Genomic DNA, 115,343 nt, shown 5'->3' with positions numbered 1-115,343 from the left:
CGGTGATTTTGGCTTGCGTTGCCACAGTATTCAGGTTTCCCGATTCATTAATGGTGTGATCTCCACCACCACCTGTGAGTCCTAAACCGTCTATCGCCATTTCCACATATTCTGAAGTAAATGAAATATCCGCAGCGCCAGCATTTCTAGGGTTTACAGCAGTTACCGCACCAAAACCTAAATCTTCGCTTACCGTATTGTAATAACCTAATAATTTTGTATTGCCTTCTGATAATGATAAAGGTGGATAACCGCCTGATGAAAACGTAAGTTCTGCTTTTGTTTTTGGGTAATTTTCTGAAACAATCTTTTTCATTATCTCCTTTGCCTTAGTCAACTGATTTAATGACACCGCTCTTAAATCACCACGAACAATGGTCTCTTGTGATACGACGTTAGTTTTTCCAATAGCGTGTCCACCAGTTCCATCTTCGTCTGGTTTTAAAGTTGTGCCTCCAATAATAAATCCAGGATTAAAAGTTAAATCATTTTCTTTCGCCAGTTGTAAGTAGAATTCGTTTAATATTCTCGAGGTTTCATAAATGGCGCCTACGCCAATATCTTCAGTAAATATTTGAGAGGAATGTGCAGGATTTCCTGTCACTTTCAATACCCAATCTGTTGAACCTCGTCGAGAAACCACAATCGTTTTTGGATTGTTATCACCATTTTCAAAACCTAAAGCAATATCTGAACGTTTTGCCGCATCAATTAAATCTTTTTTTGATAACTCTAACGGTCTGCCACTTTTTTCTTCATCACCAGTCATTACGATTTCAATGGACATCTCATCTAAAAGTCCTGCGTCGTTTAACGCTTGCATCGCTAAAATAATGATGACATCACCACCTTTCATATCAGCAACGCCAGGCCCTTTCATAATGGAATCATTCTGCATGGTGTATTCCTGTAATGGGCTTCCGAGCTCAAAAACCGTATCCAAATGACCTATCAATAAAAATTTTGGACCTTTTCTTCCCTTTCTTTTGGCAATTAAATGGCCTGCCCTGCCATAAGCTTCACCATTTGTCAATTTGGTTTCAAAACCCAATTTATCGAGCTCTTTTTTAAACAAGCCTCCAACTTCCTGAACACCCTCAAAATTCATGGTACCACTATTGATGTTAACTGATTTTTTGATCAGTTCAATGGCGCTTTCAGAATACTTATCTACGGCTTTTAAAATCTTTCGTTCTGCTTTATCGTTTTGGGAAAAACTCCAACTCGAAAAGCTTACCATCAATACTAGGAATAGATTTTTATACTTGGGTTTAAGGAATATCATTTAATTTAATTTAAAGTTAATCTTGGTAAAGATAATTTCAATATAACAATTAAAAAATGAAATAAATGTATATACATATAGTCCAAACCGCTCTATAAAAACGTATATAGCAGAGATGTGCGACGAATAAATGCATAAATTATGTTAAAATTTCATTGAAATTACTATTTTCGTGCATTAACAAAAATTAACACTAAAACTATTAAAATGAAAAGAGTTGTATTAAGTTTAGCACTTGTTGCTGTAATGGGATTATCATTTACATCCTGTAGAGAGACCGCAGACAAGACAGAAGATGCTATGGAAAATGCTGCTGACGCTTCTGAAGATGCTTTGGAAGAAGCCGGTGATGCAGTTGAAGATGCTGCAGAAAATTTAGAAAATGCAGTTGATGATGCTATGGAAGCATCAGAAGATGCTGTTGAGGATGCAAAGAATGCCACAGGTGATGCTGTTGATAATGCTGTAGATGGCGTTGAAAACGCTGCCAACGATGTGAAAGATGCCGCAAATAATGCTGTTGAGAAAGCGAAAGACGTTGGAAATAACGCTAAGGATGCTGCTGACAAAGCTGTTGACGATGTTAAGAAAGCAGGAAATGATGCAGCTAACAAAGTTAAAGGTTTGTAATAACTAAGATTATAAAATGTAGAAAAAGTCTGATGAAAATCAGGCTTTTTTTTATGCTTAATTTTGAGATTTACTTGACAGACTCACTCAATTTTAGCTCACTAGGCACAACAATCGTCTGCAACTCTAGATCTTCATCCATAATATTATCAATCAATAATTTGGTGGACATTTCACCTATTTTATGTGCTTTTTGGTGAATAATTGAGATTTTAGGACTCGATAATAGTTGTGTATGTTCATAGCCAAAGCCAACTACTGATAAATCTTTAGGAATGTTTTTACCTAATTTTTTCGCCATGTTTATCGCTACAATTCCCGTAAGGTGATCTATGGACAAAATGGCATCTATGGATTTATTTTCCCTTAAATAATTGTATATTTTACTTTCAACTTCGACATCAATTGCATTATCCAATTTTAGAATTTTAGGTTTTAATTTATGATTCTTCAACGCTTTGGAATACCCTTCAATTCTTAGTTTGCCAACGCTCAATTCTTCAATATTACTGACTAATAAAATATTCTTTCTTTTTTCATTTACTATGAGATGCTCTGTAGCTTCATAAACGGACTGAAAATCATCTACAATCACTTTATTACATTCAATATCATTGACTACGCGATCGAACATTAAAACGGGTAGTTTGCTTTTTATGGCAAACTTTATATGGTCGGTTTCTTTTTTTACTTGACTTTCCCTTGCTACTGCCATTATGAAACCGTCAACACTTCCATTAGATAATAACTCTAGGCTTCGTTTTTCTTTATGCAAGGTTTCATTTGAAAGGCAAACAATAATGTCGTAATCACTGTTTGTTGCCGCCATTTCAATTCCATGTAGTACCTCAGCAAAGAATGGATTGGTAACCGTTGGGAGAATAACACCAATCGTTTTAGATTTATTGGTTTTAAGCTGTTGTGCTATTCTATTGGGTTTATAGTTGAGCTTTTCTGCCAACTCATTCACACGTTTTTTAGTATTGTCACTAATCTCATGACTATCGTTTAATGCTTTTGACACTGTCGAAATAGAGAGGTTTAATAGCTTTGATAATTCTTTTAGTGTTGTCATAGTCGTTCTATTTTAAATTCTGAGCTCGTTTAAACTTTTTCAATTCGCAAAAAATTTATACGGAATCAGAATAAAAGGTAGTTTCAAATATACTCTTTTTGAAAATACGTTATTAATTAATTGAATTACTTCAAGATTTATTCTAAAGCGTTTTTTTTTATCTGTAAGTTGCATTTTACAGGTTCCCTTTACGCAAACATATACAAAAAGTTCACCTTTAATATATAAAATTAGGCATCGCTTTAGTTGATGTTCTATTTCATAAAGAAACAACTTGGGTAAGGAAACGGATTTAATCGTTTATTTTAATGTTTATTTCTAATTCAACCACCAATTTACAACATCCTATATTCATTAATAAAAAAAGCGTGTTTAAATATTATAAACACGCTTTTTCATAAAGATTGACTCTTGCTATTAAATTTTATTCTTTAATAAGCTTAACAGTTTTAGAACCATTAGCACCTTCTATTCTTGCGAAATAGATACCAGATTGCATATTTTCAGTGCTAATCTCTATATCATTAGTATTCGGAGTTAAGGTTGAAACACGTTTACCTAAAATATCATAAACTGAAATTGAAGTTATTGTTGTATTACTTTCAATATTCCAATTAGTTTGAGTTGGGTTTGGATATACTTTAAAATTCGTCGAAGCAAATTCTTCTGTGCTTAAGTTGTTATTATGTAAATAAAGATTATCATAATAAACGGTCCCTAAATCTGATGTGATTACAAATTGCACTAAATCACTTCCATCTACACCATTAATTACGTTAAAAGCCGACAATGGTAATTCTATAGAAATCCATGTACCTGGGTTAGTTGCCGGTAGTATATTTGCATTTGTTGCAGAATATTCTAACGCACCAACCTCTCCAGTCCCACCTTGCCAGTCAGAAAATTTAATGTTGAAACTTTTGTCCATAGTATCTGATTCTGTAAAGATATCCATGTGGAAGAAGTCAAAACCACTAGCATCAAATCTTCCAGTCACGAATTCGATGCCTTCACAACCAAGTCCAGAAATTTGCTTTATTGCATCACCTGCAATCATGATCTCAGAAGTCGTTCCTGGACACCATGGTGTATCGTATGTATCAACAGCAATATCAGTATAGGCATCACTAAAAATAGATATTACATTTTGTGGTGTTCTATTAGGTGGAGTTGGTGCAGCAGTAGAAGGTCCTGTAGCAACTATTGATACCGTGTAGGTTTCAGTTGTAGTTCCATCTTCCGCAGTAACAACAACCGTTGCCGTACCTGGAATACCCGTAGCTTGGGTAATAACAGCGGAAGCATTACTATTAGATGTTGTTGCCGTGGTTATTTCTGGCACCACAGTTGTTCCTGAAGCTACTTCATAAGTATAATTAGTGGTAGACGCCCCGAAACCCATTATTGTAGTTCCGTCAATCTGCAAGTCACTTAAAGTAGCATCTGTCAGCGGATCGACTGGGCTTTTCCAGAAGTATAAATTATCAACATAAATACCATCTGTAGTTCCATTACCATTATCAAATTTGAATTGAATAGCTGAATTAGTATCACCTGTAATTCCTGAAACAGGAATATCAACACTTATCCAACTTTCAGCTCCAGTATTGGTAATTGGGTGTGCAATCTCTGCTCCTGAACTTATCACATAAACATTCGGGTTGAATGTTCCATTTACCCAAATGTCGACATGCAAGAATTCCATACCTGAAATATTTTGAGCAGATCCAAATTGCACCCCTTGATAGTTAAAGTTTGGGTATGCCAAAACTAGGTTACCTGTGCCTGGATCGAAACTTGGATTAGCCACTCCAAAGCCAGATTGTCCCCAATTTGGATTGAAATCTGAACCAGCAATATTAGTGTATTCACCACTGAATATAGAAATGACATCACCGGCATTTCTCGCAGGTGGATCAGTTGCGTTATCCGTTGGTGATTGCGAGTAACCCAATGTTATCGCTAAAAGCATAAAAAGAAAAGTAAATTTTTTCATAGTGTTTGTTTTTATATAGTTTATATTAATTTATAGTTTTAAAATCCTAATTAATTAATCACAAAATTGCGTATTTGATAAAATTACACCACTCCTATTAGATATTCAACAAATTTAGCACAACAAAAAACATACAACATGATTATTTTTAGCTGTATCATTATCTCAACTAATAAAACACCTAGAAAATATCTACTTTAAAATATTACATTTTTTTAAATGTATGGTTAATGTAGTGTTAATTTTGGCAATTGTCTAGTTGTTGTAGTAGGTATCAATACTTCAATTTCTCATTTTTATCCCAAAGTCCCCAATATGCTCCAACATCACCTTCATCACCTGTTTTCCAAGATTCATCAAATGATGAGAAATAAAATATTGGAATCTCGTTTTCTTTCGTCCAATTTATAGTGTCTATAAAGTATTTCATTGCAGCTTTATCAGTAGCAATGGCACCTCTAAAACTTCCACCTTCACTAGGCCAGCCTGTTTCGGTAATAATAATTGGTTTACCTTGAGCCGCATCTACAACTTGCCCGTACATGGCCTGCATGTGACCTAAAGCATACTCAATAGGACAACCTTCCCAAAATGGATACAAATTAGCCAATACAACATCGGTATTTTCAACTAACTCAGGGTGACGGGAAAACTCGTAATAGGCATCTACATAACCTATAGGTATGTCTAACCCTTGCAAGGCATCTTTTACGCGTTTTATATAACCCAACAACTCTTCAAGTGTTAAATCATTGCGGTATAAGACTTCATTGCCTACTGCAGCGACATCAACATTCCCAGCCTTAGCGAGGGTTATCAATCCTTCAATTTCTCTTTCATTATCTTCTTTATCATCACTTAGCCAAGCGCCTACTAGAGTTTTTAATCCATGCCTTTTTGCTACAATTGGTACATGCTCGTTACCTTCAATACAAGAAAATGAACGTATAGCTTCAACATGTGGTCTTAATATTTTTACACGACGCTCAACTTGTTCAACACTAATGTCATCACCTGGGTTTTGACCATCTTCATACATACTGAAACATATACCATGAAAACCATCTTCCATCGTTTTATGCCATAGGTTTTTTAACTCTTCTAATCTGAGTTTTGATACATCGATACCTTGTGTCGTAATTTGGCTATAACTTTTATAGTTGTAATAGGATTCTTCTCTGTATGACATTTATGTTATAATTTTATCTAGTTATAGTTCCCCTCTTCTTTCGACGAGGACTTCTTTAATTTCTTTAGCTCTTTTCTCATTTAAGCTGTATTTCCACATTACCAACATGGCCATACCTGCGGTAAACGCTGGCACTGCTATATCAGCCATTCTAAGAGATGTCATAGTTTCAGTGGTTTGTAAAGCTATATTTTGATCGAATCCAACAACTTTTAATATCACACCACTTAAAATGATCGCAATAGCTTGACCAAGTTTAACCATCCACCAATAAATAGCACCGAAGGTTCCTTCTTTTCTTGGCATTCCGTTCTCTAATTCATCTAAATCACATACATCAGCAGTCATACTCATCATTAAGGTAAATAATCCACCCATACCAAATGCAAAAAAGGGAATTGGCAAAAATATAAGCCAAGGAATTCCATTGCTTGCATCAATACTAAACCATGACATACCTGCACTCTCTAAAAATGGATTTAAAAATTCAAATAAGGAAGCTACACCATTAGTCATTGATTGCCCTATAGACGTCTGGTTAAATCTTTCATTTAATTGAATATCGAAACCCCACCATTTTAATATATAACCAAAAATTGACAGTGCTGTGGAAATTAAAAATGCATTTCTTTTACCCCATTTAGTTGCCATTTTAGAAATTATTGGTATTACAATAAATGCCGTAATTATAGCATTTAGGGTATTAAACCATGCTGGCCAAGTACCTGCTTGCTCCCAGCTACCACTATTCATATAAAACACTATTATGAATACAGAAAATGCCGCTACAAGTTGAAAGCCATTAAATACTAAAAAAGTAGCACCGCAAAGCTTCATGAAAGGCTTGTTTTTAGAAACTTGTTTAATCCCTTTAAATAATTCTTGCATGTTAGAAGCAAGCGTTTTAAAATTTATTACTTGTCTATTATCCATGTTTGCCGAGTCAATACCTCTACAAAAAAAAGCAGGCAAAATCCCAAACAAAATGCAAACCCCACCAACAATAACAGCCATAGTTCTTACACCTTGAGCTGGATTATCGAAAGTATTTACATCTGGTATAATAACGTATAACCAAGGTACAATCATCCATGCTATTTGACCCATTGAATTTGCCAAACTCATAAGTCTAGTTCTTTCATTATAGTCTGATGTCATTTCATAGCCTAGTCCTACAAGTGGTGTGGCAAACATAGTATTACCAACAAGGAAAAGTATTTGTAAAATCATTACATACCAAAAATTGTATGTTTGCGATGCATTCTCATCTAGCTGCCACATTAGAATAAAAAGGATACCACTAATAATTGCCCCAGCAAATATATATGGTCTTCTACGTCCGTAACGAGATTTAGTGTTGTCAGATATAAATCCCATTATAGGATCTGTCAATGCATCAAATATTCTAGGTAAACCACCTAAAAGACCAGCCCAAACAGGGTCCATACCAAATGCAGTTAAAATAAACACTTGCAAATAAACACCTAATACTCCAGGCAATAGATTTAGAACAAAATGACCAGCACCAAAAGCAGCTTTTTGTCTATAAGGGACTCTTACTCTTTTTGACGTTTTTACATTTGACATAATTATTTAGTTTTAGTTGGTATCATAATAGTTTGTATGGCTTGTGCGTTTATTTTGACGGTTATAGTTTCATCGTTAAGATTCAAATTGAAATTTTTTGCAACTTTCTCTTCATTGAATAGAACCACAGCTATTGATCCATCAGGATTTTCTGCTGCTGTGACCTGTAATTCGGTATCAGGATTTTCGACTCCTATCACCTCAGCTCCTGGCCGTATATATTTGCTAAAATGTGCCATGGTATAGTACAATGGCGTAAAGTAAACCTCATCATTTTCTGGATCTACAATTACTGGAGCCACGCACCAATTTTCAAACCAATTCGGGCCACCTTGTCTATCGAGTACCATATTCCAATCTACCCAACCGTCTACCCAATTGTTTAGACAGCCAATTATATCTCTTGCATATCTATTTACTGGAGCATATTTAGGATGTAAATGCTTATCCTCCGCTGAGGCCCAATCCCAGCCCCAATCAGTAGCTTCCTTTTTCCAATACCAAGAATCATCTTGCCATTTTGGAATTTCAGAATCTACGCAACCTTCCGTTTCTATTAAGTATTTGTTTGGTGCTTTATTATGCCCGTATTGTAATTCTTCAGGAAAATAGTCGTATGTACTCTCATACCAATGTATGGCTAAACCATCAAAATATTTTGAAGACGCTTCGTCTTTATACATTTCATCCACCCATTCTTGTATGCCTTTTCTATTCTGGTCGTAGCCCAGAATATTCACTTTTCCGTAGCCATCTGCTTCTAATTTTGGCCCTAAATGATTTTGAACAAAATCCGTTTCCTCTTCTGGAGTAAAATGCATGCTTTCCCAGTTATTGCCATTTCCATGTGGCTCGTTAACCGGCGTTAAACCCCATATATCAATACCTTCGGCTTTATAGGCATCGAGATATTTAGAAAAGTAAAGGGCGAACACATCGTAATATTTCGGTAATAATTTTCCACCGACATATGCATTATTGTCCTTCATCCATGGTGGCGCTGTCCATGGCGATGCTATGATTTTAAAACCATCTTCTGAAATTGCATGGGCTTCCAAAATCATTGGAATTAAATCATCACGATCTTCTTCAATTGTGAAGTTTTTTAATTCCATATCACCTGAAACTGGCGCATACGTATAATTGTTTAATGAAAAATCACAAGAAGCAATATGAGTTCTTGTAAGTGAATAACGCGCTCCATCTTTAGCAAAATAAGCTTGAAGAATCGTATCGCGATTTTTTTTACTCAATTTATTAAGCAAATAAGCCGAAGACTCTGTAAAGGAACCACCAAAACCTGTTATGGTTTGAAATTTCTGTTCTGGCAATATTTTGATGACTGCCGAAGAATCTACCTGTGAAAATTCTGTGATTCTTGTCAGTTTATTACCGCTTTGTGAAGTTTCATAAATTTCAACTTCCAATCTTTTACTTTCTTTCTTTTCTGAACTACAACTCATTACTGTTAAAATTAAGAGTGGTAATATGCTATATCTTGACGCTTTCATATCTTAATTTTGCTAATCTTTAGGATAATTAGTGTTTGGTACTAAAACATCTTTCATTAATGCTTCCAAATTACCATTGTACGTTTTAGTAATCGGTTTTCCATCCCTGTTCAATCCATCAAAAACACCCTCGTCTACTAAATTCCAAATTGGATATTTAGCTTCACTTTTCAGATTAATTAACCCAAAATGATTCTCAGAGCCTAAAGGATTCTGTGCATCTTTCCATTGTTCATCAAAAGCTTCAAAATAGAAACATGAAATATTAGCTTTGTTGGTCCACTCACGCATGTGTTTGTGATATAGCCCTTGCTTATATTCGTCTGTGGCTCTAGAACCATTTTTGCCATAATGACCATTGGATATTGAAGCCCAACCGGTTTCACCAATATGAATTGGTTTATTGACACCGATACTTTTCATATAGTTGGAAACACTATCGTATTGCCTTTGGGCAAAATCTAAAGCTCGTAACATGGCTGCATCGACCTTTTCTTTTTTGGATAAATTCTCTTCGTTTTCTGGTACCTTCCAAAAATCTGAATTGTAATGCGATTGATGATAGGGATAGGTATGCATCGAAATATAATCAACAGCTTTAGCTATTTTTTCTAAATCTTCGGTGTGATATATTGGATCTCCTCCTCCCCAAGAAGAAAAATCGTCTGAGCTTGTGATCCATAAATCTTTAGATAATTCGCCAGATGTCTTCAAATCTTGAAGATGGTTCACCCATTTCAAAATAATCCATGGTTCTACATAATAACTGGTTGCCCATTTGACCATAGCTTCATTTCCGACGGCAAGTATTTTTACAATATCAGGAAATCGTTTTGTTAAGTCAACTGCAGTGTTTACCTCAACGGCATTTCTTTCACTTTCAGCATTATGATTTGGTTCACCATTGGAAAAATTGAAGGCGTTTTCACAATCTATCCAAATGCCTAACATCACATACATTTCGAAATCGGCATCTTCACTTTTTAATTCTGTTATGGCTTTCAGCAAATTTTCGGCCTGCGCAAAGTGGACATTATAAGTTCTCAAAACCTTTATCCCCATAGCATTAAGGATTTTCATATCCGCTTTTAACTCTTGAATTGTAGGTTGAACTTCCCTTTGTTTTTCTCGATAACCTCCGTAAGAAATTGCTAAATACTCTGGATTCCCTAATACGTCTTTAGCTGTCACTTCTTTTGTTGTTTGATTTGCAGACATTTTGTTTTTTTTGTTTTCCTTGCACGACATTATCAACATAGAAAACAAAACAACTATAATAATTGATTTTTTACGCATCGTCTTAGGGTTTATTTTAAATACGATTCTTTTATATGTACTCTGATTTCTGATACTCTGCCTGAGCGCTCAAATACCAAATTACTTGTAACTACATCTAAACTTAAGCCATCAAAACGTTTAGACTTGTCATTTTCTAATGTCACTTCAATACCATTTCTTTCCGAAATTTTATATATAATTGGAACTTGGCAATACGTGAAAGCTAATTCGCCTTTAGACAATTCAATATGTTCTATTTTGTCATCAACTGTTATGTACTCGAAGGTTTTGTCCTCTTTTAAAAATTCATTCTTACGCAACATACAGGGATCAAAATAAAGCTTACCATTTTTTACAAAGACACCAAGCTCTCCGAAACGGCTTAAAATATCTTCTTTCACCTGACCTGTCATTCCTGGCTGTTGCGCTCCTTTTCCTCCTGGTGTATGCGAATACGGATCTGTTGGAAAGGCACCATACAATTCTGGCGATTTATGAACTCCTATTCCTTCATTAATTTCGTAATAATGCTCTAACAATCTTCCAACAATCTTATCATCTGCTTGATCATGAATGGCTTTTATACAGCATTCAAAAACTGCAAGTTGCAATTTAGACACCATATGCCAATAAATAGACCCTAAACCTTCATAGCCGTAGAATGTTCCTGATCGCCCTGTAAATGCTTTATGATTAAAAACAGCTTCAAAAGCCTGTAAAACTTTTGATGAATCGGATTCTACGAGCGACTGATATTTCGATTCAGAAAGATTTTTTAAAGCTGCAGAGACATCACTTGCATTTTTAAAATTTCCATTAAAATGGTAGTCTCCATTAACATCCTTTTCAAGGATTTGAGTATTACCGTCTTTTACTAATTCTTGCATTAATTTCGATGAATCTACTGCCTCTTTAGGAATGGTATTTCTATCTAAAAAGCCTTTCAGTTCTTTATTAGGATAAAGTATATAGCTATACTGATCCTCTCTAAATAGTTTACTTTGCTTTAATGCGTCTAATACTTCTAGCGTTTCTTTAGCATTCAAAAATCCCGAACTTAAAACAGCAACTTGGCCTTCTAGCATTTCACTTAAATATGAAATTGAAACTGAATTCTCATTTACCGTTACTAAATTATATGCATGGTATAAATTATCTGAGCGTTTGTTTGCTCTAATAGAATGTTCCAAGAAGGATTTGCTAATACTTACAAAATCTTTCAGCTTAGAAATGGAAAGACTTGATTTTCTTCCTGAAAAAGCATGGTCGTAAATATGAGTTCTATAAGCACTACCAGCTTTTCCTAAGCTATCCAATATTATTCTTTTATCAGTATCATTAATTGATGCTGACAATAAGTTTTTGTTAATTTCAAATGTTTCTAATATTCTATTAAAGAAGTCAAATATTTCATTTGAAATTTCTACCTCATTAATAGTGGTTGACGCTAGTAACTCTTCGAAGAAATCAAAAAATCGTCGCAAATAGTAAAGTGTTACCATTGACACGCCATTACCAACTAAAGCATTGTTTGCGTCATTCCACTCTGGGCGTTGCGTGTTCATCCAAATTCCGCCTTCAGGTATGAAGTTGGAAAGTTTTGCCATTGTCGTTACTAATATTTTTTCTACAAAATTTGCTTTAATAATGAATCTATTTTCATCCCTAAGTAATGCGCCATCTGCTCCTAATTGTTCACGCTCTTCATTAATTTTATGATCTAAAGCGTCATCAAAAACAATAGTGTCTTTAGGATTTTTAAGCAAATCTTGGTATGGCTTTATTTTGTATGGCACATTTGCATAAACAAATAAGTCTTTTTCAAAGAAACTTTCTAATTTACCTGGTTGATGATTTTGAATAAACTCTAAAAATTTTAGCAAATAAATTATTTGATGATCTCCCCAATATCCTATGTAAGACCATGGATCGTCTGGCTCAATAGTTTCCCAATCAAAACCATCTTTTGTTACTCTGTAAGGATTATAGCCATCAAAAGTTGTTGCGTTTAAGAACTTATGAATCATACTTTCTATAAACTCAGGATATGAATGCGCTAAAGCTTCCCAGTTTTGAAAGATATCTCTCCAATTGCCTTCATAGTCTAAAATTTTAGATCCATCTATTTCACTTCTGGTATTAATTGAGAATTTATTCCAAGGTCGACTTGGATCTCCATGACGACGACTAAATTTTAAAGGCATATATTCCAAGCAAAGACGTCTAAAGTTTTTGTCTTCACTGTTGTATGCTATTTTTTGTATGTCCGATAAAGAAAATACCTCTGGAAGTTTCGCTAAAACAGGTTCTGATGTTCTGGCTACTTTCTTATTTGCATTTTCGAGATAATTGCTAAAATCCCATTTTTCAATATTATAATTATCGTCAAAAATCCCACCGCGCATTATATTAAATAATGTATTAGCAAAATGACGTGTATCTCTTAAAGTATCTCCTGTAAGTTGAATTGCATCTGAGGCAGCATTTAATTCGATAAGGTTTACCGTTCCTTTATTTACATCTTCATTAACTTTTTTCGCTAAGGATTTATCTTCCCTTATTTGCTTTGATAATAAAGCGATATCAGAATGGTTTTGATTCACATTTGAAACAAGCATCCATTCCTTAGATGTATTTGAAGACAATTCTATTTCCGTTGAAATAAAATAAGCGCCTTTTTCTGCTTTTACATCTACTTCTTGACTAATACCTTCACCTGACCTAAAGTTATTTAATTGCAAAGAAGACACTAAATATTTGGGATGCTCTAAGCCTAAAGACCATACAACATTTGCTTTTAATGCTTCACTTGCTTCAGCTTTATCTACAAGCGTGGCGCTAAGCGCGTAGATTCCAATCCCAGAAGATTTCTCTAATTCATTACGCTTGTAGGCATCTACTAAATTACTCGATTGATTTTGAATATAGCTACCAATACCAGCAGGTACAATATTTTGAATACCATCTAAAAGTGTTATATAGACAGGCTCTTTTGAAGAATTAATTAACGTTGACGTCTTTACAAAACCATATGTATTACTAGAACTCCATTGATATCTAAATGTTAATTCTAAATCGTGATTGATCTCTTCGAATATAATCTTATTACCGAACCTATTTTTATACAGATTTTGAGTGATTTTAAAGCCTCCTAAAGGCCTAATAGACAATGGTTCCCAAATAATTTTTTGATTGTTTTTACGTACATGGAAAATTGATTTATTCCCAGTAATATCTGCAGACTCGGTAATTTTATCATCTGTATAGTAAGGAAATAAAGCAAATTCAGAATTTTTACGTCCTGCTGATAATCCACCATTACTGGAAATGAACATCCAATGGTTAGAATCACTTACGATACTCATAAAAAATGGACGCATTTTATCGCTATTTCTAATCTTGAAATATGTTTCGTTATCTATAGTTACCTGTTCTAATTTTATGACTCTATCTAATGTTGTATTTTTCAAAAGTATAAGCTTTGTTGATTTTGTGTAATCTGATTTAACAATTTAAAAGACCGAGATAAAACTCTCAGCCTTTTGATAAAATTTTCTAATTAATCCGCTGAATAAACTCTTACATAATCTACCAACATTTCTTGAGGGAACACTGTAGAGGAATTGGGTGATCCTACATAAGACCCTCCTACTGCAACATTCATAATGATATAAAAAGAATCATTAAAAACCCATTCGCCTGGTACATCGTCTGGCGTAATTTGATTATACAATACGTCATCAACATAATAGTTTATATAGTTCTCACCCCATTCTATACCAAAAATATGAAACCCAGTATCGAAACGATCATTCATTAATTCATATGGTTTTGCTATAGCTGTACCTCCAGAGTATCCAGGTCCATGCACCGCTCCACCAATGATAGTAGGTTCTTGACCACGATTTTCCATAATATCAATTTCACCAATTTGAGGCCAAACTTCGGTACCATTATTATCATCTCCTAACATCCAAAATGCTGGCCATAATCCTTGACCCCAAGGCAATTTAATTCTGGCCTCAAAACGCCCATATTGTTGTTCAAATTTACCTTTGGTAAGTAGTCTTGCGGAAGTATAATTAGAACCTTCATAAGATTCTTGACGTACTGTAAATTTAAGTAAACCGTCTTCTACTACAATATTCTCCGAACGATCTGTATAATATTGTAATTCATTATTTCCCCAACCGTTATTACCATTTCCTATATTGTAACCCCAAATTGTAGGATCTGGTGCACCAGGCGAATTAAATTCGTCTGCCATAGTTAAATTAGTAAAATTTGTTACCGTCTGTTTTTCATCTGTTGAGCAACCATACAGCACTAAAAGAGACATTGCTAAAAGGAAACATATTGATAATGATAATTTAGACTTCATTGATATAGATAAGTTCTCTTTTTTTGTTCTTGATTCCATTTTATTTTTATTTATCTGATTCATAGTATTTTCTATTCTTCTGATTAATGATTTAATTATAAAAGTATAGGTTATCTATAAACAGTGTTCCCGTAGGTGCATTAACGAAGATAATTTGTGCTAGATTTTGAGTACTGGCAAGTCCTATGAAATCAGATAATTCAATATCATAAGCAACCCATTGATTTGTTGCAGTAGCACCCAAATTAATTTCGTGTTCGGTATCATCACCTCCGCCAAAAGCACCATCCGCTCCAAAATCGACTAACTTAATTTTAAATTCATTTGCATCAGGAGACCATAGGTCTAGATGTAATGTTGTTGTGGCCGAGGCATCAATAATATTTGGCCCAAGAAATTCTAAGCCTGTAAAATTAAGATTGCTATATTTTAAAACATCGTTAGATGCTATGTTTTGTACAGCTAGGACAGAACCACTATCAAAATTATTAAGTCCATCGTTAGCCACATCAGTATAGGAGTCACTAAAAACTGAAATTACATTGTTGGCTACTTCATCTTCAGTTGGCGCTTCTGGAGCATCTGTAGGAGAAACAGGAATTCCGAAGAAATATATATTATCTAAGTAGAAATTACTCAATGACGAACCGTTAATGTTTTCATATATAATTAATCCGATGTTATCTCTATTAGCCAAGGTTAAAGGAAAATCAAATGACATCCATGTATTTGCTACAACTTGAGAGGAATTGACGAAAATTTGTTGTCTCGTATCATCGCCACCGCCATCAACTTGATCAGGACCAAAATTTACGACTGAAATTAAAAAGTCAAAATTTGCAGGTACACTACCTGGAATGTACATATCTATGTGTAGATTGTTTTTTTCTGTTGCATCGACCGTAGGATTAGCAAACTGATTTCCTACAAAATTAAAGTTTGTATAGTTTAAAATGTTATCTCCATTTACGTTAAAATCCGCCGATAATGTGGTTTGAAAAGGTTCCCAAAATCCATTGAAAAAATCAACAGGAACACTATCATAGTAGTCACTGTAAATTGAAGTTACATTACTCGGGTCTCTCGTAGGAGTTGGAGCCAAATCAAAATCACCCAACGAATTTATAGTCAAAGAGCCTTCTGCATCCATACCTCCTAAAGTAGCCGTGATAATTGATGTTCCAGCAGAATTGACAGTTACTACACCAGACTCATCAACTGACGCTACACTTGGATCAGAAGACGTAAAATCAAAATAGCTTGGCGCAGCTGCTACAGTGCGGTCTATGCCAGATGCTAAATTAAAGGTTTGAGTCAAACCTGTTAAAGGTATACTTACACTGGTGAAAGTATCCACCACCAAATCATTGCCATTTGAAATTGCAGGTCTTGGCTGTGCTACCGTACCTAACTTTTCGAATTTGATATCGTCAAACCATACGATATAGCCCAAACCATTAGTAGCTTGTGTACCAGTAGAATACCAAAAAACTCCGCGCTCCTCGTTTAGTTTAGAAGCATCTGGAATTGGAATTGTATATTTTGCCCAATTGGTTCCAATGCTAAAATTATTGGCAGTAACTAGATATTGATTATCTATAAAGTCTTGACCAAAACCAACCGCATCTAAACTAACGCCTTGAGATGCTTTAGCCCAAAAAGTAAGTGCATCAAAGCCAGATAAGTCTCTTCCTGCTCCATCTACCCTTAATATAGCACCAGCATAATTACCTGTGGGATCATTTGCATTTGGCACATCAATTCGATACGATGCTGAACTCTCATAGCCTTCATCATTGTCTACTGAGAACGCATCAAGTTTTGAACCTGCAAAAGGAAGGTAAAAATCGCTCCCCATACTTACGAAATTATCAGTAAATATTTCTCCTACCCTTGGAAATGTTGCTGGGACAGCATCATCTGTAAGGTCTCTTTCACATCCTAGCGTTAGGGTTAAAACCAACCCTAAAACTAAAGCTCTTCTAATTTTAATTAATCTTTTATTTTTCATTTTTATTTTTTTATTTTCCTATATTTATATGTATGTAGGTTCTAATCTCCCACTCAGAACCATCAGGAAATCCGACAGGACTTATAGGTGCTACTTCAAATTCTTCTGCTGCTAAAGGAGCATACCTTGGAGAATTAGCATCAAGGGAACGCCAAGTTCCTCTAATTCCAATTACTGTACTTGGTAAGATGAACCAATCTGGCTTTCCTAAAGATGTAGAAACATCCAACATTAACTGTACTGGAAACGTTAAGTTAAAATCTCTATGATAATCAAAAGGTCCCCAATCATTGATTTTCTGTGTGTATTGAAATTTCCATTTATTATAAATCATTCTAATATCACCACCAAAGCGTTTTATTAGTCTTGGTGAATCACCATTGGCTTGTCCATTTCCGTAATAGAAATTTCCGATGATGCCTAAATCTGGAGTTAACTTAGAAACCATTCTTGTATGCACCTCCCATAAGTCTTCAGCTGGTACTGAATTAGGAAATGCAAAAAATTGACGATTTGCTAAGAAACCAATATGTGCATCTTGTGTTGTTGGAAGATGACGGTAAACAAAACCTAGGTTCATTGCGAATTCAGCATCCTCAGCACGGTCGTTATCCCATTCGTACATCCAGGTCCCTGGTGTTGGATCAAAAGTAATAAGGATTTCACCGGCTGTTGTCTCTCTGTTACCTCTAACTGCAAATGGATCGTCAATAACATTTCTTAATCTTCCTGGAGCATCCACATCATTGGGCATGGCCTCTACCAATGGTTTTTGCCATAAAAAGTTGGGAGCGATTTGAAAATCTCCAACGGTATATGTTAATCCGGCAAGAACATTCGATTGGTTACCACTTCCGTTATCCTTTAATTTCCAACCAGTAAACGTTTGGGTCTGATCTGCGCCGGCATTAGCAACTAACCCCATAACAGCAGCTTGTGCATACGCGTTTATTTTTCCTCCTTGATAAGTAATTTTAGCCTTTCCACCCCAATTGTCTTCAGCTCTTACTTTGTCTACAAAAACACTGTAATTGCCTGGACCACCTGTAAAATCTTGAAATGAACTTCCGTTTAATGGGCTTCCTGCCCAAATTCCACCTACCGTTATTCCAAATTTACCAAAATCTCTTTCTACAGCAATTGTTGCTCTTTCCGTTGGAAAAGCAGGAATCACACCACTACGAACTTGGTTAATATCTAATATACGACGTCCGTTTTCATCAAATTGGATTTCTGTTTGAAGATCTCTATGATAAATACCAGTCACATCGAATTTTCCAAAAGTACGACTGTATTTTAATAGTGCTGTTGGGTTTGCTCCCCACCACAATTGAGGTCCGAACGCTGCTTTTAACCCTTCTAAATCCCCTTTAGCATCAACTTCAATACCTAAAATTTCACCACCATAGATATCTAAATTAGGCCCATAATTCGCTTCTGGATATAAACCAAAAAAGTCACCTTCATAACCCCAATGATAATGACCCGTACGATAGAAACCTCTTAAATCGAAATCTTTAGCGTTCCATTCAAATTCTGCATTGTATACATTAACGCGATTGATATCGCTAACCACAACTTGTTGGTTATTTCCATCAAGGGACGTGACAGGTCTTGCCCTGTTTTCGTAAAAAATTTCATCTATAGGATTTTCGGCTACTTTACCAATAACGTTAAAGTTTACATTAGCTCTCATATTTGAAGAAGGTTTACCTTCAATCCCCACGAAATAAGATTGCATGTGGTCAAAACCTAATTGATTTGGAAAAGTATCGCTATTCGCATCTGCATTATCTGGAGTAGTTATAAGGCTTCCACCAGTATTAAACGTTGTGAACTTCGCCGTTAACTGACTAATACGTATTTTCTCACTACCGCCTAATGCGGCTTTATCACCTCTTGCTCTTAGAACACCATCCATTAAATTAATATTGGAAAAATAATTGATAATAAAATCAGCAGTCACATCTTCATCATATGGGTTGAGTTGATGTGCTTCTTTTAGCGAATAGTACGCAGAACGTGGATATAAGGTATATAATCCTCTCTCATTAGTTGGTCCTTTTGCACAGATCCCAAACCACTCTTCATTCATGTTATTACTTCCACCTTTTGTATCTAAGTAATACCCTCCATTAGCCCACGAAGCTCCAGTATCATGTATGTCTAAATTTTTTGTCTGACCTAATTTCCACCAGCCATCACTAAATTGAAATGTAAACCCACCTATAGAATTACCAGCCTTGCCTAATCCAGCAGCATTTTGGTAAATTTCTTTCCAATTTTCTACCATAAAGAAAGCTTGCATTTTTTGGTCCTCCTGATTTTCTAAAGCATTGAAGGCATCGGCCCCAAACTCTGTAAACAAAATTGGCATGTTCAATTCCTTTTTAACTCTTTCAAAAGCATCACCAAATGATTTCCCACGGTACATGTTTGTACCATAGATATCTACATCTTTACATTCTTCGGCTACAATCTCTGAGAATAATAAATCCCCATTACAGATTGCTATAGGATGGGACGGATCAATTGACTTCATTTTGATAGCCGCATCATTCATAAGTTTATACATTGGTCTTCCGCGCTTTTCTCCAACTTCCCTTTTCTGATCTTCTTCATCAGGAAAATCCTCTGTTTCAGCTCCTGCCCAAAATAAACCGTAGTTATTTTCATTTCCTAATAAAAATAATAGTAATCCAGGAGTATCCTTATAAGTTTCAGCTAACTCGGTAATCTCATCCATTAATAATTTTTGAGTGGCTTCGTCTCTATAATCTGTAACAGGAACCCAAGCACCATTGAGCGTTAAACCATAACGTCCAAACGAATGATTAAGCATCGTATAAATACCGTAGTTTTCATAAATATAAGTGATCCATTTAGGCTGAATACCTGTATACTGCCTAATTGCATTTACGCCCATGTTCTTTAACAACGACATTTCAGCATCTAGCGCAGCTTTGATAATATCATCTGATTGCTTCCATAGACTGTAATTGTAATTTGTACCTATTGGTACGTAGTCCCAATTCATACCATTAATCATAAAATCTTCGCCATTGACAACCAATTTCATTCCTTCATTATTATTTATTACTGACACCTTATCAGCTTGACAAAATGCGGGAATAACAACGAGCATGAATATTAGACTCAAAAAGTTATTTCTCATAATCTTAATTATTTTTAAAAGTTTAGCAGCTCCTAATAACGAAGCAATTTAGAATTCGATAAATTTAAAATTAAAAAATTAGGATATTCACAAAAACACCTATACAAAAGTTATACAATAGAACATTTTTATCTAAAAGAATAGATTAGCTTAAGACACTTACTCTACATTTAGAAAGCTATAAGACTACTATAAATTCTATAACTAAGTCCAAGATTTCTAATATTAACGCATCTTATTCAGCTATTAGAATAAATCCCCAATCAAATTCACCATTCCCATCTGTGGATCTTACAGTCATTTCGTTTGCAGAACGACTTTCTATAATGTAAGTATGATCACCACCAATATAGTATCCTAAAAACCCTATACCAGTAAGGTTTAAAGTTTCTACACCACCAGGTCCTGTAAGAAACCATTGTTCAGAATAATCGAAGTAAGGATAATTTTCAATATCTGCGCCATTTGCTGTAGCATCTTGAGGTGCCGGACCATTTAATTCATCTATTAAGTTCTCACGACCAAAAACGGTACCATCAGTATTCAAATCTGGATCATCATTTGTATTATCTGTGATATGTGTAAAGGTACCATCAATATTAAAGATATATCTATCGTCATACATTCCAACACCAGCTTTATCTTCAGGTGGAGCACTAAAAAAGCCATTTAGATCACCTCCAATGGCTCCTAAACCAAAGTGCCCAGGGGCCTCACTTTTAATTCGCCATGTTCTAGAACTATTTGCCGTCAACATTGTTATTAAATCAGCTGGCGGCTCATAAGTTGAAAGCACCTCTACTTCAATCGTTTTACTAGTTGAAGCACCACCTGTACCGAATGCAATTACAGTTACAGAATAGGTATTTAAGCCCAATATTGAAAAATTATAAGATTGAGCACCAGCAGGTGCTGAACTTACACTACCATTATAACTGTATTGAAATGAAATTACATTATCCGCAGTAGTAATAAAATTAACAATTCCACTACCATCGCCATTGGGATTATCTGCATCTGCACCTTGTATATCAACATCAATTTGAATATTTGTTGGTGCAGTAATGTCACCAAACTCAATATCATCATCTTGACATCCCGTAATTACTACCATTGAGAATAAACTCAATACTATATATTTTAAATTTTTCATGTTTAAATTTTCATTAATTTTTAACCAATTTATATTGCCAGAACACTCCTGAACCCGTACCTGACTCTATATATACATCCATTACCGTATTGTTTTCTGACAATGTTACATTATAAATTATCGATGAAGGAACAGCTACATTCGGAAGTTCTCCTTGATTATTTGCCTTTGGTATACCTATATAAGCACCAGTTCCATCTATCAATAAGGTTCCGGCTGTTTCATCATAAACATAAGAAGCTTGGGCAGTACCGTCATAAGGAGCTACTGGTGAACCACATGTATCTGTGCCACCTTGCCATCCTTCTATCCAAGTCTCAGCACCAAGCACATTTGTAAATGATCCATCTGCTCCAAAAACAAAAGTATCATCGAAATAACAGGCTCTTGCTGCGACACAAGCATCGTCACAACCAAACCACGTTACATCACCAACTGCAGGTCCAACGCCTAATGAGCCAGACTCTTGCGACATTGACCAAGATCCTTCTAAAGGAGAAACATCAGCTTCTTTGACTAATTTATATTGCCAGAAGACTCCGCTACCCGCTTCAATTGTAACGTTCATCACCGTATCGTCTTCAGAAAGTAAAATATCATATGTAATAGCGCTAGGAACAGCTACATTAGGCAACTCGCCTTGGTTATTGGCTTTTGGCAACCCTATATATGCGCCTTCCCCATTTAGTGTAAGTTGTCCAGAACTAACGTCATAGCTATAAGTTGCAATTGCCGATCCATCATACGGAGCAACTGGTGCGCCACATGAATCTGATCCGCCTTGCCATGGCTCAATCCAGCTTTCTGTACCCAAATTATTTATAAATGTTCCATCTACTCCAAACACATAAGTATCATCAAAATAGCATGCCCTTTGCGCAACACAAGCGTCATCGCAGGCAAACCACTGTGTATCGCCAGGCGTAGGTCCAACTCCCAACGAACCAGCTTCGGGTGCCATTTTCCAAGTCCCTACAAAAGGTGGTGGTCCTGTTGGTGTTTTCCAGAAATAAAGATTATCAATAAAAACAGTACCACTTCCTACAAATTTAAACTGTAATAAGTCATTTACTGGTAAGCCTTGATTTGTAAAATCCTCCATGGGAATATCAAAACTGTTCCATTCATTAGGCACTAAAGCTTTTGTAACAAACCTTTCATCTGCAGGTTGTACACCATTTGGTAATGGATAAATATCTATAGTAGTTGCGTCTGGTGTCCAAATATCTATATGAAGCATTTCCATACCAGATGCATCAACCGCTGCACCTATGTTAATACCTTGATAATTGAGATTGCTATACTGTATCATGGCATCACCATTTAAATCAAATGGTGTATATACAGTAGATTGCCCCCAATTAGGGAAGAAATCTGTATTCGGAATATCAGTGTAAGCATCACTAAAAATAGAGATAACATCCTCATCATTACGAGATGGTGGTGTACTTGCGGACACAATTGGCGCAAGAATTTCAGTCACTTCAAAATCCACCTCGGTATACGTTGTAGTTTCTATAGCTGAACCCATTGCTTCTACAGTAATTGTGTAGGTTCCGGCTTCCAGGTAATCGAATGAAACGGTATCTCCAATATTACCAACTATAGGCTCACTGCCTGATTCCCCAAAATCAACTTCAAAACTCATAGCGAATTCTGCGGTTGCCGTAACGTTTACACGTTTAGAGAAAGCAGGATCATTTTCTATAGTTACCATAAGATTTTGTGGCGCCTGAAAAGAAACTACAAGTTCTTGTTCTATTTGTGTTGTTTTACCATTAACAGCAGTAGCTAAAGCGACAACAGTGTAAGTTCCTTCTTCAAAAACATTATCCACACTTTCACCTGGCAACAATTCTACAGAGGTATTAGCTGCATCACCATAAGCGATGTCAAATTTGGTAGCGCCGACGGCCGTAGGTGTAATTGTAACAAGACCAGAATTGTCTTGGGTTGTTCTAAAATCTAATACAATGTCGCTTGGTGCATCCGCATTTTGCAAATATTGCGTGTCTCGTTCGTCAGACTCACAACCTATGAAGGCCACAAGAACAAGACTCACTAAAATTAATCTTATATTTTTCATTTTCTTTTTTTTTAATAATTTGGATTTTGTTCCCATTGATTTCCAGCTAATTGGATTTCAATTAAAGGTATTGGAAATACTTCATTCTTACCAGTTTGGAATCCGTCAATTTCTGAAGCAGCTCTACCTGTTCTTACTAAATCGAAGAAACGATGACCTTCACCTACTAACTCAACTCTACGCTCATGGTATATTGCTTCTGTTAATGCACTTCCTGTGGCTGAGACGTTATTATCAGCGTTTCCGAACGCACGCTCTCGTACACGGTTTAGGTACATTTGAGCCCTATCATCACTAATACCTCCTCTATTAAGCGCTTCCGCAGCCATTAATAGGACATCTGCAAATCTAATTGCTCGGTAATTATTAGGATTGGTTAAATTCGCATCTCCAATATTGGCGTCTCCTTGTCTTGAGATATACTTTCTATTATAATAACCTGTATGCTCATAACCAGTGCTATAAGTAGCACCAGTATCGGCAGCCCAAGCATCTATATCTAAAATAGCGGTTTCCAATCTCATATCACCTTCTTCAAACTCGTCTACAACTTCCTGTGTTGGAACATTGAAACTAAAGCCAGATTCAAACAATGGGCCATTATAGCCTCTAATACCATTAAACCCTACCGCAACATTTCCTTCACTACATTGCAGACAGCCAAAGCCTGCGCCCTCAAGATCTGTATATTGAACTTCGAAAACTGATTCTATATTATTCTCGTTATCGTTTTCAAACATGGTACTATAATCTGAGATTAGATCATAAGGTCCATTATCTATAACATCCTCTAAAACTGCCGCAGCTTCAGCAAATTTATCCTGGAAAAGATAGACTTTACCCAATAAAGCTTGCGCAGCCCCTTTGGTAATTCTACCTGCCTGAGATTGTACATATGGTAAATTGTCTGCCGCATAAATTAAGTCTAACTCTATTTGTGCATAGATCTCAGCCTTTGGTGTTCTAGGAATTGAAAATTGATCTCCAAATTGGATACGTGTATCCACAGCAAACGGGACATCACCAAACCATTTTACCAATTCAAAGTAATAATAGGCTCTTAAGAATCTGGTTTGCGCCAAAACTCCTGCTTTTCCTGGAAAGTCCGTTTTATCTTGAAATTCCATGATGTAATTAGCTCTATAAACACCTGCATACATCCATTGCCAAATAGACCTCAATTGAGCGTTAATAGGCGTATGGATCATATCATCGATTTGCTGAAACCCAGGCACATCATTCGCGTTTTCTCCACCAGCCAATGTATTATCTGATGCTATTTCACCAAGTAAAACGTTTAAGTAGGTTGCCTGCAATAAATCGTATGCTCCAATTAGGGCATCTTGGTAATCTTCTTCCGAATTGAAAAAATCTTCAGAATTTTCATTGTTTGAATCTATATCTACGAAGTCGTCACTGCATGAAGCCATGACAAACAATGCTATAAAAACGTATATTATTTTTAAATTTTTCATGGTTCTATTAAAATTTTAAGTTCATTCCTACTAAATATGTTCTTGGATTAGGGTAGAATCCATAATCGATTCCACTACCTATGGCATTACTGCTCCCTGTATCTGAGTTAAAACCAACAGAAGTGGTTGGGTCATAACCCGTATATTCCGTTAAGGTAAACAAGTTAGTTACCGAGACATAAAATCTTAACTTATTAAAACCCCATTTTTCAGATGCATCAGGCGACACTGAATAGCCCAATTGTACATTTTGTAATCTTAAATAAGAGCCGTCCTCTACATAAAAATCCGAAAACAAAGTGTTATTTGTTGCTCCTGTTGTGACTCTTGGAAACGTATTACTTGTTCCTTCACCCGTCCAACGGTTTAAATATTGAATGCTTCTATTTGTTAAAGGAAGGTTTCTTTCGTAATTCCTTACGATATCATTACCAATAGATGCAAAGGCATAAGCTCCGAAATCGAAATTATAAAAATCGAAAGACAGATTTAATCCCATTGTAATATCTGCTATTGGATCTCCGATATAGGTCTTATCCAAATCATCAATAACACCATCTTCATTAATATCTACAAAAATTAAATCACCTGGTTGTGTATTGTTGTTAAGTATTGGTGAATTATCTATTTGTGCTTGATTCTGAAAAATACCATTAGTTTTAAAACCTCTAAAATAACCAATAGGCTGACCGGCTTCCATACGAGATGGTGCTTCTTGACCAATACCAAATGCACCTCCTGGCACAAATCCGCCTTCTTGACTAACTGAAACAACATTGTTATCAAGAGCAGTCACATTATATTTTAAGTTGAATTTAAAATTATCGCTCAATTGCTCTGAATAGCCAAGGGAAAATTCGAATCCTTTATTATCAACAACACCTGCATTTATAATTGGTGGTGAAGAACTTGGTGCACCTACACCAATAAGACCTGAAGCGTCGGGTTGCACCAAAAGATCATTTGTGCGCTTATTAAAATAATCCATAGTCACATCCACCTTATTGTCCCAAAAACGCATGTCTAAACCAATATTAAAAGTTTCTTGTTGTTCCCATTGTATTTCTGGATTTGATATTCTTCCCGCAGCAGCACCAAAAACCAATGTATTATCAAATACATAAGTCGCTTCGCCGTCTAAAACCGAGACGTACCCAAAAGGACCAATTCTATCATTACCCAAAATACCATAGGAAACCCTAAGTTTTAAAAAGTCAAGAAACTTACTGTCTTCCAAAAAATCTTCGTCTGACGCTATCCACCCAATAGAACCAGATGGAAAGAAACCAAATTTATTATTAGGACCAAAATTTGTTGAGCCATCACGTCTTATTACTGCAGATAATAAGTACTTCCCTTTATAGTCGTATTGTACTCTTGCAAAATAGGATAGTAACCTTTGATCAAAACTAAGATCATTTCCATTAGGGTTATTATTCTGGAATCGTGTAGCATCTTCTAAGTTAGCGTTCCCAATATAATTATCCCTAATTCCAAAGCCCGTAAAACTTATGAAATCACCGCTCGTTTTAAATACAGAGGTCCCTAATAATACATTTAAGTTATGACGGTCGTTAAAACTATTCTCGTATTTAACAAACGCATCAAATGTATAGTCCCTAAAAAACGACCTACCTTCATAAACCGTATTATTATCTGAATCTTCGTTTCGTCTTAAATCAAATACTTTATCATTGGTCCCTATAATTCCGTAATCAACAAAAGGCGAGAACGAATTACTAGTTACTTTAGCATAATTGAATTGATAACTAGCCTGCGCCGTAAAATGCTCTAAAAATTTATAGGACAGGTTAATATTTCCATTTATTCTATCTACTAAACCAATGTTATAGGTATTTTCTATTTGCTTAACAGGATTTACGACCTCAAAACCAAGATTTTCAGCAGAACCGTTTGGCGCTATAGTCGGCGCCATATTAAGGGCATTAAATAATACCGAACCTATTCCTGTTTCAGGAAGGGTTCTTCTAACGGTATGTGTCCAAGTTAAACCAGCGCTTAACTTTAAATCTTTAATTAAATCCACGCTATAGCTGCCTCGTTGGGTCAATCTTGTAAATTTTGATTTATTACCACCTACAATACCATTTTGGCTTAAGAATGAATTACTTACAGCATAAGTAGACTTTTCTCCACCTCCTTTTAAGGTTATAGCATTACTGTAAATTGGCGCACGATTCTCAAAAACTTGATCTTGCCAATCTGTACCTTGGCCTAATCCAGATACATCTGGAAAATCCAATGGGTCACCATTGGCTGCAAATGACTCATTCAGTAATAGCCCATACTCAGTTGCATTTAACATCGGCAGCTTTCGTGTCGTTTCTTGAAAACCTCCATAACCATTATATTCAATAGTAAGAGGCATATTTTTTCTACCCGATTTTGTAGTAATAAGAATCACGCCATTTGCAGCTCTTACGCCATATATACCAGCAGTTGCATCTTTTAAGATATTTATGGTCTCAATATCATTTGGATTAATGACACTTAAATCTTCCACAACCGTTCCATCCACTAAAATTAAAGGTCTTGAATCTCCATTGGTTGAGACACCTCGAATACTAATTGTTGAAGCAGAACCTGGCGAACCTGAATTTGAAACAATATTTACACCAGCCACCTGGCCTTGCAACGCTTGCTCTATTCTTGTGGGTTTCAAAGTTTCAACGGTTTCACTAGAAACTACGGCTACAGCACCAGTAATTTCCTTTTTTGTCTGTGTTCCATATCCAATAACCACCACTTCTTTTAACGATTCCGAATCCTCCACTAAGGAAATAGACAACGGCTGGCTATCAACAATTTTAATTTCCTGGGTTACGAATCCCAAATAAGAAACAACCAGCACTGAATTAAGCGGTACATCATTTAAAGTGAAATTTCCATCAAAATCTGTTGATGCCCCTTTAGAAGTGTTTTTAAGAATTACATTTACACCAGGCAAAGGTTGTCCCGAAGATGCTTCTGTAACAGTACCAGAAACATTTAAATTTTGCGCATAAGCTGTAATTGAAAAAATAAATGCCGCGAGCGCTAAAAATTTTATTTTCATGTTCTTGTTTTTATTCTATTGTAAAGACGTATAATGATCGTTTTGCATAATCATTGTTGGAAATAAAACGTTTAACATACTAATCTTTACAATTAATTGATTAGATAATGCAACTTATAAAAAAGGGTTGAGGATTTAATAAATTAATACCATACAAAAAACATACAAAATAAAAATTAATCCTTTTTTTTGTCAATACAACAATTAAGTGCCTTTGATTTTGAGCAATTCTCTAATATCGAGGATAATTAACAGGATTTAACATTTCTAACTTAAAACTATTAAAAACTGCATTTGTATGGGTTTTGTATAGGTTTATAACGAAGTTGTATAGGTGCTATAACTCAATTATGTAATTAGACAAACTCTGCTCATGGTCTAATTCCATCTTTTTACGCAAACGATAGCGTTTAACCTCAACACTTTTATGAGAGATATTTAACAATGGGGCAATTTCCTTAGATGAAAGGTTTAATCTTAAGTACGCACATAATCTTAAGTCATTAGGCGTAATGGATGGGTGAAGTGTTTTTATTTTTTTCATGAAATCCTTATCGACATTATTGAAGGCTTCCTCAAACAATTCCCAATCATTGGTGTCGTTTATACTTGAATTAATAAGCTTAACTACTTTTCCAACTTCATTTAATGATTTGCTTTTAGAAAGTTCGCTCTTAATATTACCTAACAGTTCATTTCGCTTTACCAAGTTCATGGTGGCCATACCGAGCTCTCTGTTCTTGTTTTCAATATCTTGTTGTAAATTTTTATTTTTAAACTGTATTAACTGGCGTTGGTTTTCTAATTGCTCTAACTTTAATTGTCTTTCTTTCTTTTTAATGAGTTTCTGTTGCTCCTTTTTGTAATGCTTTCTGTTGAAATAATAGAGTATAAAGATAAACAGTAGGGCAGCAACAAAATATGAAATAATTGCCAATGGTTTAAGGAACCATGGCTTTTCTATGGTAAAATCATAGGACAATACATTGTTAGATAAAATGCCTCCAGTAATTGCTCTTGCCTGAAAAGTGTAATCGCCATGAGGTAAATTCTCAAATAAGATTTCACCATCGTTTGACCACTCGCTCCAATAATCATAAATTCCCAATAATCGATACTGATACTTTGACCTCGAAAGCTCGTCAAAACTAGGAGTACTATACCTAAACCGAATGATGTTATTTTTATTTTTTAATTCAATCGGCTGGCTAGTGTCAAAAGAAACAAACTCCTTTCGCAAAGAGGTGTATGAAGCACTATTTAAGTATAGTCTTTTGGCCTCTTTCTTTAACTTATTTATATGTATTACAAGATACCCTTCCGTATTCCCTACTAAATAAGTGTCTTTTTCTAAATGCAGTACATTTTCAAAATCTGATTTAGTTTTACGTATATTATGTGGGATTTCTATCACATTACCTTGCAAATCATTGGTCAGTTTACCTGGCTCTACATAAATGATTTCATTTTTTGTAAAACCCCAAAACTTATTCTGTACTTCATCATTTATTAACTTGCCAGATATATATTTTTCTTCACTAAATAAGGCACTTAAAACACTATCCTTTTTAAAAGATTCTGAGCTAGAATCGAAACGAAAAACACCATTTTTAAAGCTATAAAAAATAGTTCCATTGTATTTTACGATACTAGACTTTATGCCCTTTTCTATCTTGAGTTTTTCAACATTATTTACTTTATAAAATGTACTGTCTATATCTATTTTATAAACCCCCTTATGCTCATGACTAACCAGTATTTTATTCTGATCGAAGAATTCAAAGTATCTAGAAGAGATATCAAAACCTTCAACTTTATTTCTAAACCTCCATTGATTATTTTCCCTTTCCAAAATATTTAACCCTTTATAATTACCTTGCAGCAATAAGTTAGGGTTCCCTTTTATTTCTTTGATATTCCAAGTACCTAATTCTGTTGAAATTTGTTCAGCAATAGTATCATTTATTACAAACGTACCTTTATCATGACCACAAAAAAGACTTCCTTGAATATACTTTAAATTCCACACCTGTCCTTGAGTGTTTTCTATGAATCTATATTTCCCGTTAGAATCGATTGTTTTATAAAATAGACCATGGTTAGTTCCTAAGTACAAATTATCATCAACCTTGGCCGCACAATAGACCGTACCTAAAACACCTTGTTCATCATTGTAAACTTTGTATGGTGATGTTAAATTCATAACATTAATACCATTGTCTAAACCCAACCAAACATTACCATCATTGTCTTCTTTAATCGATAGAACAGTGTTATTACTAAGACCATTGGATTGGTCGATTTCCAATATTACTTTTCCCTTACTATCCAATTGAATAACGCCATTAGAAATAGTTCCTATTATAAAACTACCATCTTTTAATCTCGTACTACTATATACGCTCACACGGGATAACAATTCGTCGGCCTCAATATCCCATTTGGTCAAATTGTTATTTTCAAACTTATAAAACCCATTCTCTATAGTTTGAAGAAGCAGGCTTTTATCAAATTCATAAATATTAACTAGCTCAATGTCTTTAATAAGTTCAGATTGAATTATCAAGTGCCCACTTCCATTTATAATTTCCATAACTCCCTCTCCTAATTTCTGAAAATATATAGATTCATTGCGTTCATTTGCCTTATTGATTCCTAATTCAGAATCTATTATCTCAAACTTTTCATTGGCTATATTATAAATATAAATACGCTCTAAAGATTGAAATAAAACATAACCTTCGATTTCTGTGATATCCCAAAATTCCTCATCTTCTATAATTGAGAAATTCTGATTTTCAGTGAGCGACTTATAAATGAGTTCGTTATACTTGTTTTTTGTCCAATATCCAAAATCCATATATCCTCCAGTGTATACCCTATCTCCAACGATCTTAACTGACCTTAAGATGCTTTCGTTTGGCGAATGATATAATTCCCAAGACGCACCATTATATTGAAGCAATCCTTTATTGTTCGCTATATAAATGAAATTGTTATCGGCTTGAGTTATGGACCAGTTCTGATCTTCCGCACCATAATCTTGTGGTGTAAATATTCTAATTGGCGGATTCTCCTGTGCATTGAATTTTACACTAAAAAATAGTGCAATGATTAAAATACAAAAGCCGGTTTCACTTTTATAAAAAGTAGACATAAAAAAATATAATTGTTGTTGTAAGATGCTGTTAAGGTAGTAATTTTTTCAACAAACTGTATTTACTAGGTTAGAGATCAATATTGAAAGACGATGTATAGTTAAATTAAACCGATGAACAGGCCAGATAATCTTTTTAAAATGAGCTATAAGTAGCAGAAACCCAGTACTAAAATCCTCAATTTTAAAAAAAAGTCATTGCTTAATTATTTTTGATATATTTGACCAATCACTAATTCTAAATTTTATTATGAAAAACACATTATCACTAGCGTTCATCTTTTTGTTTTCTACAATAGTTTTCGCTCAAAAAATGAAAGTTGCTGAAGGCAATTTTGATTTCATTGAAAGTAACCAAGCCATTAATGTTGAGTTTGATTACAGCAACTTGAAAATCAATAAGGATAATCTCACTGAGGAAGAATATGTCGCAGAAAGAACTGCAGACCTAGAGGAAAAATCAAAAGGGAAAGGAAAAACATGGGCGAAAAAATGGGAAGCTAGTAGAGAATTAATCTATGCACCAAAATTTTTAGAGCTCATGAATAGAGATTTAGCTGAAGATAAAGGCATGTCTTTCGAAGAAGGCCTTACGGATGCTAAGTACACGCTTGTTGTAGAAGTTGTTTGGATATATCCAGGGTATAATGTTGCCGTAATGAGGCAACCTGCAAAATTAACTACGTTATTAAAGTTTGTTGAAACTGCAAATAGAGATAATGTTCTATTAGAAATCACTAGTAAGCACGCACCTGGCAATAGATATGGTGGCACTTTTAGTAACGAAGATCGTATTGGAGAAGGCTTTGCGAAAACAGGCAAGAGCTTATCTAAATTAATAATGAAAAAAGCATTCTAATCTTTAGATTAGAGGTTTTTCAAAAAAAGTGTGTAGTTTAGTTTTATAAATTACTCACTTTTTCGTTTTGTTCCATGTTGATGATATGGGCCAAAGTTTTAACAAGTCTATGATGGTTTTTCACAAAAGGATTAGTTTGATCCCACACATAGCCTGCTAATACCGCACAAATCTGCTTTTTTACTTCAGGGTTTTCTGGTCGGTGAAAAAACAAGGTTTGTAAATTCCCTGTATACCATTCTTTTACATAGGTAGAAAAAACGTTAACACCACTTTTTATGTAATCTGAATAGTCCACTTCCCAATCAACGGCTTCATTTTGTAAGGATTTGGTAATTAACTTTGCTGCCTTCAATGCTGATTCTGTTGCAAATGTAACACCAGAAGAAAATACGGGATCTAAAAACTCAGCGCTATTTCCTGTTAATACATACCCATTTCCGTATAGTTGTTTAACCGACTTGGAATAATTAGTAATTTCAACAGGACTAAATGAAAAGTCCACCTCCTCAAAACGTTCTCTGTAATAAGAGGATAATTTTAACATTTCCGTTAATTTTTCTGAAGACGTTCCTTCGAATGATTCTATAAATTCCGTCGGACCGACAAAACCTATACTTGTTATGCCGTTAGAAAACGGAATTACCCAAAACCACAATCTCGTATCGAGAACATCAAATGTAATCCTTGTACCTTCCCATCCCTCTGGACGCTTAACATCTTTTACATGTGTAAATATCGAAGATTGGTTAAGCAATTCGGAAGGTTTGTCCAAATCAAGAAGTCTTGGCAGAACTCTGCCATAACCACTAGAATCTATAATAAATTTTGCTCCAATTTTGTTGATCTCACCATCCTTGTTTTTAATGGTCGTTATTGAACTTCCATCAGCGTTAAAATCTACACCAACAACCTCTTCTTCAAACGCAATATCCACACCGCGTTTTAATAGTTCATCAGTAAGGGTTTTATCAAAATCGGCTCGTGGAACTTGCCAGGTCCAATCCCAACCGTCAGTGTGTTTTTTACTAAAGTCGAAATTACAAACAACATCGCCTCTTAAAAATCGAGCGCCCTCTTTGCGCTCAAACCCTTGGTCTTTTAAACATGTCAACAAACCCACTTCTTCAAAGTGATCCATGCAGCGTGGCAATAAGCTTTCGCCGATAACAAACCTTGGAAATTTATTTTTTTCAACGACTTTAACAACGATACCATTGTTATTTAAATAAGAAGCGGCAACACACCCTGAAGGTCCTGCACCAATAATTAAAACATCGACATTTGTATTACTCATAATCTTAATGGTATATGTCTATAAAATTAATGATTTTTAAATTAAAACCTTACATCACTTCCTCAAATCAATCACCATCATCGGTTTTCTACTCATTTTAGGAAATTGCAATCTTTGAATTTCCTTTTTAGCACAAAACTCTATTTTTGGCCGCACTCTTAACTTAGCCCTGAAATGGTCCTTAATATTTTGCAACAAGTCTTCCGTAGCTTCTAAGGTAGCGATTTTTATAAGGATTTCGTCTGTTCCAATGCTGTTATGCGACAGTTCTATAATATAGGTTTCAACCTCGGCGAAATCATTTAAAACATTGTGCATCGCAGGTGGATAAATGGTTGTGCCCTTATATTTTATCATTTGTTTCTTTCGGCCGATAACAGGTCCTAATCGATTGGTATTTCTGCCACAACTGCATTTCTGGCTATGGGATTTTACAATATCTCCAGTTTTAAATCTTAACAAAGGCATGCCTTCAACCCCTAAAGTGGTAATCGTCAATTCTCCAGCTTCGCCCTCAGCAACGGTTTGATTATTTGTATCTAAAATTTCGGTTATGATAAGTTCTGGATGCTGATGTCCGCCTCGATGTGCTTCACATTCGGTAAAAGCCGTATTCATTTCCGTAGAAGCATAGGTTGAAAACAATTCAATATTCCAGTTGTCCTTTATTTTTTTGGATAAAGTATTCAATGAAAAATCTTGTTCCCTAAGTGATTCTCCAATACAAATGGCACCTTTAATTCCTGAAGCATTAATATCTATTTCATGTTGTTGTGCATATTCAATAAGTTTCAACAAAAATGAAGGTACTGCAATAATATAGGTAGGTTTAAATTTTAAGATGGAATCCCATTGCAATTCCGGAATGCCGTTTCCAACACGAATAATTCCTGCGCCAAGTTTACGAGCGCCTAAAAAATAAGCGAGTCCTGCCATAAACCGCCTGTCAATGGTGGTCATAAGCTGAATTATATCATCTGAACCAACACCAGCACAAGCAAAAGAAATAGCTTCATTATAGGCCAATCGATCCAAATCCTTGTCCGAAAGTGCAAAAATAACAGGTTCGCCCAAAGTTCCGGAAGTGGTTACAAAATCTACAATTTTATTTTTAGGCACGCATATAAAGTCGTCATTATATTTTTGTAAATCGTCTTTTGACGTGGTAGGAATTCCAGCTAAATCTTCAAGTGAATTGACACTATTAATGTCGATGTGGTGTGTTTTAAACAACCGTTTATAAAAAGCAGAATTCGAGTTTAAATAAACCAGTAGTTCCCTCAATTTTTGAACTTGAAAGTCGTTTATTTCAGCTTTTGATGCATATTCTATCTCAGGAATCATAACTCTAACTTTCTTTTTATTTTTTTAATATAACCATCTACTCGTTCTTTGTCGGGAACTGTAGTGATTTCTTTGGTTTTTGCTTTTTCGAACGCATTTAGTGCTGCTGTAAAATACCCTTTTTCATAATAATACGTGCCCACAATAAAATATGCTTCCCAGTAGTTTGGGTTTAAAGTCTGTAACTCTGAAAGGGTTGACGGTTCTACGTGTTCTTCATCACCTATGGAAGAAAGCACATCTCTTTTCAGCCGTCTATAGGCTTCGTAATCACGATAGGCCTGCGTAAACTGAAAATCATCCTCTTCAATATTGAGTTGTGCATTCGACAATAATTTTTTTGACGGGTTATTGAATACATCATCCACATCATAAGCCACAAATTCCCCTAATTGATATGGACTGGACGATACCCAAACCAAACGTTGCTCTGGTTTAAAAACAATACCATGATGTGCTAATAACTGATTTAGTGCTTTTTCATTTCCATATCCAATGTCCTTATCGTTTAAACCCTCCTTATTTCTTAAAATATCTACCGCAATTTGTGGTGTTATCTTCTGGTTTTGGCTAAGCAACTCTTGCATACGTTCATATCTGTATTGGGAATGACTTTCCAAAATGTGTTTACTATTATTTTCATCGTCAGCATAAGCCTCGCTTTGAAAATGATTAGCGCAAATTAATTGATTGGAATTTGGCACTTCATAAACCCCAAAATTCTTTGGCGACACCTCAATGGTAATCGCTTTTTTATCCTTGGCACTACCAACAAATATGGATTCGGAAACAAAAACCTGTCGTTTCTTGGCAATTGCAATAGCTTCCTCTATCGTCGAAGCATATTGCAATATTTCACGGGTTAATATTGAAACAGGCGTTTTAGCCACAAGTGGAATCTTAGATTTTCCTGCATTGATGGTTACCGTTAAGCCATGTTCATTCATTCCCGAAACCACGCCTATCATGCCTGCCCAAGTTACCGACATAAATTTATGGCCTTCAGTAGGATTCACAAAAGCAATAATTTTGTCCTTGGCGAAATCATCGCCTGCAAAAAAGTCGAAATTTCGACCAATTATTAAACTGCCATCTTCAGATTTTTCTCCCCAAGCAGCGAAAGATGTGCAACCCACCAAAGCCAAATCCTGAAAGGCATGACCGATATCATGAGCGCCATGAAGGTATAATATCCTTAAATAATTACTGGCTACATGGTCATAATCGTCAGACGCATATCTTGAAAGTCCATAAATTTCGGCTTTATATTCTTCTGGAATATTCAAATACATTTTCCGGTTGTACCATGCTAAAAGTTTTCGTAGAAAGTATTTTCTGGTATTTGAAGGCACCAGTTCATCAACCTTTGATAAAAAGGCTGCTTCTTGTTTTTTGAATAATTCTTGTGTTAATCGACCTGTTTTCAAACCGATTTCCAAAGGATTGCCTGCCACATACAATTCCCATAAGCCTTGTTTGTTTTTATTGAGATGGCTATTTCCTAATGAGAAGGTAGTATCCGACATTTGTATGCGTTCAGGAATATCAGCGCTATAAGCACTTACATCTGGCACATCATGTAAAGATTTTGAAACACCACAGGAAGTGACTAAAAACAGGACTGACAATAAATAAAACCAACGTACCGTCTGTACTTTCTTTAGCAACATATTAGGCCTTATTTTCAGTAATTTCTGATTCCTTATTCGCTTCTACAACTTTATTTAGCAAGTAGTCCTTACCAAGAATCTCTCCACAGGTCATGATAGCGCTTATAGTCACGCCCAAAATACCATGCATGTTGAGACTTTGACCTGTAAACATCAAGTTTTTGACCTTTGTTTTTGGCGATATAAAAGATTCCATGGGTCTATTGACATCCTTAACATAACCATACATAGAGCCTCTATTACTTCCAATATAATCTCTATACGATAATGGTGTGGACGTGTAAACCTCTTGAATGCAATCTCTTAAATTCGGAAATTTCAGCTCCATTTCCTTGATGAGTTTCTCTGCTTTTTCAGCTTTAAATTCCTCATAGGTCTGACCTCTTTCGTTTTTATCGGCAACCGTATTGAAAGTATCCATCCAGGGTTTTACCTCATCGTAATGCATATACGTCATTACGGTAATATTGTCACCATAACCGTCTTCCATATTTTTCTTTATGGACATAGACATCATATAACCTTCTGGCCAACTTTCTTGTGTATATTTATGTACATCCCAAACCTTATCTGGGTCTTTAAAGTGGTAGAAATTTTTATTTTGGTATTTGAAGGAATTCGGTTTTAACACAATATATAAGCTGAATGCTGCAATAGTACTTTCAATTTTATCAACTCTATTGGTGTACGATTTCCTGAATTTATCCTTACCAACAAGGTCTAAGGTCAGTTTAGGTTCAATGTTGGAAATAAATAAATCGCCTTTTATTTCTTTTCCGTTGGAACAAATTGCGGATGTGATTTTACCATCTTCAAATCCAAATTCAATCACATTGTGATGTTTGTAGTTTTCCCCTCCGTTTTCTTTCAATCGTTTGATTAAAGCCTTGGTAATTTGGCTGCCGCCATTGATACATCGATATGAACTTTCTATATATGAATTGATAGTCAACGCATGCACATAAAACGGTGTGCGCTCGCCATCACCAGCATATAAAAAGTTGGTTCCGGCAAGTACAGCTTGTAACTTTTTATTGTCTGTAAGAGACGCAATAAATGCTTTTGCCTGAAGTTGAAAAATAGCCGTATCATCATAATAAGGCTTACCTTTCTTTAAGTTATAGAGCGGAAAACTTGCACAGGTTTCCCTTAATTTATCGCAATATGCTGTAATGGCTTCTTCCTCTTCAGGAAATTGTTCCGTTAAAACTTCAATAAATTTTTCGTAACCCTGAGCATGCTTATATTCTGCTGGGTCATCATCAAAAGTAACAATATCGAAACCTTCTATATCTAATTTTTTCAGGGAAATATCGTCTAAAATGTCAATATATTTAAAGTATTGATAGAGATTTTGCCCTTCATCAAGTCCACCAATGTAATGTACACCAGTATCAAAAATGGTTTTGTTCCTTACAAAGGTTTGCAAATTGCCACCATATTGGTTGTTTTTTTCAAGCACACAAACACTATAACCTTCTTTTGCCAAAATGATACCAGAAACCAAGCCTCCCAATCCGCTTCCAATTATTACAACGTCATAATGTGATTTCATGTGTTTTGTTTTATTATCTCTTTTCGTTTGCAAATAACAAGATTTTCATGCTCTTGAATAGACTCAAATCCTAATTTGGAAACTGTTTCAGCATACAAATTTCGACTTTCTTTTATCAAAATTACAAGATTAATGGTGTTATTCAAAACCGTTCTTATGTGCTCTTCAGATAATTGGTTTGTGTTTAGAATTAGAGTGTTTCCCTTGTGTTCTAATGTGGTCTCTAGTGTATTTTCAAAAATAAGGTTTTTGTGCTTATTTGTAATAAAACTATTTTGAAGCATTGGTCTGACAGAACCGTTTTCAATATAAGAAAATATTTTTCTATCCATAGAGTTTAAGGCCAAAAGAAAATCCAATTGCCCATAATCCTTCGATATATGAATGATTTCGGCCTTTGGGTCAATTGCCCATAAAATTTGGTTGTAAATCTCCTTATACGTGTTGAAGTCTTTCTGAACGGTTTGGAAAACATTGTCGCCTTTGTATCGATATTCGTCGAAAAGATTATCGCGAAAATAAATGTCAGATTCTACTGCTTCGCGAAACTTCATAAATTCGTGTTTAAAATGGGCACTTATATTTTTTGTGCGTTGTTTATAGGTGTCGCCATAACTCTTATTATCAATAGGAATTCTATCTAATATTTTTAAAGTCAGGTTTCCGTTTCTAATGAGCGCACTTCCTTTCGGGTTAATTTCCGAATTACCATGGATTAAGATGGGGATAATATCTAAATTTAATTGTTCGGCAACATAAAAAGCCCCTTTATGAAACCGTTTCATTTTGTTAGTTGTGGATCTTGTGCCTTCAGGAAAAACCATTAATGTATAACCTTGATTTATTTTTTCCTGCAAATGGGATACGCCGTTTTCAATACCACTCGAGACCGGATAAAAACCGGCTGCTTGCACTGCTTTGCCAAACACAGGCGAATTGTACACCCAATCGTTTACCAAGAATATAATTTTCGGATGAAGCATTCCAACAGCTAAAATGTCTAAAAACGAGGTGTGATTGGAAATTATTAAAGCTGGTTTTTCAAACGTTTCGTTGGTAGGATTTAGAACGGTCTTCTTTAGGAATGGATTCGTGTAAAGCACCGATTTCATGAATTTAGAAACAGCTTTATGAAACCATCTCATTTTTACCTTTTTGCTAACAGGAATTATTTTCAATAATGTGGCACTAATCAAGGAGATGAAAAGTCCTCCAGAACCAAAATAACCAAACGACAGAATAGAGTGTATCAATAATCGAAATGATATGGGCCGTTTAGTCCTACTACCAATAAACAATTTAAATAGCAAAGGCTGAATAGTAAATGCAATAAGAACGGCAGATAAAATACCGATTAAGCACACTATGGAAATGGAATATAAAGCTGGATGTTTTGCAAAAACCAATACGCCGACGCCTAAAATAGTTGTGATAACTGAAAGTAAAATAGAGGTTTTATGCGTAGCCAGTGATTCTTCGCCGGTTTTGTATTCATGAAGCAGTCCGTTAGTTACAAAAATGCTATAATCAATGCCCAAACCAAATATAAAGGTTGAGATGATAATATTGAAAATATTGAATTCCAAATGAAATAATCCCATGATACCAACGGTCAATAACCATGTCAAACATATTGGAATTCCCGTGACCAAGGTTAATGAAAAGCTTTTGTAAAACAGTATTAAAAGCACAATAACCACAACTAACGAATAGCCAATTAAGCTATTGAAATCGGTTTTTAGGTTGCCCAAAAATGTTTCGTTCATTTGTTTTCTGTCAATCACTAAAGTTTGAGCTGCATTTTTAAAAGCCGCCATTACAGCATCGCCATCTTCAACTTTTACTAAAGTGGTAATAGTGGTATAATTGTCTTTTGTGGCAATATAATCGTCAACAGAAAATGTGTGTATGGCTTTGTAGTCTTCAATTGCTATCGGTTCAAAATTCGTATGTAAAAGGGCGTAAAAGTTTTTGAAGGTTTCGGGTTTAAAACCTAAAGTTGTGCCACTTTCTATAAGGTTGTCTTTGGTATTTTGAATGGTTTTGGCATCCCAAAATGAATGCCATTTTTCAATCTGTTGGATTTGTTGTTTTTTGGAATGTACAAACGTCCCAATGGAACTGAAGTTGATAAGTTTATTTTCTGCTTTTAGGCTATCTAGCTTTTCCAAAATTTGGTCATTAACTTCTAAAGTACTTTCCTCAGAATTGCCATAAGCCGCAATATAAATGGATTTCGATGTGCTGTTAATCAAATTGTCCAAACGTAGTTCTGCTGTTCTTAAATCTTTAGGATAATAATTCAGTTGACTTAAATCCTTATTAAAAATAACTTTATTGTATGTGAATAAACTTCCAACGAAAAAAACCACAAGTACAATAACAACCCATTTATTTTGGTGAATATTATAAGCCGCAATTTTATCGAAAACCGTCGTTTTACTAACTTTTTGGGATTGGTCTTTATAAACCTGCGGAATAAAAAACAAGGCAAAAAACGAAGCTCCCATAACACTAATGGCAGCAAAAATGCCCAAGTCCTGCAAAGATTGTGAATTAATAAATAACAAGCACAAAAACGCCAAAGCTGTTGTTGTGCTACTCATTAGAATGGGCTTTGCAATTTCTTTATACAAATTCTTAACATTATTGTTGCTTCTAATGTGTGTTAGAATGTGCAAGGAATAATCGAGTGTGACGCCCAATAAAATTGAACCAATACCTAACGAAATGGCTGATATTTTTTCCCGAATTAAAAAAAGAATGACGATGGCCAAAAGGCCACCAAAAATAGTGGGTACAAACAATATGATGGGAACCGTTAGTTTTCTATAGAAGAAAATAAATATGAGTAATAGTATGGACAAAGCAATACTAATGGTCACCTGAATATCACTTTTTATTTGATTGGCATTGGCAACTGCAATTAAAGTCCCACCAAAATATTCGCTGCTCACTTTACCCTTGAAGCTTTCGTTAAGTTTAGCATTTGTGGCATAAAGCTCTTCAACAAAAAGGCTGTTTTCCGCAGTTTCATTGGTCTCTAAAGCAGGCGTGATAAATAATAGGATATGTTGCTCGTCTTTACTGACCAAAAAGCCATTTTGTAATGTGAAACTGTCGCCAAAATTTAACTCTCGCAGTTTTTTTAAGGCAATAAATGATAATCCCAGTGGGTCTTTCAAAATAAAATCCTTGGCAATAAGACCAGAAGGCGATATCAAGGTTTTATAATTCTTTAAGGTCGTGGCTTCAATGCTGTCCTTTTCAATTTTATTGGCAATAGTTTCATAATCGCTTTCATCTAAAAATAATGGTAGATACTGATAAATGAAATTGGCAGTTCCTTGAATGTCATCCGAATTTACCCTGCCTTGAATCTTCTCTATATATTTGCTGGAGGATTGATTAATACTGTCAATAAATTGCGATGCATAGTTTGTTAAATCGTCAACTGAAGCATCATTTTCTTTCGTAATATTAACGATGATTTTATCCGTGAAATTGACGTTTTTAAGAACTTTTTGAAATTCTTCATTGTCCTTATTGGTTGGAATAAGTTTATTAATATCTTCTTCAAATTGAATCTTTGAAGCCACGAATATTAAGCTAGCAAACACTATTACTAAAATGCCAAGACCAAGCCATTTTCGGGATACAAAATATTGATATGTGTTGTAGAAAAAATTATGCATTGGTCACACGTACTTTTTTCTTCCGAAGGATTAAAAATATAATATAGCTCAATAGGCCTGCGATAACTGCCGAAACTGCCGCCAAGGCAAAACTTCCGACTATATAAGTCTTTAGGTGTTTTAATACTTCAAAATCGGTTGTGATAGTGGCGAAGCTATAGGTTTCATTTTGACCGAGGATTATGTTTCCCAAAATAAAACTTCCCAACACTATAAATGGAATAAAAGGCGGAAGACTGACATTGGAAAAGGCAAAGGCGATGGTTTTATTTAATTTCAGAAGTAAAGCCAAGGAAATGACGATAATGGTATGAAAACCCCAAAGTGGCGTAATTCCAACAAAAATACCTAAAGCGATGGATAGTGCTTTTTTTTGAGGTGAATCATTACTGCCAATAACATCTTCGAATAGAAATCGTTTTAATCCTTTTTTTTTTATTTTCCTGAAAAAGTTTCTTGGTTTGACATACAAAAATGTAAGAATAACCAACCATGTATTTAAAACGCTTATACGTGAAAAATCCTTAAACGGCCTAAAATGGGAAACACGTTCGGTTTCGTCATAGGAGATGTGGATAGGGATATTTTTGACTTGGGAACCATTCCAAGCAGCTTTGACAATGACTTCAATTTCAAATTCGAATTTATTGGTATAAAATTTTAGGTTTTTAAAATGATGAATCGGATACAATCGAAATCCAGATTGTGTGTCCTGTAATTTTATACCTGTTTCTACCCAATACCAAAAGTTAGAAAATTTATTACCAAAACTACTTTTCTTTGGGACGTCTTCCTGATTCATGTTCCGAGCTCCAATGAGCAGGATGTTTTTATCGTCAGAATTTTCCAATGCATTGATAAAAGTAGGAATATCCTTTGGAAAATGCTGACCATCTGAATCTATAGTTATCACGTAGTCATAATCTAAACTTTTAGCATGTTTAAATCCTGCACGCAACGCTTGCCCTTTACCTTTGTTTTGAGTAAATTGAATGTGTTCGAGATTGGGATAGTTTTCAAGAATTGTTGACGTGGAATCGGTAGAACCGTCATTAACCACAATAATGTTCTGTGTGTATTGTAAAACGCCATCAATAACGCGTTTTAAAGTCAACTCGTTATTGTATGTTGGGATTAACACACATACCTTTAAATCGGTAATTTTTTGTTGGACAAGTTGGTTATTCACGTCATTAAAACATTAAAGTCTTATTGACCCGAAAATACTGATTTTTCTTCATCACTAAAAGCTTTGGACTGTAAAATATAGTCTTTGATGTGATGTCGCAAATTAGAAGAATTTATATTTTTAAACTGTTTTAAGATAAACTGTTTATCTTCCTCGATATTCTCTTTATATTTTAAAATTTTAGGCGTGTTTTCTTGGATTCCCAACCTTATAAAACGAATTTCGATATTGTTTGGCGCTTTTTCAATAGCGTATTCCACATAAGAAACCCCTTCGACAACACGCGCTTTTTTTTCTTTAATTTTAGACTCGTTTTTAGCCAACATGGTAATTGCAGCACCTTTATAGGCGACTAAAGTCATATCATCATTTTTTGTGACGTCAGTAAGCAATTTGTTAAAAGCCTCTATTTTAGTATCATCTTGAGCAGCTTCTTTATAGGCTTTTCTAACGGTATTAATATCTGTTGAGAACAGCGTGGTACTTAGTGCTAATATGAGAACATTTAAAAACTTCATGTTTGATTATTTCGTTACGAAATTAGACGTGGATTTTAAAGCCACAGTCTCTTCAAATTTAGACGTGTTTCTAACTTTATAACCTTCGTCGGTTTCGGTAATTTCGAGTTGCAATTCTAATTTTGGTGTCTTAAACGGGTTGATTATAGCCATAAATTTAATATTACTGGCAGACTGCATAAACAAGGTTTTCTCGGTAATCTTCTCCGTAATTTCTTTAATAATTTGCATCATACAAACACCTGGCATTACTGGATTGTCTGGGAAATGTCCATCAAAAACGATATGGTCTTTGTTAATTGTGATTTTAGCTGTGGCAGACGTATCTACAACACGTAAATCGTCTAATTGATATAGGTTATCTAATTTGCTCATTTGAAATCGAATTTATAGGTTGCTCCAATTTGAAACACCTTGTTTAACACTAAATTATCAATATTAGTATCGTCGTAATCGTCGGTGTTAACGTTTCTACCAAAAACATCAACTATCCCGATATTATATCTTGCTTCAACTCCCAGCCCGAAAGGGAACTCATAACCTAAACCTCCAAAAAACAAAAAGTCAAAATCTTCTAAGTCATCATTAAAGCTATTCAAATTATCTCCCACTTTAATGTTTATTGCAGGTCCAATAATGAAATTTAGCCCCATGTCCTTAAAAGGCGCGAATTTGTTTGTTATAGCCATACCCACATATTGAATCTCGAGGTTTTCAAATCCCGAAAATTTTGCTTTACCACCTTGTCTTGAGTAGTTTATTTCTGGTTGAAGTGTGTAGAAATTGGCTAATTTAATAGCGGCAAATCCACCAATGTAAAAATCTACCTTATCATCAAAATTCGAATTGGTAAGATTGGCAAAATTAACTCCGCCTCTTACACCTGGTCTAATTTCGACTTGAGAAACTACGGTTGAACTAATGGTAATAAACGCTAATACTAGAAATAAGTTTTTCATTTCGTTAATTGATTTGAGACTGATGTAAAGAATTCATTTATACGATTTCAATTTGCTAAAAAACTACTCTTTTGCACCTTCTCCTTGCCATTTTTAATTTCCGTAGCGATGCTATGCAACTAAAAAATGACTTCTACTCGGCACAAAATCTTTAATTTTCGCTGAAATTCAAATAGTTCAAATGAATTCTAAGTTGAATATTTGAATGTTCAATTTTAATTTGGTTTGCAATAGTATCACTAATTTCTGAAAATAAAAAAGCAACTTTTTCTTTACCATTACCAACACGTACTATTTTGTTTAATTGCTGTGATTTAAAATAAAAAAAATTCTTGTTGTCCAGCTTTGTTTCATAAATCAAAGTGTCTTGTGATAAATAGGATTTTACAACTGGTAGTTCTTCTTTAATAAGTGCTTTAAAGTCCTTTTCTAAAACGTTTTTTAATAGCGCTTTATCCAAAGCGTCAAGAATAAAATTAACTTTAAACGTATCATTTACAATGGAAAAGTCGAAAATTTTATTTCCCATTTCCGTAGTGAATACAATGCGATGATTAGACTTTCCAATTTTCTTCACTATAAAAATACCGCTAAAATCATTTCCATAAACTGCAACATTTGCTTTATAGACATAATCTTTAGTTTCGCTCGAAAAATACGGATTTTGAACAAAACCATTCGATGCCTTCACTAATTGAAAATCCTGCTTTTTAGGATACGATCCACAGGCTATAAAAAACAAAACAAAACTATTCAGTAAATAGCGCATCAGATAACTTGGTGTTTATTTTTCTGTTGCTAAAAACAATTCTGGTGTAATCTTCAGAAGGTTCAATCATTTTTAATTCCATAACAGCGCCTTCGTCATTAAACAAAATATGAAATGACTTTATATATTTTGCAAATTCATTGTCTTTAGGGCTAAAATGCACTTCGCCGTTTTTATCTTTTTTAAAATAGGCAATCTCGAATTTATCATCATCAAACATATCTCCTTTTACACTATTTATGATGAGTATGTTGAGTTGTTTAAACATCTTATTAGAACTCAAATCAACGTCACTTTTGTTGCCTTCATCATTAATAAAGAGTTTATCGTTTTTGAACAAAACCGAATATTTAAAAGGATTCAAATACTCCCATTTTACCATATTAGGCGATTTATAGGCCAGTTTCCCTGAAGTCACAATATCGTTGGCTAAAAAATCTAGATGCTTATATTGCGTAAAGTCACTCGTTAAAGTGCTTATAGCAAAGGCTTGTGCTTTGACTTTGGCCTTTAAATCAGCCGATTCTGCATTACTCATTTTGGTCTGCGCATTTAACGCAGTAACCATAAAGCATAGGATATAAACAATATTACGCATAAGCTTTGATGTTGAATAAAGAATCCACAGTAACAGATTCGATATGTTGTTCTTGTAAAAATAGCAATAACCGTTCCAACACCACTATTGATTTTGAACTTGTATCATGAAGTAAAATCACATCGCCTTTAGAAAGATTTTTGGTTGTGCGTTTAAAAATGGCTTCAGCCGTTCTGGAAGTGGTATCCAATGAGCGAACACGCCAACCAATGGGTTGCAATTGAGTGGCTATAATTGCTTTTTTTATTCTTGGATTAGTGACAGCAAAAGCTGGTCGGTAAAGTTTCATGGTGAGACCTTTGCTATCTTTTACAATTTTATTTGTTTGTTGCAATTCTTTAATTACGTTTTCAGTTTTAAGAAAACCAAAATTATTTCCATGGGAATAGGTATGATTTCCAACAGTATGACCTTGCTCTAAGATGTCGTTGAACACTTCCGGATACGCTTCAATATATTTTCCGATACAGAAAAATGTAGCTTTGGCATTGTGTTTTTTTAAAAGCTCAAGTGCTTTAGGTGTGAATTCTGGATGTGGACCATCATCAAATGTTATGGCTACTTGGTTCTCCTTAATTGATTTATTGGAATGCAATGACTTGAAATGATAGTTCCATTGAATAAAAAACGAACCCGCAAGTGTCACTAGAAACCAAAAAATGGGGATAATTATTAAAAACCAAAACGTTAATCTATAAAAGTAGCTCGTTAGAAGAAAAACAAGCAAAAGGATAACTGTAATTATATTAACTGATTTATAATTTAGCATTTACGAAGTAAAGTAAAACTATGATTTTCTCCACGATACTGATTGTATAGTAAAATAGTTTTATAATTTGAAACTTGCAAATCGTTAAGTTTTACAACTTCAGGAAGCTTTTGGGTTTTTAGAATTTTTGATGCCAACCAAACGCCGAATGAGGATGCGGTCATAAATTCGCCGCACAAATGTTTATAATATACTTGTTGCGTATTCTTGAAAATCCCCGAACTTAATTCATTATAAAACCCATCATAAGTAACATCACCATTATTTCCTAAAACGACTAAATCAACAGCTGCAAGGTCCAAGTTATTTTCTTGTAAGAAGGTTTTGGCAAGCTCGGTTATTTTTGAATCTCCTAAGGTATTATAGGTATCTATAGCAACAATTTCAGCATAGCTAGACGTTTTCATTTCATTTGATAACACAAAGAAATTTCCACCTTCGCTAGATATAGTACCTGCTGTCTGCGATTGCAACAACTTTTTAGACCCTATTTTCTCTGCCTTTATATGATTGATAAGTTTATGTAACGTAGCTGTGTAATCTCCAATTTCATCAACACCGCCAACTAATATATGGTTGGCTTCATCGTTTTCCAACATCAATTTAGCATCCAAAACAGCCGACTCAAAAGAAATACTTGAATGCACATAGGTAAAGTTATACCCTTTACATTGCAGACTTAACGCTATTTGTCCTCCCACTGTGTTGTGTGTTGATTGAATAAATGACGTTGGTGTTAAAAATTGTTCATCATTATCAATGAGTGCACTCAAAAACTTTTCAGAATCTCTCTGGCAGCCCATTCCTGTTCCTGTGATTATGGCATCCACAGTTTCTAAATCCGCTTCTTTTAAAGCGATTTTTGAAGCCGCAACGCCCATTTTAACACCTCTTGCCATTCTACGGGATTCGGCTGGAGGAATAAAATCCCTATAGTTAGGATTCACGGCAGGAATTACATTATCCTCATGAAAAATGATATCATCTAAAAACACTGAATTATCAAAGGTTTTCTGTGATGAAATAGAGCAAACGCTATTTATATAAACCTTTTTCATTGTTTTTTTGAAAAAATTAGGGTTGAACAATTTCCACCAAAACCAAAAGAATTTGACATAATGGTTTGTAAGTCTTTTTCTTTAAGTTCTAATTGTGGCGTTATGCTAAATTCCTTCATTTGGGTTTTAAAATTCAAATTAGGATAAACCACATTATTTTGAAGTGCTAAAATTGAATATACAGCTTCAATAGCTCCAGCGGCCGCAAGCGTATGTCCAGTATAGGCTTTTGTTGAACTAAAATCGGGAACACTATTTTCAAAAACTCTTAGTATGGCTCTACCTTCAGATAAATCGTTATTTCCCGTTGCGGTTCCATGTGCATTGATATAACTAATATCATCTGAAGATAGATCGGCAACTTTTAATGCTTGTTGCATGGCTAAGGTTGCGCCTTCCCCATTGTCGGACGATGCCGTTTGATGATAAGCGTCATTGGCATTACCATAACCTTTCACATAGGCCAAAACAGGTTTATTTTCGGATTCTATAACCTTATCTGATTCCAATACTAGAAAAGCAGCCGCTTCTCCTAAATTTAGACCTTTTCGATTCTCATCGAATGGCGAATTATAAGTATCGGATAAAATCATCAACGATTTAAAACCGTTAATTGTAAATTTCGATAAGCAGTCTGCACCACCAACGATCACCCTGTCTAGTTTTCCAGATTTTATTAATCGTGCACCAAGCATTATAGCATTGGCCGCAGAAGAACATGCGGTACTTATGGTAGTCACTAAACTTTGCTCGATACCTAATTGCTCAGCGATTTTTTGGGTAGAATCGCCAGCGTGATGGCCTTCTATATACTTTTGAATGGATTTATCTTTAGGATAATCGTAATAGTAGGCTTCGGTCATGTCCATTCCACCAACACTAGTTGCTGAAATTAAGCCCGTTTTGTACTTGTTAATATCTGAAATTCCAGCATTATCGAGCGCTTCTTTAGCGGCAATAACACCTAGAAATGCCGTTCTGGAATAATTGTTGTTTGAGGAAAGACCGATTTGTTGTTCTAATTCTTGGTTGGTAAAAGCAATTTCGCCAACCATGATGTCATCCTTATGATTGGTTTGAATTTTGGAAATTCTTGAAATCCCAATTTTGCCTTCTATTAGCGATGAGTAATTTTCCTCTACATTGTTTCCAATTGCAGAAATAATTCCCATTCCAGTAATAGCGACACCTTTACTCATATTTTATAGTTCCTCTGAAGCTAGATGCTTTTTATTAGAGAACATTATTTTTTTTCAAACTTCAGTCTTAACAAGTTCTAAAAACCTCAATAGTTTTATCGTTGTTTTTGTATTTATGAGGATTAATAATCTTCCTACTTTCAGTATGGATCAACAACGAAAACCTCTATTTTTCTTACTTCGTTCTATGCTCAGAAATATACTTTGCCAAAACCTCAATGGATTCAAAAATAGCTCGACCTTCTTTTGGGTCAGATAATTTAATACCGTAGTTTTTATCTAGCATAACAATTAACTCTAAGGCATCGATAGAGTCTAAACCTAAACCACCTCCAAATAATATATCGTCATCATTAATATCCTCTACAGCAATATCTTCAAGATTCAATTGCTCTACAATGTTTTCCTTTAGCTCTTGTTTTAAAGTCTCCATATTATGTATTATAAAATTTTATTATATTCTCCTTAGTGTGTGTTATTGTCCCTTTTTTGGTTACCAGATACAAATAAGCATTATACTGGTTTCCATCTAATTCCACCCATCCACAAAGTACTTTTTCCGCTTTTTGTGTTGACAATAAACTATTGGAATAGTCCAATAAATGTTGCGGATTAAAGTTGTCAAATATAAAAAAACTATTTTCAGAAAACAGCTTGTATTTAATACTAATTTCTCCGATGCAAATATTTGGCAATGTATATACAAAAACCGCAGGACTGGGATAGTAGTTATTTTTATCTTCAATAGACTTCTGATGCTTTCTATCCGTATCTAAACTTGAGGCTTTATTTGACAATACTACGGCAATATCATTTTCTTCGTCTCCACTCAGGTTTTCGCTTTTCAACAACACATCAGCTGCTAAAAAGGCCAATTTGCTCAAATTATCCATCTTAAAAAATTTGGGATAGTTGGTTTCAAACGACTTGTAGGTTGCCTTTATAAATTCTGAAAATTCATTTTTGTCACCACTATAAATCTCAGACCCATTCAAGGAAATCGTATTGTTTTTAATATTACAAAAAGAGGAAATATAGTATTCAGAATTCATTAATAATTACTTTTTTTTGCACACTAATATCGTGTGGTATTCGCCAACTCCAATATCTTCTTTAAGCACGAGTCCTGCTTCATCAATTAATCTTAAAAGTACTTCCGCAGGATACATTTTACTATTTCCATTGGCCATTACCGTAAAATAAAGCGACGTTGCTTCAAGTATAAATTTAGCATTATCAAACCGTTGTCTATCCGTAAAGGTTTCCATGATTAACAATTCAGTCTCATCGGTCATAGATTTTACACAAGTTGTTAATATTTTTAAAATTTCATCTTCCGAAAAGCAATCTAAAAATTGACACATCCAAATCGTATCTGCACCAGTTGGAATCATAGGATCATCTTTTAACCAATCAATTTCATAACCAGAAACCCGGTTTTCAAAGCCTTCCTTTTTTGCATTGGCAAGTGCAACATTTAACTGTCCTGGTAAATCTATTATTTTAATGGACACGTCCTCATTATATTTACAAGAGCTTATAGCGAATTTACCTGTATTTCCGCCAATATCGAATATGGTTTTAGGGTGATTTCTGAACACAATTTGCTGTGCTTCATTAAACACGGCATCCGAATAATGATGGTCAAACTCAAACCAAGATTTTTTAATTTCAGGAGTGAGCTGAGATAGACCTTCATAAATCGTATTCCAACTACCAAGTTCTTTTAATCCTTCTGGTTTTCCTGTCTTTATAGCATCATTTAAGTGAAATAAACCTTTGTAACACACTTCATTTGTAAAGTTGATATTTACGTTTACCGTTTCGTTATAATTTAAAAAGTAACCCGTCGTTGTTAATTCAAAATTACCTAAATCGTTCTTATTCACAATGTCTGAACTTTCGGCAATTTCTAACAAAACACCAAGGCCATATGTACTTACTGATAGCTCTCTCGAAAGCTCTTCTAATGTAATTCCACCTTTTTTTCTTCTATCGAAAATGAGGCTAAAAACACCAAGTTTTCTCAATGAAACTGTGGCTTGAAATACAAAAGGAGCAAAAGCGATTTTTTGCGCTTCCTGAATTGCATCTATGGCTCTTAATGACGTGTTTTCCATAATTAGTATTTAAACATGTTTTACTTTTTTAAATATTACTGCCGTATTACAGCCTCCAAAACCAGAGGCGGTTTTAAGAAATATTTTCAATTTTTGTGTCTTGGTTCTTGTTATTATATTAATTGGTTCAGATACACCCAACGCTTCAAAACCCAAAGACGCATATAAAGTATTATTATACAGCGAATGCATTCCTACGATAGTTTCTAACAGACCTGAAGCTCCTAAGGTATGCCCAAAATAGCCTTTTAAACTATTCACAGGAACATTCTGTAAACCCGCTCTGTTAAATGCAATGGCCTCCATTTCGTCATTAAATGGTGTTGCTGTTCCGTGAGCCGAAAGATAATCAATGTTATCCTGTGAAATATCGGCTTCTTTCATTGCTGATTTTATACTTCTATATAAGCCTTCTCCAGTTCGGGATGGCCCAGAAATATGATTGGCATCATTGCAAGAGCTTTCTCCTAAAATAGTAACGGCGTCTTTAGCCAATTTAAATTTTGTATTAGTAACCAAAACACTTGCGGCAACTTCACCTATGTTAATACCAGTACGATTTTTACAATAAGGTTTACAAGGTGCGCTGCTTAATGCTTGAAAAGAATTGAAACCGGATAGAATAAATTCGGTTACCATATCGCCGCTTACAATAAAAACATCGTCATAAACCCCTTGATTAATGAAACGTTTGGCTACAGCAACAGCGAGAACGCCTGACACACAGGCATTGGACACTACTATGGCATCATTTTTAAATTTGAAAAAATCTTTTATTATTTGTCCCAAAACACTCAAATAGGCACGTTCTTTTGGAAATTTACTGTTTTTATCTAAGACGTCTATATTTCCTTTTGTGGTAGAAATAATCAGACCAACCTTTTTAGTTAAAGGAATTCCAGAAGCTTGAATAACATCATTTAAAGATGAAATCATCATCTTCTCCAAACGTGTAAAATGATCTTCTGCACCTATAGATGCAAATTTATGGTCTAATTTTTTTTGGTCAATAAGTGACGAACAAAAGGGTTGCGAGAATTTGGTCTTGTCGGTAATTAATTGTAATCCTGAAACTTCGTTATGAATATTACTCACAACCGTTTCGCTATCAAAGCCTAATGATGAAATGATGTTGTTATATGAAACATAAACCTCATTCATCTAAAAGTCCTACTTTTTGTTTCCATTCCTTGAAAAACTCTGGAATTGTTAATGCCAAATCGCCTTGCCCGATTTGATCTACAAAAACCTGAACGGTTTCACCAGTGCAAACCAATAGGTCATCTTGATTAAAAATCTCGTATCTAAAAATCATTTTTGCAGCACGACTATCAATGTAACTTGTTTTTATCGTGGCAACATCGCCATAACGCAATGGCAGTTTGTGTTCGCTAGTTGATTTTACGATAGGCGTAGCATAACCATAGTCTTTTTGATCCAAATAGGCAATACTATGATGTCTGCCAAAAGCCTCTCTTCCATCTTCGAAGTATTGGATATAATTACCATGCCACACAATGCCTAAAGGATCAGTTTCTACAAACCGAACCCTTATTTTACTTGTGAAACTTATTTCTTTTTGTGATTTAGACGGCATTTTTCTTTTCATTATAAACAATAGCGATTAAGGTTGTGACGATAAAAAACAAAAATAGCAATGTTATTTCTGGAACGATCTCCATTAGGCTTGAATTTCGTAAAAAAACATCATAAAAGGCGTTTAATCCCCAATTCATTGGCGAAATATTGGATAATGCTTGCATAAATTGCGGCATTACGAATACTGGTACCCAAACTCCTCCCAATGCTGCTAAAATAACAACAAAAGTTGCTCCAAATGGTGCAGATTGTTCCGGTGTTTTTGCTATAGTGCCAAGTAACAACCCTAAACCAATTGCCGCTAAACCAGCAAAAAATGCCACAACAAATAACAACGGTAATTTTCCTGAAACATCTAATGTAGGTAAACCTATTGCCGGGAACAAATACACACCGATAAGTAACATCAATACAAATTGAATTAAGCAAACGGCCAAATAAACTACCGTTTTACCACCAAGCACCGTAAAATAAGATACCGGATTTGTTCTCAACCGTACAAAAGTACCTTGACTTTTCTCTTTTACCATATTGATTGATAAAGGCACAATAATAAAAAATATAGCGAAAAGCGTCCAAGCCGGAACATTGTGCTGAACAGAATTTGGAACTATAACTTCATCATCATTTTTTGGTAAGATTTCTTTGAAACTAATAAAGTTTTCAGTTTCAAAAATAGATTCTGTCGGGTCATCAGTTATTTGCTCCTGAAATGCTTTATAGATGGATTGAGTTTCAATTTTTGAAATCATTTTATCGATCTCATTTTTTACAGAATTCTTAAAAGCAAATTGTGTTGCAGGATCAAAATACAGTTTGACTTCTTTTGCGATATAACTTTCTTCAGGTAGATTCTCTTCCTCTTCAAGGCCAAATTTGCTCAATATACCTTCCACATTCTGGTTAATTTTCTTTTCTAAATCTGATGATAAATCTTTGGGAATTACAATCGCTAATTGATTGGAGCCTTTGAAGACCAAGTTCTGGGCCTCATCTTCTTTTTCAAGTTTGATAACCTCAAAAATATTAGAATCGTTAAGTCCTTTTACGATAGTTTCAGAAACTGAACCTTTGTCATTATCGACTAATAGTATGGGGATTTTGCTTTCACTAATACTTTGAAAACTGCTATCTTGAATTAAAGTTATGGTTACAATTAACACTAAAGGCATAATAAATAATATGGAAATACCGCCTACATCTCTGGTAAGCAGCAAAAACTCTTTATATGCGGATGCTAGTAATTTATGCATGATCTCTTAGGGCAATTCCTGTTAGTGCTAAAAATACATCTTCGAGATTATTAGCATTTTCTTGGTTAGTGATTAAATCTTTTGGTGTGCCTTTGGTGATTACTTTTCCGTGATCTATTATCGCTACCCTTGTACAAAACGATTCGGCTTCATTCAAATGATGTGACGTATAGATTATGGTGGTTCCTTTTGCGTTCAAATCTTGCAAGTACTTGATGATTACATTTTTTGATTGTACATCGACGCCTACACTTGGTTCATCTAAAAATAAGACTTTTGGTTCATGAAGAATACTGGCAATTAAATTAATCCGACGTTTCATACCTCCAGAAAACGTTTCTATCTTTTTGTTTGAAAATTGTACTAAACCCAAATTTTCCAGTGATGAATTGATTTTCAACTTTAATTCTTTTCCCTTCAGGCCATACATACTTCCAAAATACATCAGGTTTTCGAAAGCCGTTAGCGTGGGATACAAAGCATATTCTTGAGGCACAATCCCGATAAGCTGTTTTAATTGCTTATTGTTTTTTTTATAGGTAAGACCGTCAATGGTAAATGAGCCAGAAGTGGGCTTAATCAAAGAACATAACAAGGAAATTATAGTGGTCTTTCCTGCTCCGTTTGGGCCTAACAAACCAAAAATTTCTTTTTTAGAAATTTTCAAATCTAAATCCGACACAGAAAAAAAATCTGCGCCTTTATATTTTTTAGATAATTGTTTGATTTCTATCATGTAAAATAATTATATCGCCTTTTTTAATTTTTTAAAGAATAGCTCCTCTTTATCCGCAATAATTTCTAATTGCGTCGCTACCTTATTATAGGCATCCGTTTTTGCGCTTCTGTTCTTATAAATTCGAGAGGCTTCTAAAGCAAAATCCCGCCACAGATCGCCAATTTCGGTCATTTCTTTAGACAATTCCTCTAATGCGCTGTTATCTAAAATTTTACTGGATTCCTGTAAAAAAGCTGCATAAATATATCTAAAACCACCTCCACCTGTTCCGATTTCCTCTTGCATTCTAACAATCTGCCCCAAATAGTGATTGGCGACTTTAACCCCTTTTTTCTTTGGCCATTTACGTATTAATTTAGCAATATGTCTAATCCCCTTAACACCAACAATAGGTACAGGCGCAAGCATATCTCTACACGTATTTTTTATACCTTTAATAATAGCAGATTCTATATCTAATTTTTTTGGAAAATCTATGGGATAATACATATGTCCCTTTGGAGCAAAAGCACCTTTGGCAAAACGAACTTTCTCTAATTCTTTGGTTGTTAAAGTAGTAACCGTTTCCATAACGGGATCACTAATTAAATAGTCATCATTTTGTTTCCCGTAAACGACTAAATTATGAGCATTAAAATGAAAACGATATTCATCTGGAAAGTATGTGAGATTATATACACCAACTTGAAGACCAACAGGATTGTCTTTTTCTAAGTTTTCATCCAATCTTGCCTTAGCATTCTGCGGATTTTTGAATTTTTCTTTTTTAATTTTTATACCGACACGTTTAGCAAAGCGTTTAAAAATTTGTCCTGGCATCACTCGGTAGGTTATGGCAGGCGCATGATTGACTTTTAAGAAAGGAATATAACAAAACAACAAGCCAGAGCCAATACCAAAAACCATAGGTTCACTCACGTCAAAGCCATTATGCTTCATTAAATTGGAAACCACACCATTTTCGCAATGCGCAGTTTGGTGGTGTGTAAAATTAATTTCCATTGTTTATATTCTTTAATTGCTCAACTGAAATATCGAAAACGTTGGCATATTTTTCCAACATTTTATGGGATAATTTATTGAATGTTTTTACCTTAAAATGCCGTTTCACCTGCCATTGAAACTTCCCTACATAACTCGCTAAAATACCAATATCCATTTTGTGACATTCCATATAATATTCAATAGGACTTGTTTCACCATTTAAAACCCGCGCTTTCGCATCGTTGATACGTTCATTGATTTCCTGAAGTGCATTATCCAGAGCAATGGTTTTAGGATCCCAACCTGTACTTTTGATGGTTGTATAGTCGCCTTTTTCGTCAACGGCGTAACAAATTTCCTTTATATTGTCTTTTTCTAAACCACTCTCATCCTGAGGAACATCCTTCTTTTTCATTTGTGTTGTTTTTAAGGCAATACTTCAACTTCACTAAGTTGATGCATTCAGTTTGATATGAAATACGTCATAGAGAAGCGCGATTTGTAATTCTATTTCAAATCCTTGATCATCAAATTTAGCTCACAAGATAGTAATAAGGTTGATGCTTCAAAAATATGACATTCTAAAGAACATACGCTATAACTCTCCGAATCGAATCTCGATGTTAATTTTGCATTAGATATAATAGTACTTCCAACTTTAGGACAAGAAAACGCAGTTACTTTTTTGATGGCACTAATAAAACCAATTAATTTGGCGCCTTCTCCATCTACATCATCATCATCAAAATAGCTTTTACCAACAATTGATGAACAGGTCTGTGCTGCATTTTCCACCAAGCCCATTTCATTAAAATGATTATTCTCAACAAAAAGATTATCATCCTTAATTAAAAATGATGCCGAAACTTCCTCATCAGTTAGAATTAGAATCTTGTCTAACATTAAAAATGGTGGACGATGCGGTAAAAAATTTGATATTTCAATTTTTTCAAGATCAATCATTAATTGGCGATAACAGTTTTCATTGTACTTGAGGCAATTTTTTCTTTTCTAGCATTGGTCACCGTAACCTCTACTAAAGTAACGCCCATAAATTCCTGTAAAATATGAGCCTCGGTTTGAATAGTTTCATCTAACTGCGGAAGTCTTGAAATTTGGACATCTTTAATAGAACCAATGTAACCTGTTGGAGCAGGTTGCCCTTTTAAAAAATAGTCATAGCCTGTATGAAGTGCCACGGTTTGCGCCATATTTTCAATTAATCCAGACTCTGATAAGGTTTCGTTCTTAAAAAAAATATTGCTTTCAGAAATTTTGAAGGATGATACCAATTGCGTGTCAGAGAAACTTAATAAGGTATCAACCATTACAAAAGGTGCTTTTTGCGGTATTAAATCTGTAATATCTGTGATTGGCTTTTCTAACATCATATTAGCAAACGGTTAAATGGGCATAAGCATAGGAGAATCGACCACTTTCTGGAACAGATAACATTATTTTATCCCCTTTTTTTAATCGTCCTGAACTCATTAATTCTTCAAGCATTAAATAAATGGATGCCGATCCTACATTTCCTACTTTACTCAAATTAGTAAACCAACTACTTTCAGGAATATTCAAGCCTTTTTCTTTAATCCTGTTTTTTAATTTATCTGCAAAATAGTGAGACGAAATATGAGGTAGAAAATAATCAATATCCGAAGGGTCTTTGGATTGTTTTTTAAAGACCATTTCCAGACTTTCAACACCTTTATTAATGACGTTTTTTTCTAGGAGCTTTACATCTTGCTTGATAGAAAATATAGATTCCTCCAACCATTGTTTAGAACTATATTCTGTCCAAGATTTAATGGAACCATCTTCAAGTTTTTCGCCACCAGAATACATACAGGTTTCTAATTCGTGTGCAAACGAATAGCTTTCTATCCAATCAATTTTTAAGGAGATACCATCGTCATTTTTTTTGTTTTGTAATAACATGGCTCCAGCACCATCTGATAGCATCCAACGTAAAAATTCCTTTTTAAAGGCTATGATAGGCAGTTGTTCTAAACTTGCCAATGAGTCCGCTTCCTCCTTAAACTTATTTGCTAAAATTTTAGTCGATGCTCTTTCTGAGCCTGTGCATACAGCGTTGTTAGAATTTCCTGCTTTTATAGATAGAAAACCAAATTTAAGCGAGCTCATACCTGCACAACAAATCCCTGAGGCGGAGTTTATCTCTAAATTTCTATTGGCTAACAAACCATGAACCATGGCTGCATGTGAAGGTAGTAACTGGTCTGGAGTTGATGTACCACAACACAACAACTCCATATCATTTTCTGTAAACGAATCGTCAAATAGGTTGGAAATCGCTTCTTGGGTTAATTTTGCATTAGAATGGGTAAATTCGCCGGCTTTGTTAATGGCATAGTAACGTCTTTCAATACCATTATTTCTTAATACAACACGTCTTGCTTTAGAAGGCTTTCCATTAATTTGACCCAAGACGCTTTCCATCTCGTCGTTACTAATGGGATCATTAGGTAAAAACTTTGATACTCTGTTTATGTAAACGTCATTCATTTTGACTCCTTCTAATTAATTTCTACAGATGAATAATATCTTTTATTCCTTTTTATCTTTCCGTACAAAGGAATATAAGTCAACAAAAATAGGATAAAAACCAAAGGTGCAATAATCCAAATAGCAAATAATAAGTAATAGTTGAACATTTTTTCCCAAAACAAGCGCTTTTCCTTACTTTCATTTCCTTTGGTATATATCAGTTTGGCCCATTTACCAAAGAGTATATTCGCACGCTTATCCGCTAAGACCAAAAAAGGTTTTACAACAACGGCTTTTTTAAGTAGTAGATCATCTTGAAGATTATCGAGATTATCACTATTGATATGCTCTAAAATGGTATTTCCAAACTTTGAAGATTCGTCAATATCCTTTTGAGAAACACCTGGTTTAGGAAAAACACCTAAATAGTTTTTCTTTTTACCCGTAAACATCCATTGCACTATAGTTATAACGCTAATATGATTGATATGTCTGTCAACCAATGCAATATTACCCACTAATTTAGAATTAGATTCTTTAAGTAAAGTCTTTACTTTTTCCTGAGCCATTATCCACATATTTCTTGCTCCAATTACGGTAATCACAGGCGTATCGGTAAGTAGTTTTTTAGCTTCAGGAGAGGATAAAAATGATGTTGCCGGAATAGATGGACTTAAATACCAAACTGAATATCCAAAAATGATTAAATCGAATTTCTGACTTAAGAAACTCTCAGGTATTGGTCTTATTTTTGATGGTATTTGAAGAAATGACTCGGAAAATACATTAAAAAACTCCTTTTTTTTCCATGGAAAAGGAAACGGTGTCTCCATTTCAATTTGATGATGAACAACATTGATGTCCTTGTTATTTCCAAGTGGCATGGCTATATTATTCACGATTTCCGTTAATTGCCCAGACTGCGAATAATGTATCACTAGAATGTTCTTCATCTTATTTTTTATTTACATTCCAAAAATCAAAATAATTAAACCATTGCAACGGATATTTTTTAAGCATCCATTCTAAACTTTTGGTATAATCTTTCAATAATGCTTGTGCATCTTTGTTCTCTACTGTGGACGTTCTGGCATAAAGATGATAATGTTTTCTGGATTCCTTAAGAACGTAAACAAATAATACTGGCACTCGCAATCGGGAGCCAATGAGAAATGGTCCAGCAGGAAACTTAGCTTCTTTACCCAATAATTCTTCTGTCAAATATTTTGAACCTTTAATATAGCGATCGCCAGTAATACAGACAATTTCGTTTCTTGTCAATGCTGCATTGATTTCAAAGATATGGGACAGATCTTCTTTGATAAGGATAATTTTTATATTCGATTTTTTTACGATTGTATCAAGATAGTTCTTTATAGCAGTATGTTCAACGTCGGTTGTTAGTAAATTTATAAAATCCCTATCTTCCAACTCTCCAAAAAAGTGTTCGGCAATTTCAAAATTGCCCAAATGCGCGCTAATGAGTATACCTCCTTTTTTTTGCTTTAGTACGTCTTTGATGTTATCAACACCATCATAATCATAGGTGAATTTAGATTTTAATCCCGACGAAATAGCGATTTTATCTATTATGGTTTGCCCAAAAACAAAATAACTTTTGTAAATACTGACCAAGCTTTTATACCTAGAATATTGGAGTCTTTTTCGGAAGTAATAATAGGAAGATTCGGTACTGTCTTTCGCAAAAAAACAGAAATAGAAAGCGACAAAATACAATACAAAATAGGCTGAAGGTAATCCTAGTTTTTTAATACAAAAAATAAATATTTTATATCCTAGAACTGTTCCCCTGGACTTTCCTTTCCATTCCGCAGCCATATATTTTTAAGTAAAATTATTTAAGCTTGTTTTCAATAAGATTATAAAAATCTTCGAGCACTACAACATTAACAAAATCCTCTCCTACTAATTTAACGCCAAAATTAGATTCAACAGAGACAACAAGATCAACAAAATCCAAACTATCAAGATCAAGAGTTTCTTTCAGGTTTGCTTCAGGAGAAATGTCTTCAGATTCAACTTCAAATTCATCTATAAGAAAGTTGTTTATTTTTTCAATAATAACTTCTTTATTCATCTTTATTCTTAATTTTTTTTATAATTAGCGCCGAATTTGTTCCACCAAATCCAAAAGAATTCGACAAAAATACATCAATTTTTTTATCCAGCGTTTTAGAGACTAAATTTAATTTAGCTGCATCTTCATCTGGCTCTTCCAAATTGATGTTTGGTGCAATAAAATCATTTTGCATCATAAGCATGGAATAAATGACTTCACTTGCTCCTGCCATCCAGCATTCGTGACCAGTCATTGATTTAGTAGAGCTTACATAAGGGCCGTTTTCACCAAACACTTTAAATATTGCTTTAGCTTCGTTAGCATCACCAACAGGTGTTGACGTGGCATGAGCGTTTACATAATCGATTGCGCTACTATCAATATTTGCCTGTTCAATAGCTTTGAACATTGCTCTTGACGGTCCATCAACATTTGGCGTCGATATATGATCTCCATTTGAAGAAAAGCCATAGCCAATTATTTCCGCTAAAATTGGCGCTCCTCTTTTTACGGCAGATTCATAACTTTCAACAACTAAAGTCGCTGCTCCTCCACTAGGCACTAAACCATCCCTGTTTTTATCAAATGGTCGTGATGCTTTTGATGGCTCTTCGAGGTTGATAGCAAATACACCTAAACCATCAAAACTGCCCATGGCAAACTTATTTATTTCTTGGGTTCCACCACAAATCACACAGTCTTGTAAACCACTTTTTATAAGTTGGTACGCCATACCAATAGCATGAGAACCACTAGCGCAGGCGGCACTTATTGTAAAATTAATGCCCTTAAGCTTAAATATGGTAGAAAGATTCATGGTTGCTGAAGAATTCATAGCTTGAAATATCGCACCCGAACCCACCAAAGCAGTATCTTTTTTTTCTCTAATGATATCCACTGAATTAATAACTGCCTTTGATGTACTATCATTCCCATAAAGAATCCCTACTTCATTTGCGTCAAGAAAATCTTGGGATATTTTCGCATTTTCTAAGGCCTCGATAGTCGCTACATAAGCATAAGCGCCTTCCTCTCCAAGACTTACACGCTGGCGTCTTGATAACTGTTTTTTCAAATCTGGTTCTTCAACCATACCTGTCAATGGGGAACGGTATCCGAAAGGAATTCTATCTTCATCAATTACAATTCCAGATCTACCATTATATAAAGACTCCTTAACTTCATCCAAATTTTTACCGATACACGAATATATTCCCATTCCGGTTATGACCACTCGTCCCATTCCAATCTGTATTTAAGAGTAAAGACCTCCATTAATATTTATAACTTCTCCTGTAATATAAGAGGCATTTTTAGAGGCTAGAAAAGACACTAAATGTGCCACTTCTTCTGGGTTACCAAAACGATTTGCTGGTACCATTTTTTTTAATTCCTTTTCATCTAAATCACCAGTCATGTCCGTTTTAATGAATCCTGGTGCCACAGCATTTACGGTAATATTACGTTTGGCAATTTCCTGGGCCAAAGCTTTGGTTGCTGCAATTACAGCGCCCTTTGCTGCAGAGTAGTTAGTTTGACCAGCTGTTCCTTTTAAGCCAGAAAGTGAAACCATATTAATAATACGCCCATACTTTTGAACCAATAATTTTTGAATCAAATGATTGGTAACATTAAAAAAACCGTTAAGACTGGTATTAATAACATTGTTCCAATCGTCTTGGGACATCCACATGAACAATCCATCTTTAGTGATGCCTGCATTGTTAACAATCACTTCGATAATGGAACTTTTATTGTTGTCTAGCCAATTATCCAATATAGATTTAACGGCTTGGTTATCCACAACATTAAATTGTAATAACTCACCAGTTCCGCCAGCTTTTTTTACGGCTTCCAAAGTATCTAAAGCAGCTTCTTTATTGTTTTGATAGTTAATTAATATATGATAATCGGAATCTTTTGCTAGTTGTATACATATTGATTTGCCAATACCTCTAGAGCCTCCTGTTATTAAAGCACACTTGGTTACCTGTTCTTTTTCGTTCATTTATAATATACTGATTATTTTGTTGTATCAACAAATAATTCAACATTTTGGTACCATTTTCCACCCAATGGTTTCCCGTCAGTATCTAAAAAGCCCCATTCTTTATCTTTCTTTACACGAGCTAACCCGTTGTGAAATCCTTTAATATTATTTTTACTAAAAATAGAAAAACCTCCTGCGGTTATATCGTATTCAGCGGCAATAATTGTTTTACCTGATTTATCTATAAAACCCCATAATTTTTTCTCTTTTACAGGCGCTAAGCCACTGGCTGAAAAAGTTTCAGCGTCTCTATATAAATAGTCGATTACTTTTTCTCCTTTCTCATTAATATAACCCCAAAGTTTTTCATTAAGCGCTGGAGCTAATCCGTTATTAAATGCTCTCACTTTTTTGAAAGTCGGCTTAATAACCCATTCGCCTTTATTATTGACAAATCCCATTTTTTTATCGCTCCGTGCATAGGTTAAGTCAGAATCATCCGTAAAGTCCCAAACTTTGTCAGCTCCACTAATGATATTGAGTTTCTTATCTACTACAATACCAAAAGATTCTCCTTTTCTAGCGCCGACACCTTGGCTATTATAATCGCCTAACTCATCGTATTCCAACGGAATAAATATGTTGCCTTTGTTATCTATCATTCCCCAATTATCATCATTCCGAACTCTTGCATAGCCATTGACAAATGGTTTGATAACATCGTAAGTAGGTTCTAGAAGGAGTTTGCCATCGGTACCTAAAAGCCCCAACTTTTTATTGTTTCTGTACAAAGCGACACCATCCTCGAAATCATAATATTTCTCTGTTACCGGAGTTTTTAATTTTTCTCCTGAAGGATTAACATAATTCCATTGGTCATCTTTAAGCACTAAAACATAACCAGAATTAAAATCTTTTACTTTATCGTATTCTGGTTGAAGCACCCAATTTCCCGAAGTGTCTATAAGTCCCCATTGATCGCCTTGAAATGCTGCTGCATACTTACCAGAAAAACTAGCTGCTTTTTGAAACTGAGGTTTAATGGCATACTCTCCTGACTTATTGATATAACCGAATAAATCATTTTCCCTAACCAATGCTAATTCTTGTGCATTAATTGAGAAAATACTTTGAAGAAGTATGACTAATAATAAGTGTTTAGTTTTCATGATTTATATTTTTTGTTTAATAATTCTCAACTTTAACACCCTTGTAAATCATCCTTAAGGAATCACCTTTTTTATCAAGACTGTTTTGTCACACAATGTTATTTTTGTGATCCATGATAAATGCTTTTACCTCATTTACATAAGGATACATAACAACGTCTTCCGTAAATATAGGAACTAATTTTCGGATTTCATCATACATTTTCTTCGTTTTTGAAGATACTTTGTCTTGTGCGTTTAAATACTCAATGGCTTGTATAATGGTGATCATTTCTATCGCGACAACTTCAAAAGCATTCTCAATAACTTTTTTTGTAATAAGAGCCGCATTAGTTCCCATACTCACAATATCTTGATTGTCATTGTTGTTCGGAATACTATGGACATACATCGGATTGGATAGCATTTGGTTTTCTGCCGTAGTAGAGGTTGCTGTAAATTGCACACCTTGCATCCCGAAATTTAACCCTAAAGTTCCAAGGTTGACAAAAGCAGGAAGTATTTTATTAAGACTAGGATTTAGTAAATAATTCAATTGGCGTTCTGCTAACATGCTCATTTTGGTAACGACCAATTTTAGTTTATCCATCTCTAAGGATACATAATCGCCGTGGAAATTCCCGCCATGATAAACATGTTGTTTTTCAACATCAATAATAGGATTATCGTTAGCAGAGTTTACTTCTTCTATTAAAATGCGCTCTATATTATTTAAAGTATCCAAAACTGGCCCTAATATTTGAGGCACACATCGCAAGGAATAATATTCTTGTACTTTTTCTTCAAATACAGTAACATCTGGGTTTTTATTGTATAAATATTCTTCACGTTTTCTAGTGAGTTTGCTATCACTTAAATGGGATCGCATTTGTTTCGCTATTTCACGCTGACCTTTATGCTGTTTTGCTTGGTTTAATTCAAAAGACAAATGATCATCATAGGCTTCTACAATTTCATTTATAGCAGATGAACATAGAATGGCCCAATTTAATAAACGTCTTGTATTAATAGTATTTACAATACCTACACCTGTCATAACAGACGTACCATTCATTAAGGCTAATCCCTCTCTTAAAACCACTTTAATCGGTTCAAGTTTTTCAATTTCAAAAACCTCCTTTGTAGGTCGCAGTTCATTTTTATAAAACACTTCACCTTCACCAATTAAAACTAAGGCTAAATGTGCTAATTGAACCAAATCTCCACTTGCACCAACACCACCATGCTCGTAAATTAAAGGCGTAATGTCCCGGTTTATTAATTCGGTCATGAGATCAATAACCGATTTATGAGCTCCAGATTTACCTAAGGATAAAGTGTTTAATCTTGCTAGCATTGCTGCTTTTACATACTGTGGTTGAATTGGATTACCCGTACCAGACGCATGACTTCTTATTAAATTGTATTGTAATTTTATACGATCTGAATCGGCAATTTTGTATTGAGCCATAGGTCCAAATCCTGTATTAACACCATAGATGGTTTTATTTTGAGAAAAATCTCTTAAAAACACAAAGCTCTTTTCAACTGTATCTAATACAGTATCATCCATTTGAATAGATTGGGATTCGAATATAATGTTGTAAAAATCCTCGATTCTTAATTCCCCTTTAAGTTTTACCATCTATATTTTTTCAATATGATTAATGATTTTAACAACTAAAGTATTGTCGTTATTTTCATGTGCAAATTTATAATAATAAATGAATCTAACCGATTAAAACAATCGAAAATCTTAATAATGAGCAGAGGTATTTAAAGAGATATTACCTATTTACAAAAGTGGATTACAGAAACTTAAAAAGTTTTATTAAAAGCATATTAATACAGATCTAGATCTTAATGTAATATAATTTTTGTTCATTTGATTTTATTTAATAACCACTTTTTGTGATTTTCGACTCATCTTGTTATGAAGATTTGCAATGTAAACTCCCTTGCTAAGTGAAGATAGATTTATGCGGTTTTCAACAATAGATAAATCAAGCTCTGTTGAAAGCACCTTTCTGCCCTGAACATCGTATAGAACTAATAGTGTGTTTTCTTGTAACTGGCCACCCACTATTAATTCATTAGAACTATTTGAAACGAAGACATTTAGAGCATCTAAATTTTTTTCAATAATTGATAACGCCTCTACAGATGTTCTTAAGAAAAAACGTCCAGTTCCAGACAATGTAGTTGTCGGTAACATCACATAATCAGAGTTGTTTAACAAGGTTGATGTATTAGCAACCATATCATCAATATATATATTAGCAGAAGCCGGTAAAGTCATATCAGCAATACTGAAAGTTAAATCCACGCCTTGATTTGCATTTACTCCTAATGGTATAATCACATCTGAAAGATTACTTGAATTAATAGTTTGTATTGCCATTGGAGCACCTTCATTGTCCTGCACCAAATGCGTATACAGCGCAAATTCAGGAGCGTTACCTCCAAAAATTGCCGCATCATAACCAATGTCTAAACCTGTACTTGCATTGTCATGAAAAAAAACTGACGTTAAACAACTATCTGAAACTGTATTCATCCTTATTTTGATAAAATCAGTGTTATTTGATGATCTACCAACAATAAAATCATCTGAATCTCCTATAACTTGCATATCTGGCGAAAACTCTAAATTTGCTGAGGATGTATTTGATGACACAAAAAAGCCTTGACCTGGAGCTATAAGATCTGGTCCATCAACCAAATTTGTGATCGTCCAATTACTTCCTGATTCATCTGTATTATTTGCATCATAACCATAAATAGCGGCAGTATTTTCACCTAGTAAACTAAGGTTTGATACTCCGGATTCAGTCCCTACATGATTCAAAAAGGTATCAACATCTATATAAGAAGCATAAGGATTACCTATAAGATTCCATTCTGGAAAAGTACCAGTAAAATCGTTTTCAATAGTTCTGTTAACAGAACCTGTTACAATTGACCCAGTGAAAATTAAGGCCTCACCGTTTCCGTCAACTAATGGCGTATTTGTTGCTACTCTATATCCTTGACCAGAATATAAAGTTTTTACAGCACTATAGGCATACATCAAATAGTCATCTGTACCGCCTTTTTCATATGGACCAAAGAGATAAGTTGTATTTGGTACAGCTACGTCATTACTGAACAAAACGTTTGCATTATAGTTGTTATCGGTTGTCAAAAAAGAGAACCAACTTTGTCCTGATAACGGAGGAGCTATTAAGTCATTATCATTTGATTGCGCATTTGTATATCTGTGATATTTGGATGTTCCTTCAATAGCTATTGTGCCTTTTACAATTAAACCAGAATACGTATCTGATTCAGAATACATATTTAAATCACCTCTTACATTAAGAGTTGCTCCCAAAGGTATAACGACATTTGACCCACTGTTAATGTTTAAAGCCGCAATCGTTTGAAAACCTGGAATTAGTGGTGGTGTTTCTGTTACGGGTACCGTTATTTCTGAACAAAAATCTGGCAATTCATTCGGTGTCCAGTTATTTGGATCGTTCCAGTTGTTAGATACAGAACCGTTCCAAGTAATCGGTAATGGATTAGCGGCAAAGACTAGCTTAAAACGATCATTTGCAATAGAAGCAGGTATATCAGAGACTACAGAATAGCTATAATTAACATCACCACTTTGTGGAATTTCGGTTGACACACCAGTATAGTTATCGTATAATAACGCCGTGGCGCATTGCATAGAGATACCTTGTGCCACAATTGTATAATTTGTATTTCTGTAAGTATTAATTTCTAATTGGATTTCTTCCTCATCTACTGGAGTCGCCCTACTTTCAATACTCAATAAAACCCCATTATTATTAGTTGCAAAATTTTCATCTAAGTTAGTAATATTAAGAGCATCATTAGCATCAACCGCATTGTTGCCCTCGGTGTCAAATAAAATCAATAAGCCGTCTGTTGCCGTTTCGTTGTTAGCTAAAGCACTACTCTCGTATAACGATAAACGCAATTGCCCTTGACTAATAAATTCACTCACTACTGATGTTTCTAATACAGATGTATTCTTATTTTCATTTATAAAGTTTATAGCTGATTCACCAACAACTGTTGTGTAAGCCCAATGTGCTCGTTTTGCCTGTAAATACTTATTGGCGTCAGAATCCTCTATTGAAGCGTTACCTTTTAGTGTAGCACCAAAGTCCTCGATATTACCAATTGAAAACATAAATAAAGTAAGAAAAAGTGAGTGGATTAAATTTAATTTCATGATACAGTATTGTTATGGTTGATTATAATAACCATAACATTTCCTATTAAATTCTGTAAAGAAAAGTAGTTGAGGGCGACAATTATAAATTCATTAATTGCGACAATCGATAAAAATCCAAATTAAAACATCTGCAGATAAACAATTCAAAGATGTGTTACCTGAAGATAAACCTAAAATCCTATGTGTAATTTGGTTAAAACAACAATGACAATCTAGCCGTAATAAAGATTACTTGATAATGAATTAATATCATGATTAAAGTAGTAAAAAAAAATTTAGTCAATTGAGTTATTATAAGATTATCGATTAAAAGTTAAAAATCTACCATAAAAAGTTAACCATCAATACTTAACCGAAAAACTTACATTAAAAACTTAACTGATGGATAAATGAGACCATTAAACCAAAAAGTTTTTAAATACTAAAAAAAGCTACTCAACTAACTACGCACAATACCTTGGGCAAATATCAGATTAACTTAATAAGGGTATTAAAATGTATAATAACAAAAAAGTCGAAATTTTCGTTTCGACTTTTCATCTGTACTGAAGACGAAAATTGACTTTGCCGAGTCCCAGTTTCAACATGTTGAGAAAAGCCAATCCAATAGCTTGGATATTTTTTTGTTTTAAAAAAATACTTGAAAGCTCACTTTCCGTATATTTTTATAACAAAAAAGCCGAAACTTTCGTTTCGGCTTTTCATCTGTACTGAAGACGGGACTTGAACCCGTACGTCCTAATGGACATTGGATTTTAAGTCCAACGTGTCTACCAATTCCACCACTTCAGCATTTTAGTTACTGACTGCAACTAAATATTGGTATGTGTTATTGAGCGAAAGATGGGATTTGAACCCACGACCTCCACCTTGGCAAGGTGATGCTCTACCCCTGAGCTACTTTCGCAATTTTTAATGAACTATTTCGCTTTTAAAGCGGATGCAAATTTAAAATTTTTATCATTAAAGCAAAGCCTTTTTTTAAAATAAATTAAAAAACTTTTAGGCTTGCTTTTTCTTTACCAACATTCGCTTAATTTCATTAAGTTTCATCAAAGCCTCGACTGGTGTTAAGGTATCAATATCCGTGTGAAGAATTTCGTCTTTTATTTCTATCAATAAAGGATCATCTAGATTAAAGAAGCTTAATTGTAAATCGTCTTTTAAGGTTTTTACCCTGTCCGTTAACTCTTCACTTGAATGTGATTTTTCTAATTTAGACAGAATTTTATTCGCTCGTCTTATTACTTGCTGTGGCATTCCTGCCATTTTTGCGACGTGAATTCCAAAACTGTGCTCACTTCCGCCTTCCACCAGTTTTCTAACAAAAAGCACGTTGTCTTTTAACTCCTTTACCGCGACATTGAAATTTTTAATGCGACTGAACGTCTCGGTCATTTCATTTAATTCGTGATAATGTGTTGCAAAAAGGGTTTTAGGTTTAGATGGATGCTCATGCAAATATTCACTGATGGCCCAAGCGATTGAAATACCATCATATGTACTCGTTCCTCTTCCTATTTCATCTAACAGCACTAAACTTCGGTCTGAAATATTATTAAGAATAGAAGCTGTTTCATTCATTTCGACCATAAAGGTGGATTCGCCCATCGAAATATTATCACTCGCTCCTACTCTAGTAAAAATCTTATCGACCAAACCTATTCTTGCCTCGCCAGCAGGCACAAAACTACCTATTTGGGCTAATAAAACTATCAATGCGGTTTGTCTTAGAATTGCCGATTTACCAGACATGTTTGGTCCAGTGATCATAATAATTTGTTGCGATGCTCTGTCCAAAAATAAATCGTTAGCAATATAAGGTTCGCCAATTGGCAATTGCTTTTCAATTACGGGATGTCGGCCATCTTTTATTTCCAAATCGAAACTATCATCAATTTGTGGATACACATAGTTGTTCGCTTTAGCCAAGCTTGCAAAACCACATAAACAATCCAATTGCCCAATCAAATGCGCGTTTTGCTGCACTGAAACTATAAACTGATGCATCCAAGTGACTAACTCAGCGAATAATTGTTGCTCAATCGCTAAAATACGCTCTTCGGCACCTAGTATTTTTGCTTCATATTCTTTGAGTTCTTCGGTAATGTAACGCTCCGCATTTACAAGTGTTTGTTTACGAATCCATTCTTCCGGAACTTTATCTTTATGTGAATTTCGGACTTCAATATAATACCCGAAAACGTTGTTTGAAGCAATCTTAAGCGATGTGATGCCTGTGCGTTCGCATTCACGTTTCAACATATTGTCTAAATACGTTTTCCCAGATTGCGACAAACCTCTCAATTCATCTAATTCTTGAGAAAAACCGCTAGCGATGGTATGACCTTTTAAAATATTTACAGGGGCATCTTCGGTTAATGTTTCCTTTATTTTGTCTCGCAATAAATCACAGCGATGTAAATTATCCCCTAATATTTTCAACGCTTCATTCTCACAAACTTCAGCTTCGGACTTAATGGGCACAATAGCGTCTAAAGAGTTTTTAAGTTGAATAACTTCACGTGGACTAACTTTAGTAGTTGCAATTTTTGAAATGAGCCGTTCAATATCTCCGATATGTTTTATCTGACTTTGAATCTTTTGAAGCAAGGGTTCATTTTCCAACAAATATTTAACAACTTCGTGACGCTGCTTTATTTTTTCAGCATGCTTTAAGGGTAACGCCAACCAACGTTTTAAAGTTCGTCCGCCCATGGCCGAAATCGTTTTGTCAATCACATTGATTAACGTTACGGCATTAGCATTGGTGGAATTGTACAACTCTAAATTCCGAATTGTAAATTTGTCCATCCACACATAATCGTCGGTGGCAATTCTCGAAATCGTTGCAATATGCTCCAACTTGTTATGGCGCGTTTCTCCTAAATAATGAAGCACCACGCCTGAAGCGATAATGCCCTCATATAAATCTTCAATTCCAAAACCTTTTAATGTCTTCGTGTTGAAATGTTTGATCAAAGTTTCATGGGCATAGTCGGCCTGAAATACCCAATCTTCCAAATAAAAGGTATGAAAATCAGTTCCAAAGGCTTCCGAAAATGCCTTTCGACTTTGTTTTGAAATTAAAACTTCACTTGGTTTAAAATTCTGAAGGAGCTTATCTATATATTCCGCATTGCCTTGAGAGGTTAAAAATTCGCCTGTAGAAATATCCAGAAAAGAAACTCCAATGCGTTGTTTTTCGAAATAAACTGCTGCTAAAAAGTTGTTGGATTTAGAATGTAAAATATCATCATTAAAAGCCACACCAGGCGTAACCAATTCCGTGACACCACGTTTTACGATAGTTTTGGTTTGTTTTGGGTCTTCCAACTGGTCGCAAATAGCAACACGCTCTCCAGCCCTTACCAATTTTGGCAAATACGTATTTAAGGAATGGTGCGGAAAACCAGCTAATTCTGTTTCACTTTCGCTACCAGCACCACGTTTGGTTAAAATGATATCGAGTATTTTTGATGCTTTTACGGCATCGCTTCCAAAGGTTTCATAAAAATCGCCCACGCGAAACAATAACAAGGCATCAGGATATTTTACCTTGATGGCATTATACTGTTTCATTAATGGTGTTACTTTTTTTGCCTTTTTAGCCAATGGTAATCTGGTTTTAAGTTATATTTTTGCTTAGACTATTTACAGAATTGCAAGTTTGCTAAATTACTTATATTTTGAGGTTTATTAAAACCGAAAGCCCATAAGTTATCTACAGTTGTTGATAAACCCGAGTGTAAGACCTGTCAGGTTTTTGAAACCTGACAGGTCTCCTAAACAGATTACCGCTTTTGCGGAAACTAAAGATGAGAAAACTAAAAAACGAAGAATTAGACCGATTAGAAGTTTCAGAATTTAAAACGGCTGAAAAATCGCCAATCTTAATTATTCTAGACAATATTAGAAGCTTAAATAACATTGGCTCTGTCTTTAGAACGAGTGATGCCTTTTTAATTGAAAAAATATATCTCTGTGGCATCACAGCCCAACCACCTCACAACGATATTAGAAAAACCGCTTTAGGAAGCACAGAAACGGTAGATTGGGAACATTTCGAAAACACAATAGCTATTGTCGAAAAATTAAAATCTGAAAACATAAAAATCTGTTCTATTGAACAAGCCGAAAACGCCACCATGCTCAACGATTTTGAACCTAAACCAAATGAAAAATATGCATTTGTTTTTGGAAATGAGGTTAAAGGTGTGGCTCAAAATGTAGTTGATGCTAGCGATGTTGTGATTGAAATTCCGCAATATGGTACTAAGCATTCTTTGAATATATCGGTTAGTTGTGGTGTGGTAGTTTGGGATGTGTTTAGTAAGATGAAGAAGCCCATCTAAATCTTCCCTAAGGGAAGACTTATATTGAAATCCTATGCCGACCGCTCTTTGTTGATATTTTATTAAAACTAAAAATGATTCCTATGTTATTACGAGCTTGCCGAGAAATCTCAAAAAAATGTCGAAAAAAATAATAAAACCTTGGCCAACAAAAGATGCCATGTCACAAATTTATGACCTGAATCTTTGGGGCGGAAAAGACTATGATTTTTATTCTGGTTCAGGTTCTCATGACTCAGAAATTATTGAACCTTATTTAGATAGTGTGATTGCTTTTTTGAAATCCCATAACAATTCGCTTACCGTTTGCGATTTGGGTTGTGGCGATTTTAATGTGGGCAAAGAGCTGGTTAAATACACCAAAAAATACATCGCCATTGATATTGTTGAAAATCTAATCGATAGAAATAAATCACTCTTTAAAGCAGATAATTTAGAGTTTCATTGTTTAGATATTGCAGAAGATAAACTTCCTGAAGCAGATTGTGTCATTTTGAGACAGGTCCTTCAACATTTGTCTAATGCTGAAATTGTACAAATTGTAAAAAAACTGTCTCATTATAAATATGTAATTCTAACGGAACACCTACCAGTTGGGAAATTCATTCCTAATAAAGCTATTATATCAGGACAAGGTATACGATTGAAACAAAATAGTGGTGTTGATGTGCTGAGCATGCCTTTTAATTTGGAAGTTAAAGACGAGAAAATCTTAAATGAGATTATTCCAGAGGATGAAAAAGGTATTATTGTTACTCGACTTTATGAGATTATTCCACAGAGCTACACGAAGTAGTCACAGAGATTCATAGTGATTCACATAGAAAATATCCCAAATTTTAAAATTTGATAACGACTGAACCCTTAGTTGCATGATGACTGAGACTGAGACTAAGACTGAGACTGAGACTGAGACTGAGACTGAGAACTAATTATTAATCTCGCCCAACAACCACAAATAATCCACACGACTCTTCACAAAATCCCTATCCGAAATATCTATAATCTTAACATTCATCTCTTGCTGACTCTTTAGAAATTCGAGATAACCAGCATTTATTTTTTCGAGATAATCGTCTTTAATGTCTTTTTCATAATTACGACCTCTTTTCTTAATATTAGCTTGCAAACGTTCCGTATTTTGATAGAGATACACGTATAAATCTGGTTTGGCGATATCCTTGTAAACTTGATAAAACAGTTTTCGGTACAACCTAAACTCATCTTCTGGCAAGGTTATTTTTGAAAAAATCAATGATTTATAAATATCGTAATCACTGACCATAAAATCCTTGAACAAATCGAGTTGCGATAGATCATCACTGATTTGCTGGTACCGATCTGCTAAAAACGACATTTCCAATGTAAAAGCGTAACGCTCTGGTTGCTTGTAAAATTTTGGCAAAAACGGATTATCCGCAAAACGCTCTAAAATTAACTTAGCGTTGAAATCGTTGGCAATTTTATTGGCTAAACTAGTCTTTCCTGCTCCAATATTCCCCTCAATAGCTATGTAATTATAATCGCTAAAGGAATAAGCTCTTTTAGGATTCTTCAACCAAATATTTACGGATTCTATTTCAGAATCATCCTTACATTCTGTAAATAACAATTCAATTGACTTTTTTAAAACTGGATGCTCAATGTGCTTGGCAATAGCAACCAAGGGTTTTAGTACAAACTTACGTTTATGGAGTTCTGGATGCGGAATGACCAAGGTTTTTTCTTCAAGAATTTCATCTTCAAAAAACAAAATATCTAAATCAATTTCACGGGATTCATAACCGTCGGTTGATTTTGGTTGACGTCCCAAATCCACTTCTATGGCCTGAAGTTCCTTTAATACTTTTTTAGGTTTCAATTCTGTTTCAACAGCGATACAAGCATTAAAAAAATCGTCACCTTCAAAACCAAAAGCTGGTGTTTTATATACTTTCGAAATCTTCTGAATAACACCAACACGCTTAAAAATAGCATCAACTGCAGATTGCAAATACTGCAACTTATTGCCTTTGTTACTACCTAATGCTATGTGAATGGTTTTGGATGGTTTCATAATTCGTTACCGTTTCGATGACGAACCGGAATGAACAAAATAACTAAAACAAAATTTATTATGCTAATGATATGTATGGTGTTTGTGAACAAAATATGATGTACCTCACGGCACATTTAAAAAATGGAATAAAATTTTTCTACCGATATGTTGTCCCTCTGGGACGTTCAATCTATATAAACAATTTTGAAAAAAATTCTTTCGATAAAACCATTCTCACAACTTAACGACAAACGACTTAACAACTAACAACTAAACAACTCACGCACTTCCCTCAAATTCTCTATATTTACAAAAACAATCTACCAACCACAAAACATGTCAATAAAAGACAAGCTTTTAGCACAACGCATTTACCTTATACTTGGTGGACTTTTTATCACATCGCTTGTCGTTTCAAATTTAATTTTTCAGAAATTCTTTTTTTGGCATCCTTTTGATGTTACTCTTTTTGGTTCAAAATTATTTGAAATTTCGGTTGGTATCTTACCTTATCCTATTACATTTCTAATCACGGATTTAATTAGTGAGATTTATGGTAAAAAACGTGCCAATGACATTGTCATCGTTGGGATTTTCGCTTCCCTATTTTCACTTTTAATTATTTATACGGCTTCAAATGTGCCTGCTACCAAATGGTCTTATGTAGATGATACCATGTTCAATAAGGTCTTTGGAAACACATCACTCGCGGTCTTTGCGAGTATGATTACTTACCTCTTTGCTCAATTTGTAGATATTCAAATTTATCATTTCTGGAAACGATTGACTAAAGGGAAACACTTATGGCTACGGAATAATTTTTCTACTTGGTTTTCTCAATTTGTAGATACGTTTACAATTGTATTTTTACTATGTGCCTTTGGAATTATAGATTGGTCCAATTTTGCAGGTTTGCTTATTAGCGGTTTTATTTTTAAGGTCTTGGTTGCTATGTTAGACACACCATTTTTATATCTCGGTGTTTATGTATTCCGAAAACGTTTCAAGCTAAAAGTAAATGAGGAAATAAATTTACTGCAACAACTAAGTGAAACACTAAAATCTTCTTAAACTTAACCATATTCGCAACTTTTATGCGGAATTTTGCGTATATATTATGTTGTTTTAAAACTACAAATAGACCTTATGAAGAAATTTTTGAAAATTATAGGCATCGTATTACTTCTATTCATTGCGATTCTAATTGCGATTCCTTTTGTTTTAGAATCTAAAATAGATACCATTGTCCAGAATTATGCGGACAACAATTTGGATGCCGATTTAACTTTTGACGATATCAGTCTCAGTCTTATCAGCAGTTTTCCTAAGGCTGAAGTAAGCGTCGAAAATCTAAAAATAATCAATCGTGCGCCTTTTGAAGGCGAAACCTTAGCAACCGCAAAGACATTATCGTTTGAATTGGGCGTAATGCAATTGCTTAAAGGCACGGAAGAACCTCTTGAGGTTAACGAAATTATTGCCAATGAACTGCTTTTGGTATTAAAAACCAACAAAACTGGCGCTGTTAATTATGATATCGTAAAGGAAAGCGCAACAGATACTGCAACGCAAAACACAACTAATTCAACGGGTTTTAGTTTCGATATTGAGAACTACGAAATCAATAATAGTGCGTTCACTTATATTGATGACACGTCGAACACCACGTTTTATTTGACCGAAATTAATCACAACGGCAAAGGCATTTTCTCTGGCGGAAAGTCTGAATTAGACACTAATACCGAAGCAAACATCACGTTTGCCATGGATAGCATTGAATATTTAAGCAACAACAGTCTTAAATTGGATGCACTTATCGATATGGATTTAGAGCAACAAAAATATACCTTCAAAGAAAACAAAGGGTACATCAATGCGTTGCCTATAGAATTTGAGGGCTTTGTACAAATAGTAGAAGCAGGACAGCAAATTGATATTAGTTTTAAGAATCCAGAAGCATCATTTAAGGATTTTTTAGCCGTAATTCCAAAAGCTTATGCCAAGAATATTGAGGATGTAAGCACCACAGGAAACTTTACCATTAACGGTATTATTAAAGGTTTAATTTCAGAGGAAACCATCCCGACTTTAGATATCAACATGAAGTCTGAAAATGCATCCTTCAAATTCCCTGACCTTTCTAAAAGTGTTCGGAATATCTCAATTGATGCTTCTGTGAAAAACACTACAGGTAACGTTGATGATACCTTTGTGGACATTGATAAACTCAACTTTCAGGTGGATGAAGACATTTTCAAATCTGAAGTCCATATTAAGAATCTTACTAAGAACATGCTCGTGGATGCTAAATTAGATGGTGTTCTAAATTTAGCTAATATCACAAAAGCCTATCCCATAGAACTGGAAAATGAACTGAGCGGTATTTTAAGAGGAAACGTAAACACGTCTTTTGACATGAATGCCATTGAAACCAATGCCTACCAACGTATTAAAAATGCAGGAAGTGTTTCTATTTCGGATTTTATATTTTCATCGGAAGACATTATTAATCCCATTCAAATCAATAAAGCCGATTTAACCTTTAAACCAGGAACGGTAAGCCTAAATAGTTTTGATGCCTTAACAGGAAAGAGTGATTTTTCGGCTACAGGAACCATTAATAATTTACTCGGGTTTTTGTTAAGTGATAAAAATCTTCAAGGTAATTTTAATGTGAATTCCAATACGTTTGCTCTTTCAGACTTTATGGTCGAAGATGAATCGGCAAATGAAACATCGAACAAAACAACATCTGATGCTGAATCGCTTAAGATTCCAGATTTTTTGGAATGTACCATTACTGCCAATGCCAAAACGGTTATTTATGACAACCTCAACTTAAAGAATGTAAAAGGTACACTTTATATTAAAGACCAAAATGCCATTCTTCAAAATATGACTACAGATATTTTTGATGGTCAATTAGGGATTTCAGGTAATGTTTCTACAAAAGCAACAAAACCAACTTTTGACATGAAATTGGGCATGCAAAATTTCGACATTTCGCAATCGTTTAAAGATTTGGAAATGCTAAAAGCTTTAGCGCCAATTGCAAAAGTTCTTCAAGGAAAATTGAATTCTACCATTGATATTAGTGGGTTTTTGGATTCAAGTTTTTCGCCAGATTTAAGTACAATTTCCGGAAATGCTATTGCTAGCATTCTTACCAATAAAATTAATACTGAAAATAGCCCACTCCTTTCTGGCTTGGATAGCAAATTAGATTTTATTGATTTAGATGAACTAGATTTAAAAGACCTTACAACAAATTTAAGTTTCGAAAACGGACAGGTTTCCGTAAAACCATTCACGCTTAAATACAAAGACATTCCTATTGAAGTTTCAGGTTCACACAGTTTTTCAAACACCATGAATTACAATGCTGTTTTACAAGTACCAGCAAAATATTTAGGTAGTGAAGTGAATCGTTTAATTGGAAAGATCAACGATAATGAAGTGAATAAAATTACTATTCCTGTTACGGCAAATATTGGTGGCACATTTACGAATCCTAATATAAAGACTGATTTAACGTCTGGAGTTTCAAACTTAACCAAACAATTGATAGAAATTGAAAAACAAAAATTAATTGGAAAAGGAAAAGATAAAGTCACAGACCTATTGGGCGGACTTTTGGGCGGAAATTCAAACGCGACTAAAACGGATTCTACAACAACAAAAGCAGATACCACAAAACAATCGACAGAAGACAAAGTTAAAGAAGGCGTCAGTGGTATTTTGGGTGGCCTTTTAGGCGGAAAGAAAAAATCTACAAATAAAAAAGCGACGGATTCCATCAAAAATTAACCGTTTAACGGTAAAAAAAGCATCTTTTCGTTAATAGATGTTAATAATAACCTAATTGTTTGGAATTCTTAATAATTAGGTTACATTGAAGGTTCACTAAATTTTAAAAAGGATATATGAGGCAGTTAAAAATCACCAAGCAGGTAACCAACAGAGAAGATAAATCGCTAGATAAATATCTACAAGATATAAGCAAGATTCCGTTGATTACTGCAGATGAAGAAGTAGAATTAGCGCAGCTAATAAGAAAAGGTGATCAGGCAGCATTAGATAAATTAACAACAGCCAACTTAAGGTTTGTTGTTTCGGTTGCAAAACAATATCAAAATCAAGGCTTAAAATTACCAGATTTAATTAATGAAGGTAATGCTGGTTTAGTAAAAGCAGCAAAACGTTTTGATGAAACCAGAGGTTTTAAGTTTATTTCTTATGCTGTATGGTGGATTAGACAAGCTATTTTACAAGCTTTGGCAGAGCAATCCCGTATTGTACGTTTGCCATTGAATAAGATTGGTACTATTAATAAGATTAATAAGGCTTTTTCGCATTTAGAGCAAATTAATCAAAGACCGCCAAATGCAGATGAAATTGCGCGCGAATTGGATATTAGTGTTCGTGAGGTAAAGCAATCGATGAAAAATTCTGGTCGTCATTTATCAATGGATGCACCATTAAAAGATGGAGAAACCTTTAGTTTATATGACGTTGTAAGTTCTGGCGAATCGCCAAGACCTGATAAGGCATTAATGAAAGAGTCTTTAAACACAGAAGTAGAACGTGCGCTAGAAACATTGACCCAAAAGGAAAGTGATGTAATTCGTTTGAATTTCGGAATTGGAGATCAACCTCCAATGACACTAGAAGAAATTGGAAGCATTTACGATTTAACTCGTGAGCGTGTGAGACAAATTAGAGAAAAAGGAATTAGAAGACTAAGACATGCTAGTAAGAGTAAGATTTTGAAGACTTATTTAGGGTAAAATAGAATCAAGACCGCTGCGCTTTTAGATGCTAGAATCAAGACTTCAATAGTTTAATATTTAGATTCATAGTTCGGATTTTAAAGTTGAAATTGTATCGAGATTCTTAAGCTAAAAAATAATTACTTAAAAAATTCATTTAATTTTTTATTTTCAAATAGTTAGCATATATTTGCCGACCATTTGCAAGAAATAGTTAACAAAAATATATCGATATAATGATTAAAATCGAAATCAAAGAAGGAGAAAACATAGAACGTGCACTTAAGCGTTACAAGCGTAAACACAGAAATGTGCAAATTATGCAGAACTTGAGAGAATCTCGTTATTTCACTAAGCCTTCTGTAAAAAGAAGAAGAGAAATTCAGAAAGCTGAATACATTCAAGGTTTAAGAGACGCTGAAAACGTATAGTTTTTCTCATTTATAAAATTAAGATTAAAGAGTAGCAGATATGCTGCTCTTTTTTTGTGCCGTTAATTTTAGATTATCGAAATTTTTCATTTTATATTTAATCCAACTTTCCAATTTTTCGGGTTGTAATAAATTGAAAGGTCATGGATCTATTTTAAGAGTTTACATAGATACAAATAAATTAAAAGGAATTATATATGCCAATTATAAAACCAGTAAAAGGAAAACACCCACAAATACCAGATGATTGTTATGTTGCCGAAAATGCAACCATAGTTGGGGAGGTTACTATAGGTAGCCAATGCAGTATTTGGTTTAATGCAGTAATTAGAGGCGATGTGCATTTTATTAAAATGGGTGATAAAGTCAATATTCAAGATGGCGCTGTAATCCACGCTACCTATCAAAAATCACCAACGACTATTGGAAATAACGTATCCATAGGCCATAATGCCATTGTACATGGCTGTACCATAAAAGATAATGTCCTTGTCGGTATGGGAAGTATTATTATGGACGATTGTGTTATAGAAAGTAATAGTATTATTGCCGCAGGTGCAGTAGTTACTAAAAATACGATTGTAGAATCGGGAAGTATTTACGCAGGTGTTCCTGCTAAAAAGGTTAAAGATATTAGCCAGGAATTAATTTCTGGGGAAATTGATCGGATTGCGAATAATTATGTGAAGTATTCGAGTTGGTTTAAGGAGTAAGTTTTAAATACTCAGATTCAATAGTTCAATTAGCGCTTCAACATCTGGAATTTTATTTATAACCTCAGGAGTTAAAACTGTGGTCAGCTGATGGTCTTCAAGTTTTAAAATCGTTGGCCATATGAGTTTTACACTCGGAAATAGAGCTTCAAATTCGTCCTTATGGTAAAATTCCATTTTCAAATGGCTATCAGCTCTAAACTTTTTCCAGACCTTATTTTCAGTAAATGTATCAAAAGTTAAAGCACATAAGCTACACTTATAGGTTGATGGACGTATGAGTTTGTGTCCTGCATCAAACAAGGTATTTAATTTTCCTGAATTGGCATTATATATGAAAAGTAATTTCATAGTGACTTTGTGTGAAGTTAAAATCAAAACTTACTAAAAATCCAAAAAAGATACATCAAATTTATGATCTAAAATGGCATCTAAGATAACAACGTCACCATTCGAAAATAGTTCTATAGTTGGAGTTGGCTTTAAAAGAGAATCGTTTAACAAATTATGAGTTGATAAAACCGATTTTGTTTGTCTTGCGACTGCCAGTCCAGAGTCGATAATCTTCACGTTGCCTGGAAGTATTTTAGTAAGCATAGGGATAAGATATGGGTAATGTGTGCAGCCTAGCACCAAATAATCAATGTTCTGCTCTAACATTGGTTTTAAATAGGTTTCCAACAACGCGTACATTTCATCAGAATCCAATTTTCCTGTTTCAATGAGTGGTACTATACCTTCACCAATTTGTTCAATCACTTTAATTCCACGAGCATATAAATCTGCTGTTTTATGAAACAGCTGACTACTTAAAGTTCCCTTGGTTGCCAATATACCTACAGCTTTTGTTTGTGTGCTTAAAGCCGCTGGTTTTATGGCTGGTTCGATACCAATGAAAGGCATGTTATAATTTTCCCTTAGATAATCAATAGCATTGGTCGTTGCCGTATTGCAAGCCACCACAATAACCTTACTCCCTTTGCCAATAAGGAACTCCGTATTCTTAATACTTAGTTGAAGTATCTCTTCCTTGGATTTATTACCGTAAGGCGCATTTTTACTATCTGCTAAATAGATGCAGTTTTCATTTGGCATCAAGGTATGGATTTCCTTAAAGATCGATGTACCACCAATTCCAGAATCGAATATGCCAATAGGATTATTACTCATAGTAACAAAAATAAAAAGTCGCTTAACAATAAGCGACTTTCTAAAAATTTATTTTTTTTAATTAGGATTACATCCCTAATTGTTTTTTAACATCTGCCATAAGATCCTTACCATCTGCTACAATAAGCATTGCAGAATCTACAACATACTGATAACCTTGCGCTGCTGCAACAGCTTTGATTGCATTATCCGCTTTTTCAACAATTGGCTTTAAAAGATTAAATTCTTTTTCTTGCAATTGTTTCTGAGCCTGTTGTTGGTACTCTCCTAAGCTTTGCTTAATACCTTCAACTTCTACCATACGCTTCTGATTTTCTTCGCTCGTTTGTGTTGGCTCTTCTGCAGTATATTGCTTTAATTTTTTATCCAACTCTTTAAGTGAATTTTGAATTTCAGCTTCATAAGTTTTACCCATCTTTTCAATCTCACCTTGTGCTTGCGTGTAAGCAGGCATAGCTTTAATCAATTCTTGTTTATTAATATGAGCAATTTTACTTTGAGCAGCTGAAAAGCTAGTTGCTCCTATAAAAAGTACTGCTGTAAATAATAAAGTTTTTAAATGTTTACTCATGTTCAGTCTATTTGTCTGTTTGAATTCGTGAATCTGTGATTTCATTTTTCTTAATTGTATTTGTGTGTTATAGTTATTAATTGTTGTTATCCTCGTTTTTCTTCGCCTTTGCTATAGAATCGTTCCTTTTTACCTGTCTTTCACGCTCTGCACGTGCTTCTTTACGTTGTTCTATAATTTTCTTTTTTCTATCTTCTAAAGCTTTCTGGCGAGCTTCTCTATCTCTTAATTTCTGAAGACGTTCTGCTTCAGCTATTTCCGTGGCCGTTTTAGGCTTATTTGAACTTATTGAATCCTTTTCAATGTCTGTTTTTGCTTTCGTACTATCCGCAGGTACGGTTGGTCTTGCCTCTGCATTGTTATCTTTCTCATTAGTAGTAGTTTCTTCAGCAGATTCAGATCTCTCATTTCTTGCATCAATGACACGTTGACGACGTTCCTCTGCTTCTTTCCTTTTCGCTTCTCTTAATTCTTCTTGTGCTTTTCTTCTATCTTCTGCTGCTTTTTCGCGCTCGGCACGCTTAGCTGCTAATTGTTCTTCACGTTTTGCTTTTCTGTCTTCCAGCGCTTGTTGGCGTGCATCTTTATCTGAACTTACTTCCGGAACTACTTCTTCCTCTTCAAGCTCTTTACGTTCTTTTCTGCTTTTTGCCTGTGATCGTTTAGAGGTTCTTGTAATTGTGTTTAAAACACGCTCACTTAAATCATAGCGCTCTGCTGAATATAGCATCACAACATCTGCAGATTTATCGAACACGAAATCATATTTTCCGGTTTCAGCAATATCTTGGACTGCGGCAAAAATCTGATCTTGTATAGGTTCAATCAATTGACGTTTCTGAATCATTAAATCGCCATCAGGTCCAAAACGTTTTTGTTGATAATCTAAAATTTCGGCCTCTTCAAAAGAAATATCTTCTAGTCGTTCATCATATAATTCCTTCGTTAAAAGAACACTTTCATTTTCGAGTTCTTTTTTCTTTAGATTAATGGCATTCAATTTGGTTTCAATTTCAGATTTCCAATCTTGAACTTTTTTGTCTAATTGAGAAGAAGCTTGTTGATATTCCGGTACATTTTGTAAAATGTACTCCGTATCAATATAACCTATTCTTACGCCACGTTGTGCGCTAGCACTAAAGCTCAATAGACCTATTATTACTATTAAAAAAAGAACTTTAAATTTCATCATTTCTGTATTTGTATTTTGAGATATTTACTCGTAAAACTAAATCTTAAATATTTTTAGTAATACTAATCTCCAAATTTAACGAAATATATTCTTAAAAATTTTAACACCATGATGAAATCTTATTTAGCTATTAGAAAATATCGTGCCAAACTTAAAATTGTTGTCCAATTATAAAGTGAGTTTCCCAATTTTTAACCGCTGCTCCATAAGGAGCTTCATCAAATGCGTGACCGAAGTCAATACCAAGCAGACCAAAGGCTGGCATAAAGATTCTCAATCCGAAACCAGCAGATCTTTGAAGTTTAAATGGATCGAAATCCCTAAAATTATTTACAGAACTACCTGCTTCTAAGAAGGATAATGCATAAATTTTAGCTTGTGCTCCTAAAGTAATAGGATAACGTAATTCTAAAGAAAATTTGTTATAAATAGAGCCTCCATCCTGTGATGACAATGATTGATTAGGATAACCACGTAATTGAACCACTTCTCTTCCATCTAACGAAAAATTCCCTAAACCATCACCACCAACAAAGAAACGTTCAAAAGGAATCACGCCACGAGCATTATTGTAAGCACCTAAGAATCCAAATTCTACACTTGGACGTAACACTAGTTTCTTGGTCAAAGCCTGATACCAATCTGCTTTGAATTTAATCTTATAAAATTCTAACCATTTAAAACGTTCTTGGTCAATTTCAGACCGTCTATCTAATGCGTCGTTATATGCAGAAATTGCTGCCGGATTTGAACTTTGGGTAGATTGATAATCATTAATGATCTCCGTTTGTTCAGCTCTATCTTCTTCCAAGGCTTCATAATCCACGCCATTCACTAATGAATAAGGGAATGAAAACTTTGCCGAAACTGAAAAATTAGAACCACCTGTAGGATAAATAGGGTCGGTATAAAGGTTATTTCTACTTAAACCAATGGTGTAAGATAAATTATTTGAAGTTCCATCACCAAACGTAAACAATCCTGTGTTATAATTTTGAAGGTCGTAGTGTTGGTAACTTATGGCCTGTGAAAGTAAAAAGTAATCATCTGGTTTAGATAATCTTGTAGACAATCCGAAAGTTAAACCTGTAATATTAAAACGTCTGCTTTTATCAGCACGCCCTGTTAAGTTATCATATAAAAACTGTCGTGAATGTGAAAGTGAGGTTGACATTTGAAATGGCTTTTTACCACCAAACCAAGGTTCGCTAAATGAAAAACTATAGGTTTGAAAAAATTGACTTGCTTGAAGTCTCAATGCTAAACTTTGACCATCACCTCTTGGCACAGGCTTATACGCATCTGCTTTAAAAATATCTTTTATTGCAAAATTATTAAATGACAAACCTAAGGTGCCAATGAAGCCACCTCCACCGTAACCACCTTGCAACTGTATTTGACTAGAACCTTGCTCTACTACAGAATACTCTACGTCTAAGGTGCCATCGACTGGGTTTGGATTTAAAATATTTGGCGCTATTTGCTGCGCATCAAAAAATCCTAACTGACCAAGTTCCCTGATGGTTCTAATAATATCTGCCTTTCTGTAAAGCATGCCTGGACGTGTTCTTATTTCCCTGTACACCACGTGATCGTTGGTAACATCATTACCAACTACAGTAACATTATTAAAATAGGCTGGTTTTCCTTCCGAGATACGGATTTCCATATCTATAACGTTTCCTTCTGCACTAACTTCAACAGGATTAATGGTAGAGAACATATATCCAAAGTTTTGGTAAGCATTGGTTATGTCATTGGCATCTGGATTAGACTCGTCAGCAATTCGTTCTCGTAACTCAACACCATTATAGGTATCACCTTCTTTTATGCCCAAAAGACTTGATAAATACTGATCGGAATAAACGGTATTACCCACAAAAGTTATTTTCCCGAACGTATACTTTTCGCCTTCTTCTACTTTAATATCAAGATTGATATTTTTCTTATCTAAATAGGTAATAGAGTCTGAGATTATTCTTGCATCCCTATATCCATTTTCTTTGTAGTAATCAACAACACTTACTAAATCTGTTCTAAAATCTTCTTCAATATATTTTGAACGCTTCAATATCCTCAATGGACTTAAGCTTTTTCTCTTCGTATTTTTCATAGCTTTACGAAGCTTTTTATCTGCTATCTTTTCATTACCTTCAAAGTTAATTTCTTTAATTTTAACTTTTTGGCCCTTATCTATCTCAATGCGCATGTTAACGCGCTCTTTCTCAATAGAATCAATAACTTGTGAGGTGCTAATATTTACTTTAGTGTTTAAAAACCCTTTCTTTTTATACTTATTGGTCAAGTAATTCTTGGTAGTTGCAATAAGGTTTTCTGTAACTTTCTGACCAGATTTTAGTTTGTTCTCATCTATAATCTCCTCTTTTTTACCTTTCCTTACACCTTCAATCGTAAGATCCTTAAGTTCTGGCAAATCACTAAGATTTATCTCTAAATTTGCGGTACTACCATCTATATCAGTAACATAGATATCTATACTGCTAAATAGATTGGACTTCCATAATGTTTTTACAGCATTAGCAATTTTTTCTCCGCCGACCTGAATCTCTTCGTCTTTTCTAAGTTTAGAATAAGCAATAATAGTTTGCTCACTAAAATTAGTATTTCCTGTAACTTTAATTTCCTTAATTAAATAAGTCTCTCCGCCTTCAACCTGTGCATTACTGGTAAATGAAATTGTAAATAGGAATACAACACAAATAAGTTTAATAAATGGTTTCAATATTGTGCTATTAGGTAAGTTGTTCGCTTGTTTTTCCAAATCTTCGTTCTCTGTTTTGATAATTTATGAGTGCCTCATATAGATTTTCCTTCTTAAAATCTGGCCATAAAATATCTGTAAAATATAATTCTGCATAGGCTATTTGCCATAGCAAAAAATTACTAATCCGTTGTTCTCCACTGGTGCGAATAAGCAGGTCAACGTCTGGTAAATTTTGCGTGTAAAGATGCTTATTTATAATTGATTCATCAATACTTTCAGCAGAAATTATATTATTTTTAACTTTAACCGATAATTCTTTAATAACATTAACAATTTCCTCGCGAGAACCATAGCTTAACGCTAAAGTTAATGTCATATGATTATTATCCTTCGTTTTATCTATAACATCCAAAAGTTCTTGGTGTGCCTTTTTGGGTAAATCATTTAAGCATCCTATAGCAGAGAGTTTTATGCCATTATCCTGAAGTGTTTTAATTTCCTTTTTTAAGGACTTCACCAGAAGTTTCATCAGTGTTTGTACTTCTAATTTTGGTCTGTTCCAGTTTTCCGTTGAAAACGCATAAAGTGTTAAATTCTTAATTCCTAATTCTGCGCTGGCTTCTACCGTTTGTCTAACTGATTTTGTTCCATTCTCATGACCTATAGCCCGAATCAATCCTTTTTGCTTTGCCCAACGACCATTGCCATCCATGATAATGGCGACATGGTTGGGAAGTTTCTGTTTGTTTATTTTTTCTTTTAAACTCATTTAAAAATTGCAATAACAAGGTCTTCTACCAAAGGTGTAAGTTAATGTAATTCCTGTAAACATATACCAATCTGTGTTATTAGTATTACCAAAACTCAATGATTCTCTTCCTTCATTATCTGGCACACTTCCATCCAACTCGTCAGAAAACGTATAGCGTGCACCAATTTCTGCTGCCAATACAAACTGATGGGCAATTTTTGCCTTATAGCCAATTGCCATAGGAATTCCCACAGCCCAACTATTTGTGTTTTCCGATGTGTACTCACCTGTAGGTGTAAAATAATAATTGTCATGGTTGGCAAGCGAAATACCTGAATATAAATATGGTGTTCCTTTTAAACCACTTGGATGTAAATCAAAATCCAAAAATGTGAATTCCATTCCTGCGGAAAACTCCAATATACTGGCATTAAATTGATAACCTCGTTCTTTTCTTCTTGGATCGTCTGATTTTTCGTCGACACCTTTTAAATCTGAAAAAATTAGAGACGCTCTGAAAGAATGCCTTGGACTTCTATTCCATTTTGCAATAGCACCAAACGCAGGTTGATTTGGCGATATATATTCAGTTGCACCAACATCGCCAATAAAATTACTTCCTCCAGCAAAAACACCTACCTCATAGATTTGAGCCTCAGCCATATTAATAATAAATGTGCTTAATAAAAGCAGAAAAAAATACCTCATAAATTTTTCAAAGTTTGCAAATATAACAATTAAGATTTGTGTGTAACAATTTGAAGTAAATTGTCTTAATCATAAACAGTTTAAAGAGGTATTTATTGTTTTAGTTACGTCGATCTTCACCCCAAAGTAACTTTTTTCGAAGTGTTGCCAAAAAGGTTTCATCTAATAATTCTACCATTTTGATAGCAAAATCGGCTTTTTTAACCGTTACAGTAGTAGTATTGGTTAAGGTTACAATCCTAGAATCTAGAGACATTAAAAATTGGTCTTCTCTACCAGCAACCTTTAATGTTACTGCTGTATTATCTGGAATTACCAATGGGCGAGCACTTAAATTATGAGGAGCAATTGGAGTCAAAACAAAATTATTGGCATCTGGCGCAATCACTGGTCCACCGCAACTTAAGGAATAGCCCGTAGAACCTGTTGGTGTAGATAAAATGAGTCCATCTGCCCAATATGAGGTTAAATATTCACCGTTGAGATGGGTTTCAACAGTAATCATGGATGTGGTATTCTTTCTGCTTAAGGCAATTTCGTTGAGTGCAAAATTGGTATTGACCACATCTTTATGCTCCGGATTGGTGGTGACACTGAGCAAGGAGCGTTCTGAAATTTTATAGTCTCCATTAAATATTTCAGACAACGCCGTTTGGATATCGTCAATTTGTATAGTGGCTAAAAAACCCAAGCGACCTGTATTAATTCCAACAATTGGAATACCTAATTCTCTCACGTAAGTTACAGCTCTTAAAATAGTACCATCACCTCCAACACTTATTAAGAGATCAAAACTATTATCCAATTTCTCGAAGGTTTGAATTGCTGAATTATCTTTTATCTCTATATTTTGAGTTTTTATAAATTCGCTTTCAAAAAAAACAGTGGCATTTTTTACTAGTAAAAAATCCAAAAGTTGGCCCACTGCCTTTTGAGTGGTTTCCTTAACGTAATTCTGACCGTATATGGCTACTTTCATGTGTTTTTATCTATAATTTTTCCATGGGCACATGCTGTTCGCTAATAATTATTCTTTAAGTTGACAAAATTTTGAACATGCTCGTTTCATCATTACATATTTAAGTATTTGTCAAGATATTGCGAACGTTCCTTTAGGCTTTCGATATAAGAGTCGTCTTCATGGCCAGAAACAATATTATAACTATATCGTCTAAAGGTTTGAATAATTTCATTCAGACTTCCATTACTGATCTTTAAGGTGATTTTTGCTAAATCTCCATCCATTTTAGAAATAAATGCACCTAATAATTTAGCATCATTAGATTCCACAATCTGGCTGATTTCACTAAACGAATAATCATTAAGACCTTTTTCAACAATTATAATACCTCCAGGCTCCGAAAAGAAAGGGGTTTCATTAAACAAATGAATTATATCATTGAGTTCATAATAGCCCAAATATTTATTGGTTTGACTCAAAATAGGCATAATATTAGAATCGTTTTGGGCAAATGCCTCAAGTACATCTAACCAAACAGTAGTAGGCCTTACAAAAAAGCCTTCTATAGCGTAGTTGCAATCATTTATAATATCTGCGCTTTCAAAACAATGAGCATCCGTTTCCGAAATACATCCCATATAAATAACATCTTTCATAATAGGAATATGCGAATAGGTCAATTGATTAAACAGCATTTGCAAATCGCTCACTTTATCTGTTACATTCAGCGGTTTAATATCATTTATCACAAAATCTTGAAGCTCCATTATATGCATTTTATTAAGTTGCAAATTAATCAAAAATAACCATAAAATGCGTGCTCATGTTTGTATTTTTGTAATTCAAAATGTTTAAATATGACCAAATTAAGTGTTAACATAAACAAGATTGCCACGTTGAGAAATAGTCGCGGAGGCGATGTGCCCAATGTGGTTCAATTTGCCAAAGACGTGCAACGTTTTGGAGCAGAAGGCGTTACCATCCACCCAAGACCAGATGAAAGACATATTCGTTATCAAGATGCATATGACTTAAAATCTGAAGTTTACACAGAATATAATATTGAAGGCAATCCTATTCCTAAATTTGTGGATATGGTTTTAAAGATTAAGCCAACGCAAGTCACTTTGGTACCAGATTCCATAGATGCCATTACATCTAATGCTGGCTGGGACACTTTGAAGCATAAAGATTTTTTAGTTGAAGTGATAAAGGAATTTAAAAACAACGGCATTAGAACATCCATATTTGTCGATCCAGATTTACATCAAATCGAAGGTGCAAAAGCCACTGGAACGGACCGTATAGAACTCTACACCGAAGCCTTTGCGCATCAATATAGTTTAGGAAACAATAAGGCTATTGATCCTTATATGGAATGCGCTGGTTTGGCAAATACCATGCAGCTGGGCATTAATGCAGGTCATGATTTATCGTTGGACAATATTCAATACTTTAAAGAAAATATTACAGGTTTGTTGGAAGTTTCTATTGGACATGCCTTGATTGCTGAAAGTTTGTATATGGGCGTTGAGAATGTAATAGGAAAGTACTTGGAAAAGCTTAAATAAGTTGGAAGCACGAAGTTTGAAGTTGGAAGAACTTCGTGCTTCAAACTTCAAACTCAAAAAATATGACACTACACTCAAACATCATAGGAAAAGGAAAACCATTCATTATCCTACACGGATTTTTAGGTATGGGAGATAATTGGAAAACCTTAGCCAAGCAATTTTCTAAACTCAATTTTGAAATACATCTCGTTGACCAACGGAATCACGGTCGTAGTTTTCATTCTGATGATTTTGATTATGAGTTAATGGCCGAAGATTTAAAAGTGTATTGCGATGAACACAATTTAAGGGATATTATACTGTTAGGCCATTCCATGGGAGGAAAAACAGCAATGCTTTTTGCTACAAAATATCCGGAATTTGTAAACAAACTTATGGTTGCCGATATTTCGCCACGTTACTACCCTGTGCATCATGATGCTATTCTTGAGGGTTTAAGCAGTTTAGATTTTTCAGAATTAAAAACCAGAGGAGAAGCAGAGGAAGCGTTAAGCAACTATGTTCATGAAACAGGTACACGACTATTTCTACTCAAAAATTTATATTGGGTCGAAAAAGGGCAACTAGGTTTACGTATGAATTTGGAAGTTTTAAAAGACAATGTTTCAGAAGTTGGAGAAGCACTTCCTATTCATGCTGTTTTTGAAAAAGACACTATATTTTTACGAGGCGACCGTTCCGAATACATTGGAGAAGCTGACGAAGCTATTATTCATCGCCATTTTCCAAATTCCGAAATTATAACGATCTCTAATGCTGGTCATTGGTTACATGCGGAGAATCCTGAAGAGTTTTATGGTGCGGTAATAAATTTTATTTAAAAAAACAGTTTCAAGCACTTTCAGTATGAAGTATTTTTTTTCAATTATTGCATTTTTATTTATCACTCACTTTTCATTTGCTCAAAGTCCACCAGATGGTCCCTATAAAGATTATTATAATTCAGGTGTGCTTAAAGTAGAAGGTCAGTTTAAAAACGGAAAACCTGATGGCAATTGGAAAAGTTATTATAAAAATGGTCAAGTTTCCAGCTTATACAGGTATGAGAAAGGAAAACGCAATATGGTTTATAGTTCCTTTTACGAAGATGGAACCTTAAAAAGTAAAACTGAAGAAATTAATGGCGAATATTTAGTATCTGGCTTTTATAATAGTGGAAATTTAAAATATGAGCGACAGCTAAAAGGAGGTTATTTTAAAATCTATCTAGAAAATGGAACACTAGAAATTGAAGCCAATTATGAAGACAATGAACTATCAGGTGAGTGGATCCGTTATTACGAAAATGGAACAATAGAATGGGTCATAAATTATGAAAAGAATGAACGTAGTGGTGTATATAAACATTTTTATAAAAATGGAAACCTCAAGTTAATTGGAGAGAATAAAAATGATAAGAAAGAAGGAGAAGAAAAACGCTATTTACCCAACGGAATTCTAGAGTGGAAAGGTGACTATAATAAAGATCGATTTCATAATAATTGGATAAAATTTGATGCTAGCGGTAAAAAGATTGAGAAAATTAAATACTTTTATGGTTCAGTAACCAAATCAAACTACAATACAGATTTAGAAGGTACCAAAGTACCAGACGGTGTACTTGAAAGAGCTGCTATTTACCCAGGTTGTGAGTCTCATAAAAGTAATAAGGCACTAAAAAAATGCACAAATCAAGAGGTTAATAAGGTAATTCTAGAAAACTTCGATGCCAACTTAGGAAACAACATTGGTTTATCTGGAAAGCAAAGAATTTTTGTTAAATTTGAAGTAGATATATATGGCTATGTAAGCATTGTAAGTATAAAAGCACCTCATCATGTTCTTAGAATAGAAACAGAAAGAGTAATGCGAGAGTTACCGAGATTTAAACCAGCAATGCAGCTTGGTAAACTAGTAAAAATGCCATTTTCAATTCCAATTGTTTTTGTTGTCAACTAAAAATAAAAAATAACATGAATCTCATCCTCAGACTTTTACTAAACGCATTAGCGGTTTTCATCTTAGCACATCTTTTAAATAGTGTAACCGTAGATGGTTATCTCGGTGCTATTATTGTTGCCGTGGTATTAGCCATCCTTAACCTATTGGTTAAACCCATATTGGTCATTCTAACTTTGCCTGTAACTATTATAACCTTAGGTCTTTTTCTATTGGTTATCAATGCACTGATTATCTTATTGGCAGACAAATTAATTGATGGATTTGGTGTTGCTGGTTTTTGGACAGCGGTACTGTTCAGTATACTATTATCCATCCTCCAATCCTTGTTTCAATCCTTTTTAAAAGACGATAAAAAGTAGCTGATATACAAACGCTTAAAACTGTTGTTGGGTTGCAAAAAATGTTGTATTTTTGCAGCCCAATTTTAGTATCAAAATTACAATGAATATTACAAGAGAAAACATCGATGCATTAAATGCAGTTGTAAAAGTGGATATCGCAAAGGAAGATTACAGCGATAAAGTAGAGAAGATTTTAGTAGATTACCGCAAATCTGCTAACATTCCAGGTTTCAGAAAAGGTCACGTACCAATGGGAATGGTAAAGAAGCAATATGGTAAAGCTGTATTGGTAGATGAAGTAAACAAATTATTACAAGACGCTCTTGGAAAGTATTTAGTTGAAGAAAAACTAGATGTTTTAGGTAATCCGTTGCCAAAAGCACAAGACGATTTAGATTGGGATGCTGAGGCCTTTTCTTTTGAATTTGAATTAGGTTTAGCACCAGAATTCGAGGTCGAATTAAAAAGCAAAAAAGCAATCACACATTATAATATTGTAGCTGACGATAAAATGATCAATGATCAGATTGAATCCATCCAAAAGCAATATGGAAAAATTGTTTCCCAAAATGAAGTCACTGAAGCTTCAGAAATCACGGGAACTTTTACAAACGAGGAAAAGGACATCGAAAATTCTACCACCATTACTTTAGATAAATTAAAAGGAAAAACAAATCCTAAGAAATTTATTGGAGCTAAAGTCGGTGATGTTATCACATTAAATACAAAAGGTTTGTTTAACGACGACCACGATTTAATGACCTACTTAAAAGTCCCTCATGATGATGTTCATGGTTTAGATATTGAAGTGAACTTTACAATCACGGAAATCAACGAACGTGAACTGGCCGATTTAGATCAAGAATTGTTCGATAAATTATTTGGAAAAGGCAATGTAACTTCTGTAACTGAACTTAAAGAAAAAATTAAGGAAGATTCGGAAAAGCAATTCAAGCAGCAAGGCGACCAGAAATTACTGAATGATGTGACTGAGACTTTAATTGAAAACACAAAATTCGACTTACCAGCAAGTTTCTTACAGAAATGGATGCAAACTGCTGGCGAAGAAGAAATGTCTGAAGAGCAAGCTAAAGAGGAATACGAAAAGTCTGAAAAAAGCATGCGTTACCAATTAATTGAAGGAAAATTAATCCAAGACCATAAGCTTCAGGTTCAGTTTGAGGAATTAAAATCTTATGCCATGGAAATGATTAAAGGACAGATGGCACAATTTGGTCAAATGAATCCTTCAGATAAAGAATTGGAAGATATTGCTGCGCGTATCTTAGGAAATCAAGATGAAGTAAAGCGTATGTCCGAGCAATTAATGAGTCAGAAATTGTTAAACTTATATAAGACTGAAGCGAACATAAAGACCAAAGACATCACTTATGATGATTTTGTAAAAGAATTTTATAGTTAATTAAAAATATTAAGGTAAAACCGCAAAACGTTAAAATGTCGTTAGCGTGAAAATGGTAACCTAAAAATTATTAGTATCTTTAAGGCGTAAAATTCAAAAATTTTACGCCTTTTTTGTCACTAATTTTCTCAAGAAAACTAGTGACATCCTGAACTCGTTTCAGGATCTCATCAGAGATATATAATAAGATTAAAAGGATTATTTCATAAATTAAAAAGAACAAAAACTTATATGGATTACGGAAAAGAATTTGAAAAATTCGCCACTAAAGATCAAGGTATCAACAGTAATTATTACCAGAAAATAATTACAAGCATGAATCCTACCAACCTTACCCCAAACATTATAGAAGAGCGTCAAATGAATGCGGTTGCTATGGATGTATTTTCACGTTTAATGATGGATCGTATCATATTTTTAGGTACAGGTGTTAACGACCAAGTGGCTAATATTATCCAAGCACAATTATTGTTTTTGCAAAGTACTGATGCTTCAAAAGATATTCAGATTTACATCAATTCACCAGGAGGGAGTGTTTACGCTGGTTTAGGAATTTATGATACTATGCAATTTGTGAAACCAGATGTCGCTACGATTTGTACAGGTATTGCTGCGTCTATGGCGGCAGTGTTGCTATGTGCTGGCGAAAAAGGCAAGCGTTCTGCTTTAAAGCATTCTCGTGTAATGATTCATCAGGTCAGTAGCGGAACCCAAGGACAGTTAAGCGATATGCAGATTGCCTTAAAGGAAACCATTCGTGTAAAAGAAGAGTTGTATCAAATTATAGCCAACCATTCTGGCAACCCAATTGAGCAAGTAGAAAAAGATTCTGATAGAGATTATTGGATGGGTTCTCAAGAAGCATTGGATTATGGAATGATTGACGAAATTTTGGAACGCAAGTAATTTCAATTACTTTCGACTAAAATTATAAATAGAAATTAAGAATAGAAGTGTTGGGTTTATAAATTAGAAACCTTAAACTTCAAACCAATATTTAAGATGGCAAAGGAAGAGTTAGAATGTTCATTTTGTGGTAGGAAAAAGCCAGAAACCAGTTTACTAATCGCAGGTTTGGATGCCCATATTTGTGATCGTTGCATTGAGCAAGCACATGGCATTGTGATAGAGGAATCCAAACAGTCCGGTAATTCAGATTTAAGTGCAGAATTAATGCTTAGAAAGCCCAAGGAAATCAAAGGCTTTTTAGATGAATATATTATAGGACAAGACTACACCAAACGTGTGATGTCTGTTGCGGTATATAATCACTACAAGCGTTTATTGCAGCCACCAACAGATGATGATATTGAAATACAAAAGAGTAACATCATCATGGTTGGACAAACAGGTACTGGTAAAACTTTAATGGCAAAAACGATTGCTAAAATGTTGAATGTACCTTTAGCCATAGTTGATGCAACTGTATTAACGGAAGCTGGCTATGTTGGTGAAGATGTGGAAAGTATTCTAACCCGCTTATTACAAGCTGCGGATTATAATCTAGAAAAAGCGCAACGCGGCATCGTTTTTATCGATGAAATTGATAAGATTGCACGAAAAAGCGATAATCCATCCATAACAAGAGACGTTTCTGGAGAGGGTGTGCAACAAGCTTTATTAAAATTATTAGAAGGTACTGTGGTTAACGTACCACCAAAAGGCGGCCGCAAACATCCAGACCAAAAATTTATTGAAGTAGATACCGAAAACATCTTATTTATAGCTGGTGGAGCGTTTGATGGTATTGAACGAGTGATTACCAAACGTTTAAATATGCAGGCGATTGGTTACAGTTCCATGAAAACCGATACTGTAGATAAGGATAATATTTTACAATACATCATTCCTAAGGATTTAAAGGATTTTGGATTAATCCCTGAGATTATTGGACGTTTGCCTGTGCTAACGCATATGGATCCTTTAGATGCAAAAACATTAAGAGCGATTTTAACTGAACCTAAAAACGCCATTATTAAACAATACAAAAAATTGTTTAAAATGGATGATGTCGATTTCACTATTACTGATGGCGCATTAGACTATATAGTTGAAAAAGCCATTGAATATAAACTTGGTGCTCGTGGATTACGCTCATTATGTGAAGAAATCTTAACCGAAGCCATGTTTGAATTACCAGGTTCTGGAGACACTAAATTAAACGTTACAAAGTCATATGCTGATGATCGATTGGCGAAATCTACCTTAAAGAAGTTGAAGGCGGTGTCTTAGACTTACTGAAAAATTTGAGAATATAAAAAACCACAATTTCAATAGTAGAAATTGTGGTTTTTTTAGTTAGGGATTAATCAAAATAATATTGCTGGCAATATTCAGTTCAAAAAGTTATATAATTTCTTGTTCGAAATTAGTTTTGATATCAATAGCACATTAAATTTCAGCTAAGATATAAGCTTCGATGAAAGTCAATTATTCCTCCATTGATTATTGGTTAAAACAACTATGATTTTCGTTAACTAGTATTTTTATGTTTTTTTTAAGGTTAAAATGTTAATGTTTTACCTAATTATAACTCACTTCAACTTTAGGTGTCATTTTTAGAACTGAATTTTGTGATTTTGCACTAGGCTTTAGATGTAATGTAAAATCTTCAAAACCTTCTTTTTCCGCAATAATTTGATAGTTTTCAAAAGGTTTTATTTGAAAATGATAAGACGCATCTATACTTGTTTTTTGGCGTTCAATTTCCTCTCCTGCGCTATTTAACAATACTACGGTTGCATTTGGTAGGATTCTATGGTCTTTTGTAGTAATTACACCTTGTAGTTCTTTGTACAGTATTTTAGCTTCAAAATGATACATATTATAAGTATTACTTTTCTTGGCTTTATTGGAAGAAAAAACACCGTTTTTATCATCAATAATAACAAAGGCAATTTCATCTTTATCTGAATTAACAGATCTACCTAAGTTTCTCGGTGCTGTATAAACACCCTCTAATCGATTAGAGATAAAAATGTCATAACCACCAATACTCTCATGTCCTGTTGAAGAAAAGTACAATTCTTTGTTGTCCTTTGAAGTGAATGGATATTTTTCGTCTTCAATGGAATTGATTGTGTCGCCCAGATTAACAGGAGTTCCTATCCCTCCATCTTTATGGATTCTAGCCATATAAATATCAAAACCTCCAAAACCGCCCTCCATGTTTGATGAAAAATATAAGAACTTTCCATCTGCAGAAACATGTGGACTTTCCACGGAGTAATCATCACTGCTTATAGCCAGTTCTAATTCATCGAACCATTTTCCGGGTGTATCTTTTCTCAATTCCGCTTTATACAACTTATAGTTTGATGTATGCTGACGATCGCTACGCGTGTAGTAAATAGTGTTTTCATCTTTAGAGAATGCCACTTGACCTTCATTTGCTTTGGTATTTAAAATTCGGCTAAACCAAGATGTTCTAGAAAAACGACCTTTTTTATCAATGTCTAAATAGTATAGATCTGTAAAAGGTTCATTCGTTTTTGAGTCAATTCCTGGACCAATCGCTCCAATGGTTTTTGAAGATACAATTACAAGTTTTTCTCTAAACATGGAACAGGCAAATTCCGAATAATCAGAATTTATTCGGACGACATTCACATCAAAAGCATAACCGCTTTTATTTAAATCATCAACTTCAGTTGGTTTTTTTGGATCAGTTTTGTGGTACGAACTGTAGGCACAAAACATAAGTGCGAAAAGCACCTGTAGTGTAGATTTCATAATGTAGGGATAAATGGATTAATTGTTATGAAATTATAATTTGTGACCTCGAAATAAGAAAATTAAAAAATATACTAGATGAGACCCGTTATTGTCCGACAATCTTAAGTAAAATGCTAGTTTCTTCGATGAAATTCAGGCTAAATTATGAGGCGTTAAGAGTTAACAATTCCTCTAAGTAAGTTCTAGAATTGGATAAACGCGGTACTTTATGTTGGCCTCCAAGCTTATCATTTTCCTTTAACCAATCGTAAAATAAGTTGGCTCTAGCACTATGGATTTTCGGTTTGTTCAGAGTCATGTTATTAAAGCGCTTAGCTTCATAATCCGAGTTTAAGGATTTTAAGGCATTGTCGAACAACTCTTCAAAATAAGCCATATTTTCTGGAGGTGTTTTAAATTCAATAATCCATTCGTGTGCGCCTTTTTCCTTGCCCTCCATAAATATGGGAGCCGCCGTATAATCTACAATTTCAGCCGACGTACGCTTGCATACATTTTTCAATGCTCTTTCTGCATTTTCTATAATCAATTCTTCACCAAACGCATTGATATGATGTTTGGTTCGACCTGTAACTTTAATGCGATGCGGACTTAAACTCACAAACCGAATGGTGTCACCAACTTTATAGCGCCATAATCCCGCATTAGTTGTAATTACCACTGCATAATTAGTGTTTAGTTGTACCTCACTCAACGGAATGGCAGTTTGCTGAGGCGTTCCATAACCATCCATAGGAATAAATTCATAGAAAATCCCATAATCTAACATCAACAATAAATCACTGGAACTATTTTGATCTTGAATAGCAAAAAAACCTTCAGAGGCATTGTAGGTTTCGTAATACCTAAATTTATCGGATGGTAAAATTGCCTTATACTGTTCAACATACGGATTAAAACTTACGCCTCCATGAAAATAAACTTCAAGATTTGGCCAGATTTCAAGTATATTATTCTTTCCTGTTTTTTCCAATACGTTATTCAGCAAAACTAACATCCAAGATGGCACACCTGCCAAACTCGTTACGTTTTCCTCTATAGTTTCTTCAACAACAGCTTGCATCTTGGTTTCCCAATCGCTCATTAGCGATACTCTGTTGCTTGGCGTACTACTATATTCTGCCCAAAATGGCATATTGTCTATAAGAATAGCACTTAAATCACCAAATGCCGTTCCATTTTCCCGGTACAATTCTTTACTGCCGCCAAGTCGTAAACTTTTGCCAGTAAACAATTGTGCATCCTCATTATTGTTTAAGTACATACAAAGTAAGTCTTTACTTGCCGCATAGTGACAATCCTCTAAGGATTCATAACTTACAGGAATAAATTTACTCTTAGCATTAGTCGTTCCACTAGATTTTGCAAACCATTTTATTGGACTTGGCCAAAATATATTATGTTCACCACCTCGTGAACGTTCTATTAAAGGTTGAAATTCCTCATAGTTTACAATAGGAATTCGTTCATTGAACGCTCTATAGGTTTTTATGGAATCGAAGTTATATTTTCTACCAACCTCAGTATCTTTTGCAACTTTCAATAAGCTGAAAAGCAATTCATTTTGAACTTCGTTTGGATATTTTAAAAACAATTCAATTTGATGGAATCGTTTTTTCAAAAACCAGGAAGCAATAGAATTTACAATAGGAATTGGCATAGATTGGCTATCTTTAGCCGTTAAACGGCATTTGGAAAATGTTTGTTTTACTTATTTAGTTTTCTAAATTTGAAAAGTTAAATTTACTAAAATTCTTTCATGGTTTACTCAGGAGTCCTCACAAAAATGCAAACAGAATTTTTAGAGCCCATTCAATATTATTTGGTCTTTGAAAATGATTTTATTCATATGAATCAATTACTGAATAAACCTATTCATATGAAACTTGTTGGTCATCAATGTTTAAGCTGTGGGTTAGATAGACCTATTTATCGTCAAGGCTTTTGTAAAACCTGTTTTTTTGATAAACCATTCGCAGGCGATTGGATTATGCGACCAGAGTTAAGTACGGCACACTTAGGTAAGGAAGACAGAGACTTAGATTACGAAAAGAAAGTGCAATTACAACCGCATATTGTTTATTTAGCGAATTCAAGTAATGTAAAAGTAGGCGTGACCAGAAAAAGCCAAATCCCAACACGATGGATAGATCAAGGTGCACACGAAGCTGTTGAAATTGTTGAAGTTCCCAATCGTTATTTAGCCGGAATCACGGAAGTCGCTCTAAAAGATCACGTTGCTGATAAAACCAATTGGCGAACAATGTTGAAGAATGATATTAAGGACGAAGATTTATTGGAGTGGCGCAGAAATTTAAAAACCTATATTCCAGAAGAAGCCCAACCTTATTTTATTGAAAACAATTCGGAAACGCATCTTCATTTTCCTGTGGAACATTACCCTGAAAAACCTAAAAGCCTTAACCTTAATAAAACACCTAGCTACTCCGGAAAATTAGTGGGTATAAAAGGCCAGTACCTCATTTTTGAAGATAATACGGTTTTTAATGTGAGAGCCAATGAAGGTGTGGTCGTGGAATTGCAGTTATAATTGCTGTTAGAGTTCCGTTAAAAGTCTTTATTATTTTTTGAAAATTATCTATCTTATAAAAAAAAGACTTTGAATTATGAAAACTTCACCTTTTCCTTACATTATAATTACCACTTTATTACTGATTACGGTTACTATAATGGCGACTTTAAATTTTCCATTCTCTTGGGTGTTTTATTTAACTGTTATCGGACAAATAGCAGTGGTTATAATGGTTTATAAAACTTTAAAAGATAATTATACAACCGATAAGACTTTTGAGCATTTTTATGAAGATCGTCCTATCGAACCCTTAGGTTTTAATGCCGAGAACGAATTAGAGGATATAAAGCTCTAAAATTGAGATTTTAATTTTGCTTGAGTTTATGAAGTCTCGGCTGTTAAAAATGAGCGCCTAGCTATAGAAGATATTCTTTTTCGCTAGTGCGGCTCATCTGTGATGAATCGACTTTTCTTATTTAAAATAAGACAATAAATCAGATTTTTTAGAAGCAGATACCACGATTTCCTTTCCATTACTTAACACCACGCTTCCTCCTTTACCTTTTACGTACTTTATAATTTCATTGACATTAACCAAATAGCTTTTGTGGACTCTCGCAAAGTTGGCATCCTTCAAACTTTCTTCAATATATTTTAAAGTTTTACTGACGAGTTTCTTCTTGTTATTGTTCAGGAAAATTTCGGTATAGTTATCATCGGCTTTACAATACATGATATCTGCTGTTTCTATAACTTCAAAACCATCCTGCTGCGGAATGGTAATTTTGCCATTTACGGAATTAGTCTTTGGCACTAAGACTTGGTCTTGAAGTGCCTCTTCCTTCGTTCTAATTTCTGTGACATAATCCACACCTTTTATCAATTCATCAATAGATATCGGTTTCATTAAGTAATAGGACGCATGTGCATTTAAAGCATCTATCGCGTAATGATTATAAGCGGTCACAAATATGGTTTCAAAATTAATATCACCAACCTTATCCAACAAATCAAACGCATTACCATAAGGCATTTCTACATCTAAAAACACCACATCCAGATCATTGTTTCTGATTAAAATCAAGGCTTCATCAACATTGACAGCTTCGCCTAAAATTGAGATATTTGGACAGTACTTCGTCAAATAATTTCTTAGAATTATTCTGCTGTTTTCTTCGTCTTCTACTATGATTGCGTTTAGTTTCATATTCTATAATTTGAAGCACGAAGTTTGAAGCATGAAGTTACTTCTAACTTCAAACTTCGTGCTTCGTACTTTTTTAATCCTTTTTTAAAGTCACCACTACCTTTGTTCCTGCATCTTCCAAATCCTGAAAATTGGCAATCGTAACATCCACTTTATCCTTATACATTTCATTCAAAATAGCGACACGTTTTTTTATGTTGTTCATCCCTTTTGAATTCTGCTTTTTCTGATGATCTGTTTTTAAAGCTTTAGAACGTACTCTTCCAATGCCATCATCTGCAATGGTAATGGTAATTTCATCTTTGGATTTTGGCCGAATATTGATCTTCAAATGGCCCTTTTCCGTTTTATATCGCAAGCCATGCCAAACCGCATTTTCAATATAAGGCTGCAATAACATTGGTGGAATCTGAAATTCTTCAACATCAATGGTCTCATCCACATCTATAGAGTAGTCAAACTTATCCTGAAATCTAAAATGCTCGAGCTTGGTGTATAAATTCAACAGTTCTATTTCTTTTTTCAACGGAATAAAGTCTTCTTCACTATTCTCTAAAACCGCTCGCATTAACTGTGAAAAATCAGTCAAATATTTGTTTGCTGTACGTTCATCATTGGTGGCAATAAAGGTGTTTACCGAATTCAGTGCATTAAAAATAAAATGCGGATTCATTTGGCTTCGCAAGGATTTTAAAGCCAATAAATTATTTGCCAAACGTTGTTGCTTTATATATTTAAACATTAAAAAACCCGTAATTAAAAGCAACACTAAACCTCCTATTAACGAATAAATGATGAGTTGTTGGCTTTTGTTTCGCTCTTGGGTTAATTCATAAGTGCTTTTTGATAAAGCTCTATCACTTTCTAAACTTGTGATTCGGTTTTGCTGCTCTGCAATATTCCTACTAAAACGTGCTACTTGTGATATTTCTTGGATCTTTTTAGCATATAATTCGTCAACCGTAGTAATATGTTCCGCTAACATTTCGTAACCTTTTTTGGTTTCCCCTATTTCAATTAAAACGTCGGATAGTTTTCTAGTCGCATCTTTTTTAACTTCTAAATCGTCCTTTTCACTGGCTTCCTCAATACTTTTTTCAAAATAGGGAATAGCATTATCTAATTCGTTTTTAAGTAAGTATGCCGTTCCAATTTTGTAATTCTGTTTTTGTGTAGTAATAGGACTTTCATTGGCAATAACAGAATCTTTTTCAATGTCTTTTATACCTTCAATAGCCTGCTTTCGTAATACAATTTCATCTTCGTAATCTGCATTGGCACTATTGAATTCCGCTACTTTTACTTGTTCTTCAACAGCTCGTTTTTTATTTTCTTTTTCGGCTAAATTCAAAGAATTACTAAAATAGGTTTTTGCCTTATTTGTTTGTCCTTGATCGCTAAAGACCTGTGCCATTTTAGAATTTAAATCCGTAACTTTTGGTGCTATTAAGTGTTTTCTTGCTACTTCCAATCCCTTTTCATAAGCTTCTATCGCTTTGGGGAAATCTTTCAATTTCACAAAGGCATCACCCATTCCTTCATATAAAATGGTTTTGTCGTAATTAGATAAGGACTGTTCTTCTATAGCTTTGTAGGTCGCCAGACTGGTATCAAAATCAGTATTGTTAAGATAAGCACGTGCCAATTTGAGTTGTGCTGAAGCCGTATTCTGGTTTTGGATGCTAATTTTATAGGCTGAAATTGCTAAATCGTACTGTTTCCAATACCTGTAGATATCACCTAATAATGCATGCGCTTCGGCGCTTTGTGCGGTATTTATATCCACATCTAAAGCATCACCAATAAATTTTATGCTCTTCTCAGCATCTTTTTTGAGATAGACATCTGCAGAATCTATCATCTCATTGAAACGTTTAAAATCGCCATCTTTACGAGAACGAAAACCAGATTGCTCAGAATCCTTGACCTTTATCGTTATGCGTTCATTAGAAACTACGGTATAATATATAGTTTCAAATTCGTCATGGCTTATAATAAGTTCGTCTCCAATTCTTGCTTTAATATTGAAAGAACCATCTAAATTTGTCCTTGTATATCTCCCACCATTTACCAAAATCTCTACACCCTTGTATGGTTTAAAAGTATTTTCTTCATATACAGAACCTCTGATATTAAATTCCGCTTCATCAACTCTTCTATTTAAGTCATTTTGCTGTCCATAGGATAAAAATCCTATTAAGAAAAATAGAAGTAAAAAACAATATGGTTTAGAAACTCTCACTTAATATTTTTATTTATTGGACTAAACTTACATACTTTATTTGGTATCAAAAAATAGCCAACTTGAATTTAGGTTTGTTTTATCATTAAAAAGCAAGCGCTACTAAAAATATAGTCAGCTTTACGCATTCAAATAGCCACTTCACTCATTGTGGTTTTTAATTCGTCTTTTTTCGATAGAGCTTTACAAAAATTAGAAACTAGACCGCTTTGCTGTTAGAATCTTGAATTAAGACTTGATACTTTAAGCGATGAACAATAAGTATAAAATTTAAAAGAACACCTAATATTAATTGGTCTAGCTCCTTTTAAAAACATTAAAAACTATACAAAAAATGAAAACAACCCTTCTAGCATTTGTGCTTTTATTATTTAATATGAATCTTTCTGCACAACACCGTGGCAATTACAATCAGATTACGCAAGATATTTCAAGACAAAATATTCTAAGCTCTGGTAATGCCCAAATTTATAATCCAACCGTTCAGCAACAAATCAACAAAACGCTCTATCCAAGTAATGTATTGACCGTTGATGTGAAAGCGCTTCAAAATGCTGGTGCCACAACATATACTGCCATTTTCAATGTGTCTCAAATTGGCCCTTCAGCTGAAAAAACAAATCAGTTGATGAAAGCACGTATGGACAGTATTAAATACCGTCTGAATGCTAAAGGCATCACTCAAAAAAATATAGCGATTGATGTGATTTCTTTTATTCCTATTTATGAAGTTGAAGTTACCAAGAAATTATTTAGCAAAACCTATACTGAAGTACCTAAAGGATTTGAATTACAACACAATATCCATATTCAATTTACTAAGACCAATCAGTTTGAATCCATTTTGGAAGCATGTGCTCAAAGTGAAGTTTACAACTTAGTTAAGGTCGATTATTATATTGACAACATACAGGAAGTTTACAAAAATCTTCAAGACGAATTATTGAAACTTATAGATGAGAAAAAAGCATATTATAAAGCTTTAGGTTTTAATATGACTGATTACGATGTTGCTATTGCAGATGATAAATACTGTTATTTCCCAAAAGATTTTTACCAAAGCTACCAGGCTTACAATAGCACGTCGGTTGAAGCCTTAGAGAAAAATAAAGGCATAACTACGGTAAAAAAACAGACGTCTTACTATTATCAACCTTTGACTTATGAAAATTATGATGTAGTGGTTAATCCGTACATCTTAGAACCTGTGGTTCAAATTGGTATGAATATAAAATTAGTTTTTACACCGAAACCAAAAGAGAAAAAACCAACACCTATTGTTGAAACTAAAATTGACCACAAATATTATGTGATATCTCCTAATGGAACTATTGATGTTAAAGAATTGAATACGAAATAAAATAGATTCAAGACCGCTATGCTTTTAGACTAAAGAATCAAGACTTAGTCCGTTAAGTGATAAATATATTGGATGTCAATATTAAAATTATGGTGGTTGAGTAGAATTGTCCCCTAGAGGATTATCGAAATAAAAGCGAAAGCTTTTGTTGAAGATACCGAACATAGCTCATTAGAGGTGTTTTTCAACAAACATTACTTCAAAAAAAAATATAAATTAAATAAAAAACTAGAAAATATGAAACCACAATTGAAACCCTTAGTCATCGCATTGGGCTTAAGCACCTTATTGGCTTGCAATGCGAATAATAAAAAATCGAATATATCAAACGAATTGATTGCTGAAACTGTAATTGAAACCACATCTAAAGCTGAAAAACCTGAAATTAAAGTCGCCTTATTACTAGACACCAGTAATAGTATGGATGGTTTAATAGACCAAGCTAAAGCACAACTTTGGAAGATTGTAAATGAACTCTCTTACGCAAAATGCGAAGACGAAAGTCCTAACCTTAGAATCGCCCTCTACGAATATGGAAATGATAATCTTAATGCAGAAGAAGGTTATGTAAAACAAGTGATTGCTTTTAGTGATGATTTGGATGAAATTTCAAAATCCTTATTCTCGCTAACTACAAATGGTGGTAATGAATACTGCGGAAAAGTAATTCAAACTGCTCTCAAGCAATTAGAATGGGGAAACAGTATAGACGATTTAAAACTTATTTTCATCGCTGGAAATGAACCTTATTCACAAGGCACTGTGAATTACAAGGATGTCTCTAAATTAGCGCATCAAAAAGATGTAACGGTCAACACTATTTTTTGTGGTGATTACAATCAAGGTGTTTCAACCCAATGGAAAGATGGAGCCGATTTAACACATGGGAATTATATGGCGATTAATCATAATGAGGCAACGGTACATGTAGCGTCACCCTATGACGATAAAATTTTAGAGTTGAATGAAAAATTGAATAAAACTTACGTAGCCTACGGCAGTGCTGGCAGAAAAAAAATAGAAATGCAAGCCGAACAAGATTACAATGCTATGAGTTATAATAAAGCGAATGCCGTTAGTAGAACGGTCAGTAAAAGTTCAAGATTGTATAAGAATAGTTCTTGGGATTTGGTAGATGCTGAAGAAGAAGCTAGTTTTTCTTATGAAGATTTAAAGGAAAGCGAATTGCCTAAGGAATTGAAAGGAAAGACTAAGGCTGAAATAAAATCTTATGTTGAAAGAAAACGTAAAGCTCGTGAAAAACTTCAAGATGAAATTGAAGCACAAAATCTAAAACGTCGGGATTATGTGGCTAAACAAAACAATGATTCCACAAATAACTTAGAAAGCGCTATGCTTGAAGCCTTAAGAACTCAGGCCGAAAAGAAAAATTACAAGTGGGAATAAACTTACTTGGGACAAAGTCCACGAGTTATTAAATTCCAAATAAAAAAATTCAAATTCCAAAACAACTAATAGGTTTAAACTAAAAGAATTATATCAAAATATTAAATATGACTGAACAAAAAGAGGCTCAATTTTCATTAAGCCTCTTTTTGTTGTTATTTTATATACTTTTAATTCACCGCAGGACAGTTACATTCATATTTCTCTCTTCTACAATTAAAGTTGAAACCAAGCGTTAATTGATGGAAACCACCTGTGTTAAAATTCACGGTATTTGCCTGATAAGAATACGTATAGGCAAAGACAAAATTCTTATAATCAATTCCTAAAAATGGTGTAATATATTGTAATTTTTGACTACTTACGCCTGTACCATCCTGAAATTCCGCACCATCTAAACTACGTCTATATGATAAACCTCCCCAAACTTTACCAAAATCCATTTCTCTGTAAACTTTAGCATTTATATCAATTGAAGATTCTTTAGTTGCATCTCTATACATATACATTATTGAAGGTTCGTAACTCCAGTCACTACCAAATTTATTAAACGTATAGCCCGAAGATAACAAATAGGTTCTCAAATTTTTAAATTCGAAATCTCCGTTTCTATTAAAATTTATTCCAGAATTGTCTAAAATATTCTTAGCAGTAAAATGCGCATAAAAATCTATAAAATGATATGAAAATCCAAAATCGATATTAAAATTTGTGGCACTTTGTTCTATACCTAATACAGCTTCGTCAAAAGGTGCTCCAGGAACCAACCAACTTGTTTCATCGAGCTTATACTGCAGAAATCCAGCACTTAAACCAAAAGATAGCATATTTAAATCTATCTCATTTCTCGAAAACATTAAATGATAGGCAAAAGTTGCATAGCCTCCAACTGTAGAATGGTAACCATTGGCATCATTAAAAAGAATACCTCCAATTCCTACAGGAGAGTCACCTATTCTTCCATTCATGCTCAAAGTCTGCACACTTGGGGCATCATCAATGCCAAACCATTGTTGTCTTGCGGTTAATCTTATTTTGGCACAATTCGCAACACCTGCCATAGATGGGTGGATTAAATAATAATTATCTGTTAAATAATCCGAATAAATAGGAATACCTTCTTGGGCAAAACTAAAATTTGCCAAAAAAGCTAGAAATGCTACTAACCAATACTTTTTTAATTTCATAATTCTTTATCGTTTCAAGGTAAAATGGGCTCTAAATTCTTTACGTTCCCCTGTCAAAGGCTCGTCGTACTCCACTGTAAACCAATAGCCGCTGGTCGGCATGGCAACACCGTTGTACGTTCCGTCCCAGCCAGTCCCGTTCGGACTGATCTGCTTCAACAGCTTCCCGTAGCGGTCAAATATATAAATTTTCGCACCATTTCCAATACTTTCTATGTTCCAAGTTTCATTTCGGCCGTCTCCGTTGGGCGTAAAGTACAGCGGGTAATCGATTATGAATGCCGGTTCGGTCGTGGTCCCACAGCCGTTCCTGTCCCTTGCCGTGATATGGTGCTGGCCGGGTGACACGTCAGTGAACAGGGTCCCGTCCTGCCATGGGCCATTGTCCAGGCTGTATTCATAGTCCCCTATCTCGTCCCCAGGCACCACTTCCAGAACGTGGCTCTCCGCAAAGTTCTGTGTCAGCACGTTGACCGTTATGCTCGGCGGTTCGCTTTCCATCACCACAGTCGTATCGAAGTTAGGACAACTGGTCTCAGTCGAGGTACTTACATCGATAACATCCACACGGTAGTTACCGCCCTGTGTGGGCATGATGCTCGGCCCTGTCTCGCCAGTTATCTCTACGCCCTCATAGCTCCACACAAAACCATAGTCCGTTGCCGATAGGCCTGTGTCTATGACCAATGGGTCCAGCACCTCGCTCCCGTCCGTGTTTACGCACAGGGTGTAACCGTCCGCCAGGTCGAACTCCGGTAGCGGGTTCACCTGTAGCGTGAGCGCTGCCAGGGCATAACAGATCGAAGTGTCCGCGTCCGTGACCGCATCTGGCGTATCGTTGTCTACCCTTGCATAGATCACCTGTGGGTTGACCACGTTTTCGTACAGTGTCGGCAATGGGTTCACCTTGTCGTCCGCGTCTTCTTGGGTGGCATAGTAGGTCACGATGTAGTTCAATGGGTCCTGTCCGTCCAATACCTCTGTGTCCATTTCCGTCAGGTCGAACTGGATGCTGTCGTCCAACGGGTTGCCGTCGGTCTCCATTTCATCGTCACACAGCTCGAAAACGATCGGGTCCATATCCGGATTGGCCTGTGCGGCTTCCTGTACCTCGATGTTGAAGCTCTGGGTGCTGATGGAACAGCCCGTCTCATTGTTGGTGATGGCCACGAATATCTGTTGCGGGTTCGCCGTATTGGTGTACGGGCTCACAAGGCCGTTCATCCCTTCTTCCGCATCCGTTAGGTTATCATGGTAACTGACCGTAAACTGGGCCTCGTCCTGTCCGTTCAATACTTCGGCGTCCTTGGTGCTAAGGTCAAAAGTGTCGGTGCCGTCGGTAAAGAGCTCGCATTGGTTGAAGTCCGTCACCGCTATCACTTCCGGTAATGGGTTCACCACGATGGTAAAGTCCACAAGGGCATAACAGCCCGTGGCGTCCTTGGTCATCCTCACATAGATCTCCTGCGTCGGTGTTTCTATATTGGTGTACTGTGTTGGGTCTGGGATTGCGTCCGTGCCAGCGTTGGCAGCGTCCTCTGTCTCGTGATAGGTTATGGTAACTCCGTTCTCACCGTTGCGGATCAGGTCTTCGTTTTCCGTGAGGTCAAACATCTCTGTACCATCTCCCGTGTTTTCTTCGTCACAGCGTTCTATGTTGGGCAACAAATCGCTGGCCGTTGGTGTTGGGTTCGGTAAGACCCTTATCGTCAAGGTCGTAAAATCGACACAGCCCGTATCCGTATCGGTGACCACAACATACAGCGTTTGTGGATTGGCACCCAATCCATTTATTTCCGTATTGGTGTACTGTGTTGGGTCCGGTATGGCATTTTCCTGTGCCTGCGCATCTGCACTGGTCTCATAATAAGCTACTGACCAGCTGGCATTGCCCCCTGTGATCTCCGTATCCTTTACCCTAAGGTCGAAGACCGTGATCTCATCTCCCGGTACTTCCCCTAGGTCGTCACATTCGTTTAATTGTGTGGGCTGTACCGCTTCTGGCGGCAAGGCTACGATCAGCTCGAACATACCCGTATCAAAACAGGTCGTTATAGGGTCGTATAAACGTACATAGATCGTTTGTGGGTTACCGTTGTTGGTATAGTTGCCCACATTGATGATGGGGTTGACCCCTGTTTCTGCATTCGCTGCACTTACATGGTAGGTCAGTTCCACTGTTGTCGGTTCTTGTCCGTTGAGCACTTCTTCGTCCTTGGTGCTCAGGTCGAACTGCGCCGAACCATCATTGTCGCTATCACAGATCGTGTAAGGTTCTATGCTTGTCGGTACTTCCGGTGCCGGGTGCACAATAAGCTCCAGCGTGTTAAGGGTAAGGTTGTAGCATCCGGTAAGCGTGCTCTCCGAGCGCACATAGATCATCTGGTTATTGGCCACGATGTTAGTGTACAGTCCCGTGATCGCATTCTCCCCTTGTTCTGCATCGCTCTGGGTTTCGTGATAGGTGATCACGACATCGGACTCCCCATTGGTCACCTCTATTGTTCGGATCTCCAGATCGAACTCCGCAAAACCGTCATTGTCCTCGTCACAGACCTCTATGGGATCAGGGTTTGCTTCCGGTGATGGGATCGGGTTGACCCTCAGTGTTAGCGTTACCGTATTGTAACAGCCCGTGATATCGTTTTCTGCCCTTACAAAAACAGTCTGGGGGTTGCCCGTATTGGTATAAGGACTTTCGATTGGAACAGTGGCATTGTCCGCGTCCGATTGGGTCTCGTAATACGTTAGCGTAATTCCTGTTTGTCCGTTTAGTATTTCCGCATTGGCGTCTTCGAGCGTAAAGGCTTCCTGCCCATCGTCCAAAGTGATCGCGTCACACAGCTCTAATGGTGCCGGTGTTACCAAAACCGGTAAGGCGTTCACTATCAGCTCCAAGCTTGTTAGCTTGTAACAGCCTTCTACCGTAGTGTTGTCCTCTACACGCACCCAGATCGTTTGGTTAAAATCGTCCGTATTGGTATAGGCCAACGGGTTGCCGATTGGGCTCATCGCTAGTGCCGCATTCGCCTCGCTTTCATAATAGCTCAGGATATACCGTGTTGGGTCCTGGCCGTTCAGTATCTCGTCTGCCTTGTCCGTAAGGTTAAAGACCGCAAAACCATCGGCCGAGATATCGTCACAGGCCTCCAATGGTGTTGGCGCCATTAACTGTGGTGTTGGCTCCACTATTAACTCCAGCACGACTATAGTGGCACAGTCCGTTGCTATGGTGGCACTCTCTACCCTTACATATAGGGTCTGTGCATCTTGTACGATATTGTTATAGCTCACCGTGGTATCTATGGCGTCCACGCCATTGTCCGCATTGGTCTGTGTTTCGTGGTAGGTTACCGTGAGCCCAGAGGCTCCTCCCGTAATCTCGTTCGCCGTACCCGCAAGGTCGAACATCCCAAAGCCGTCGTTGTCTGGGTCGCAATATCTCAATGGTGACGGTGTAAATGCCACTGGTGCCTGCTCCACAACCAGCTCCAGCGTCGTGGTAGCGGAACAGCCCGTGTTGATGTCCTCCACATATACGATAACGACCTGGCCGTTGCTCGTATTGGTATAAAGTGTCGGTAAGGGGTCCGCTCCTGACTGTAGGTCCGCCAGGGTCTCGTAATAGCTTATCGAATAGTTCGGGTTGTTGCCCGTCACCTCTGCGTTCTTTAGGCTAAGGTCCATCTCGGCTATACCGTCAGCCGTGCCGTCGTCACAGACCTCCAAAGCCGTCGGTGACGTTATCGCTGGCAAAGGGTTGACAATGAGGGTGAAGCTCGTGGTACCGTAACATTCTGGATATGAAGGATCCTCTACCCTGACGTAGATCGTTTGTTGGTCAGGGGACGTCGTATTACTATAGCTCGTTGATAGGATGTCCATGTTATTGTCCGCTCCATCCTGAGTGCCATGGAAGGTTACGTTATAGACCGATGGGTCCTGGGTCCCCAGAATGGCCGATTCCTGGGCGCTAAGATCAAATTCCTCTATACCGTCGTCGCCCGCAGCGTCACAGGCCAGCATATCCGGAGGCGTGGTGGCTATAGCCCTTGAGTTCACTACCAGATTAAACAAAGGGTCAGGCGATGCACTGTAACAGCTCGCATCGCTAGTGTTCTCTATCCTTACGTATATCGGCTGTGGGTTAATGGTGTTGGTATATGACAACGGTAAGGCATTGTCGTCCATATTCGCTTCGTCATAAGTTAGATGGTAACTTACCGTATAATTTGTTGGAGAAAGTGAACCTAAAATTGTTAACGACTGACCGCTGAGATCAAAATCCGCAATCCCATCATTGCTTACGTCATCGCATGATTCTAAATCTGAGACTGGATTAATAGTCGGTTGATCCAATGTTGCAATACTAAAACTTGTTGTACTATAACATTCTTGTGAGGTATCAGCAATACGAGCCCAAATTATTTGTGGATTAGACACGTTTGTATAATTACTTGGTAACGGACTTAAATTATCAATAGCATCCTGGTCAGAAAAATGATACGATATCTCGAAATCCGCAGCATTTTGATTTCCTAAAATTTCATCATCATTACTTGAAAGGTCAAACTCAGCAAAATCATCAGCATCACAAAATTCAATATTTGATGCAGGATTAGCTACTGGATTAGGTATAAACTGTACTTGAATAGAATCTGAAGTGGTACAATCAGCTGCAAAAACAACATCAACAAAGTATAAACCCGGCTGATCAATATCTAGTGTGGAACTTGTTTCTCCTATTATTTCCGCTCTATCATCTGGTGCATTGACATCAGCAGCATAAAACCATGTATGTGTTGCCGTTGGCGCTTCAGTATCTAAAGTTACGAAATCTCCATCACATTGTGCTGTTCCGGCTTCAATTGTGATATCATCTCCCAATTCACCTCCAAGAACAAAACTACCCGCTTCTAGAAAAATAGCTGAATCCCAAATTGAATCACCTTCATCCGCAACTACTAATTTTATTTCATAAACAACATTGGGTGTAACAGCAGCGGAAGCTGTTAAAACTACGGTCCTACCTCCATAATTAGTATCGCCTATATCATAGCCCTCAAAATAAGTAGGATTATCAGTACAGTTTCCAGAGTTGTTAATATTTGTGACACTCACAGGTGTTCCATCAGGTAGAACGGCTAAATTAGTATAAGCAGTCGTTCCTACCTCTCGCAATAAAAATGCGAAACTATCCGCAAAGTTACATTCTGTATTACCATCATATTCTTCTGACGCCATTAAGTATCTGAACTCAATAACACTAGCTGTCGGTACAAAATTGAACTTTACAAATGTAGCATCATTAGTATCAGTCTGCCCCAGAGCAGCTTCTAAATCATCATCACCTGCCTGCCCATTGTTATTGGAAACTAAACCGTTGTCAATTAAATTACCTGCTTCTGATGCCACACCAGTAGTTAGTATAATACCTTCTTCAAAAGGAAAACCAACAGCTCCTCCTTTTGTGAAATACCCATAACTTTTGGTAGCAAGTTGATTTGGGTTACCATTGACTTGAACTGAAAAATTATCAACACCAGAACATCCGCCCGATACCAGAACATTTTCAACCAATTCCTCTAGACTTAGAGAGGATTCAGGATAAGCTGCACTGTTCACCGTTACTACAGGATCTAATACAATCACAGAGATCGTTTCAATATCCTCACAGCCAACAGGATTATTGTCTTGAACCGTTAAAGTCACCGTATACGTACCTGTAGTATTATAAGTGCTAGATGAATTGGCACCAATTCCTGTACTTCCATTTCCAAAATCCCAATTATAAGTAGCATCAGTATCATCTATAGAAAAAGTGGCACTAGCCGAGAAATCAATAGTTTCTCCAGGTAAAATCTCCACAACTCCAGGGAATGTTTCTTCAGGAATTGTGCTATCTATAGAGGCTACAATGGTCTGACATTGTACCGCACATATTATATTGGCATCCCAACCATTAATGTTTATTAAACCGTTACTTGTAAAAGCAAATGTTAAGCATCCAGATGTATTACTGGCTGTTGCGGAGACCATTCCAGGTGAAGTTCCTGAATACGTTCCAATAACATCTGCAGTTATATCGTCTCCGTCATAAATAGTTAATATATCCGAATTCGGTTGTAAATTAAACTGAATGAAATCAACCAAAATGAATTCATCATCATTTTGAGGACATATAGTAGTAACCAAGTCTTCATCATCTGAATAATTACCAAATTGTCCACCTGAATCATAAAATTTATCGGGAGCACAGCGGATAAACGAGCCATTTTCCATTAATATGTCTTGAGAAAAACCAAGACATGAAACGAATAGGGCTAAAATAAATAGGAACTTTTTCATAGATTAGTGATACAAATGAACAATCATTAAATCTAGAAACTTTATCTAAATGTCGTTATGATTGCTTTTATTGAGCACGAAATTTAATAAAATTATATCAATTCAATTCAGATAATAGACGTAAAACATCATCTATAGGATTAACGTTTCAAGTTGAGATTTCATACTTTTGCAAATAAAAAGATGACTCATACCAAAATCTCCATAGTTCCAACTTCGAACGAAACTATTATCAAATTCGAAGCTGATCGATTTTTGACTAATCATAATAGTTTTGAATTCAACAATATAGACGACGCCAAACACTCGCCCCTTGCGCAACAATTATTCTATTTACCATTTGTAAAAAAAATATATATCGCTTCAAATTTTATTGCCATTGAACGCTACAATATCGTGGAATGGAAAGACGTACAGAATGAAGTGGCAGCGCAGATTGAAGATTATTTGTCCAATGATGGTATTGTAGTTACGGAAGAAGCTATAAAACCTAAAGCTGCTGTAACAGTTTATGCGGAGAGCACTCCCAATCCTGGTGTTTTAAAATTTGTATGCAATAAAGTACTCGTTCCTAATATGTATGAATTTACTTCTATTGAAGAAGCTAAACCTTCTCCATTGGCGACTGCACTTTTTCAATTTCCATTTGTAAAAAATGTGTTTATGGAAAAGAATTTCATTTCCATTACAAAGTTTGACATTGTAGAATGGGAAGAGATCACCCTTCAGCTTAGGGAATTCTTAAAATCCTATGTTGAAGAAGGTAAAACCATATTAAATGATGATGCACCAAAACAACTCAACAAAACGGAAGAAGCGATTGAGCAAAAATTTGAAGCTTTGGATGATACTTCAAAGAACATCATTAATATTCTCGAAGAATATATAAAACCTGCTGTTGAAAGTGATGGTGGAAATATAGAGTTTAAGTCCTATGATGCTACAACTAAGCAAGTAGAAGTCTTATTACAGGGCGCTTGTAGTGGATGTCCTTCCTCTACATTTACCTTAAAAAATGGTATAGAAAATATGCTGAAGGATATGTTGAATGACAATTCCATTACTGTAAATGCCATAAATGGTTAGAAATTTATTAAATTTAAAATTACCTATAAGCATTATAAGTGTCTTATTTAATAATAACTTTAAAAATCTAAAAATTATGGCAGTATTAAAAGTAGTAGAAATTTTATCTAATTCTGATAAAAGTTGGGAGGACGCCACAAAGAAAGCCGTTAAAGAAGCCTCGAAAACGGTAAAAAACATTAAATCCGTATATGTAAAAGAGCAAAGCGCGATTGTAAATGGCGATAATGTTACAGAATTTAGAGTAAATTTAAAGTTGACTTTCGAGGTTAAATAATTCTTTTAAATTTAAATTAGGTTATACGCATGAAACATTTTTTTATTTCATTATTAATCGGGCTAAGTGTGTTTTCATTCTGTAATGCTCAAGACAATTTAAATATTTCAAATTTGGATGAATTTGGAAATTACATTAATCGAAAGGTTAGTGTTAATGTAAATAAATCATTATTTATAGAAGGCTCACCTTATATTAACGACACATTTGAACTTATAAAATTTAAAAGGTTTGGTGATGTAATTTTTCTTGGCAGGTACAATGCCAATTTAGGTGAAATGCAGATAAGACGCGACAATGACACAATCGTACTAAATAATTCTGAAAATTTTGAAATTACTTTTGTCTCAGACAAAAAAGTGTATAAAACATATAGTTACACACAAAAAGACGGCTCATCAACTCGTGGGTTTCTTGTTGTTTTAAAAGAGACGGATTCAATGGCTGTTTTAAAAGAAGAAAAGATAAAATTTCAAGAAAAAAAACCCTCAACTAATGGGTATGACAAAGCTAAACCGGCAAAATATGTAAGAAGCAAAGACCTCTATTATTATAGATTAGGCAACAAAGTTTCTTTGTTGCCTCAAAAAAGAAAAGAGTTTTTGAAGTTATACCCTGAACATTCAAATAAATTGAAAGAGTTTATAAAGCAAAATAAAATTAACCTTAAAGAAGCAGACGATTTAATAACTTTATTTGGTTACATAGAAAAATTGATATTTTAAAACTGAATTATTAGAAAATAACATGGAAACACAAAAATGGATAGATCAAGGTTATAACCTTATTATTGAATATACCCCAAAACTAATTGCAGCAATTCTTATTTGGATTATTGGAAGTTGGCTCATCGGAGTACTTGTTAGAATTGTTAAGAAAACAATGAACAAAGCAGAATATGAAGAAAGCTTAAAGAAATTCTTGTTGAACTTAATAAAGTGGTCTCTTAAAATAATTTTATTTATTGTTGTTTTAGGAACTGTAGGTATTGAAACTACAACCTTTGCCGCCGTTATTGCTGCGGCAGGATTAGCTATAGGTTTAGCACTACAGGGATCTTTAGCAAATTTTGCTGGTGGTG

91 protein-coding genes and 2 tRNA genes (2 of these 93 cut by a window edge) are annotated in these 115,343 nt (G+C 35.0%); 24 read left to right on the top strand and 69 right to left on the bottom strand.

Annotated elements, in window-relative coordinates:
- Positions 1-1,285 carry the 5' portion of a M20/M25/M40 family metallo-hydrolase gene (locus HM990_RS02735; RefSeq protein WP_178987470.1) on the bottom strand. The gene continues 38 nt to the left of window position 1, outside the view, so the window shows 1,285 of its 1,323 coding nt (coding positions 1-1,285); its start codon is at positions 1,283-1,285; its stop codon lies off the left edge, out of view.
- Positions 1,286-1,492: 207 nt separating this feature from the next.
- Here HM990_RS02735 and HM990_RS02730 point away from each other — a divergent pair, with 207 nt between their 5' ends.
- Positions 1,493-1,915, top strand: a complete 423-nt coding sequence (locus tag HM990_RS02730) for a hypothetical protein (protein ID WP_178987469.1) — start codon at positions 1,493-1,495, stop codon at positions 1,913-1,915.
- Positions 1,916-1,985: 70 nt separating this feature from the next.
- On the opposite strand, the gene HM990_RS02725 is transcribed toward HM990_RS02730, so the two are convergent.
- From HM990_RS02725 to HM990_RS02655, 15 genes are all read right to left on the bottom strand, one after another.
- Positions 1,986-2,990: a LacI family DNA-binding transcriptional regulator gene (locus HM990_RS02725; protein WP_178987468.1), complete on the bottom strand. Its 1,005-nt coding sequence runs from the start codon at positions 2,988-2,990 to the stop codon at positions 1,986-1,988.
- Positions 2,991-3,414: 424 nt separating this feature from the next.
- Positions 3,415-4,986, bottom strand: a complete 1,572-nt coding sequence (locus HM990_RS02720; protein WP_178987467.1) for a T9SS type A sorting domain-containing protein — start codon at positions 4,984-4,986, stop codon at positions 3,415-3,417.
- A 274-nt stretch (positions 4,987-5,260) separates the two neighbouring features.
- On the bottom strand, positions 5,261-6,175 hold the full coding sequence (locus HM990_RS02715; RefSeq protein ID WP_178987466.1) for a glycoside hydrolase family 17 protein: 915 nt from the start codon (positions 6,173-6,175) through the stop codon (positions 5,261-5,263).
- 21 nt (positions 6,176-6,196) lie between these two features.
- The gene (locus tag HM990_RS02710; RefSeq protein WP_178987465.1) at positions 6,197-7,762 is read right to left on the bottom strand and encodes an MFS transporter; all 1,566 of its coding nucleotides are present in this window, start codon (positions 7,760-7,762) and stop codon (positions 6,197-6,199) included.
- A gap of 2 nt (positions 7,763-7,764) precedes the next feature.
- Entirely contained in the window at positions 7,765-9,273 is a 1,509-nt protein-coding gene (locus tag HM990_RS02705) for a glycoside hydrolase family 30 protein (RefSeq protein WP_178987464.1), read from the bottom strand.
- 12 nt (positions 9,274-9,285) lie between these two features.
- Positions 9,286-10,569 carry a glycosyl hydrolase family 17 protein gene (locus tag HM990_RS02700; RefSeq protein ID WP_178987463.1) on the bottom strand — a complete coding sequence of 428 codons (1,284 nt, stop codon included), beginning with the start codon at positions 10,567-10,569 and terminating at the stop codon, positions 9,286-9,288.
- An 11-nt stretch (positions 10,570-10,580) separates the two neighbouring features.
- The gene (locus HM990_RS02695; RefSeq protein ID WP_178991800.1) at positions 10,581-14,027 is read right to left on the bottom strand and encodes a hypothetical protein; all 3,447 of its coding nucleotides are present in this window, start codon (positions 14,025-14,027) and stop codon (positions 10,581-10,583) included.
- An 83-nt stretch (positions 14,028-14,110) separates the two neighbouring features.
- Positions 14,111-14,971, bottom strand: a complete 861-nt coding sequence (locus HM990_RS02690; protein WP_178987462.1) for a glycoside hydrolase family 16 protein — start codon at positions 14,969-14,971, stop codon at positions 14,111-14,113.
- 52 nt (positions 14,972-15,023) lie between these two features.
- Positions 15,024-16,943, bottom strand: coding sequence for an Ig-like domain-containing protein (locus HM990_RS02685; protein WP_178987461.1), 1,920 nt, complete (start codon positions 16,941-16,943; stop codon positions 15,024-15,026).
- 10 nt (positions 16,944-16,953) lie between these two features.
- Positions 16,954-20,118 carry a glycoside hydrolase family 2 TIM barrel-domain containing protein gene (locus tag HM990_RS02680; RefSeq protein WP_178987460.1) on the bottom strand — a complete coding sequence of 1,055 codons (3,165 nt, stop codon included), beginning with the start codon at positions 20,116-20,118 and terminating at the stop codon, positions 16,954-16,956.
- A 235-nt stretch (positions 20,119-20,353) separates the two neighbouring features.
- Complete coding sequence (locus HM990_RS02675) at positions 20,354-21,271, bottom strand: glucan endo-1,3-beta-D-glucosidase (RefSeq protein WP_178987459.1); 918 nt, start codon at positions 21,269-21,271, stop codon at positions 20,354-20,356.
- A 13-nt stretch (positions 21,272-21,284) separates the two neighbouring features.
- On the bottom strand, positions 21,285-23,357 hold the full coding sequence (locus tag HM990_RS02670) for a hypothetical protein (RefSeq protein ID WP_178987458.1): 2,073 nt from the start codon (positions 23,355-23,357) through the stop codon (positions 21,285-21,287).
- An 11-nt stretch (positions 23,358-23,368) separates the two neighbouring features.
- Positions 23,369-24,832, bottom strand: coding sequence for a RagB/SusD family nutrient uptake outer membrane protein (locus HM990_RS02665; RefSeq protein ID WP_178987457.1), 1,464 nt, complete (start codon positions 24,830-24,832; stop codon positions 23,369-23,371).
- Between the two features lie 7 nt (positions 24,833-24,839).
- Positions 24,840-27,908 (bottom strand): SusC/RagA family TonB-linked outer membrane protein, encoded by a 3,069-nt coding sequence (locus HM990_RS02660; protein ID WP_178987456.1) that lies wholly within the window; start codon positions 27,906-27,908, stop codon positions 24,840-24,842.
- Between the two features lie 337 nt (positions 27,909-28,245).
- Positions 28,246-31,065 carry a triple tyrosine motif-containing protein gene (locus HM990_RS02655; protein WP_178987455.1) on the bottom strand — a complete coding sequence of 940 codons (2,820 nt, stop codon included), beginning with the start codon at positions 31,063-31,065 and terminating at the stop codon, positions 28,246-28,248.
- Between the two features lie 250 nt (positions 31,066-31,315).
- On the opposite strand from HM990_RS02655, the gene HM990_RS02650 reads away from it, so the two are divergent.
- On the top strand, positions 31,316-31,924 hold the full coding sequence (locus tag HM990_RS02650) for a hypothetical protein (RefSeq protein ID WP_178987454.1): 609 nt from the start codon (positions 31,316-31,318) through the stop codon (positions 31,922-31,924).
- Positions 31,925-31,967: 43 nt separating this feature from the next.
- On the opposite strand, the gene HM990_RS02645 is transcribed toward HM990_RS02650, so the two are convergent.
- The 37 genes from HM990_RS02645 to mutS all read right to left on the bottom strand — a co-directional run bounded on the left by HM990_RS02645 (position 31,968) and on the right by mutS (position 70,832).
- Positions 31,968-33,221 carry an NAD(P)/FAD-dependent oxidoreductase gene (locus tag HM990_RS02645; RefSeq protein ID WP_178987453.1) on the bottom strand — a complete coding sequence of 418 codons (1,254 nt, stop codon included), beginning with the start codon at positions 33,219-33,221 and terminating at the stop codon, positions 31,968-31,970.
- Positions 33,222-33,275: 54 nt separating this feature from the next.
- Entirely contained in the window at positions 33,276-34,565 is a 1,290-nt protein-coding gene (locus HM990_RS02640; protein WP_178987452.1) for a phenylacetate--CoA ligase family protein, read from the bottom strand.
- Positions 34,562-36,235 carry a C45 family peptidase gene (locus HM990_RS02635; protein ID WP_178987451.1) on the bottom strand — a complete coding sequence of 558 codons (1,674 nt, stop codon included), beginning with the start codon at positions 36,233-36,235 and terminating at the stop codon, positions 34,562-34,564. Before HM990_RS02635 ends, HM990_RS02640 begins: the two co-directional genes overlap by 4 nt.
- A gap of 1 nt (position 36,236) precedes the next feature.
- Entirely contained in the window at positions 36,237-37,790 is a 1,554-nt protein-coding gene (locus HM990_RS02630; RefSeq protein ID WP_178987450.1) for a phytoene desaturase family protein, read from the bottom strand.
- Positions 37,787-41,485, bottom strand: a complete 3,699-nt coding sequence (locus HM990_RS02625) for an MMPL family transporter (protein WP_178987449.1) — start codon at positions 41,483-41,485, stop codon at positions 37,787-37,789. The genes HM990_RS02630 and HM990_RS02625 overlap by 4 nt, the downstream gene beginning before the upstream one ends.
- Positions 41,478-42,674 (bottom strand): DUF2062 domain-containing protein, encoded by a 1,197-nt coding sequence (locus tag HM990_RS02620; RefSeq protein ID WP_178987448.1) that lies wholly within the window; start codon positions 42,672-42,674, stop codon positions 41,478-41,480. Before HM990_RS02620 ends, HM990_RS02625 begins: the two co-directional genes overlap by 8 nt.
- Before the next feature lie 20 nt (positions 42,675-42,694).
- Positions 42,695-43,192, bottom strand: coding sequence for a hypothetical protein (locus tag HM990_RS02615; protein WP_178987447.1), 498 nt, complete (start codon positions 43,190-43,192; stop codon positions 42,695-42,697).
- Positions 43,193-43,198: 6 nt separating this feature from the next.
- Positions 43,199-43,567 carry a hotdog family protein gene (locus HM990_RS02610; protein ID WP_178987446.1) on the bottom strand — a complete coding sequence of 123 codons (369 nt, stop codon included), beginning with the start codon at positions 43,565-43,567 and terminating at the stop codon, positions 43,199-43,201.
- Positions 43,564-44,151, bottom strand: a complete 588-nt coding sequence (locus HM990_RS02605) for a porin family protein (RefSeq protein ID WP_178987445.1) — start codon at positions 44,149-44,151, stop codon at positions 43,564-43,566. The genes HM990_RS02610 and HM990_RS02605 overlap by 4 nt, the downstream gene beginning before the upstream one ends.
- 151 nt (positions 44,152-44,302) lie before the next feature.
- Positions 44,303-44,920, bottom strand: a complete 618-nt coding sequence (locus HM990_RS02600; protein WP_178987444.1) for a hypothetical protein — start codon at positions 44,918-44,920, stop codon at positions 44,303-44,305.
- Positions 44,901-45,518 (bottom strand): LolA family protein, encoded by a 618-nt coding sequence (locus tag HM990_RS02595; protein ID WP_178987443.1) that lies wholly within the window; start codon positions 45,516-45,518, stop codon positions 44,901-44,903. Before HM990_RS02595 ends, HM990_RS02600 begins: the two co-directional genes overlap by 20 nt.
- Positions 45,511-46,113: a polysaccharide deacetylase family protein gene (locus tag HM990_RS02590; protein ID WP_229719351.1), complete on the bottom strand. Its 603-nt coding sequence runs from the start codon at positions 46,111-46,113 to the stop codon at positions 45,511-45,513. The genes HM990_RS02595 and HM990_RS02590 overlap by 8 nt, the downstream gene beginning before the upstream one ends.
- 167 nt (positions 46,114-46,280) lie before the next feature.
- Entirely contained in the window at positions 46,281-47,345 is a 1,065-nt protein-coding gene (locus HM990_RS02585) for a beta-ketoacyl synthase N-terminal-like domain-containing protein (RefSeq protein ID WP_178987441.1), read from the bottom strand.
- Positions 47,342-48,544, bottom strand: coding sequence for a beta-ketoacyl-[acyl-carrier-protein] synthase family protein (locus HM990_RS02580; protein WP_178987440.1), 1,203 nt, complete (start codon positions 48,542-48,544; stop codon positions 47,342-47,344). The genes HM990_RS02585 and HM990_RS02580 overlap by 4 nt, the downstream gene beginning before the upstream one ends.
- A gap of 175 nt (positions 48,545-48,719) precedes the next feature.
- Positions 48,720-48,977, bottom strand: coding sequence for a phosphopantetheine-binding protein (locus HM990_RS02575; RefSeq protein WP_178987439.1), 258 nt, complete (start codon positions 48,975-48,977; stop codon positions 48,720-48,722).
- A gap of 1 nt (position 48,978) precedes the next feature.
- Entirely contained in the window at positions 48,979-49,596 is a 618-nt protein-coding gene (locus HM990_RS02570) for a 3-oxoacyl-ACP synthase (RefSeq protein WP_178987438.1), read from the bottom strand.
- Between the two features lie 6 nt (positions 49,597-49,602).
- A complete protein-coding gene (locus HM990_RS02565; RefSeq protein WP_178987437.1) occupies positions 49,603-50,664 on the bottom strand; it encodes a methyltransferase in 1,062 nt (353 codons plus the stop codon).
- Positions 50,665-50,673: 9 nt separating this feature from the next.
- Positions 50,674-51,825 (bottom strand): beta-ketoacyl-[acyl-carrier-protein] synthase family protein, encoded by a 1,152-nt coding sequence (locus HM990_RS02560; RefSeq protein ID WP_178987436.1) that lies wholly within the window; start codon positions 51,823-51,825, stop codon positions 50,674-50,676.
- On the bottom strand, positions 51,818-52,273 hold the full coding sequence (locus HM990_RS02555; protein ID WP_178987435.1) for an acyl-CoA thioesterase: 456 nt from the start codon (positions 52,271-52,273) through the stop codon (positions 51,818-51,820). Before HM990_RS02555 ends, HM990_RS02560 begins: the two co-directional genes overlap by 8 nt.
- Positions 52,251-53,516, bottom strand: coding sequence for an ABC transporter permease (locus HM990_RS02550; protein WP_178987434.1), 1,266 nt, complete (start codon positions 53,514-53,516; stop codon positions 52,251-52,253). The genes HM990_RS02555 and HM990_RS02550 overlap by 23 nt, the downstream gene beginning before the upstream one ends.
- The gene (locus HM990_RS02545) at positions 53,509-54,252 is read right to left on the bottom strand and encodes an ABC transporter ATP-binding protein (protein ID WP_178987433.1); all 744 of its coding nucleotides are present in this window, start codon (positions 54,250-54,252) and stop codon (positions 53,509-53,511) included. The genes HM990_RS02550 and HM990_RS02545 overlap by 8 nt, the downstream gene beginning before the upstream one ends.
- 9 nt (positions 54,253-54,261) lie before the next feature.
- On the bottom strand, positions 54,262-55,257 hold the full coding sequence (locus HM990_RS02540; RefSeq protein WP_178987432.1) for a BtrH N-terminal domain-containing protein: 996 nt from the start codon (positions 55,255-55,257) through the stop codon (positions 54,262-54,264).
- The gene (locus tag HM990_RS02535) at positions 55,247-55,654 is read right to left on the bottom strand and encodes a hypothetical protein (RefSeq protein WP_178987431.1); all 408 of its coding nucleotides are present in this window, start codon (positions 55,652-55,654) and stop codon (positions 55,247-55,249) included. The genes HM990_RS02540 and HM990_RS02535 overlap by 11 nt, the downstream gene beginning before the upstream one ends.
- Before the next feature lie 92 nt (positions 55,655-55,746).
- Positions 55,747-56,202, bottom strand: coding sequence for an ABC transporter permease (locus HM990_RS02530; RefSeq protein WP_178987430.1), 456 nt, complete (start codon positions 56,200-56,202; stop codon positions 55,747-55,749).
- Positions 56,202-56,630 (bottom strand): hypothetical protein, encoded by a 429-nt coding sequence (locus HM990_RS02525; protein ID WP_394351739.1) that lies wholly within the window; start codon positions 56,628-56,630, stop codon positions 56,202-56,204. Before HM990_RS02525 ends, HM990_RS02530 begins: the two co-directional genes overlap by 1 nt.
- A 1-nt stretch (position 56,631) precedes the next feature.
- Positions 56,632-57,768, bottom strand: coding sequence for a beta-ketoacyl-ACP synthase III (locus HM990_RS02520; protein ID WP_178987429.1), 1,137 nt, complete (start codon positions 57,766-57,768; stop codon positions 56,632-56,634).
- Positions 57,769-57,779: 11 nt separating this feature from the next.
- On the bottom strand, positions 57,780-58,703 hold the full coding sequence (locus HM990_RS02515; protein ID WP_178987428.1) for a dialkylrecorsinol condensing enzyme DarA: 924 nt from the start codon (positions 58,701-58,703) through the stop codon (positions 57,780-57,782).
- A gap of 1 nt (position 58,704) precedes the next feature.
- Complete coding sequence (locus HM990_RS02510) at positions 58,705-59,589, bottom strand: LpxL/LpxP family acyltransferase (protein WP_178987427.1); 885 nt, start codon at positions 59,587-59,589, stop codon at positions 58,705-58,707.
- A 16-nt stretch (positions 59,590-59,605) separates the two neighbouring features.
- Positions 59,606-59,848: an acyl carrier protein gene (locus HM990_RS02505; RefSeq protein WP_178987426.1), complete on the bottom strand. Its 243-nt coding sequence runs from the start codon at positions 59,846-59,848 to the stop codon at positions 59,606-59,608.
- Positions 59,841-61,073, bottom strand: a complete 1,233-nt coding sequence (locus HM990_RS02500) for a beta-ketoacyl-[acyl-carrier-protein] synthase family protein (protein WP_178987425.1) — start codon at positions 61,071-61,073, stop codon at positions 59,841-59,843. Before HM990_RS02500 ends, HM990_RS02505 begins: the two co-directional genes overlap by 8 nt.
- A gap of 12 nt (positions 61,074-61,085) precedes the next feature.
- Entirely contained in the window at positions 61,086-61,838 is a 753-nt protein-coding gene (fabG, locus tag HM990_RS02495; protein ID WP_178987424.1) for a 3-oxoacyl-ACP reductase FabG, read from the bottom strand.
- 14 nt (positions 61,839-61,852) lie between these two features.
- Positions 61,853-62,989: a WG repeat-containing protein gene (locus HM990_RS02490; RefSeq protein ID WP_178987423.1), complete on the bottom strand. Its 1,137-nt coding sequence runs from the start codon at positions 62,987-62,989 to the stop codon at positions 61,853-61,855.
- An 88-nt stretch (positions 62,990-63,077) separates the two neighbouring features.
- Positions 63,078-64,613, bottom strand: a complete 1,536-nt coding sequence (locus tag HM990_RS02485) for an HAL/PAL/TAL family ammonia-lyase (protein ID WP_178987422.1) — start codon at positions 64,611-64,613, stop codon at positions 63,078-63,080.
- Between the two features lie 246 nt (positions 64,614-64,859).
- Positions 64,860-67,214 (bottom strand): T9SS type A sorting domain-containing protein, encoded by a 2,355-nt coding sequence (locus tag HM990_RS02480; protein ID WP_178987421.1) that lies wholly within the window; start codon positions 67,212-67,214, stop codon positions 64,860-64,862.
- Between the two features lie 711 nt (positions 67,215-67,925).
- Positions 67,926-68,009, bottom strand: a tRNA-Leu gene (locus HM990_RS02475).
- 43 nt (positions 68,010-68,052) lie between these two features.
- Positions 68,053-68,124 (bottom strand) — tRNA-Gly (locus HM990_RS02470).
- 95 nt (positions 68,125-68,219) lie between these two features.
- Positions 68,220-70,832 (bottom strand): DNA mismatch repair protein MutS, encoded by a 2,613-nt coding sequence (gene mutS, locus HM990_RS02465; RefSeq protein WP_178987420.1) that lies wholly within the window; start codon positions 70,830-70,832, stop codon positions 68,220-68,222.
- A 203-nt stretch (positions 70,833-71,035) separates the two neighbouring features.
- Between mutS and HM990_RS02460 the strand changes: the two genes are divergently transcribed.
- Together HM990_RS02460 and HM990_RS02455 are read left to right on the top strand one after the other, a co-directional pair.
- Complete coding sequence (locus HM990_RS02460) at positions 71,036-71,572, top strand: RNA methyltransferase (RefSeq protein ID WP_178987419.1); 537 nt, start codon at positions 71,036-71,038, stop codon at positions 71,570-71,572.
- A gap of 118 nt (positions 71,573-71,690) precedes the next feature.
- Positions 71,691-72,368, top strand: coding sequence for a class I SAM-dependent methyltransferase (locus HM990_RS02455; protein WP_178987418.1), 678 nt, complete (start codon positions 71,691-71,693; stop codon positions 72,366-72,368).
- A 132-nt stretch (positions 72,369-72,500) separates the two neighbouring features.
- Here HM990_RS02455 and folK read toward each other — a convergent pair whose 3' ends face one another.
- On the bottom strand, positions 72,501-73,628 hold the full coding sequence (gene folK / locus HM990_RS02450) for a 2-amino-4-hydroxy-6-hydroxymethyldihydropteridine diphosphokinase (protein ID WP_178987417.1): 1,128 nt from the start codon (positions 73,626-73,628) through the stop codon (positions 72,501-72,503).
- 318 nt (positions 73,629-73,946) lie between these two features.
- Here folK and HM990_RS02445 point away from each other — a divergent pair, with 318 nt between their 5' ends.
- The 5 genes from HM990_RS02445 to HM990_RS02425 all read left to right on the top strand — a co-directional run bounded on the left by HM990_RS02445 (position 73,947) and on the right by HM990_RS02425 (position 79,523).
- Entirely contained in the window at positions 73,947-74,681 is a 735-nt protein-coding gene (locus HM990_RS02445; protein ID WP_178987416.1) for a queuosine precursor transporter, read from the top strand.
- 75 nt (positions 74,682-74,756) lie between these two features.
- Complete coding sequence (locus HM990_RS02440; protein WP_178987415.1) at positions 74,757-77,417, top strand: AsmA family protein; 2,661 nt, start codon at positions 74,757-74,759, stop codon at positions 77,415-77,417.
- Between the two features lie 116 nt (positions 77,418-77,533).
- Positions 77,534-78,397 carry a sigma-70 family RNA polymerase sigma factor gene (locus HM990_RS02435; RefSeq protein ID WP_178987414.1) on the top strand — a complete coding sequence of 288 codons (864 nt, stop codon included), beginning with the start codon at positions 77,534-77,536 and terminating at the stop codon, positions 78,395-78,397.
- Between the two features lie 218 nt (positions 78,398-78,615).
- The gene (rpsU, locus tag HM990_RS02430) at positions 78,616-78,810 is read left to right on the top strand and encodes a 30S ribosomal protein S21 (protein ID WP_008269492.1); all 195 of its coding nucleotides are present in this window, start codon (positions 78,616-78,618) and stop codon (positions 78,808-78,810) included.
- 197 nt (positions 78,811-79,007) lie between these two features.
- The gene (locus HM990_RS02425) at positions 79,008-79,523 is read left to right on the top strand and encodes a gamma carbonic anhydrase family protein (protein WP_178987413.1); all 516 of its coding nucleotides are present in this window, start codon (positions 79,008-79,010) and stop codon (positions 79,521-79,523) included.
- A gap of 3 nt (positions 79,524-79,526) precedes the next feature.
- Here the strand turns inward: HM990_RS02425 and HM990_RS02420 are convergent, their stop codons facing one another.
- From HM990_RS02420 to HM990_RS02380, 9 genes are all read right to left on the bottom strand, one after another.
- Positions 79,527-79,874 (bottom strand): GTPase, encoded by a 348-nt coding sequence (locus HM990_RS02420; protein WP_178987412.1) that lies wholly within the window; start codon positions 79,872-79,874, stop codon positions 79,527-79,529.
- 33 nt (positions 79,875-79,907) lie between these two features.
- The gene (gene murI, locus HM990_RS02415) at positions 79,908-80,693 is read right to left on the bottom strand and encodes a glutamate racemase (RefSeq protein ID WP_178987411.1); all 786 of its coding nucleotides are present in this window, start codon (positions 80,691-80,693) and stop codon (positions 79,908-79,910) included.
- Positions 80,694-80,760: 67 nt separating this feature from the next.
- Positions 80,761-81,264, bottom strand: a complete 504-nt coding sequence (locus HM990_RS02410; RefSeq protein ID WP_178987410.1) for an OmpH family outer membrane protein — start codon at positions 81,262-81,264, stop codon at positions 80,761-80,763.
- Between the two features lie 76 nt (positions 81,265-81,340).
- Complete coding sequence (locus tag HM990_RS02405; protein WP_229719350.1) at positions 81,341-82,456, bottom strand: OmpH family outer membrane protein; 1,116 nt, start codon at positions 82,454-82,456, stop codon at positions 81,341-81,343.
- 151 nt (positions 82,457-82,607) lie between these two features.
- Positions 82,608-85,199: an outer membrane protein assembly factor BamA gene (bamA, locus tag HM990_RS02400; protein ID WP_229719349.1), complete on the bottom strand. Its 2,592-nt coding sequence runs from the start codon at positions 85,197-85,199 to the stop codon at positions 82,608-82,610.
- Positions 85,200-85,209: 10 nt separating this feature from the next.
- Positions 85,210-85,950: an isoprenyl transferase gene (locus HM990_RS02395; protein ID WP_178987408.1), complete on the bottom strand. Its 741-nt coding sequence runs from the start codon at positions 85,948-85,950 to the stop codon at positions 85,210-85,212.
- Positions 85,951-86,640 (bottom strand): type IX secretion system protein PorG, encoded by a 690-nt coding sequence (gene porG / locus HM990_RS02390; protein ID WP_178987407.1) that lies wholly within the window; start codon positions 86,638-86,640, stop codon positions 85,951-85,953. It lies immediately after the preceding gene.
- Positions 86,641-86,740: 100 nt separating this feature from the next.
- On the bottom strand, positions 86,741-87,619 hold the full coding sequence (locus HM990_RS02385) for an NAD kinase (protein ID WP_178987406.1): 879 nt from the start codon (positions 87,617-87,619) through the stop codon (positions 86,741-86,743).
- 92 nt (positions 87,620-87,711) lie between these two features.
- Positions 87,712-88,368: a CBS domain-containing protein gene (locus HM990_RS02380; protein WP_178987405.1), complete on the bottom strand. Its 657-nt coding sequence runs from the start codon at positions 88,366-88,368 to the stop codon at positions 87,712-87,714.
- Between the two features lie 90 nt (positions 88,369-88,458).
- On the opposite strand from HM990_RS02380, the gene HM990_RS02375 reads away from it, so the two are divergent.
- The 7 genes from HM990_RS02375 to clpX all read left to right on the top strand — a co-directional run bounded on the left by HM990_RS02375 (position 88,459) and on the right by clpX (position 95,112).
- Positions 88,459-89,172, top strand: coding sequence for a pyridoxine 5'-phosphate synthase (locus HM990_RS02375; protein WP_178987404.1), 714 nt, complete (start codon positions 88,459-88,461; stop codon positions 89,170-89,172).
- Between the two features lie 62 nt (positions 89,173-89,234).
- The gene (locus tag HM990_RS02370) at positions 89,235-89,996 is read left to right on the top strand and encodes an alpha/beta fold hydrolase (protein ID WP_178987403.1); all 762 of its coding nucleotides are present in this window, start codon (positions 89,235-89,237) and stop codon (positions 89,994-89,996) included.
- A gap of 25 nt (positions 89,997-90,021) precedes the next feature.
- Positions 90,022-91,113 carry a toxin-antitoxin system YwqK family antitoxin gene (locus tag HM990_RS02365; protein WP_178987402.1) on the top strand — a complete coding sequence of 364 codons (1,092 nt, stop codon included), beginning with the start codon at positions 90,022-90,024 and terminating at the stop codon, positions 91,111-91,113.
- Positions 91,114-91,127: 14 nt separating this feature from the next.
- Positions 91,128-91,475, top strand: coding sequence for a phage holin family protein (locus tag HM990_RS02360; protein ID WP_178987401.1), 348 nt, complete (start codon positions 91,128-91,130; stop codon positions 91,473-91,475).
- Between the two features lie 82 nt (positions 91,476-91,557).
- Entirely contained in the window at positions 91,558-92,880 is a 1,323-nt protein-coding gene (gene tig, locus HM990_RS02355) for a trigger factor (protein ID WP_178987400.1), read from the top strand.
- 231 nt (positions 92,881-93,111) lie between these two features.
- Positions 93,112-93,786, top strand: a complete 675-nt coding sequence (locus HM990_RS02350) for a ClpP family protease (RefSeq protein WP_178987399.1) — start codon at positions 93,112-93,114, stop codon at positions 93,784-93,786.
- A 96-nt stretch (positions 93,787-93,882) separates the two neighbouring features.
- Positions 93,883-95,112, top strand: a complete 1,230-nt coding sequence (gene clpX, locus HM990_RS02345; protein ID WP_178987398.1) for an ATP-dependent Clp protease ATP-binding subunit ClpX — start codon at positions 93,883-93,885, stop codon at positions 95,110-95,112.
- A 291-nt stretch (positions 95,113-95,403) separates the two neighbouring features.
- On the opposite strand, the gene HM990_RS02340 is transcribed toward clpX, so the two are convergent.
- The gene (locus HM990_RS02340; protein WP_178987397.1) at positions 95,404-96,612 is read right to left on the bottom strand and encodes a PD40 domain-containing protein; all 1,209 of its coding nucleotides are present in this window, start codon (positions 96,610-96,612) and stop codon (positions 95,404-95,406) included.
- Positions 96,613-96,757: 145 nt separating this feature from the next.
- Positions 96,758-98,275, bottom strand: coding sequence for a GH3 auxin-responsive promoter family protein (locus HM990_RS02335; RefSeq protein ID WP_178987396.1), 1,518 nt, complete (start codon positions 98,273-98,275; stop codon positions 96,758-96,760).
- Positions 98,276-98,374: 99 nt separating this feature from the next.
- Here HM990_RS02335 and HM990_RS02330 point away from each other — a divergent pair, with 99 nt between their 5' ends.
- Complete coding sequence (locus tag HM990_RS02330) at positions 98,375-99,166, top strand: DUF2797 domain-containing protein (protein ID WP_178987395.1); 792 nt, start codon at positions 98,375-98,377, stop codon at positions 99,164-99,166.
- Positions 99,167-99,242: 76 nt separating this feature from the next.
- Positions 99,243-99,503 (top strand): hypothetical protein, encoded by a 261-nt coding sequence (locus tag HM990_RS02325; RefSeq protein ID WP_178987394.1) that lies wholly within the window; start codon positions 99,243-99,245, stop codon positions 99,501-99,503.
- Between the two features lie 117 nt (positions 99,504-99,620).
- On the opposite strand, the gene HM990_RS02320 is transcribed toward HM990_RS02325, so the two are convergent.
- Positions 99,621-100,355, bottom strand: coding sequence for a LytR/AlgR family response regulator transcription factor (locus HM990_RS02320; protein ID WP_178987393.1), 735 nt, complete (start codon positions 100,353-100,355; stop codon positions 99,621-99,623).
- Between the two features lie 73 nt (positions 100,356-100,428).
- Positions 100,429-102,597 carry a tetratricopeptide repeat-containing sensor histidine kinase gene (locus HM990_RS02315; RefSeq protein ID WP_178987392.1) on the bottom strand — a complete coding sequence of 723 codons (2,169 nt, stop codon included), beginning with the start codon at positions 102,595-102,597 and terminating at the stop codon, positions 100,429-100,431.
- Between the two features lie 334 nt (positions 102,598-102,931).
- Between HM990_RS02315 and HM990_RS02310 the strand changes: the two genes are divergently transcribed.
- Positions 102,932-103,957, top strand: a complete 1,026-nt coding sequence (locus HM990_RS02310; protein ID WP_178987391.1) for an SIMPL domain-containing protein — start codon at positions 102,932-102,934, stop codon at positions 103,955-103,957.
- A gap of 237 nt (positions 103,958-104,194) precedes the next feature.
- Entirely contained in the window at positions 104,195-105,364 is a 1,170-nt protein-coding gene (locus HM990_RS02305; RefSeq protein WP_178987390.1) for a vWA domain-containing protein, read from the top strand.
- A gap of 170 nt (positions 105,365-105,534) precedes the next feature.
- Here the strand turns inward: HM990_RS02305 and HM990_RS02300 are convergent, their stop codons facing one another.
- Both HM990_RS02300 and HM990_RS02295 read right to left on the bottom strand, forming a co-directional pair.
- Positions 105,535-106,551, bottom strand: a complete 1,017-nt coding sequence (locus tag HM990_RS02300; protein WP_178987389.1) for a PorP/SprF family type IX secretion system membrane protein — start codon at positions 106,549-106,551, stop codon at positions 105,535-105,537.
- Positions 106,552-106,557: 6 nt separating this feature from the next.
- The gene (locus HM990_RS02295; protein ID WP_229719348.1) at positions 106,558-112,899 is read right to left on the bottom strand and encodes a choice-of-anchor L domain-containing protein; all 6,342 of its coding nucleotides are present in this window, start codon (positions 112,897-112,899) and stop codon (positions 106,558-106,560) included.
- Between the two features lie 183 nt (positions 112,900-113,082).
- Here HM990_RS02295 and HM990_RS02290 point away from each other — a divergent pair, with 183 nt between their 5' ends.
- The 4 genes from HM990_RS02290 to HM990_RS02275 form a co-directional block, all read left to right on the top strand.
- Positions 113,083-113,985 (top strand): NifU family protein, encoded by a 903-nt coding sequence (locus HM990_RS02290; RefSeq protein WP_178987388.1) that lies wholly within the window; start codon positions 113,083-113,085, stop codon positions 113,983-113,985.
- Positions 113,986-114,061: 76 nt separating this feature from the next.
- The gene (locus tag HM990_RS02285) at positions 114,062-114,262 is read left to right on the top strand and encodes a dodecin family protein (protein ID WP_178987387.1); all 201 of its coding nucleotides are present in this window, start codon (positions 114,062-114,064) and stop codon (positions 114,260-114,262) included.
- 29 nt (positions 114,263-114,291) lie between these two features.
- On the top strand, positions 114,292-114,987 hold the full coding sequence (locus tag HM990_RS02280; protein ID WP_178987386.1) for a hypothetical protein: 696 nt from the start codon (positions 114,292-114,294) through the stop codon (positions 114,985-114,987).
- A gap of 22 nt (positions 114,988-115,009) precedes the next feature.
- A protein-coding gene (locus HM990_RS02275) for a mechanosensitive ion channel family protein (protein WP_178987385.1) crosses the window boundary here: on the top strand, positions 115,010-115,343 show its 5' portion. The gene runs 506 nt beyond the window's last position; the window shows 334 of its 840 coding nt (coding positions 1-334); its start codon is at positions 115,010-115,012; the stop codon falls past the right edge of the window.

Source organism: Winogradskyella schleiferi, from assembly GCF_013394655.1.
Classification (GTDB): Bacteria; Bacteroidota; Bacteroidia; order Flavobacteriales; family Flavobacteriaceae; genus Winogradskyella; species Winogradskyella schleiferi.
Note: the sequence above shows the minus strand (reverse complement) of the source record. Positions and strands in the feature narration are given on the sequence as shown.

Bases quoted from the DNA above. Each gene is read 5' to 3' on its own strand.
- HM990_RS02730 (WP_178987469.1), top strand. From the start codon at position 1,493: ATGAAAAGAGTTGTATTAAGTTTAGCACTTGTTGCTGTAATGGGATTA.
- HM990_RS02725 (WP_178987468.1), bottom strand. From the start codon at position 2,990: ATGACAACACTAAAAGAATTATCAAAGCTATTAAACCTCTCTATTTCG.
- HM990_RS02720 (WP_178987467.1), bottom strand. From the start codon at position 4,986: ATGAAAAAATTTACTTTTCTTTTTATGCTTTTAGCGATAACATTGGGT.
- HM990_RS02715 (WP_178987466.1), bottom strand. From the start codon at position 6,175: ATGTCATACAGAGAAGAATCCTATTACAACTATAAAAGTTATAGCCAA.
- HM990_RS02710 (WP_178987465.1), bottom strand. From the start codon at position 7,762: ATGTCAAATGTAAAAACGTCAAAAAGAGTAAGAGTCCCTTATAGACAA.
- HM990_RS02705 (WP_178987464.1), bottom strand. From the start codon at position 9,273: ATGAAAGCGTCAAGATATAGCATATTACCACTCTTAATTTTAACAGTA.
- HM990_RS02700 (WP_178987463.1), bottom strand. From the start codon at position 10,569: ATGCGTAAAAAATCAATTATTATAGTTGTTTTGTTTTCTATGTTGATA.
- HM990_RS02690 (WP_178987462.1), bottom strand. From the start codon at position 14,971: ATGGAATCAAGAACAAAAAAAGAGAACTTATCTATATCAATGAAGTCT.
- HM990_RS02685 (WP_178987461.1), bottom strand. From the start codon at position 16,943: ATGAAAAATAAAAGATTAATTAAAATTAGAAGAGCTTTAGTTTTAGGG.
- HM990_RS02680 (WP_178987460.1), bottom strand. From the start codon at position 20,118: ATGAGAAATAACTTTTTGAGTCTAATATTCATGCTCGTTGTTATTCCC.
- HM990_RS02675 (WP_178987459.1), bottom strand. From the start codon at position 21,271: ATGAAAAATTTAAAATATATAGTATTGAGTTTATTCTCAATGGTAGTA.
- HM990_RS02670 (WP_178987458.1), bottom strand. From the start codon at position 23,357: ATGAAAAATATAAGATTAATTTTAGTGAGTCTTGTTCTTGTGGCCTTC.
- HM990_RS02665 (WP_178987457.1), bottom strand. From the start codon at position 24,832: ATGAAAAATTTAAAAATAATATACGTTTTTATAGCATTGTTTGTCATG.
- HM990_RS02660 (WP_178987456.1), bottom strand. From the start codon at position 27,908: ATGAAAATAAAATTTTTAGCGCTCGCGGCATTTATTTTTTCAATTACA.
- HM990_RS02655 (WP_178987455.1), bottom strand. From the start codon at position 31,065: ATGTCTACTTTTTATAAAAGTGAAACCGGCTTTTGTATTTTAATCATT.
- HM990_RS02650 (WP_178987454.1), top strand. From the start codon at position 31,316: ATGAAAAACACATTATCACTAGCGTTCATCTTTTTGTTTTCTACAATA.
- HM990_RS02645 (WP_178987453.1), bottom strand. From the start codon at position 33,221: ATGAGTAATACAAATGTCGATGTTTTAATTATTGGTGCAGGACCTTCA.
- HM990_RS02640 (WP_178987452.1), bottom strand. From the start codon at position 34,565: ATGATTCCTGAGATAGAATATGCATCAAAAGCTGAAATAAACGACTTT.
- HM990_RS02635 (WP_178987451.1), bottom strand. From the start codon at position 36,235: ATGTTGCTAAAGAAAGTACAGACGGTACGTTGGTTTTATTTATTGTCA.
- HM990_RS02630 (WP_178987450.1), bottom strand. From the start codon at position 37,790: ATGAAATCACATTATGACGTTGTAATAATTGGAAGCGGATTGGGAGGC.
- HM990_RS02625 (WP_178987449.1), bottom strand. From the start codon at position 41,485: ATGCATAATTTTTTCTACAACACATATCAATATTTTGTATCCCGAAAA.
- HM990_RS02615 (WP_178987447.1), bottom strand. From the start codon at position 43,192: ATGAAGTTTTTAAATGTTCTCATATTAGCACTAAGTACCACGCTGTTC.
- HM990_RS02610 (WP_178987446.1), bottom strand. From the start codon at position 43,567: ATGAGCAAATTAGATAACCTATATCAATTAGACGATTTACGTGTTGTA.
- HM990_RS02605 (WP_178987445.1), bottom strand. From the start codon at position 44,151: ATGAAAAACTTATTTCTAGTATTAGCGTTTATTACCATTAGTTCAACC.
- HM990_RS02600 (WP_178987444.1), bottom strand. From the start codon at position 44,920: ATGCGCTATTTACTGAATAGTTTTGTTTTGTTTTTTATAGCCTGTGGA.
- HM990_RS02595 (WP_178987443.1), bottom strand. From the start codon at position 45,518: ATGCGTAATATTGTTTATATCCTATGCTTTATGGTTACTGCGTTAAAT.
- HM990_RS02585 (WP_178987441.1), bottom strand. From the start codon at position 47,345: ATGAAAAAGGTTTATATAAATAGCGTTTGCTCTATTTCATCACAGAAA.
- HM990_RS02580 (WP_178987440.1), bottom strand. From the start codon at position 48,544: ATGAGTAAAGGTGTCGCTATTACTGGAATGGGAATTATTTCTGCAATT.
- HM990_RS02575 (WP_178987439.1), bottom strand. From the start codon at position 48,977: ATGGAGACTTTAAAACAAGAGCTAAAGGAAAACATTGTAGAGCAATTG.
- HM990_RS02570 (WP_178987438.1), bottom strand. From the start codon at position 49,596: ATGAATTCTGAATACTATATTTCCTCTTTTTGTAATATTAAAAACAAT.
- HM990_RS02565 (WP_178987437.1), bottom strand. From the start codon at position 50,664: ATGGAAAACACGTCATTAAGAGCCATAGATGCAATTCAGGAAGCGCAA.
- HM990_RS02560 (WP_178987436.1), bottom strand. From the start codon at position 51,825: ATGAATGAGGTTTATGTTTCATATAACAACATCATTTCATCATTAGGC.
- HM990_RS02555 (WP_178987435.1), bottom strand. From the start codon at position 52,273: ATGAAAAGAAAAATGCCGTCTAAATCACAAAAAGAAATAAGTTTCACA.
- HM990_RS02550 (WP_178987434.1), bottom strand. From the start codon at position 53,516: ATGCATAAATTACTAGCATCCGCATATAAAGAGTTTTTGCTGCTTACC.
- HM990_RS02545 (WP_178987433.1), bottom strand. From the start codon at position 54,252: ATGATAGAAATCAAACAATTATCTAAAAAATATAAAGGCGCAGATTTT.
- HM990_RS02540 (WP_178987432.1), bottom strand. From the start codon at position 55,257: ATGGAAATTAATTTTACACACCACCAAACTGCGCATTGCGAAAATGGT.
- HM990_RS02535 (WP_178987431.1), bottom strand. From the start codon at position 55,654: ATGAAAAAGAAGGATGTTCCTCAGGATGAGAGTGGTTTAGAAAAAGAC.
- HM990_RS02530 (WP_178987430.1), bottom strand. From the start codon at position 56,202: ATGATTGATCTTGAAAAAATTGAAATATCAAATTTTTTACCGCATCGT.
- HM990_RS02525 (WP_394351739.1), bottom strand. From the start codon at position 56,630: ATGATGTTAGAAAAGCCAATCACAGATATTACAGATTTAATACCGCAA.
- HM990_RS02520 (WP_178987429.1), bottom strand. From the start codon at position 57,768: ATGAATGACGTTTACATAAACAGAGTATCAAAGTTTTTACCTAATGAT.
- HM990_RS02515 (WP_178987428.1), bottom strand. From the start codon at position 58,703: ATGAAGAACATTCTAGTGATACATTATTCGCAGTCTGGGCAATTAACG.
- HM990_RS02510 (WP_178987427.1), bottom strand. From the start codon at position 59,589: ATGGCTGCGGAATGGAAAGGAAAGTCCAGGGGAACAGTTCTAGGATAT.
- HM990_RS02505 (WP_178987426.1), bottom strand. From the start codon at position 59,848: ATGAATAAAGAAGTTATTATTGAAAAAATAAACAACTTTCTTATAGAT.
- HM990_RS02500 (WP_178987425.1), bottom strand. From the start codon at position 61,073: ATGGGACGAGTGGTCATAACCGGAATGGGAATATATTCGTGTATCGGT.
- fabG (WP_178987424.1), bottom strand. From the start codon at position 61,838: ATGAACGAAAAAGAACAGGTAACCAAGTGTGCTTTAATAACAGGAGGC.
- HM990_RS02490 (WP_178987423.1), bottom strand. From the start codon at position 62,989: ATGAAAACTAAACACTTATTATTAGTCATACTTCTTCAAAGTATTTTC.
- HM990_RS02485 (WP_178987422.1), bottom strand. From the start codon at position 64,613: ATGGTAAAACTTAAAGGGGAATTAAGAATCGAGGATTTTTACAACATT.
- HM990_RS02480 (WP_178987421.1), bottom strand. From the start codon at position 67,214: ATGAAATTAAATTTAATCCACTCACTTTTTCTTACTTTATTTATGTTT.
- HM990_RS02460 (WP_178987419.1), top strand. From the start codon at position 71,036: ATGAGAAAACTAAAAAACGAAGAATTAGACCGATTAGAAGTTTCAGAA.
- HM990_RS02455 (WP_178987418.1), top strand. From the start codon at position 71,691: ATGTCGAAAAAAATAATAAAACCTTGGCCAACAAAAGATGCCATGTCA.
- folK (WP_178987417.1), bottom strand. From the start codon at position 73,628: ATGAAACCATCCAAAACCATTCACATAGCATTAGGTAGTAACAAAGGC.
- HM990_RS02445 (WP_178987416.1), top strand. From the start codon at position 73,947: ATGTCAATAAAAGACAAGCTTTTAGCACAACGCATTTACCTTATACTT.
- HM990_RS02440 (WP_178987415.1), top strand. From the start codon at position 74,757: ATGAAGAAATTTTTGAAAATTATAGGCATCGTATTACTTCTATTCATT.
- HM990_RS02435 (WP_178987414.1), top strand. From the start codon at position 77,534: ATGAGGCAGTTAAAAATCACCAAGCAGGTAACCAACAGAGAAGATAAA.
- rpsU (WP_008269492.1), top strand. From the start codon at position 78,616: ATGATTAAAATCGAAATCAAAGAAGGAGAAAACATAGAACGTGCACTT.
- HM990_RS02425 (WP_178987413.1), top strand. From the start codon at position 79,008: ATGCCAATTATAAAACCAGTAAAAGGAAAACACCCACAAATACCAGAT.
- HM990_RS02420 (WP_178987412.1), bottom strand. From the start codon at position 79,874: ATGAAATTACTTTTCATATATAATGCCAATTCAGGAAAATTAAATACC.
- murI (WP_178987411.1), bottom strand. From the start codon at position 80,693: ATGAGTAATAATCCTATTGGCATATTCGATTCTGGAATTGGTGGTACA.
- HM990_RS02410 (WP_178987410.1), bottom strand. From the start codon at position 81,264: ATGAGTAAACATTTAAAAACTTTATTATTTACAGCAGTACTTTTTATA.
- HM990_RS02405 (WP_229719350.1), bottom strand. From the start codon at position 82,456: ATGATGAAATTTAAAGTTCTTTTTTTAATAGTAATAATAGGTCTATTG.
- HM990_RS02395 (WP_178987408.1), bottom strand. From the start codon at position 85,950: ATGAGTTTAAAAGAAAAAATAAACAAACAGAAACTTCCCAACCATGTC.
- porG (WP_178987407.1), bottom strand. From the start codon at position 86,640: ATGAGGTATTTTTTTCTGCTTTTATTAAGCACATTTATTATTAATATG.
- HM990_RS02385 (WP_178987406.1), bottom strand. From the start codon at position 87,619: ATGAAAGTAGCCATATACGGTCAGAATTACGTTAAGGAAACCACTCAA.
- HM990_RS02380 (WP_178987405.1), bottom strand. From the start codon at position 88,368: ATGGAGCTTCAAGATTTTGTGATAAATGATATTAAACCGCTGAATGTA.
- HM990_RS02375 (WP_178987404.1), top strand. From the start codon at position 88,459: ATGACCAAATTAAGTGTTAACATAAACAAGATTGCCACGTTGAGAAAT.
- HM990_RS02370 (WP_178987403.1), top strand. From the start codon at position 89,235: ATGACACTACACTCAAACATCATAGGAAAAGGAAAACCATTCATTATC.
- HM990_RS02365 (WP_178987402.1), top strand. From the start codon at position 90,022: ATGAAGTATTTTTTTTCAATTATTGCATTTTTATTTATCACTCACTTT.
- HM990_RS02360 (WP_178987401.1), top strand. From the start codon at position 91,128: ATGAATCTCATCCTCAGACTTTTACTAAACGCATTAGCGGTTTTCATC.
- tig (WP_178987400.1), top strand. From the start codon at position 91,558: ATGAATATTACAAGAGAAAACATCGATGCATTAAATGCAGTTGTAAAA.
- HM990_RS02350 (WP_178987399.1), top strand. From the start codon at position 93,112: ATGGATTACGGAAAAGAATTTGAAAAATTCGCCACTAAAGATCAAGGT.
- clpX (WP_178987398.1), top strand. From the start codon at position 93,883: ATGGCAAAGGAAGAGTTAGAATGTTCATTTTGTGGTAGGAAAAAGCCA.
- HM990_RS02340 (WP_178987397.1), bottom strand. From the start codon at position 96,612: ATGAAATCTACACTACAGGTGCTTTTCGCACTTATGTTTTGTGCCTAC.
- HM990_RS02335 (WP_178987396.1), bottom strand. From the start codon at position 98,275: ATGCCAATTCCTATTGTAAATTCTATTGCTTCCTGGTTTTTGAAAAAA.
- HM990_RS02330 (WP_178987395.1), top strand. From the start codon at position 98,375: ATGGTTTACTCAGGAGTCCTCACAAAAATGCAAACAGAATTTTTAGAG.
- HM990_RS02325 (WP_178987394.1), top strand. From the start codon at position 99,243: ATGAAAACTTCACCTTTTCCTTACATTATAATTACCACTTTATTACTG.
- HM990_RS02320 (WP_178987393.1), bottom strand. From the start codon at position 100,355: ATGAAACTAAACGCAATCATAGTAGAAGACGAAGAAAACAGCAGAATA.
- HM990_RS02310 (WP_178987391.1), top strand. From the start codon at position 102,932: ATGAAAACAACCCTTCTAGCATTTGTGCTTTTATTATTTAATATGAAT.
- HM990_RS02305 (WP_178987390.1), top strand. From the start codon at position 104,195: ATGAAACCACAATTGAAACCCTTAGTCATCGCATTGGGCTTAAGCACC.
- HM990_RS02300 (WP_178987389.1), bottom strand. From the start codon at position 106,551: ATGAAATTAAAAAAGTATTGGTTAGTAGCATTTCTAGCTTTTTTGGCA.
- HM990_RS02295 (WP_229719348.1), bottom strand. From the start codon at position 112,899: ATGAAAAAGTTCCTATTTATTTTAGCCCTATTCGTTTCATGTCTTGGT.
- HM990_RS02290 (WP_178987388.1), top strand. From the start codon at position 113,083: ATGACTCATACCAAAATCTCCATAGTTCCAACTTCGAACGAAACTATT.
- HM990_RS02285 (WP_178987387.1), top strand. From the start codon at position 114,062: ATGGCAGTATTAAAAGTAGTAGAAATTTTATCTAATTCTGATAAAAGT.
- HM990_RS02280 (WP_178987386.1), top strand. From the start codon at position 114,292: ATGAAACATTTTTTTATTTCATTATTAATCGGGCTAAGTGTGTTTTCA.